The following is a 106,320-nucleotide window of genomic DNA, read 5'->3' on the forward strand; positions in this document are numbered from 1 at the left end:
TCGACGAATACGATGCCGGCCGCCCGGACGTGATGTTCGTCATCCAGCGCGTGCTGGAATCGTCGGGCCGGCTGACGCTGCTCGACCAGAGCCGGGTCATCCGCCCGCATCCGGCGTTCCGGCTTTTCGCCACCGCCAACACGGTCGGGCTGGGCGACACCACCGGCCTCTATCACGGCACGCAGCAGATCAACCAGGCACAGATGGACCGCTGGTCGATCGTCACCACGCTCAACTACCTGCCGCACGACAATGAGGTGAACATCGTGCTGGCCAAGGCCAAGCACTACCGCGACACCAAGGGCAAGGACATCGTCAACAAGATGGTGCGCGTCGCCGACATGACGCGCTCGGCCTTCATCAATGGCGACCTGTCGACCGTGATGAGCCCGCGTACCGTCATCACCTGGGCCGAAAACGCCGAAATCTTCGGCGATATCGGCATGGCGTTCCGGCTGACCTTCCTCAACAAATGCGACGAGCTGGAGCGTTCGGTGGTGGCCGAGTTCTACCAGCGCGCCTTCGGCGAGGAATTGCCCGAGAGCGCCGCCAACGTGGTGCTGGGCTAAGCGGAGCCTCGATGGCGGGTCCGGGCGACAACACGCGCAACAAGCCGAAGAACGGGTCTGAAGCCGACAGCTTCAAGCGCGCCGTCACCGTCTGCATGCGCGCCGTCGCCGGCGACAAGGACCTCGAGGTCGGCTTCGCCAAGGACCGGCCGGCATTGGCCGGCAATCGAGCACGCCTGCCCGAGCTGCCCAAGAAAGCCTCCCGCAACGACATCGCGATCACGCGCGGCCTGGGCGATTCCATGGCGCTGAAGCGCGCCTGCCACGATCAGCGCATCCACAACAAGCTGGCGCCGGAAGGCAAGCTGGCGCGTGCGATCTACGATGCCGTCGAGCAGGCCCGCGTCGAGGCGATCGGCAGCCGCGCCATGCAGGGCGTGGCCGACAATATCGGCTCGATGCTCGAGGACAAATACGCCAAGGCGAACCTCTTCGACGTCAAGGACAAGGCGGATGCGCCGCTCGAGGAAGCGATTGCGCTGATGGTGCGCGAAAAACTCACCGGCCGCGCGATCCCGAAGAGCGGCGAGCGGCTGGTCGATCTTTGGCGCCCCTGGGTCGAGGAAAAGGCCAGCGGCGACCTCGACGGCCTGTCGGCCAAGCTCGAGGACCAGCAGGCCTTTGCCCGCGTCGTGCGCGAGATGCTCGTTTCCATGGAAATGGCCGAGGAGCTCGGCGACGACCAGGAAACCGACGACTCCGAGGAAAACGAAGAGAACGAACAGCAGGGCGAGGACCAGAGCGAGGAGGGCGGCGAGGACGATTCCGGCTCCGAGCAGTCGCAGTCGGAAGATGCCGAGGCCTCCTCCGACGAGGAAGAGTCGGCCGAGACCGAAGCGACCGACGCCACCTCCGATGACCTCTCCGACGAGGATGATGCCGACGCCGAGACGCCTGGCGAGGCCAAGCGCAACGACAATCCGTTCCTCAACCTGCCGAAAGAGATCGACTACAAGGTGTTTACCACCGCCTTCGACGAGACGGTGGGCGCCGAGGACCTTTGCGAGGAAGAAGAGCTCGACCGGCTGCGCGCCTTCCTCGACAAGCAGCTCGCCAACCTTTCCGGCGTCGTCGGGCGGCTCGCCAACCGGTTGCAGCGCCGGCTGATGGCGCAGCAGAACCGCTCCTGGGATTTCGATCTCGAGGAAGGCTATCTCGATCCGGCGCGCCTCGTGCGCGTCGTCATCGATCCGATGCAGCCGCTGTCCTTCAAGCAGGAGCGCGACACCAAGTTCCGTGACACGGTGGTGTCGCTGGTGCTCGACAATTCGGGCTCGATGCGCGGCCGGCCGATCACGGTCGCCGCGACCTGCGCCGACATCCTGGCGCGCACGCTGGAGCGCTGCGGCGTTTCGGTGGAAATCCTCGGCTTCACCACGCGGGCGTGGAAAGGCGGGCAGGCGCGCGAGAAGTGGCTGAAGGACGGCAAGCCGCCGAATCCGGGCCGGCTCAACGACCTGCGCCACATCATCTATAAATCCGCCGACCATCCGTGGCGGCGGGCGCGACGCAATCTCGGCCTGATGATGCGCGAGGGCCTGCTCAAGGAAAACATCGACGGCGAGGCGCTGCTTTGGGCGCATAACCGCCTGATCGGCCGACCCGAGCAGCGCAAGATCCTGATGATGATCTCGGACGGCGCGCCGGTCGACGATTCCACGCTCTCGGTCAATCCGGGCAATTACCTGGAACGGCACCTGCGCGGCGTCATCGAGCTGATCGAGACGCGCTCGCCGGTCGAGTTGCTCGCTATCGGCATCGGCCACGACGTCACGCGCTATTATCGCCGCGCCGTCACCATCGTCGATGCCGAGGAGCTGGCGGGCGCCATGACCGAGCAGCTTGCCTCGCTGTTCGGCGAGGAAAGCGCGCGCGACACGCGGCGCGGCGGCCTGCGGCGCGCCGGATGATCTTTTCCTGGCGGCGTGCGCGGCGGACGCTTTTCGCCTGCATGCTGGCCTGCGTCTCGCCGGCGATTGCCGGCCAGAGAGCCGTCGTCGAGCCTGTCGAGATTGCGGCGCGGCCGATCAGACAGTTCCATGTCGGCCACGACGAGACGCGGTTCGGACCGTTGGAATTCGTCGGCGGGCTGGAGATGACCTCGCCGGCGCGCGATTTCGGCGCGCTGTCGGGGTTTCGCCTCCTGAAGCCGGGCGGCGATTTCATCGGTGTCGCCGACACCGGCTTCTGGTTCTTCGGCACGATCGCGCATGACGCCGACAAGCGCCCCTCGGGCGTTGAGAATTTCCGCATGCAGCAGATGGTCGATGCTTCGGGCCGGCCGATCGACCGGAAGTGGGAGGTCGACGCGGAAGGGCTCGCGGTCAAGGACGGCGTCGCCACTGTCGGCTTCGAGCGCGACCAGCGCGTCGCCCAGTTCAAGATCGATCCCGACAACATGAAAGCGCCAGTCAGGTTGCTCGACTACCTGGTTCCCGCCCAGGAGTTGCGCCAGAACCGCGGTTTCGAGACGGTCACCCACGCCAACCCTTACGGGCAGCACGCGGGCGGACTGGTCGTGGTCTCGGAAAGGAGCCTCGACAAGGCCGGCAATGTCTATGCCGCCATCATCGAGGGACCGCATAAGGGCGTGTTCACCGTCAAGCGCAACGGCGATTTCGACATCACCGACGGCGCCTTCCTACCTGGCGGCGATCTGCTGCTTCTGGAGCGCAGCTTCTCGATCGGGCGCGGCGTGAAGATGCGGCTGCGGCGCATCTATGGCGAAAGCGTAGAGAAGGGCGCGGTCGCCGACGGGCCGGTGCTGATGGAGGCCGACATGGGCTACCAGATCGACAATATGGAAGGCCTCGATGTCTGGACCCGCGACGACGGCGCGCTGATGGTGTCGCTGATATCCGACGACAACCACTCGATCCTGCAGCGCAACCTCTATCTGGAATTCATCCTGCACCAGGATTGAGCGCGTCGGCATTGCGGGGGCGGCAGTCGCCGCCCGCTGAGAGGTTACCGGCCGACGTGACGGACCTCGTTCGTCACGAAATTGGCCGCGCGCTTGCTTCGGTTGCGGATCTTGAGCGTCACGGTGTTGTCCACGAAATAGGTGTGGAGGATGCTGTCGCGGGTGCGGACCTCCGGCCCGACGGTGTCGACCGCATGCCAGGTGTCGGTGCCGACCGCGAAGGCATAGCCTGTGTTCGGCGAAAACGACATCCGGTGCGAATTCTCGAAACGCCCGTCCGGCATGCGCTGCGCGAAGCGGGTGCCGATGTGGTTGATGCTGTCGTCCTCCGGCAGGTAAAACTGGACCGTGATACCCTTCCATTTCGTGTCGGTGTGGAAACCGATCTTGTAGCCCGCCACGTCGCGCGTCAGCATCGGCACCGGATACATGCCGACCTTCATGAAGTCCGACCCGAACCGGCGTTCCAGGCCCGGGGCAAGGCGGCGCATGAATGCGTCTTTCAGGTCCGGCGCGTGCAGCGCCTTTCCGACCAGGGCCCAGACGGCCCGCTTTTCTGTCGGCAGATGGCGGATATATTCGGGGTAGAGGTCGATCTTGATCCGCGTTGCGGTGCCGTCGGCCTTGATATTCACGTTGTTGCGCCCCTTGAGCGCGCGATATTCGCGCGCTTCGGGCATGGCGGCGCGCATGCGCAGATAGAGGTTCGCCGGGAAAACATCCGTCATTTCCAGGTGCCAGAAAGGCGTTCCCACAAAGGTGGCGCGGTCGACAGCTCCCACCATGTGGGACACGACATGCTGCAGTGTTTGTGTGGCTGATGCTGGCGCCACCGCGCTGTCTATGGCCGACATGGATATCCTTCCCCCAAGCTAAAACCCCGAATCCAAATTTCCTGGACACATATATCGCTGCTCGGGCGAAATGCTAACCAAAGTACAGGCTGGATTGCAACGATCCACCGGACTGATTTCAATCGCGGTTTTCCAAATCACAAAGTGAAGATGTATCGGCGCTAAGCGACTGTGCGAACGGGGCGCCGTCGACGATGCTGATTTGGCGCCAGGCCGATATTCAACGAACCTTGTAGATCTCGATCGGCTTTCCTGCGGTCGAGCGATCCAGTTCGAGCCATTCCGGCACATCGCCTCGCAGCAGCTCGGCGGCAAGACCCTTGGGAGCGTCCAGCCCCAGCGATATCTCTTCCGTGTTGCCGCGACATATCGCGATCAGTCCGACATGCTCGCGTCCGATGACGGCGCGGGCGGCGTCCGGCGTTCCCATGAAAGCGTCGAGCATGGCAAGGTTGCCGCCGGCATTGCGGTGGTAGGGCCCGGCCAGCACCCGGTGGCCGGTGAACATCAGTATCCCCGAGCCGAGATTGGACGAGGCTAGCACCGTCGTCGCCGGCAAGGCCGCGAGATCGCGAAAGTCGGCCGGCTTGCCGCAGGTGACGGCATGATCGGGATCGGAATTGATCCGCTGCGGCGCCTTCTGGACCACGGACTGCGCCGCCACCGCCACACCGGCCCAGGTCGCGTTGAGCGAGACCAGCCACGCCATGACAATGCCGGTGGACAGGCGCCATGAAGGCGCGGTGCTCGCCCGCAGGCGGATTTTCGCGATCCAGGCCGAAAGCGGCAGCACGGCGAAGGCGACAGAGAAGGTCGAGCCGCGCACCTGCCAGAGGCTGACGCCAAAGGCGACGACAAGCAGGATGGCGGCGAGTATCTCCTCGCGACGCAGGCGACGGCTTCGCAGTTGAAAGCCGATCAGCAGGATCGCAATGAAGGGCGTCACATAGCGCGTCGCCATCAGCTTCGGCTGGCGCACGGCGACGCTCCAGAAGGGCTGCGCTTCGACCACATCGTTCAGCCAATAGGTGCGGATACGCTCGTCCATGCCCGCATAGGGCGATGCCAGGCATTGCGGGAAGAACATGATCACAACGACCGCGACCGCCACCGCCAGTGCCAGCATCGAACCGAGCCGCGCCCGGGTCGTCGATGCGGCCAATGTGCCGGCAATCGCGAGGCCGAAGCCAGACAGACCGGCAACCGCGAACTGGAAGGACGAAAAGGCGTCGCATTGGGCAACGCCCCAGTCGGCCGGCCGGATCGTCGCCAAGAAGACGAGGAAGGCGACGCCGGCAAATCCGAGGCCGAAGCCCTGTGCCGTGACGCGTTCCTTGTCGTCAAGGATGAACAGGACCGCGGCACAGATGCCGAGCACCGCCACATAGGGGGCGGTCTCCATGCCGACAGCGAGCGTCAAGCCGGCGCAAATGCCCGAGACAAGCGGAGTCAGCCGCCAGGAGGGCGATTCCATCAGAAGCCAGAGGCTGGCCGCCGTCAAAAGCAGCTGGACATTATGGTGGTCGATCACGCCAGGGCTGTAGATCACCAGGAAGAAAAGTGCCGCCGTCGACAGGATGACCGACGGCATCACGACATTCGCGCCGGCGAAGCGGTGCGAGGCGCGCATGAGCACAAATATGGTCAGCCCGTAGAGCAAGGTCGGCCAGATGATCTCCGCGGCTCGTTCGGCGGCGGCGCTGCTGGCGCCCAGCGCATCGAAGGCCATGATGATCAGCGCAAGGGGCGTGTCCACCAGGCGCGACCAGTGCATGACGAAGCCGCCGGAGATGCCCATCCTGTATTGATGGAGATCGAACCAGCTTTGGCCGCCGAGCAGGTCGCGGACCTCGACCAGCCGCAGCATGCTGTCATTGTCCGCGCCATAGTCCGTGAGAGTGGGAAAGCCGGAAGCCGCGTTGATCGCCAGCACCACCAGCGTGGCGCACAACGCAAGCAAGAGATCATTTTTCCAACCGGTGCCTGGTACGGTCATGCTGGTCGCAAAGCCCTGGAGAATTTCCGCGATCCTGCATGATCGGCCGTAACAAAGCGTAAAGCGTCGGTCTCCGGTCGACGGAATCGTCAGGCGACGGCGCGGTTGACTGCGGTCCAGATTACAGCCTTTTGGCTGCAACCCAGATCACATGGCGGGCGCCGCGCTTGCCGTGGGCCCGAGCGCTGATCTCCTCGACCGCGAAGCCGGCTTGTTTCAGCCGCCGCGTGAAACCGCTGTCCGGCCCCTGCGACCAGACCGCCAGAATGCCGCCCGGCTTCAATGCGGCATGCGTAGCCGCCAGACCGGCGGCGTCATAGAGCGTATCATTGCCCTTGTAGACGATGCCCTCGGGACCATTGTCGACGTCGAGCAGGATGGCGTCCCAGGCGGCGTTCTGCGCCCTTATCAGCTGACCGACATCGGCCTCGCGGATGGTGACGCGGGGATCGTCGAGGCAGCCCTCGAAGATCCTGGACATCGGGCCACGTGCCCAGGCGACGACCGCGGGGACAAGCTCTGCAACGGTGACGGCGGCGTCTTGATCAAGCGCGGCGAGAGCGGCGCGCAAGGTGAAGCCCATGCCGAGCCCGCCGATGAGGATCGCTGGCTGCTTGCGGCCGCCGATCCGCTCGCAGGAAAGCCTGGCCAGAGCCTCTTCGGAGCCGCTGAGGCGGCTGTTCATCAGTTCATTGGCGCCGAGCATGATCGAGAATTCGGCACCGCGCTGCTTCAGGCGAAGTTCCTGGCCGCCGTCGGGCGTGCGGGCCGAGTCAAGCTGAACCCAGGGTATCAATAGCGAACTCTTTGTCTGACCATGATCTTTTCCGCAAACCGGGCTCCACTTTGCGGGATCATGATTAAACCGCCATTGCCGGCTGGCTCCAGCGGGCGGCGAGCAGCCGGTAAGGGATCAGCGCCACCGCGGCGATGATCAGCTTCACCGAGAGGTCGCCGAGCGCCCAGGACACCCAGCGCATGGTCTCGACCGGCAGCACGCCCAGCAGCGGTGCGTTCTCCAGCGCGAAGCTGTCGTTGGGACCGGCAAAGGCGAAGGCGGCGGAAAAGGCGACGCCGAAGAAAACGATTGTGTCGAACACCGAGCCGACCAGCGTGCCGATGATCGGCGCGCGCCACCAGCTCTGCCGGCGCAGCCGGTTGAAGACGGTGACATCGAGCAGCTGCGCGGTCAGGAAAGCCGCGCCGGACGCGGCTGCAATGCGCACCAGCCGGTCGGCGGCGGTCTCGAACTCGATCAATCCATGGCGAAACAGGAAGGGCGGGATCAGGATCGAGCAGGTCACCGCGGTCATGAAGCCGACGAACACCACCTTGCGGGCCACGGCGGGGCCGTAGCGGCGGTTGGCAAGGTCGGTGACGAGGAAGGAGAAAGGATAGGTGAAGGCGCCCCAGGTGAGCAGGTCCGCCAGCGACAGCCCGCCGACCTGCCCCTGCATCGGGAACTGCACGAGGATATTCGATGCCACGACGACAAGCGCCATGGCGCCCACGAAGGGAAGGTATCGCGTCAGGAAGTTCATTTTTTTATCCTGGGTAATGGAACCAGCTGAGCGTCGCCGCTCGCCAATATCGAACACCGGATCGATCCGGTGCTCGGGGCGGCGCCTGAAAGCTGCTTAAACGGCCGACTGCTCGGCGAGCTTCTTGGCGATCTGCTTCTTGAGCAGACGAGCACGCTGCGACAATTCCTTGACGTCGGCCTTGGCCAGGAAGGCGTCGAGGCCGCCGCGATGCTCGACCGAACGCAGCGCGTTGGCCGAAATGCGCAGGCGAACGTTCTGGTTCAGCGCTTCGGAAATCAGCGTCACATTGACCAGGTTCGGCAGGAAGCGACGCTTGGTCTTGTTGTTGGCGTGGCTCACATTGTTGCCGGTCTGAACTGCCTTGGCAGTGAGTTCGCAGGTGCGGGACATCTTGTCTAACCTTCAGTTTCTAAACCTGCCAAACCATTCTGCCCGCGCCGGGCGGCGCGCGGTCTCGGTCAGGCGGCCTTTGGAAAAGTTGGCGTTCCTTAGTGGCATTTCACCACTGCGTCAAGCTCCGGCGCGAGGCCAGCTGTCAGACACGCTCCATATAAAGGCCGGATTTCATACTATAAGCCGATCGCGAAGGGATATGCCAGGCTGGACCTCTTCAGTTCCGGCCGAACCGCCAGGGATTCGCCAGCCGCCATGCTCCGTCCATCTCACGCACTCGCCGCCCTTCTTGCCCTCGCCGTGCCGGCAACAAGCTTCGCCGCCGCGGCGCCGCAGTCCTTCAAGGGCGAATATACGGTATCCTATCTCGGCCTTTCGATCGCCAGGGCGACTTTTTCCAGCCGCTACGAAGGCGACGCCTATGCCATCAACGGCACCGTCTCGGCCGCTGGGCTCGGCAAGCTGTTCGACGACACGAAAGGCACGATTTCGTCGAAAGGCACCATTTCCGGCAAGCAGATGATGCCGCGGGCGTTCCGGGCCGACTATACGTCCGGCAAGAAGGCCTCCGCGGTCGACATCCGCTTCAGCAACGGCGCGGTCACCTCCACGCAGGTCATTCCCCCGCCAAAGAAGCGCGATCCGAAGAGCTGGGTGCCGCTCGGCGACGCAGACCTGAAATCGGTGCTCGATCCGATGGCCGCGACCGTCATCCACGCCGACAGCCTGGACAAGGTCTGCGGACGGACGGTCAAGTTCTACGACGGCGAGATGCGCGCCGACCTGACCTTGACCTATGCCTCCAAGGGTTCGATCTCGGTACCGGGCTACAAGGGCGACACGGTAACCTGCAAGATGGGCTTCGAGCCGGTGGCGGGCTACCGCAAGGGCCGCAAGGCGCTGAATTTCCTCAAGAACAAGAGCCGCATGCTGGTGACGTTTGCGCCGGTCGGCCAATCCGGCGTATATGCGCCGATCCGCGCCACGGTCGGGACCCAGATCGGGCCGCTGACCATCAGCGCGAGGCAATTCGAAGCGGTGAACTAATTCAGTTTTACGCAATTCCGGACGGAAAACCGCGAGGCACTTTTCCTGGAATTGCTCGATGGCGCCACCGCGCGCCGCGGGGGCAGATATGGGGCGCGCAACACTGATCGGGTTCTCGGCGGTCGCCATGTGGGCGCTGCTGGCGCTGCTCACCGATGCTTCCGGGCAAGTGCCGCCGTTCCTGCTGTCGGCCATCACTTTCGCCATCGGCACCTGCGTCGGCCTTGCCGCGCGGCTGGTGATGCCGGCGCCCGACCGTAGCCAGAAGATCCCGCCGCAGGTTTGGGTGATCGGCATAGCCGGGCTGTTCGGCTACCATTTCTTCTACTTCACGGCGCTGCGCAACGCGCCGGCGGTCGAGGCGAGCCTGATCGCCTATCTGTGGCCGCTGCTGATCGTGCTCGGCTCGGCGCTGATGCCGGGTGAGCGGCTTGCCTGGAACCATGTCGTCGGCGCGCTGCTCGGCCTTGCCGGCACTTTCCTGATCGTCACCAAGGGCGGCGGACTGGCCTTCGATGCGCGTTACGCCTTCGGTTATGCGATGGCCGCCGTCTGCGCGCTTTTGTGGTCGTCCTATTCGCTGTTGTCACGGCGTTTCCCCTCGGTGCCGACGTCGATCGTCACCTGGTTCTGCGCGGCGACATCGGTGCTTTCGCTGGCCTGCCACCTGCTGCTTGAGAAGACGGTGCTGCCGGACGGTCCTGGCCAGTGGCTGGCCGTCGTCGGGCTCGGCCTGATGCCGGTCGGCGCGGCCTTCTACGCCTGGGACATCGGCGTCAAGCGCGGCAACATCCAGGTGCTGGGCGCCGCGAGCTATGCCGCCCCGCTTCTGTCGACGCTGGTGCTGATCGCCGCCGGCGTCGCCGAGCCGTCGCTGCGCATTCTCGCCGCCTGCGTGCTCATCACCGGCGGCGCGGCGCTCGCGGCGAAGTCGCTGCTGATGCGCAAGCCGGCGGCCAAAGAGGTGAACGCATGATGCCGTTCCCTGGCGGCATCGAGGCCAACGCCAACGCGACGCTGCTGTTTTCGTTTGTCGCTGCGGTGATCTACGCCTTTGCGCTCGACATGCCGCCGAAATGGACGCGCACGGCGGCAAAGACGCTTGCCGTCGCTCTCCTGGCGGTGCTGGCCGCCATGCAGGGCGGTCCGGTGCTGCTTGTCGCGGCGCTGGCGCTCAGTGCGGTCGGCGACGCCTTTCTGTCGCGCGACGGCGAAAAGGCATTTCTCGGCGGACTGGCGAGCTTTCTTGCCGGCCACATCGTCTACGTCGCGCTGTTTGTGCAGGCAGGCGGCGGGCTCGAACTGTTGAGCGCGCAATCCTGGCGGGGCGCGATCGGCTTGGCCATGGCCGCGTTCAGCATCGTCATGCTTGCTGCGCTTTGGCGCCGTGTCGGCCAGCAACTGCGCGTTCCGATCGCCATCTATGTCGCGGCGATCCTCGCCATGGGCATTTCGGCGCTCACCACGGACAAGGCCTGGGTGATCGCCGGCGCGGTGCTGTTCATCGCCTCGGACGGGCTGCTGGCAGCCGAACGCTTCCTGCTCGCGGCGATCTCGCCGCATCGCGTGTGGATGCGCTATGCGGTCTGGGTGCTTTATTACGCCGCCCAGTTGGCAATCACGTTGGGATTTTTGTTGGGCTAAGGCTCAAAACCATCATTTTGCTCGACCGAATTCGAGCCCATGCGGACATTTATCTGTCCAACGCCAAGTACGTTATGTTCAAACTTTGTTCCCCCAAAGTAGATTCGGCCAGCAGCGTCGATTCGGAGCAGAAATGGCAGGGAATCGAGCACTACCCGATGTGAGTGGCCAGGTTTTTCCGGAAACGGAGTGGGCCGAAGTGTCGGCGGCAAGTCTCGGCTGGTCCATCAAGCGCATCGCCGCCCTCTCCCACGATCTCGCGGACGGTCGCTCAACAGCCCTGATGATCATCGATGCCGGAAACGTCATTTTTCAATGGGGTGACGTAGCTCAGAAGTCGAGTGTGGCTTCGGTTCGGAAAAGCCTGATAAACCTCCTGTATGGCATCTACATTGCGGAAGGCAGGATCGATCTAAACGCGACGCTCGCAGATTTGCAGATCGATGATTTGCAGCCGCTTACACCAAGAGAGCAGCAAGCCACGGTGGCGGACCTCCTGAGAGCCCGGTCAGGCATCTATCTGCCCTCGGTTTATGATACGGCGCATGGGCGGCCGGAACGCGGCAGCCATGCCCCCGGTTCTCACTGGTTCTACAACAACTGGGATTTCAACGTTCTCGGTACGATTCTGGAGCGTCAGACGGGCCAAACCGTATTCGAGGCGCTCACCACGCGCATCGCCGTTCCCCTCGGAATGCAGGACTTCGAACCGGGGGACGGTCACTATCATCGGGGGACGGAATCCCTACATCCCGTCTACAAGGTTCGCATGACTGCCCGCGACCTCGCACGAGTCGGGTTGCTCTACCTTCGCGGCGGCCGCTGGCGAAGTGGACAGCTTGTCCCCCAAAGTTGGGTTCGCGAAAGCACTCGCCCGCAGTCGAACGTTGGTGGAGGGAAAGGCTACGGCTATCTTTGGTGGACGGCAGAGGCCAATGCGCCAGGCGACAGCATGAGCATCCGAGCGCCGATCTTTTATGCTAGCGGCTTCGGTGGACAGTACATTGTTGTTGTTCCCGCATTGGATCTCGTCATCGTGCACAGGTCGGCGAGAGTCGATTGCGGTATAAGCGATGCCCGAATGGGAGAAATACTCCGACGCGTCGTCGAGGCTATGCCAGATCGGTGACGTGGATCGCTACCACCAGTGTCGGAATTCCGCCCATCCCGGTCGTTGGCGACGCTAATTGGATTTAATCCCAGGGCGCTCCGGGCCGCCAGCCCGGCTCGGCCAGCTCGAAAGCGGCGAAATCGAAACCCGGCGCCACCGTGCAGCCGACCAGCGTCCATTCGCCGAGGCTGCGCGCCGACTGCCAACAGCCGGCCGGCACGACGATCTGCGGCCGCTCGCCCGCGGCAAGGGCTGCGCCCAGCACCTGCTCGATGACGCTGCCGGAGCCTTCCTCATGCATCGACAGCGCCAGCGGCGCGCCGGCATAGAAGTGCCAGACCTCGGCCGCGTCCTTCACCCGATGCCAGGCCGAAAGCTGGCCCCGCTCGAGCAGGAAGTAGATCGCGGTCGAATGGCCGCGCCCGCCTGAGGCGGCGTCGCGGAACGTCTCGGCATACCAGCCGCCTTCCGGGTGCGGCTGCAGGCCAAGCGTTGCGATGATTTCGGCGGCGCTGGTCATTGGTCGTACCTTTTGGGCGACTTGCGCGTTGGAACTAGAAATTGTCCTTGCGCTTGCGAATCTCGGCAAACACCTCGGCGTCGCTGGCTTTTTCCATGCCGAGATGCTTGCGGATCGCCGGGTCGTGCCAGCGCAGGAACGGATTGGTCGACAGTTCCTCGCCGATGGTCGTCGGCAGCGTCGGCTTGTTGTCGGCGCGCAGCGCCTCGATCTTCGCCGCGCGCTGCTTCAGGGCAGGGTTGCTCGGATCGACCGTCACCGCGAAGCGGGCATTGGCCAAAGTGTATTCGTGGCCGCAATAGATGGCGGTTTCGGCCGGCAGCGCCGCCAGCTTCTTCAGGGATTCATACATCACCGGCGGCTTGCATTCGAACAGGCGGCCGCAACCCAGCGCAAACAGCGTGTCGGCGGTGAAGGCCACCTTCGAGGCCGGAAGATGGTAGGAGACGTGGCCGGCGGTATGGCCGGGCGTCTCGATGACGTCGATCCTTTCGTCGCCAAGGCGCACGACCGAGCCTTGGCCGACCGTCTCGTCGATGCCGGGGATCTTTGCCTTTTCGGCTTCCGGGCCGACGATGCGCAGCTTGAAGCGTTCCTTCAGCGCCAGATTGGCTTCGACGTGATCGGCATGATGGTGCGTGGTCAGGATCAATGTCGGCGTCCAGCCGGTGCGCTTGATCGCCGCCAGGATCGGCGCCTCTTCCGGCGCGTCGATGATCGCCGTCTGACCGCTTTCAGGGTGGTGAACCAGCACGCCGAAATTGTCGGTGCGGCACATGAACTGCTCGATCTCGACGGGCATCGTATCTCTCTCCGTTATCGCCGCAGAGATAGGGCGGCGCGCCGCCGATGTCATCCGCCTTTGTAGAACCTGGCGCCTTTGTTGAACTTGGCATGCTTCACAGCTACCGTCCCGCGCATGCATTCGGATATCGTCGATCTGCGTTCCTTCTACTCGACCACGCTCGGGCGTCTGGCCGAGCATTCGATCACCATGGCGCTGTCGTCCATATGGGCAACCGTGCCCAACGAACGGCTGGTCGGCCTCGGCTATACACTGCCATGGCTGGAACGTTTTGGCGCCGATGCCGAGCGCGTCCTCGCCTTCATGCCGGCAACGCAGGGCGCGGTGGTGTGGCCTGCGTCGGGGCCGACGGCGACGGCGCTGGTGTTCGACGAGGAACTGCCGCTGGTCGATTCCTGCATCGACCGCATGCTGCTCGTCCATTCGCTCGAACACGCCGAGAACCCGCGCGAAACCCTGAACGAGATCTGGCGCGTGCTGTCGCCGGCAGGGCGCGTCGTCATCGTGGTGCCCAACCGGCGCGGCGTCTGGGCGCGGTTCGAGCATACGCCCTTCGGCAACGGCCGGCCGTTCTCGCGCGGCCAGTTGACCGAGTTGCTGCGCGAGGCCAATTTCACTCCGGCGACATGGAGCGACGCGCTGTTCTTCCCGCCGTCGCCGCGGCGTTTCATGATGCAGTTCCACAATGTGCTGGAGCGGGCCGGCCGGCGGTTCTGGCCGATCTTTTCGGGCGTCATCGTCGTCGAGGCGCAGAAGCGGCTCTACCAAGGCGTGCCGGTGGCTCAGCGCGCCTCTCGCCGTGTTTTCGTGCCGGTCTTCTCGCCGCAGGGCGCGACGCGGCTTGGCCGACGCGCGGCCGATACGGTGCATCGGACAAGCAGATGACGCGTTCGTGATCGGGAGCAAACCTTGCGCCGCACGACAATCATCACCCTATCTCAGGGCCGGGTTCGGAGTGCGGCGTCAGCGCCGATGACCATTCCTGACAGCAGGGATCTCGCATATGGATGACACGCCCCGTATCGAACAGGCTGCGTTCTCGGTCGAGTCGAGCCGCCTCTCAGACCAGTTGGCGACGATCAAGCTGGCGCTGACGACATCGCCGGTGCGCAGGCAGCTCTTGTGGGCCTCGATCGGCATTGTCGGTGTCATCGTCGCGACCTCGATCGGTCAGGTGCTGCTCAACCGCTGGAACCAGCCTTTCTACGATGCGCTGGCGCGGCGCGACTTGCCGGCCTTCCTGCACCAGCTGATGGTATTTGCCGCAATCGCCACCAGCCTCCTGGTGCTCAATGTCGGCCAGACCTGGCTCAACCAGACGATCCGGCTGAGGCTGCGCGAGGCGCTGACGCTCGACCTCATCGATGAATGGATGCGACCCGCGCGCGCCTTCCGGCTCACCCATGCAGGCGCCATCGGCGTCAATCCTGACCAGCGCATGCAGCAGGACGCCGCGCATCTCTCCGACCTGTCGACAGACCTCGGCGTCGGCCTGCTGCAATCCTTCATTCTGCTTGTGTCCTTCATTGGCGTGCTGTGGGAGCTCTCTTCCGGCTTCGTCTTCCATGTCGGCGGCTATTCGCTGGCGATACCCGGCTACATGGTCTGGGCGGCGCTCCTCTATGCTGGCATCGCCTCCTGGCTGAGCTGGCTGGTGGGCCGGCCGCTGATCCGCTTCAACAGCGATCGTTACACGCGCGAGGCGGTGTTGCGCTCCTCCATGGTCCGCGTCAACGAGAATGTCGACGCCATCGCGCTCGCCCATGGTGAGGCGGACGCCAGACGGCGGCTCGACCTCGACCTCGGCGGCGTGCTCGGCGCCATGCGGCGCATCTACGGCGCTCAGATCAACCTGTCCTGGGTAACCGATGCCTATGGCTGGATCACCGTGGTAGCGCCGATCCTTGTCGCGGCACCGGTCTATTTCGCAGGCGATATCAGCTTCGGCGGATTGATGATGGCGGTCGGCGCCTTCAACCAGGTGAATTCCTCGCTGCGCTGGTTCATCAACAACATCGGCGCCATCGCCGATTGGCGGGCAACGCTGATGCGCGTCGCCGACTTCCGCATCGCGCTTGGCGAAACGGACATCCTGCATGCCAAGGAAAAGCGCATCGCGTTCGGCGAAAACGCGAATGGCAAGCTGACGTTCGACAAGCTCGAGGTCGCCTCGCCCGACGGCTGCACCAGGCTTGCCGAAACCGACGTCGAGATAAAGGCCGGCGAGCGTGTCATGATCACCGGCGATCCGCGCGCCGGCAAGACGCTGTTCTTCCGCGCCATAGCCGGCCTCTGGCCATGGGGAAGCGGCCGTATCGGCATGCCGGCCGGGGAAAGGCCGTTCTTCGTGCCGCGCACGCCCTATTTCCCGCTCGGCACGCTGCGCGACGTGCTCAACCACGCCGAAGGCGCCAAGATCGACGACGCCGAGATTTCCGCGGTCCTCGGCGAAGTCGGCCTGGAGCGCCTGTCGTCCCAGCTCGACCGCTCGGCGCGCTGGGAGCATGAGCTGGCCGACGACGAACAGCGGCTGCTCGCCTTCGCGCGGCTCGCGCTGAGGAAGCCGAAATGGGTGATCATCGACGAAGCGCTGGACACGTTCGACGGCGCCACATTGCGGCGCGTGCTGGCGATGTTGCAGGCCAGGCTGCCGGATACCGCGATCCTCAATATCGGGCGCGGCCAGCACAACAACCAGTTCTTCCCGCGCGCGCTCACCATCGTCAAGGACAGCGGCGGATCGGCGCTCAAGCCGGCTCGCCTCCGCGCCGGGGCGATCGAACCGCCGCCAACCGTCGCTCGCGCCGGGAAATAGCTTTATTTCGCCGCGATCGCCGGGAACAATCCCGGCGTGTGGAGCCTGCCATGCTCAAGCTGCTCAGCCTGCTTGCATGCCTTGCCTGCGCCGAGGCAGCGCCAATGCCTGCAATCGGCGGCGGCACCGCTGTCGATGTCGAACTCGTGCTTGCCGTCGACATCTCGCAGTCGATGGATGAGCGCGAGTTCGCCCTGCAGCGCGCCGGCTATGTCGAAGCGCTGCGCCACCCTGAATTCATCGATGCGGTGCGCTCGGGTCGAAATGGCCGCATCGCGCTCGCCTATTTCGAATGGGCGGGCGTGGTGCGCGACGACGGGGTCATCGCCTGGCAGATCATCGATGGCGAGGGCAGCGCCTACGCCTTCGCCGACAAGATCGCCGCGCGGCCATTCCGCAGCTTCCGCGGCACCTCGATTTCGGGGGCCCTCGGCTTCGGCGCCGGGCTTCTGGAGCGAACCGGCTTTTCGGCACCGCGCCGCGTCATCGACATATCGGGCGACGGGCCCAACAATACCGGACTGCCCGTCACTGCAATCCGCGATGCCGCCGTCGCCAGGGGTGTCGTCATCAACGGCCTGCCGATTCTCATCAGCCCGTCGCCGAGCGTCAGCCGTCTCGACCGCTACTACGCCGACTGCGTGACTGGAGGCGCCGGCTCCTTCGTGTTGCCGATCTACGCGGCATCTGAATTCTCGACGGCCATCCGCCGCAAACTGATCCAGGAGGTGAGCGGCCTCACCGACGCCAGATCCATCCGCGTCGAGGATGCGGCGCCTGTCGACTGCCTGCTGGGCGAGCGCCTTCGGCAGCGGTTTTCCGATCCATATTTTCCGGAACTCGATAGATAGAGGGCCAACGGCCTTGCTCTTTCAGATCGCCCGCGCGCCGTATTTGGCCCGGAACTCGTCGTAACAGTCGCGGCGCCAGCGGCGGCCCACGACATAGCCGCGCAACAGTTCGGCCGGCGAGTAGCCGAGCGACTTGGACGACCGGTTGGCATGATAGCCTGAAAACGCCTGCGGCAACCTGCCCTTGAGGATGTCGGCGATGATCTGCCGCGCGATCATGTAAGGTGGAACGTCGGGATAGCGGTCGGCGATATAAGGGTGCTTGCCGATCAGATTGGCATAGGCCTCGACATAGCCGTCGCGGCGGCCGGAGATCGAATTCTCCGAGTTGTATTTTTTCCAGTCGATGTCCTCGGACAGCAAGGCGCCGCTGCGCTGGGCAAAGCGCAGCAGCAATTCGCGATCCTGCATGCGCGTCACGTCGCTGTCGTAGCCACCGATCGCCAGCAACGACCCGAGCCGGGCCGTGATTGCCGAGCCGGCAATGAAGATGGTCTGCGAGACCAGGGCGCGCTGCAGCGTGCTCTTGTCGAGAAGGGCGTTGCGATTGATGCATTTGGTGCTGCGGCTGCCCTTCACCGACAGGTAGGAACTGATCAGCACTTCGAGCGAAGGGTTCTCGTCGAAGCGCGCCAGCGTCCGCTCCAGCCGGTCCGGCAGATAGACATCGTCCGAATCGAGGAAGGTCACGACAGGCGCCCGCGCGCGTTCTATGCCCGCATTGCGCGCGGCATTGGCGCCGCGCCATTTGGCGCCGACATAGATCAGCCTTGGGTCGCGGATCTCGGCAAGCGCGGCGGCGGTCCCGTCTGTCGAACCGTCGTCGACAACAATGTGCTCGAAGCGGGTAAATGTCTGCGCCAGAACGCTTTCCACCGCGCGCACGACCTGGCTGCGCCGGTTGTGCGTCGGCGTGATCACTGTAATCAGCGGACCGTCGTCGCTCGACATCGGGCTGCCACTGCGGGTCGGTTCTGATGCTTGCCGGATGGGTCTGATGGCTATCTTCGTGTCCCACCGTTGATTTGCGGGTTGAAGCTACAAAAAAGCTACTCTTGTGTCACGCCGCGCCTGCCAGGAAATGCCGGAACTGGTGGCTTTTCCGCAACATTGCGGTTTGACGGCAACACAATCGACATTCCGGCCGGCGTGACGGCCCGCTCGGACTGGCCAAGGGAGCGTGCCTTATCCCGATGACGTCCAAGGTAATCGACCGGACTACCTGGCTCTTGCATGGTGATGCCACGAGGCCGGCCGATCGGCTTCGACCCATAAAGGAGCAGGATCATGACCGCTTACGCTGTTGCCCATATGCGCCAAGTCACGCCAGGCCCCTGGATGGTCGAGTATCTCGAGAAGATAGACGCCACGCTGGCGCCGTTCGGCGGGCGCTTCATGGTTCATGGCGGCGATGTCGAGGTCGTCGAGAACAGCTGGCCCGGGCATTTGATCGTCATCGAATTTCCGGACAGGCAGCATGCGCGGGACTGGTACTGGTCGTCCGCGTATCAACAAATCCTCAAGCTGCGCACCGATAACTCTGAATCCGATATCATCTTCGTCGACGGCGTCGAGCACCCGCACAAGGCTACGGATGTGCTTGGCTGACGGGACATCGAGGAGGACCCGGCAAGAACCAGAAGCTTTTGGATGTCGCGTCAGCGCTTCAACAAAAACACCGCCTGCTGGCCGAAGAAGTTCCAGAACCACCAGGGCATCGACAGGCCGATCTTCTGGCCGTTGGCGTCGAGCGCGGTCGCCTTCTCGACGGTCGCGCCGAGCTCCTCGCACAGGTTGACGAAGTCGCGGATGGTGCAGAAGTGGATGTTGGGCGTGTCGTACCAGGAATAAGGAAGGTCCTTGGTGACCGGCATCCTGCCCTTGATCAGCAGCGAAAAGCGCACGCGCCAGTGGCCGAAATTGGGGAAGGAGACGATGGCGCGGTTGCCGATCCTGAGCAACTGGTCGAGCACGACCTTCGGGTTGCGCGTCGCCTGCAGGGTCTGCGACAGGACGACGAAGTCGAAACCCTTGTCGGCGTAGAATTCGAGATCGGTGTCGGCGTCGCCCTGGATGACGGAAAGGCCGCGCGCCACGCATTCGTTGACGCCGCGCTGTGACAGTTCCAGCCCTCGGCCGTCGACCTGCTTGGTCTCCTGCAGAAGCTCCAGAAGCAGGCCGTCGCCCGAGCCGACGTCGAGCACGCGCGAATTGGCCGGGATGAGATCGGTCACGACCTCGAGGTCGACACGCTGGGCGCGGTTGACGGTCATGGCTTCGCCTCCTGGATGGCGCATGATCCCGGCCCGAAAAGTCCGCAACTTTTTGCGTTCGCTGACCTTCGGTTCGGGGTCATGCGCTGAGCCCCCTGGCGCGCGCCGCCGAGCCGATGAAGCCGTTGATGGCCGCGAACAGCTCCGGCTCGTCGAGCAGGAAAGCGTCGTGGCCGCGATCGGTCTCGATCTCGACGAAGGAGACGGAAGCGCCCGCCGCGTTCAAGGCGTGCACGACCGAGCGGCTCTCCTCGGTCGGAAACAGCCAGTCGCTGGTGAAGGAGACGAGGCAGAAGCGCGTCTTGGTACCGGCGAAGGCGTCGGCAAGGCGCCCGCCGTGATCGGCGGCCAGATCGAAATAATCCATCGCTCGGGTCAGATAGAGATAGGAATTGGCGTCGAAGCGGTCGACGAAGGTGATGCCCTGATGGCGCAGATAGCTTTCGATCTGGAAGTCGGCGTCGAAGCCGAAGGTGAGCGCCTCGCGGTCCTGCAGGTTGCGGCCGAACTTGCGATGAAGCGCGGCTTCCGAAAGGTAGGTGATGTGGGCGGCCATGCGCGCGACAGCGAGCCCTTTTTCCGGGCGCTTGCCGAAATCGAGATATTTGCCGCCATGCCAGTCCGGATCGGCCATGACGGCCTGCCTGCCGACCTCGTGGAAGGCGATGTTCTGCGAGGAATGGCGGGCGCCGGTGGCGATCGGCAGGGCGCAGAACACGCGCTCCGAATGGCTGGCAGCCCATTCCAGCACCTGCATGCCGCCCATCGAGCCGCCAAGCACGCAAAACAGCGTTTCGATACCGAAATGATCGACCAGCATCGCCTGCGCGCGCACCATGTCGCGGATGGTGATGATCGGCAGGTCGAGCCCGTAAGGCTTGCCGGTCGCCGGATTGGTCGAGGCCGGGCCGGTCGAGCCGAGGCAGCCGCCGACGACATTGGAGCAGATGACGAAGAAGCGGCTGGTGTCGATGATCTTGCCGGGGCCGATCAGCACTTCCCACCAGCCCGGCTTGCCAGTCACCGGATGGGTGTTGGCGACGTGCTGGTCGCCGGTCAGCGCGTGGCAGACGAGGATGGCGTTGGAACGCGCGTCGTTCAGGGTGCCGTAGGTCTGGTAGGCGATCTGGAATGGCGAAAGCAGCGAGCCGGCGTCGAGCTTCAGCGGCTTGTCGGGGCCGAACTGCAGCATCGGGCTCGACGGATGGTCGGCCTCGTCGTTGGTTCTTGCAGCGCGCTGAGCGGGCATGGCCATCCTCATCCTGTCCACATCGGTTTCGTTCGATGCGGTTGTCCGGCCGGCCACGGACAACAAAAAACCGGCTTGCCGTCGCAAAGCCGGTTACAGGTTGCAAACGGCCCTTTAGCGAGTTGTTTAACGTGGCTGCAAGCCGACCGGCCAAATCACCACGGAAATCTGGCAGCTCTTCTAGGACCAGCGCCGCGCTTCGTCAACGGGTGGGCAGAGTCCTGGCGCAAGCGCCGGCACTCGACATTCCAGCCTGTGGCCTGTATTTCCGCTGCGGCCTTGAAGGCCTTCTCGACGGATTTGTGATATGAAGCAGGATCAGCCCCGGCCGACGCCCCGTGCGGGCATTATGGACATCGAGGCCTATGTGCCGGGAAAAAGCACCGCGCCGGCCGGCGTGACGAAAGTCTACAAACTGTCGTCGAACGAAAATCCGCTCGGGCCTTCGCCGAAGGCGATCGAGGCCGCGCGCGAAGTGGCGGCGAAGCTCGACGTCTATCCGGACGGCTCCGCCCGCCGGCTGCGCGAGGCGATCGCCGAGGTGCATGGCCTCAACCCTGCGAACATCATCTGCTCCAACGGTTCCGACGAGATCCTGGGGCTCCTGGCGCAGACCTATCTCGCGCCGGGCGACGAGGCCGTGTTCACGGAACACGCCTTCATGATCTACAAGATCTACATCCAGGCGGCCGGCGCCAAGCCGGTCGCGGTCAAGGAAACCGACGAGCGCGCCGACATCGTCGCGATCCTCGCCGCGGTGACGCCGGCGACGCGCATCGTGTTCCTCGCCAATCCCAACAATCCGACCGGCACCTATGTGCCGTTCCAGGAGGTGCGCCGGCTGCATGCGTCGCTGCCCAAGAACGTGCTCCTGGTGCTCGACGCGGCCTATGCCGAATATGTGCGGCGCAACGACTACGAAGCCGGCATCGAGCTGGCCGGCAGTTCCGAAAACGTCGTCATGACCCGCACCTTCTCCAAGCTCGGCCTCGGCGGCGCGCGCATCGGCTGGATGTACGGGCCGGCGCATATCGTCGACGCGATCAACCGCATTCGCGGTCCCTTCAACGTCAATGCGACCGCGATCGAGGCGGGTATCGCCGCGATCCGCGACCGGGCCCATATCGAGCGCAGCGTGACGCATAACGAGAAATGGCTGGCCTGGCTCAGCGCGGAACTGACGGGGCTCGGCCTGCGCGTCACGCCCAGCGTCGGCAATTTCGTGCTGATCCATTTTCCCGACGGCAAGAAGCATTCGGCAGCAGCCGCGGACGACTACCTCAGCCAGCGCGGCTATATCCTGCGCCGCGTCACCGGCTACGGCTTCCCCAATGCGCTGCGCATGAGCGTCGGTACCGAAGAGGCCAATCGCGGCGTCATCGATGCGCTCAAGACCTTCCTGAAAAGCTAAAGCACCATGGCATCACCGATGTTCGAGAAGATAGCGCTGGTCGGCATCGGCCTGATCGGCTCGTCGCTGGCCCGCGTCATCCGCCGCGAGAACCTGGCGCGCCACATCGCCATCGCGACGCGCAGCGCATCGACGCTGAAGCGCGCCGAGGAACTGGCCCTTGGCGATTCCTACAGCACCGACGCCAGTGAAGCCGTGCGCGATGCCGACCTCGTCATCGTCTCGGTGCCTGTCGGTTCCTCCGGCGAGGTCGCGGCCGAGATCGCGCCGGCGCTGAAGAAGGGCGCCATCCTCACCGATGTCGGCTCGACCAAGGCCTCGGTGATCGCGCAGATTGAGCCGCATGTGCCGGAAGGCGTGCACTTCATCCCCGGACACCCGCTGGCGGGCACGGAAAAGTCCGGACCCGACGCCGGCTTCGCCGATCTGTTCGAGAACCGCTGGTGCATCTTCACGCCGCTGCCGGACACCGATCCCGCAGCCCTTGAGAAGCTTTCGGAATTCTGGCGGCGCTGCGGCTCCAACATCGACACGATGGATCCGCAGCATCACGACATGACGCTCGCGATCGTTTCGCATCTGCCGCATATCATCGCCTACAACATCGTCGGCACGGCGGACGATTTGGAAGCGGTGACCAAGAGCGAAGTGATCAAATATTCCGCCTCCGGTTTCCGCGACTTCACCCGTCTTGCCGCCTCGGACCCGACCATGTGGCGGGACGTCTGCCTGCACAACAAGGATGCGATCCTGGAGATGCTGGCGCGGTTCTCGGAAGATCTCGCCTCGCTGCAGCGGGCGATCCGCTGGGGTGACGGCGAAAAGCTGTTCGACCTCTTCACCCGCACCCGCGCCGTCCGCCGCTCGATCATCGAGGCCGGCCAGGACATCGATGTGCCGGATTTCGGCCGGCAGGCGGTCGAGCATCCGGCAAAGCCTTAGGTTTTCTTCCCTGGTTGCCCAGCAAAGGGATTTTGACCGGTCGGCTGTGTTTGCCTTGGCAGGCCTTGGAGATTGGCCGAAACGCCCATCGCGGTCGTCATCCACGGGCGGAGCAAGGAGCGCAGCGACGCGCGCAGACCCGAGGATCCATTCCGTGACTTCAACGCGCCGCTACGGTGCAGAATTCTGCTCCGCTGCGCTCTTCGATCAAGGTCACGGAATGGATTCCAGGGTCTGCGCGCGTCGCTTCGCTCCTTGCTCCGCCCTGGAATGACGAGGTTAGGGAGGCTTCGGCCAATCCCCGGCGTTTTCGTTGATTTCACGGATACGAACGGTGAAATCTCCTCCGCCGACAAACCTTTCAATGTCCTGATGTCTAGGAACCAACCTTGCTACGATGCCGGCCAGTGCGTCGCCATCATCGCTAGCGTCTCAGCCCTGTTCGGTGCGCCGAGACGGCCGCCGAAGCGCAGACATTTGAGCGCGGCGGCGGCGCTGGCAAAGCGCAGGGCTTTTTCCATGGGCATGGCTTCGGCGAGGCCGACGGCAAAGGCGCCGTGGAAGACGTCGCCGGCGGCCAGCGTGTCCACCGCCTTGACCTTCGGCGCCTCGACGTGGCGCACGCGCGCGGTCGCCCGGTCGTGCCACCAGGTCCCGGCCGCACCGCAGGTCACGGCGACAAAGGCCTCGGTGCGCGAGGCAAGGTCGGCGCAGGCGCTTTCGGGGTCGAGCGCGTGGCCGCAGACGATGCGGGCCGCCGGCTCGGAGGCAACGATGTGCGAGGCCAGAGGCAACAGGCCCTCCAGCACTTCGACGGGCGCGGTATCGGCATCCAGGATCGCCGGACGGCCGATCGATCGGGCCGCGCTCAGGGCGAGGGCAGCGGCACCGGGCCAGCGGACATCGACCAGCACGGCATCGAAGGCGGAGAGGTCGGCGAGCGGCAGCGCTTCGGGATCGGCTTGCGCTTTTTTGTCGTAGAAGGGCACGATGACGCGCTCGCCATGCGCATCCACCAGGATCGCGGCCAGCGCCGATCGTGCGCCGGCGACGCGGCGGATGAGGCTGCAATCGATACCTTCGGCCTGAATGTCGGCGATCAGCTGGTCGCCGACCAGATCGTCGCCGGCGCTTGCCCATAGCGAGACCTCGGCGCCGAGGCGATGCACTGCGCAGGCGGCGCTCGTCGCCATGCCGGAGGCAATCTGGACAGCGTCGCTGGCGATGAACTTGCCTTGATGCATGGGCAGGGTCTCGACGCGAAGGATGGTGTCGAGGGTGAATGCACCGACGCTGAGCAGTCTGACCGGCTTCGCCATCGTTGCGTTACTCGAGCGGCTTGATCTTGCCGAGCGGGATGAAGCCCAGCGAGGCCTTGCCCTTGACGATCCTGAGCGGCAAGGACGGCTCCTTACCAAGCATGGCAATGCCGGCAAATCCCTGCTCGATTTCGCCCTTATGCTCCGGGATGGCGCCGCCGAGGATGGCCGCCACTGCCTTGGCGTCCTTGAGCTTGATCGTCAGGCTTGCGTCGACCAGGCCTTCCGCATCGATGGAGACGGGTCCGGACACGGTGATACGCGCCGTCCCGGACGACAGATCAAGCTTGGCGATGTCGATCGACTGGCCGCGCAGGCTCTTTGGCGGTGCTGCGATTAGCGCCACGCCGTTCTTCAGCGTCACCTCGCCGCTGCCGTCAAGCGCCGGCAGCGCGCGTCCGCCAATGGCATCCGCATTGATCTCCAGATCGCCGAAGCTGCCGATATAATTGATATCCTGGCCGATCGGCTGCAACTGGCCGGCGGCCTTGCCGGCGCTGAACAATTGCATGGGGTCTGTATCGTCCTGCGGGTCGGTCTGGCCGGAAAGCCCTTCGGCCCGCAGCGAAACGCTCCTCGGCAGCGGCCACGACACTTTGACATTCGCCTGCAACTGGTCCCAATCGATGAAAAGCGGCGGCATGCCGGGCGCCATCGTCCTCAGCGGCCCGCGCAAGTCGGCGACCGGCGACAACGGCCCGGTGATCCCGGCGACGGCATTGAAGCTTCCGGTGGAAGCGGCGACCTTCCGGACGTCGTCCTCATAGGCGATGTTGTCGCAGGAAACCGTGAAGCTCATCGGATAGCCGCTGACGGCAAGATTGGCGCAGCCGGCTGCGATACCCTTGCTGCCCAGCCGTGCCACGGCCCGGTCGGCCTCGGTCTTGAGCCTGTCGGCGAGATAGAACCAGCCGCCGCTGTAGAGCGCGAACAACACGACAAGGAATGCGGCAAGCCACAACAGCCGGCGGCGAAGTCTGGGCGGTCGCTGGTCACTTGACGTCATGCTACGGCTCTCGTTAACCCGACGAGCGGGCGTTTGCTCGCACGCAAACAAGCGGGGGACAGAAGACGCACCTGGCGATGCGGTGTCGTTCACTCGAATGCGATCAGGCTTGGCGATATGGGCGATTTTTGGGTTTTTGGCTATGGGTCGCTGATCTGGCGGCCCGGATTTGCCCATGTCGAGACGCGCCGCGCCCGGCTTTACGGCTACCGGCGCTCGCTTTGCGTCTATTCCTTCGTGCATCGCGGCACGCACGGGCGGCCAGGCCTGGTGCTCGGACTCGACCGTGGCGGCTCCTGCATCGGCCTCGCTTACCGTGTTCCCGGCAATTTGCGCGACGAGGTGCTCTCCTACCTGCGTGAGCGCGAGCTGGTGACCAGCGTCTATCTCGAACGTATGCTGGATATCCGGCTGAATGGCGGCGGTTCGGTCGAGGCGGTCGCCTACATCGTCGACCGGCAGCATGAGCAATATGCCGGCGGGCTCGACGCAGATCATGCGGCAAAAATCGTTCGTGGCGCCGTCGGCCAATCCGGCCGGAACGAGGACTATGTGCTCAGCACGCTCGAGCACCTCGAGGCGCTCGGCATCCGCGATCACTGGCTGGAGGAGGTGGGCCGTCTGGTCGCGCCTTCGTGAAGCGCTGGTCCGATCAAAAAGCAAAACCATGCCTTTGACCTCGGCAAGGCACGACCTAGCTTAACCGCAACCCGACGCCTCGGAATTTCCCGTACCCATCCCAGCATCACGGAGATCAATCTTGCAGAAACGTCGTCTCGGTCGCACCGACCTTTCCATCGCGCCGCTGGTCCTGGGCGGCAACGTCTTCGGCTGGACCGCCGACGAGAAGACCTCCTTCGATCTGCTCGATCGGTTCGTCGGGGCGGGCTTGAACGCCATCGACACGGCCGATGCCTATTCGCGCTGGGTTCCCGGCAACAAGGGCGGCGAATCGGAAACCATCATCGGCAACTGGATGAAAAGCCGCGGCAACCGCGACAAGGTCGTGGTCATCACCAAAGTCGGTTCCGACATGGGCCAGGGCAAGCGGGACCTCTCCGCCGCCTATATCGAAAAGGCGGTCGACGCATCCCTGAAGCGGCTGCAGGTCGATGTCATCGACCTCTATCTGTCGCACTGGCCGGATCCGGCCACGCCTTACGAGGAGACGCTCGGCGCCTATCAGCGGCTGCTCGAAAAGGGCAAGATCCGCTATCCGGGCTGCTCCAATCTCGATGCCGGCCAATTGCGCGCCGCGCTCGACGTCGCCAGCCTGCGCAGCCTGCCGCGCTACGAGGTGCTGCAGCCTGAATACAATTTGTACGATCGCTCGTCGCTCGACGGCCCGCTGCTCGATCTCTGCAAGGCGGAGGACATCGGCGTCATCACCTATTTCAGCCTCGCCAAGGGGTTCCTGAGCGGCAAATACCGCAGCAAGGCCGATCTCGGGCAAAGCGCACGCGGCGAGGACGTGGCCGGCTACCTCAACGAGCGCGGCATGCGCATTCTTTCCGCGCTCGATGCCCTGGCCGAGCGCCATTCGGCCAAGCAAGCGGAAGTGGCGCTGGCCTGGGTCATCGCGCGACCGGGCGTCACCGCGCCGATCGCCAGCGCCACGACTGCGGCCCAGATGGACAGTCTGATCCGCGCCGCTTCGCTCAAGCTTTCGGCGGACGATGTCGGAGCGCTCGACCGCGCCAGCGCCTGAGAAGCCGCGCACGATCGTCCAAGACTGCCGCGACTATTCCCTCGTAAGACCTGCCGTATCGCGGCAGGAGGGTTAGGCATGGCTGGTGGCGTTCTGGCTGAGGCGCAGCACTGGCAGCAATTATTGTCGCTGGTCCTGGCGGCGACCGTCGTCATGGGCAGCCCGGGACCCGCGACCATCAGCGTGACCGCGGTCGGCGCGGCTTTCGGCCTGCGGCCTTCGCTGGGTTACACGTCGGGCGTGGTGCTCGGCACCATCGCCGTGCTTCTGGTCGTGGCGGCCGGGATTTTCGGCGTGCTCACATCGGTGCCGGGGCTGGCGCCGGTGCTTGCGATCGCCTCGGCGGCCTACATCCTTTATCTCGCTTTCAGAATCGCGACCGCGCCGCCATTGGCCGAACGCGCAAGCACGGCGACGAAGCCCGATTTTCTCGGCGGCTTCATGCTCGCCGTCGCCAACCCGAAAGTCTATGTGGCGATCGCCGCCGTGTTCGCCGGCGCCGCGTCGCAGGCCGGCACGCTCGGCGCTTCGACCAGGCTGCTGGTGCTTGCCGCGATGATCGTGGCCATCCATGTGGTCTGGCTGCTCGCCGGAACGGCTTTCGCGCGCTTCCTGCGCCATCCGCTGGCGTCGCGGATCATCAATCTGATCTTTGCCGCAACGCTGGTACTGACCACTGTGTTGGCGGCGCTGCGATAGGGGATCAGGTCTTCGCGGTTACGCCGAGTTCCGCCAGCCGCCGCACCGCCGTCGGCGGCATGGGCGGCGGGTTCGGCGTCAGCGCTGCCTCGACGAGCATCTGGTCGCAGGCGGCCTCGGTCTCGCCGATCAGCCGCTGCATGAATTCCTCCTTGCTGAGGCCTGGCGGGATCGCCGGGAGGAAGCGGGCCTTGATGGTGCCCGGATAGCGCAGGAACTTGCGGCGCGGCCAGTAGAGGCCGGCGACATGCGCTACCGGAACGACAGGAACGCCGAGCTGTGTGTAGAGCTCGACAATGCCGTATTTGTAGGACGGCTCGGCGCCCGGCGGGCGGCGGGTGCCTTCGGGATAGATGATGAGCTGGCGCGGGTTGCGGTCCATCTCCTGCCTGGTCGCGGTGACGACTCCCTTAAGCGCTTTCGAGCGGCTGCCGCGATCGACCGGGATCATGCGCATCTTCATGATGTACCAGCCGAAGAAGGGGATCCAGGTCAGCTCGCGCTTGAGGATGTAGAGCGCGTCGTCGAGATAGGGGAAGAAAGCGATCGCGTCCCAGAAGGACTGATGCTTCGGCGCCAGGATAAAGGACCCTTCCGGCAGGTTCTCGACACCTGTGATTTCGCTCTTCGTGGCCGCGATCTTGTCGTAGAGCCACATCGAGGTGCGCGACCAGAATTTCGGCACGAACCAGGCGCGGTGGCGCGGCGACAGGAAATAAAAGGGCGTCCAGAAGATCATCTGGACGATCAGGCTGAGATAGAAGACGAAGTTGAACGCCAGCGAGCGGATGATGAGCATGCAAGGGGCCCGTGAGGAAGTGTGCGTTGGTTACACCAAGCGGATGCAAAAAGGAAACGGCGCAGTGGTCGGATGCCAACCCTACAATGACCGCGCCAACCGCTCCTTCAGGCGCGGCGCTGCGAAATCGAGGAAGGCGCGCAGCTTCACCGGCAGCCGGGCCTGGCCGGCATGAACGAGGTTCACGGGCCAGGGCGGCGGTTCGTACGGCTCCAGCACCACCCGCAGCGTTGCGGCGCGAAGCGCGGCATCGGCTTGGTAAGAGAGCACCTTCGTCAGGCCGAGCCCGGCAATTGCGGCATCGATCGCCGCCTCGGCGGTGTTGACCTGAAGGCGTGAGCGGACCGGGACCGTTGTTTCCAATTTGCCGGTTCCGAAACGCCAAGTCGCTGGTCCGGCAAGACCTTCGAAGGTGATGCAGTCGTGGCCGGCGAGCTCAGCCGGTTTCGCCGGCATGCCATGCCCGGCGAGATAGGCCGGGCTTGCACAGACGATGCGGCGGATCGAGCCGACGCGAATCGCGATCATGGCCGAATCCGGCAGTTCGCCGATGCGCACGGCCAGATCGATATGCTCCTCGACCAGTTGGGTGATCCGGTCCGACAAGGTCAGGCGGATATCCACTTGCGGATAGACAGCGAGAAAGTCGACGATCACCGGCAGCACATGCAGGCGGCCGAAGACGACCGGTGCAGTGATGACCAGCTCGCCGGTCGGGCTCGAATATTCGCCGGCCGCCGTGCGCTCGGCTTCGCTAACCTCATCGAGGATGCGACGGCAGGCGGCGAGATAGGACTGGCCGGCATCGGTCAGCGTCAGGCGGCGCGTCGAGCGGTTGAGCAGGCGCGTCTTCAAATGCTTTTCCAGTTCGGAGAGCTTGCGGCTGACGGTCGCCAGCGGCACGCCGGCGCGCCGCGCGGCGGCGGAAAGGCTGCCGGCCTCCACGGTGGCGACGAACAGCGACATGGCATCGAGGCGGTCCATTGTTCTCTCGAAATCTGGAAGGATGAGTTGCAGATATGGTCTCTACATCCGATTTCCGGAAGAGGCTAGTTGATGTGCGATCCTGTTCGAGGAGCGCCAGCATGAATGAATTCACCAGCGACGTCGCCTTCACACCGACCGTCAAGGCCATCCAGTCCCGCAAGGGGTCGCGCGATTCCTATGCGCGGGTCGAGCAGCGCGGCGGCTGGCGGGCGACGATCACGTCCGACCTCGCCGCCTTCATCGAGGCGCAGACCAGCGCGTTCCTGGCGACCGCCAACGCCGAAGGCCAGCCCTATATCCAGCATCGCGGCGGACCGGCCGGTTTCTTCAAGGTATTGGACGAGCAGACGATCGGCTTTGCCGATTTTTCCGGGAACAGGCAGTTCATCACCCAAGGCAACCTGGAGGACAACGACCGAGCCTTCCTGTTCCTGATCGATTACATGCTGCGGCAGCGCATCAAGATCTGGGGCAGGGCGCGCATCGTCGAAAATGATCCGGAATTGACGGCGAAGCTCATGCCGCCGGACTACAAGGCGCGGCCGGAACAGACGATCCTGTTCACGGTCTTAGCCTGGGATGCCAACTGCCCGCAGCACATTCCACAGCGCTTCGAAGCTGCGGATGTCGCCGCCGCCCTTGCCGAGCGCGACCGGCGCATCGCCGATCTGGAGCAGGAGATCGCGCGCCTGCGTGGCGGCGCGCGGACTGAGGCCTAGCTCTTCGTCCTAACCTCGTCATCCACCGGCGAAGCGGACGCGCAGACCCGAGGATACATTCCGTGACCTCGCGCGAAGGGTAAGGCGGCGCAGAACAGAGATCGTTCTGCACTGCGGTGACGCTTGTAGGTAACGGAATGGATCCTATGGTCTGCGCCGCGTCGCTTCGCTCCTTGCTTCGCCATAGAATGACGAAGGGAGGGCTGCCGAGGCCTCGGCAAGGGTGACGCCCTCGGGCGTCGCGCGAAGCGGCAGGTAGCCGCGCGCCAGCGACAGCACATATTTGCTGTATTCGGTGAGCAGCACGCGCAGCGCCTCCGGCTTGGTCAGCCAGCCGCCATTGCCGAGATTGGTGTTGACCACCGGATAGGGCTCCAGCCGGGCGCCATGCAGCAGGCGGCCCATTTCAAGCAGGCTGCGCGGCATGTGGTAATTGTTGGTGACAATGATGATGCTGCCATAGGCGTGGTTCTCCACCCATTTGGCGCTTTCCTCGGCGTTGCCGATGGTGTCGAGCGCGGCACGATCGATATCGACGCAGCAGGAGAAGAGCTGCTTGTCGCCGCCCATTGCCGCCTGCAGCTGGCGTTTGGTAGCCGACGGATGGACGCCGCTGATCAGCAACCGGTCGCCCTTGCCGGACGCCAACAGATCCATCGCCGCGTCGAGGCGCGACTGCCCGCCGGTGAGCACGACGATGGCATCGGCCCTGGCCGGGTCGAGCGGGGTCGTCATATGGCTGACCTTGTCGGCAAACCACCCGAAGCCGCCGGCAAAAACCACAAGGATGGCGAGAACGACGAATCCGCAGACGCGCAGGGCGAACCTCACACGACCGGGCCTGACGGGGGCAGCGGCGCGTGCAAGCGCCGCTGGCATCCGCCCAGCCGTCCCGGTCGAGTCCCGCAAGTCCATCATCCCCAGGTTAATCCTGAAAACATCCCATGGTTAACTCTGAAATGCGGCCTTTGATAGGTAAGACAGCGCACTTTGCGTTACGGCACCTGGCCGATCCGTGATCGTTTTCTTGTTTATATATAACGCTTTCCGCTGATTTTCGGCTACAGCTCATGGGTCAGCCCCCATCCGGTTGGCGAACGTCGATGTCGCTGAGATAGGTGACGACGGTCACATGCGAGGTCGCAGCGGTCAGAGCGCCGATCACCAGCACCATCAGGCCGACGCCGAAATAGCCGGCGGAGCCGATGGCGAAATTGCCGAACAGCGCGGTCGCCTGGTCGGCCTGCGGTGTCGCCATGTTGCGCGACGACCACCAGGAAAAGACGATGAAGACGACGATCGCCAACGCGCCGCCGGCTGCCGCGCCCTTCATGCCGGTGACCAGGAAATGCCAGCGGAATTCGCGCGCGATGAAGCGCGCCTCGGCGCCAACGAAATGCAGCACCTCGATGATATGGCCGTTGCCGGCCATGGCGCCGCGCGTGGCGAACACCACCGTCAGCACGGTTGCCGACAGCATCAGCACCAAAACGGCGATGCCGATCGTCACCGTCGTGTGCGCCATGGCGACCAGACGGTCGACCCAGGTGCGGTGATCGTCGAGTGCCGCGGTCGGTATTTTCGGCGCGATGGCGGCGCGCATGGCGGCGAAGTCCGGCGGGCTGGCCTCGTCGATGGTGACGATGATCAGGCGCGGCACCGGCAATTCGTCGATGTTGAGGCCGCTGCCGAGCCACGGTTCCAGAAGCCGCGCCGTCGCGTCGCGGTCGATGATCCTGGTGCCCGTCACGCCGGGAAACTCGCCGGCGATCTGCGAAGCCTGCGCAAGGGCCGCCTCCATGTCGAGACCGTCGGCCGGCTTGATCTGGATCGTCGCCTCGCGCGAGATCTGGTTTTCCCAGACCGAAGCGGTATCGCGGACCAGCGTCACGGCGCCGAAGGTGAGGCACGACAGGAAGGTCATGATGGCGATGACCAGCACCAGCGCTCGTCCGGCGATGTTCTGGGCCGGCACGATCGGCGCCATCTTGCGCTGGACACGCCGGACCGTCGCCGTCTCCTCGACGGTTTCGTGCTGGAAGTGATCGGCCGGAAGATCAGTCATAGACGTCCAACCTCCCGCCGGCCAGAATCATGCGACGCGCATCGACCTGCTCCATGAGGCCAAGGTCGTGGGTGGCGATCACGACGGCTGTGCCCAGCCGGTTGAGCTCGATGAAGAGCCGTAGAAGCCGGCGCGCCAGCGGCGGGTCGACATTGCCGGTCGGCTCGTCGGCGAGCAGGATCTCCGGCTGTTCGATCAGCGCGCGCGCAATGGCGGCGCGCTGCTTCTCGCCGCCGGAAAGCACCGGCGGCAGCACATGCATGCGGTCGCCGAGGCCGACCCATTTCAAGAGTTCGGTGACGTCGGTGCGGTAGCTCGCCTCCTCGCGGCCGCGCACGCGCAAGGGCAGCGCGACGTTCTCGTAGGTCGTCATGTGGTCGAGCAGGCGGAAATCCTGGAACACCACGCCGATACGGCGGCGCAGCAACGGCAGCTCGCCGCGCGAAATGCGCGAGCGGTCCTTGCCGAAGATGGTGATCAGGCCGCGCGTCGGCTTCAGCGACATGAACAAAAGGCGCAGCAAGGTCGTCTTGCCGGCGCCCGAAGGGCCGCTCAGGAACTGAAAGGAGCGCTCCGGAATGTGCAGGGAAATGTCGCGGAGGATCTCCGGACCCATGCCATAGCGGAGGCCGACATTTTCGAAGCGGATCACGTTCGGCGACCTGAAACTTTCGGCGGCGACGCGCCACGATCTACATTAAAAGACCATCGGCCGGCATGGTTAACCGGCGGTTAATTTTGCGACGTTCAGCTTGCATCAAAGCCATTCCGGTGGGGAAGCGTTAACCAATTCCGTTTACGCAAAAGAAACGAAGACTGCACTGGTGCCGCAATGGCTGACGAGAGAACCGCGCGCCCTGTTTCCGGCGAAATCATGACCGGCACGGCTACAAATGCCGCGCCGGAGCGGGTCGCGTTCGGTGCGGGCGACATCGTCGATGCCGATTATGTCGTGCTGCCGCGTTTTGCAGGTCACCCGGAACCGCCGTCGCCGTCGCCGCAGATCCCCTCGACGCCATCGATCCAAGGCATGGGCATGCTGCGCAAACCGGAGGCCGCGCCGTCACGGGCCTCGCGAGGCGGTCCGATGTTCTGGATCGCCGGCGTCGGCATAGCGCTCGCCTCCTTCTGGGTGTCGGGCGGTCATGCACTGGTTGGGCAAGGTACGTTCCGTATGGCCGCCGAGCCGGCCAGCGCGCTCACCATTTCCGGCGTGACATCGCGCATCGATGCGTCGGGCCTGAAGCCGGTGCTGTTCGTCGACGGCGAGGCGTCGAATGACGGGGCAGGGCCGGAAACGCTGCCGCCGCTCGAAATCCGCGTCACCGACAACAACAGCAACATCATCCGCTACAGGCTGGGGGCGTCCAACCGTTCCTTGAGGCCGGGCGAAAGATTTGGCTTTTCCAGTCGCCTCGATGTGCCTAAAGACGGCGTGAAGACCGTAGCGGTTATCTTCGCCGGCTAGGTGCGTCGATATTCAGGTGATGCCGGCTTTGGCTGGATTTCAACACACGCGACCTTCCGGCGTTGCAGTCGATTTTGAAGGACAAAACTATGCCAGTTGTACGCGGCAAGGACATCGAGGTCCTGTTTTCGGCGTCGGCGATCGCGCGCCGCAATCTCGAACTCGCCAAGGAGATCGCTGGGCGCGACTACCACGACCTCCTGGTGATCTCGATTCTCAAGGGCTCGTTCGTGTTCGCCGCCGATCTCATTCGCGCCATGCATGATGTCGGCCTGTCGCCGGAAGTCGAGTTCATCTTCATCTCGAGCTATGGCGCCGGCACCACAAGCGGCGAGGTCAGGGTGCTGCGCGACATCGACAACGAGGTTGCCGGCCGCGACGTGCTTTTGATCGACGACATACTGGAATCCGGCAAGACGCTTTCCTTCACCCGCGACCTGATGCTTTCGCGCGGCGCCAAAAGCTGCGCCATCGCCGTGCTGCTGGACAAACGCATGCGGCGCCAGACCTCGCTCAACGCCGACTATGTCGGCTTCGACTGCCCGGACTATTTCGTCGTCGGCTATGGAATGGATGTCGCCCATGCGTTCCGCGAACTGCCGTTTGTCGGGGTGGTGAAAGGCGATGCCTGAGGAGGCGCTGGCGTCCTTCCAAAAAACCGCCGATCGTTAGAATTTTCAGAAAACATCAACGTTTCGGCGGCATCTATCTCGGCATGGCAAAGCTTCTGATCGTCGAGGACGATGAGTCCGTCCGCACCCTCGCCGCCCGCGCGCTCGAGCGCGACGGCCATATGGTCACCATCGCCACCGACGGCGCGCAAGGGTTGGAACTGATCCAGCGTGCGGCGGGCGGCTACGATCTTGTGGTGTCCGACATCCGCATGCCGGAGATGGACGGCATCGAGATGGCGACCGCCGCAGCAAAGCAGTTCCCGGCGATGAAGATCATGCTGATGACCGGTTATGCCGACCAGCGCGAACGCGCCGAGGAATTGAACGGCATCATCCTCGATGTCGTGCAGAAGCCGTTCACGCTTGCCGAGATCCGCGCCCGCGTCGGCAAGGCATTAAGCTGCTTCGCTTGAGACCGCACCGGCCACCGGAGCGGCACTTCGCCTACGCCCGCCGCTGAGCGCTAGCAGGCCGGCACCGATGATCAGCGCCGCGCCCAGCACCGTCGTTTCACGCGGCACTTCGGCGAAGAACAGGAAGCCCCAAAGCGGCGACCACAGGATGCCGGTGTATTCGAACGTGGCGACGCGGTTGGCCGGCGCCATGCGGTAGGCCTGCGACAACAGGATCATGCCGGCGGACGCGACGAAACCGCAGGTGGCCATCTTCAGGAAATCGGGCATCGTCGGCCACACCCACGGCCGCACCAGGAATTCGACGCTCGGATGCGCCGCATGGGTGATGCTGGCGAGGTGAAAGACGATTGCTACGGCAATGGCGCCGCTGAGATAGGCGCCGTTCTGATAGAAGGCCATCACCGTCGACGATTCGGTGTCGCCGATGCGGCGCGCCATCAACTGCGAAAAGCCGTAGAGGAAAGCCGAGCCCAGCGACAGAAGTGCCGCCCAATCGAACACTCCCGCGCCTGGACGCACCATCACAAGGACGCCGACCAGGCCGATCAGCACCGTCGCCAGCGTTTTCCACGATACGCGCTCGCCAAGATAAGGGCCGGCCATCGCCATGATGAACAGCGGCGCCATGAAATACAGCGCCACCGCGTCGGCCAGCGGCAAGGCGGCGATCGCCAGATAGTAGACCGTGTAGGACGAGAACTGGATGAAGGCGCGCAGCGTCAGCATGCCGAAGCGCTTCGACAGCACCGCCTTCAGGCTGACGTCGGCCTGGACGAGCACGATCAGGATCGGCAGCGCGACGATAGCGCGGATCGCCATCACCTCCGTCACCGGATAACCGCCGGACACCGCCTTCACCAGCGGATCCTGCAGCGAAAAGACCAGCACGCCGAGGCAGAGGCTCAGAATGCCTAGCACCATCCGGTTCTGCATCAGTATCGGCCCCCCGCGAGCCGCATTCATTCCACGCAATTCCGGACGGAAAACCGCTGGGCACTTTTCCTGGAACTGCTCTCTAGACCAGGACGACGTTTCGTTGAATCGTCATCCTGATCTAACTCTTTGCTGGAGCATGATCTTTTCCGAAAACCGGTTCCCACTTTTCGGGATCATGCTTCTAAAAAGAACCCGCCACCATTTTCAGGCAGCGGGTACGAGTGAGGACTCTTCGATTGGTCCGCGGCTGATTTCGCAGCCGCATATCCAATGGGTGCGGCAACTATCCTTCGGCGTTTGACATGTTGCAAACGAATTGGAATGATGCCAGCAATCAAAATTTCTTATGGCGAGATCGATGAAGCCCGTGCTCGACAGCGACCTTCTGCGCACCTTCGTGGCGGTGGCCGAAACCGGCAATTTTACACGCGCGGCCGAGAAGGCCGGGCGCACGCAATCGGCCGTCTCGATGCAGATGAAGAAGCTGGAGGACATGGTCGGCGACGATCTGTTCGAGCGCGGCTCGCGCGGTGTGGCGCTGACGCGCCGCGGCAGCGAATTGATCTCGAACGCGCGCCGAATCGTCTCGCTGCTCGACGAGACGGCGGCTTCCCTGGTGGCGCCGCCGCTCGGCGGCCTGGTCCGCATCGGCATCCCGGCCGAATATGGCCGCTCGATCCTGTCGCGGGCGCTGGGTGAATTCGCCAAGCGCCATCCGCGCGTCGAGGTCACGGTGCGCTACGCGCATTCGGATTCGCAGGTGAGGGCGCTTGCGGCCAGCGAGCTCGATCTCGCCGTAGTGTTCGAATGGGAAGGCTCTTCCGGCGGCGAAGTGTTGATGCACGACCCTACGGTGTGGGTGACCTCGACGCTGCACCACATGCATGAGGAACGGCCGGTGCCGATCGCCCTTTACAGCCGCAACGGCTGGTGTCGCGACTTCGCCATCAAGTCGTTGCAGCAGCGCGGCCTCGACTATCGCGTCGCTTACACCAGCGACACCAATGGCGGCCTGACGCTTGCCGTCACCTCGGGCTTGGCGATCGCCCCGATCTCGCGCAGCAACATCCCGCCCGATTGCCGCGAGCTGACGGCCGCCGACGGTTTCGGCGACATCGATTCCTCCAATGTCGTGCTGCACCGCAATCCGCTGGCGACCGGCGAAGCGATCGACGGCATGGAGAACGCGATCCGCGAGGCTTTCATGCTGACCAGGCAGGCGAGTGCGATGGTCGGCGCTTAAGAGCAGCACCCATCTCGCGATGGCGGTTCCGCGAAGTCTATTTCAGCTCGAGCAGCCGTTCGAGATAGCTGCGCTCGATGTCGGGGCTCAGCGCGTTGCCGAGCCGCTTGCGGATCGCGTCGAGGATCTGGCGCGCGCGCTGGACGTCGATCTCGTCGGGCACCTTGACCGAAGTGCCGTCGTCGGGGCCGTTGGTGGCGCGCGGCCGTCCCAGCGGATCGCGGTCGGCGTCCTGCTGGCGGCCGCCCTGCTCGCTGCCGCCCTGGTCGCCCTGCATGGCCTGCATCTGCTTCATCATGTCCTTGGCGCCACGGCGCAGCGCCTCCAGCGCGCGGCCCTGATGGCCAACCGCCTGGTCGCCATCGCCTTGGCCTAGCGATTGTTCGGCATTGCCCATCGATTTGCCGGCCTCGCCGAAGCCCTCGTTGGGCTCCATGCCAAGGCCCTCCAGGCCTTTCTTCAACTGGTCGAGCTCGCTCTGCAGCTGCCCCTGGCCTTCCTGCAGCTGCTTCAGCGCATCGGCCAGATCCTTCGGCGACATTTTCGGCCGTCCCAGCGGATCGCGATCCTGGCCGGGGCCTGGCCGCTGCTCGTCCTGACCCTGCTGCTGCTCGCCATCCTCGCCGAACTGTTGTTCGCCATTGTCGCGTGAGCCACGCTGCATCTGGTCCAGCCGGAAGGTGTCGTTCATCATTTCCTGCTGGCGGCGCATGATATCGCCGAGCTTGTCCATCTGCTGGCGCAGCTCGCTGTCCTGCTCGCCGCCCTGCTGCTGGCGGCCGGCCTGCAGGTTGTTCATCATGTCCTGCAGCTCGGAGAGAAGCTGCTGGGCCTTGTCGCGATCACCCGATTTGGCCAGATTCTCGATCTGGTCCATCATGCGATCGATATCGCTTTGGCGCAGCTCGCGGCCGTTCTGCTGCATCTGCGGCGCGTTCTGGTTCTGCTGCGCGCGCTGGGCGAATTCCTGCAGGAACTGGTTCATCGCCTCGCGCAGTTCCTTCATCGCCTTTTCGATCTCCTGATCGCTGGCGCCGTTCTTGATGGCGTCCTGCAACGCCTGCTGCGCCTGGCGCAGCCGCCGCTCTGCGGCCGACAGATTGCCATCCTCGATGCCGAGCGCGATCTCCCAGAGATAGGACACGACGTTGCGCAACTGGTCGTCGCTCTCGGAGGGCTTCAGCCGGCTCCTGGCGCTCATGATGGCGAGATAGTTCGACATGTTGTCGAACGTGTCCTCAGGCCGCAGCGTGATCGCATCCATCAGGTCGAGAACGCGCGGCTTGGCATTGGTGTCGAGCGCCAGCAGCCGGCGTTGTTCGATCACCGCGCGGGCCAGCGGGTTGGCAAAGGGCCGCTCCGGCATCGCAAGCGTCTTGGTGTCGGTGGTCGCGGTGTGGCCTGCGTCGTCCGTAGCCGTGAGCGTCAGCTTGATGTTGCTGCCGGCCCAGACATGCTCGGTCAGGTCCTTGGTCGTCTTGGCCGCGTTGGCCTTGCCGCGGCGGCGCGGCAGGGTCAGCGGCATGTCGGGTGGGCCGTAAAGCGGATGCGCATTGGCCGCCGGCGGATCCGACAGCTCAAAAACGGCCTTGGCGGAAGCGGCGCCGTAGTCGTCGGCGATCTCGTAATTGAGCTCCATGGCGCCGTTGACGGCGCGCTTAGGCTCGCCGACAAAGCGGATCGTCGGCGGCTTGTCGGGAATGACGGCGAAGGCCCAGTGGCCGAGATCGCTTTCAGCGGATTTCAGCGTCAGCGTGCCGTTCGTGTTCAGCTTGCCGGAGAACTGGCGCACCTTGGGCGCGGTCTGGCCGGCGGCGGGCACGGGTCCCTTGGGCGCCGCGGGCTCGATGGCGCGGGCATTGCCGCCGGCATCGGCGTAGCTCAGCGTTTCCTCGCCTGAACCGCCGGTGACGCGCAGCGAAATATCGCTGCCTTGCGGCACGGAAAAGGTCTGGACCGCCTGGTTGGCATCGGCGGTCAGGAACAGCGGCGCCTTGCCGGTATAGGCGGGTGGCGTCACCCAGGCGTCGATGCGCGGCGGCACGGCATCGCGCGTGGCGCGGGCGACAAACCCGTCGCCGACCCTGCCGCCAAAAGGTCCGAAGGAGAAGGCCAGGGCGGTGACGAACAGCAGCCCCGCCACGGCGCGCAGGCCCCAGCGGTCATAGTCCGGCACGCCGGTGCGCGGCCCGTCGGCGCCGAGGCTCGAAAGCCGCGCGGCCATTCGCTTCTGGTGCTCGCGCCACAGGGCTTGCGAGAAAATACTCTCGGCGCCGCTCGGCCGGTCGGTCTGCACCTGCACCGGGCTGTGCAGTAATTCGTTCGCCGCCTCGATGCGCCTGTCGACCTCGGCGGCCGACGGCATGCGGAAGAAACGAAGCGGATAGAGCGCCGTGATCGCCACCAGCGCGAAGAGGATCAGAAGGCCGATGCGCGCCGTGTCCGGCAGGCGCGGGAACAGGCCGAACCATGAAAAGCTGAGGAACAGGCTGATGACGACGAGCAATGGCAGCACAAGCGGCCAGGCGCGCTCGAAGAGCATCGAGACGCGCGTCGCCACCCGGCTGAGCGCCAAGCGCCCGGCCAAGCCGCGTTCGCCGCTGGAAATGGGTCGTTGCGTCATCGGCCCTTCCTGCCTGGGCACAATAGCCCGGACGTCATCGCTAGAAGGATAGCAACAAACACGGCAAAGGCGAGGCGGGTTCCAAAAACGTGAAGTGGTTTGGCCGGGTTATGGTCAGAAATTGGCGGGATTCGTGTTGGAACCGCAGACGAGGACCGCCACGCGCTCGCCGTCCGAGGGCACATAGCGTCCGGAAAGCATGGCGGCGAAGGCCGCGGCGCCACCCGGCTCGGCGATGATTCGCACGCGATCCCACAGCGCCTTCTGCGCTGCGACGATGTCGTCGTCGCTGACCAGGATCGAGCGCTCGACGAAGGCCTCGGCGATCGGGAACATCATCTCGCCGACACGCTTGGGCGCCAGCGAATCGGCAGCAATGCCTTCGGCGGGGGCATCGACCGGCCGACCGGCCTCCAAAGCGCGGTAAAGCGTAGGAGCGCCTTCCGGCTCGATGGCGATGATGCGGATGCGCCCCGAGAACCAGGCGGCGATGCCGCCGATCAGGCCGCCGCCGCCGACGGCGACCAGAAGCGTGTCGATTTCGGGCAAGTCCGCCTCGATTTCGAGGCCGAGCGTGCCCTGGCCGAGCAGCGTTTCTTCCTGGTTGAAAGCATGGACCTGCAGGGCGCCGGTCCTGGCCGCAAAGACTTCGCTGGCGGCCAGCGCTTCGGCGTAGCGTGCGCCGCCGACCACCAGCTCCGCGCCGTAGCCGCGAATGCGCGCGAGCTTCGCCGGCGGGCTGACCTCGGGCACGAAGATGGTGGCTTTGTGCCCGAGCTTCATGGCGGCGTAAGCGACGGCGGCGCCGTGATTGCCGCCGGACGCAGCGACCACGCCGGCCTCGGGCACCTGGCGTTCGAGCAGGTTGGTGAAGGCGCCGCGCGCCTTGAAGGAGCCGGAATGCTGCAGGCATTCGAGCTTGAGATCGACCGCGAAGGCGGAACGGCCAAAGTCCGCCATGTCGACGCGCATGACCGGTGTGTGGCGCACATACGGCCGGATGCGCGGTTCGACAGCCGCGATGCGCTCGCGCGTGATCGTTCTGGTGTTCAGCATGGCCTGCTCCTCGGGATTGACTTCAATTAGTAACTTAGCAAAATGGCTAAATGCAAGAGGTCGACATCTTCAAGGCGATCGCCAATGAGCGCAGGCTGCAGATCCTCGATTGGCTCAAGGATCCGCGCGCGCATTTTCCGCGCCAGGCCGATGGCGACCTGGTCGAGGACGGTGTCTGCGCGCTGCTGATCGCCGAAAAGCTCGGCATCACCCAGGCGACGCTCAGCGAGCATATGCGGGTGCTGACCCAGGCTGGCCTGCTCAGCGCCAAGCGCACCAAGCAATGGATCTTCTATCGCCGCGACGAAGGGCGGATCGCCGAAGCCAAGGCGCTGATCCAAGAGAAGATATAGGGCCGCATCGAGCGGAGAAGGCTATTTCAGCCAGTCCGGGATCGAATCCAACCCCAGCAGTTCCTCATAGGTCTGACGCGGCCGCACGACATGGAAGCGGTCGCCGTCGACCAGAACCTCCGGCACCAAAAGCCTGGTGTTGTAGGTTCCGGCCTGCACCGCGCCATAGGCGCCGGCGGTGGAAACGGCGATCAGGTCGCCGGCCTTCAGCCTCGGCAAGTCGCGGTCGAGGCCGATGAAGTCGCCCGTCTCGCAGACCGGGCCTACGACGTCGACCTTCATGCGCGGCGTGGAGGCCGGCTGCTGCACCACCGGCCTGATATCGTGAAAGGCGTCATAGAGCGTCGGCCGGATCAGGTCGTTCATGGCGGCGTCGACGACGAGGAAGTTCTTGGCGTCGCCTTCCTTCACATAGATGACCTGCGACACCAGGATGCCGGCATTGCCGACGATCAGGCGGCCGGGCTCGAACATCACCTTGAGACCAAGCTTCGTGACGTGCTTCCTGACGATCTCGGCATAGGCGTCGGGCAGCGGCGGCGGATTGTTGTCGACGCGGTAAGGAATGCCGAGGCCGCCGCCGAGATCGATATGTTCGATTGAATGTCCGTCGGCGCGCAGCGCTCCGACCAGTTCGACGAGCAGCGCGAAGGCATCGTCGAACGGCTGCAATTCGGTGATCTGGCTGCCGATATGGGTGTCGATGCCCGTCACCCTGATGCCTGGCAGTTGCGCGGCACGGGCATAGACCTGCCGTGCCCGCTGCCATGGAATGCCGAACTTGTTCTCGGCCTTGCCGGTCGAGATCTTCTTATGCGTTCTGGCATCGACATCCGGATTGATGCGCAGCGAGATGGACGCCATCTTGGAGAGCGCCACGGCGCGCGCCGATAGCAATTCCAGCTCCGGCTCGGATTCGACGTTGAAGCAGAGAATGCCGGCGGAAAGGGCGAAATCCATCTCGCGCGCGGTCTTGCCGACGCCGGAAAACAGGATCCTGTCGGCCGGGATGCCGGCGGCCAGGGCGCGGCGCAACTCGCCTTCCGAGACGACGTCGGCGCCGGCTCCCTGCTTGGCCAGCGTCCTCAGAACGGCCTGGTTGGAGTTCGCCTTCATGGCGTAGCAGACCAGCGCGTCGAGGCCGGAGAAAGCCTCCTTGAAGACGCGGAAATGCCTGGTCAGCGTCGCCGTCGAATAGCAGTAGAACGGCGTGCCGACCTCGGCTGCGATATCGGGGATAGCGACGTCCTCGGCATGGAGCACACCGTCGCGGTAATCGAAATGGTTCACGAGGATCGGTTCCGGAAAGTTAGAGCACGATGAGATCGAGTGATCTCGTCGGCTTTAAATTAGAGCAAGGGGTCGAGGATGAACTTCCTGTCCTTGACCGGTTTCTCCGGCTCGGGCGGCACCGGCTGCTTGGCGCGTTCGGCATCCTTGCGCGCCTGCTCCGCCGCCTCATAGGGCGTGTCGAGCCCGGTCTTCCTGCCGCAGGCCGTGACAGTGACAACCGCCGCCAACAGCGCGAGCGTCACCAAAATCCTGCCACGGGTCATCGATCCATCCGTTCGAAACTGTTTCTTGTGCTGCGCTTTTAGCCGAGTTTTCAGCGCATTGCATCCCGGCAATTGTGTTGATGCATGTCGTTTTCCCAGAACCGCCGCACACTTCTGGGCGACATGCATTAAGCCTTGGCGAGCCGCTTTTTCCAGTAGCGGATCTGCTTTCGCACTTCCGACGGCGCGGTGCCGCCGAAGCTTGTGCGGCTCTTCACTGAATTCTGCACGGCAAGCACCGCGAAGATATCATCGGTGATGCCGGGATGGATCGAATGCAGATCCTCCAGCGAGAGCTTCTCCAGCCCGACCTTCTTCTCCTCGGCGAGCGCCACGGCGCGGCCGGTGACATGATGGGCTTCGCGGAAGGGCAGGCCGAGATTGCGCACCAGCCAGTCGGCAAGGTCGGTCGCAGTCGCATGACCGGCGCCGGCCGCCTTCTTCATGGCGGCGGCGTTGACGGTCATGTCGCGCACCATTCCAGCGGTTGCGGCCAGCATCAGGTCAAGCGTCTCGGCGGCGTCGAAGACCGCTTCCTTGTCCTCCTGCATGTCCTTGCCATAGGTCAACGGCATGCCCTTCATCACGGTCAGAAGCCCGACGAGATGGCCGTATACGCGGCCGGTCTTGCCGCGCACCAGCTCGGCGGCGTCCGGGTTTTTCTTCTGCGGCATGATCGAGGATCCGGTGGAGAATGAATCCGACAGGCGGATGAAGCCGAATTGCGGCGTCGACCAGATGATGATCTCCTCGGCGAGCCTGGACAGGTGCGTCGCGCAGATCGCGGCAAGGCTGAGGAATTCGATCGCAAAGTCGCGGTCCGAAACGCTGTCGAGGGAATTGCGCGTCGGCTCGCGGAAACCGAGCGCCTTCGCCGTCATGTGACGGTCGATGCCGAAGCTGGTGCCGGCAAGGGCCGCCGCTCCCAGCGGGCTTTCATCCATGCGCTCGATGGCGTCGTGGACACGCGAAAGGTCGCGGCCGAACATCTCGACATAGGCCATGCAATGGTGGCCGAAGGTCACCGGCTGCGCGGCCTGCATATGGGTGAAGCCGGGCATGACGGTCGCCGCGTGCTCCTCGGCGCGTTCGAGGAACGCGGCGATCAGGTCCTTCAATGCCCGGGCGATGCGCTGGCATTCTTGCTTGACCCAGAGCCTCAGGTCGACCGCCACCTGGTCGTTGCGCGAGCGAGCGGTATGCAGGCGTCCCGCCACCGGGCCGATCAGGTCGGCAAGGCGGGCCTCGACGTTCATGTGGATGTCTTCCAGCTTGGTCGAGAATTCGAACTTGCCGGCCTCGATCTCTTTCAGAATCGTGTTCAGCCCGTGAGCGATTTTTTCTTGATCGGCTGCTGAAATAATGCCCGTTTCAGCCAACATCTCGCTATGGGCGATCGATCCGCTTATGTCCTGCGCATAGAGTTTGCGGTCGAAGCCGATCGACGCGTTGATCGCTTCCATGATCGCGGCCGGACCCGAGGCAAAACGTCCGCCCCACATCTGGTTGCTGGCCTTCTTGTCGCTCATCGCTATAACCCGTGCTCCGGAGCAGTTTTGAAAATGGCAGACGGCAGTAGATTTTTGTTCCCGGCTACGCGCCTCATCCTCGCCGCCCTGGTGGCGGGCGTGCTGGCCGGCGCGGTCGCGGTATATGTCAGCGAGAGCGGTTCTGGCAACAATGCTCCGGAGAAGGTCGCCGCGGTCGCCAGTAAGGATGACGCCGCCTGCGCGGCCAAGGCCGCACGCGCCAAGCAGGTCGCCGCGAAAGCCGTCGGCCAGGTCGCGGCGCTGCAACCGGCGGATCCGCCGCAATCGTTGAGAAGCCTGGCCTTCAACGGCCCCGACGGCAAGCCGATGACGCTTGCCGATCATGCCGGCAAGACGGTGCTGCTCAATCTCTGGGCAACATGGTGCGCGCCGTGCCGCGCCGAGATGCCGGCGCTCGATGCGCTGCAGAAGGAGAAGGGCAGCAATGCCTTCGAGGTCGTGGCGGTCAATGTGGACACCGGCGACGATACGAAGCCGAAGAAGTTCCTCAAGGACATCGGCGTCGAGACGCTCGGCTACTACCGGGATCCGACGATCGCCCTGTTCAACGAGGCCAAGACCCGCGGGCTGGCGCTTGGACTCCCGGTCACCATGCTGATCGACGCGGATGGCTGCCTGATCGCGCATATGAACGGCCCGGCCGAATGGTCGAGCCCCGACGCCAAGCGGCTGGTGGAAGCGGCGCTCGAACCCTGATCGTGTAGTCTTTTGTATTGACGCAATTCCGGACGGAAAACCGCTACGCACTTTTCCTGGAATCGCTTAGACCGAGCGCGCGGCCGCGGCGGGCTCGAGCATCAGGATGCTGCCGCCGCCCCTGACGCCGCCGGCCTTGATGCCGTCACTGGCTTCCGGAACCCCCGTCAGCTCGCCGAACGCCTCGATCGGGCCAGGCCTGCCCAGAAAATATCCCTGGCCGATGTCGCAATCCTCGGCATCGAGAAAGCGAAGCTCGTCCAGCGTTTCGACGCCTTCGGCCAGGACCGGCAGGCCGAGGCCGCGCCCAAGGCCGAGCACGGCGCGCACGATGGTCGCGACCTGATCGTTGCGGTCGACCGATTTGATGAAGGACCCGTCGATCTTGATCTTGTCGAAAGGGAAGGCGCGCAGGTTGGACAAGGACGAATAGCCGGTGCCGAAATCGTCCATCGCCACGCGCACGCCTAGCGCCTTGATCTGGCGCAAGGTGGCCAGCGCCCGCGGCATGTCCTTGACCAGCGCCGTCTCGGTGATCTCGAGCTCGAGCCTGCCGGCCGCCAGGCCCGAACGAAGCAGCACCTCATGCACCTTGCGGCTGAAATCGGGACTGTGGAGCTGCACAGCCGAGACGTTGACGGCGACGGTCAGCGGGTTCTTCCAGCTCGCGGCCTCCTTGCAGGCCGTCGCCAGCACCCATTCGCCGATCTGGGCGATCGAGCCGCTGTCCTCGGCCACCGGGATGAATACCGAAGGCGGGATGTCGCCGCGTTGCGGATGCTGCCAGCGGATCAAGGCCTCGAAGCCGACCATCCTGCCGCTGCTGATTTCCTTCTGCGGCTGGTAGACGAGCCGGAACTCGCCGCGCGCCACCGCCTGGCGCAGGTCCTGCTCCATGATGCGCCGGTCGCGCGCCTCGGCGCCCATCGAGGCCTCGAAATAGCGGAAGCTGTCCTTGCCTTCGGCCTTGGCGCGATAGAGCGCGGTGTCGGCATGGCTGACCAGCGCAGCCGGCTCGTCGGCATCGAGCGGGCAAAGCGCGATACCGATGCTGGCCGATACCATGCCGCCGGGCGATAGCCGGTTTTCCTGGCGGAGCGCCGAAAGCAATGCTTCGGCGATGCGGCCTGCCGCCTGCGGATCGGGAAGGTTGGGAGCGATGATGGCGAATTCGTCGCCGCCGAGCCGGGCCAGCATCTGGCCGTGACGCAGCAGGCCGGAGGCGCAGTGCGCCACCTTCTGCAACACGGCATCGCCGGCGGCGTGGCCGTAGATGTCGTTCACTTCCTTGAAGCGGTCGAGATCGAGAAGCATGAGCGCCAGCTGGCCGCCCTTGCCGGCATCTTTGCCGCCTGGAGCGGCCGCGGCGATCTCGGCTTCCAACCGGCCGGTGAAGCTGCGGCGGTTGGCAAGCCCGGTGAGCGGGTCGTAATGCGCGAGGCGCATGATCTCCTGCTCGGCCGTCCTGCGCTCGCGGATGTCGCGGACGGCGACGACCAGATGCGGCTTGCCGCAATAGTCGATGCTTCTGGCGATCAGCTCCACCGGAATCGGGCTGTCGTCGCCCTGGCCGCGGAGGCCGGCTTCCTGCGCCTGTCCGTTGCCGACGGCGACGGCCGAAGCAATCCGCTCTCCGAACAGGTCGCCCAGCGTCATGGTGTTCAGCACAGCGGCGGCGATGCCGCTCAGGGCCGCGATGCTGTCATTGGCGCTGACGATGCGGTTGCCGTCGCAGACGATGAGGCCTTCGACGGCGGCATTGGCGAGGCCGTGCATGCGTTCCGCTTCGATCCGGTGACGGCGAAAGCGCAGATCGATCCACAGCGCCGCGGCCGCCAGCACCAGGATGACCAGGCTCGCCGCTGCTGCGGCGAAGGCCTGCGACATCGGCGCGATCGTGAATTTCGAGACCTCGATCGAGGAATCCGGATAGATCGAGACGGCGGCCATGGCGATGAAATGCAGCGTGCAGATCGCCAGCGTCAACAGGATAGCGCCGGCGACCGTCGCCAGAGTCGACGGCCGGCGAAGCACGACAAGCAGGGAAAGCGCGGCAAGAATTACGCCCGAGGCCAGCGAGGCGGCGACCAGCAGCTGGTTCCAGACGATCCGGCCTTCGACCTCGAAGGCCGCCATGCCGGTATAATGCATCGCCGCGATGCCGATGCCGAGCACGGCGCCGCCAACGAGGTAGTGGTCGATGCCGCCGCGCACAGTCGCGATCCACATGCCGGCCGCGGTCAGAATGACCGACATCGCCAGCGAAGCCACCGAAAGCTCGGCGTTGTAGGCGTTGGGTATTCCCGGCGTGAAGGCGATCATGGCGATGAAGTGCGTCGCCCAGATGCCGAAACCGGTCGATGCCGCAGCAATCAGCAGCCACGCGTGACGGTTTCGACTGGTCGATTGGTTGACATGACGAAGCAGGTTGACGGCGGAAAAACATGAGATTCCGCAAATGAGCGCGGCCAGTGCGACCAGTCTCAGATCGTGTTCATTCACGATACAATTATAGACGGTCAGCATCTTGCTTCACCTGATCTACCCGCATCAATCAAGGCAAAGGGATTGATTAGGGCCTGACGACTGAAGAATCGATTATGCCGCCCGCAACCGTTGCGTGCTTTCCAGGTTGTATTGCCAGGAAGTCATGTGCCGGATCGATTTGGTTGGATCGATTGGCCCGGGTCGATTGGAATTGTGTCGATCCGGGAGGCCGTCACTTCACCCGCACCGTAACCAACAGCGCCTCGTGGTCGGCACTCGGGCTGCCGTCAGGCAAGACCGCCGGCAGCGTCGCCGGCGCGCTTGCCGCAAGGCCGCGCGTGAAGAACCAGTCGATATGGCCTGCGGGCGCGGCGTCGCCGGCTGCCCGCCGCTGCGTCGGCTTGTCGAACGCGTTGGCGTCGCGCCAGTCGTAACCGCGTTCAGCCATGATCGCGAAGAGGGGCTCGTGACGGTCGGGGCGCATCAGCCGGTCCGGCTCCGCGGCAATGCGCTTTAGCCACGCCGCAGGGTCGTCATTGCGTTCCGGATAGGTGGCGGTCAGCGTGTTGAAGTCGCCGCCGATCAGGACCGGCGTGTCCGCGTCATATCTGTCGATGGCGTCGAGCAGGTGGCGTGTCTGGTCGGCACGGCCGGCGGGCGTGGTGCGGTTCTCGAGATGCGCCGAAACGACGGTCACCCTGCGGTCGCCGACCATCACCTGGCCGCCGAGCGCCATGCGGCCGCCGATGCGCGGCTGGCCGTGCTCCGGCAGGAACCACGCGCCGGCCGCATCGAGGCGAACAAGAAAAGGCCGCAGCAGCGGAACGGCGCTGGTTACGGCATTGCCATGGAAGCCCTCGATGTTCTCGGCGCCGCCATTTGCCGCCTGCTCCGTTTCGTTGCCGGTGCCGAGCTCCAGGAATTCGACGCCGTAGGCGAAGGAGTGGCTTAGACGATCGGCAAGCCGACTCAACAGATGGCCGTTGCCGGAGCGCGCCATGCCCTTGTCGACCTCGGACAGCAAGACGACGTCCGGCGCCTGGCCGGCGATCGTTTCGGCGATGGCATCGACATGACGGAGCCGCTCGACGTTCCAGGCCATGACGGTCAAGCTCTCGCCGGCGCTTTGGCGCGACGCCTGGCCGCCGATCTCGATCTCGCCGAGAGCGGGAATGGCGGCCGCGTGGCGCAGATGGGTGGCGCTGTCGCGCGGGCCGTCCCGCATCGCGTTGCGTACTGCGACAGGCACGTGCGTGAGCTGCGGGACCAGCATGTCTCTTCTCATCCGGTTAGCCGGTTAATCACGGAAGATCTTTTCGCCGCGTCGGAGCGCCCTAGCTTCCTAGAGCGCCGGTGTGACGTTTTCATGCCAGCGGACCGCTGCAGGGGGAGGAGAGACTGGCTGTCCACAGGGGCTGCTTACCGGTCCAGGGGCCACAACAGAACTGTCACATACCTTCTCTATGAGAGCGGGCAAGGACTTGCGCAAAACCCTTGTCACACTACCACTCAAGAGGGAAAAACCATGACGATCATCAAGCGGGGCTTTGCTGCCCTTGCCGCCGGCGCGCTCAGCACCGCGCTTGCGGTTCCTGCTTTTGCAGAGCCGGTTAAATTCGATTTCTGGTTCGGTCTTTCGGGCGATCTCGCCCGCGTCGTCGATACGCTGTGCAAGAACTTCAACGATTCCCAGAAGGACTACGAGGTCGTCTGCACCAGCCAGGGCAATTACGACGCCACGCTGCAGAACACGATCGCTGCCTTCCGCGCCGGCAAGCAGCCCACCGTTGTCCAGGTCTATGACGTCGGCACCGCCACCATGATGCTGTCGGGCGCCTACAAGCCCGCCGACAAGCTGATGGAGGAGAACGGCTACAAGATCGACTACAGCGACTATTTCCCTGGCATCGCCCGCTATTACGCGACCTCGAAGGGCGAGATGCTGTCCTTCCCGTTCAACTCATCCACGCCGCTGATGTACTGGAACAAGGACGCCTTCGCCAAGATCGGCAAGACCGAGGCGCCGAAGACCTGGGAAGATGTCGGCGCCGACCTCAAGGCGCTGAAGGACGCCGGCTATGAATGTCCGATGGCGATCAACATCTCGGCCAATGAAAGCTGGCAGCTGATGGAGCAGTTCTCGGCGCTGCATAACCAGCCTATCGCCACCAAGAACAACGGCTATGACGGGCTCGATGCTCGCCTCGAAGTCAACAAGACCAAGTTCGTCCAATACGTCACCGACTTGAAGAAGTGGTATGACGCCGGCCTGGTCAAGATCAAGTCGAAGGACCTCGGCCAGGATATGGTTCAGGCTTTCGCCACAGGCACCTGCCAGGTCATCCTGACCTCGGTCGGCGACCACGGCACGGTCGGCCGCACCCAGAAGGAAGGCATGAGCTGGGACGTTGCCGAGCTGCCGGTCTATGCCGGCACCGAGCGCAAGAATTCGCTGGTCGGCGGCGCATCGCTATGGATACTCTCCGGCAAGTCGGACGCCGAATACAAGGGCGCGGCCGCGTTCCTCAACTTCATCCACGACCCCAAGACCGCTTTGTTCTGGTCGACCAACACCGGCTACATTCCGGTGACCAAGTCTGGCTTCGAGTTCATGAAATCCCAGGGCTTCTACGACAAGGCGCCCTACAAGGGCCGTGAAGTGGCGATCGAGAGCCTGACCGCGTCGGAACCGACCGAGATCACCCGCGGCGTTCGCCTCGGCAACTTCACCCAGATCCGCGCCGAGTTCGGCACGCAGATGCAGGCGATCTTCGCCAACAAGGTCAGCGTGCAGGAAGGCCTCGACGCGCTGGTCAAGAACGGCGACGCGATCCTCGCGCGCTTCCAACAGACCTATCCGGGTAAGACCCTGCCCTGATCCCGGATACTGGAACGGCCGCCCGCCGAGAATCGACGGGCGGCCATTTCACATCTAGGGTACCCCCGGAAATCGGGCTGACGGTTCAACGGCATCGGCGGATCGATGGAAAAACGCGTCACTTTCGGCAGATGGACGATCGGCATCCTGTTCGCGGTGCCTCAACTGATCCTGATCTTCACCTTTTTCTACTGGCCGGCCGGCCAGGCGGTTTACTGGTCGCTCACGCTGCAGCAGCCCTGGGGCGGCGGCAACATCTGGGTCGGCCTCGACAATTTCCGCTCGATCCTGTCCAACACCGACTACTGGAACTCGATCAGCGCCAGCCTTGTCTTCGCCGGCATCAGCACCGGCCTGGCGATGTTCATCGCGCTTGTGCTCGCTGCCTTGACCGACCGGCAGCTTGCCGGCTCATGGCTGTATCGCGTGGTGCTGATCTGGCCCTATGGCATCGCCGCGCCCGCGCTGGCGCTGGCATTCCGCTTCATCCTGGCGCCGGAAGCCGGCTTCATGGCTGTCGTCAACCAGGTCTGGCCGGGCGTCTGGGATCCCGGCCTCGACGGCTCCGATGCCATGGCCTCGATCATCGTCGCTTTCTCGTGGAAATATGTCGGCTACAATTTCATCTTCTTCCTCGCCGCGTTCCAGGCCATCCCGCGCTCGCTGATCGAAGCGGCAGCGATGGACGGCTCCGGCGTCATCAGGCGTTTCTGGGACATCCAATTCCCGCTGATCACGCCGACGATCTTCTTCCTGCTGGTCATCAACATCACCGAGAGTTTTCAGGACTCCTTCGGCATCGTCGATATCATGACCGCCGGCGGGCCGGCCAATGCCACCAATCTGATGGTCTACAAGATCTATTCCGACGGCTTCAAAGGCCTGGATTACTCGGGAGCCGCCGCGCAGAGCATCATCCTGATGCTGCTCATCATCGCCCTTACCATCGTCCAGTTCCGCTTCATCGAGCGGCGCGTGCATTATCGTTGAGGCGGGCCATGGTCGAGCGCACACCGATCCTCAACTTTCTCACGCATCTCATCCTGTTCGTCGGCTTTGTGTTCTGCGTGGCGCCGTTCGCCATCGTGGCGATCGCCGCCTCGCACAATCTGAAGGACGTCAACGACGTGCCGATGTCGCTGCTGCCGGGCAGCGATTTCTGGGTCAACATCAAGACCGCCTGGACGACGGCCGATCTCGGTCCGAAGCTGCTCAACTCCTTCATCATGGCGTTTGGCGTCGCCGCCGGCAAAGTGATCATCTCGGCGCTGACCGCCTTCTCGATCGTCTATTTCCGCTATCCCGGCCGCATACTGATCTTCTGGCTGATCTTCATCACGCTGATGCTGCCGCTCGAAGTGCGCATCGTGCCGACCTACGCGGTGGTCGCCAACGTTCTCGAGCCCTATCAGGCGATCATGGACCTGACCGGCCTCTCCTGGCTGATCGAAAAGCTGTCGGGCGTGCAGGTGTCGCTCAGCCTGGGGCTGCTCAATTCCTATAGCGGCCTGATCCTGCCGCTGGTCGCCACCGCCACCGGCACATTCCTTTACCGCCAGTTCTTCCTGACCGTGCCGGACGAATTGACCGAGGCCGCGCGCATGGACGGCGCCGGCGCGCTGCGCTTCTTCGTCGATATCCTCTTGCCGCTGTCGCGCAACAACATGGCGGCGCTCGGCACCATCATGTTCCTGTGGGCCTGGAACCAGTATCTGTGGCCGTTGCTCATCACCACCGACCAATCGCACGCGATGGCGGTGACCGAGTTGAAGCAGCTCATACCCAATGTCGGCGGCGCGCCCGAATGGCATATCGCCATGGCCGGCACACTGATCGTCATGCTGCCGCCGCTGATCGTCGTGGTGCTGATGCAGCGCTGGTTCGTGCGCGGCCTGATCGCCACCGAGAAATAAGGAGACAAAAAATGGCCTCCATCACCATTCGCGGCGTCAAGAAGAACTACGCCAAGACGCAGGTCGTGCACGGTGTCGACCTCGACTTCGCCTCGGGCGAGTTCGTCGTCATCCTCGGGCCTTCGGGCTGCGGCAAGTCCACGCTGCTCAGGATGATTGCCGGGCTGGAAGAGATTTCCGACGGCACGATCGCGATTGACGGCACGGTGGTCAACAAGCTCGAGCCGCGCGAACGCGGCTGTGCCATGGTGTTCCAGAACTACGCGCTCTACCCGCATATGAGCGTGGCGCAGAACATCGGCTATTCGCTGAAGGTGGCCGGCGTTCCGTCGGCCGAACGCGCCCAGCGCGTCCAGGCGGTGGCGCGGGTCCTGGAACTGGAACACCTGCTCGACCGCAAGCCGATGGCGCTGTCCGGCGGCCAGCGCCAGCGCGTCGCCATGGGCCGCGCGATGATCCGCGAGCCGAAGGTGTTCCTCTTCGACGAGCCGCTCTCCAACCTCGACGCCAAGCTGCGCGTGCAGATGCGCTCAGAGATCCGCAAGCTCCACCGGCGCCTTAGCGCCACCTCGGTCTTCGTCACGCATGACCAGGTCGAGGCGATGACACTGGCCGACCGGCTGGTGGTGATGAATGGCGGCCGCGTTGAGCAGGTGGGCACGCCGGCGGAAGTCTACAGCCGGCCGGCGAGCCGCTTCGTGGCCACCTTCGTCGGCGCGCCGGCGATGAACATGCTGGAAGGCACCGTCACGCTCGACGGGCTTTCGCTGCTCGGCGACAGCCGCAAGCTCAACGTGTCACGCACCGGGCTTGCCGTGGGCGCGAAAGTCGCGGTCGGCATTCGGCCGGAGGCGGTGCGCATGGTGGCGCCGGGCACGCCCGGGGCGCTCGCGGCGACTGTCGACCTCATCGAGGAGCTGGGCGCCGGCCGGGTCGTCTATGTCGATCTCGACGGCGCGCCGTTCTCCATCGCGACGTCCGAGACCGTCCACCCCGAACCGGGCAGCACGGTCGGCCTGCAGTTCGCCGAGCAGGACCTGCACTTTTTCTCCGTGGAGACAGGCGGCAGGCTCGACGTGTTCAGGGCTTCGGTGCCGGAACCAGCGCTTTAAGGCATCGTTCCCGCGGCGACTTTGCGAAATTTGATTGAGGTTCATGGGCATGAAGATCATCCAGGTCACCGACGTCCATCTCGGCCGTCGGGGTGAACTCCGCTATGGCGCCGACCTGCATGAGCGGCTCGACCGCTGCGTCGACCACATCAACGTCCGCCATGGCGATGCGACGCTCTGCATCTTCACCGGCGACCTGACCGATGCCGGCGAGACGCAAGCCTATGCCGACCTGAAGGCGGCGCTGAGCCGCCTTGCCGTGCCTTACCGGCTGCTGCCCGGAAACCACGACCGGCGCGCCAACCTCATCGCCGCTTTCCCGGAAAGCGGGACCGACGGCAACGGCTTCGTGCAGTCGGTCTTCGATACGCCGGAAGGGCGCCTCGTCTTTCTCGACAGCCTGGCGGAAGGCCGCGTCACCGGCGAGTTGTGCGACAGCCGGCTTGACTGGCTCGATGCCAGGCTTGGCGAGGCAGCGGACAAGGCGGCCTATATTTTCCTGCACCATCCGCCGGTCGAGCTCGGGCTCACGCTGCTCGACCCGCTCGGCCTGGAACAGCCGCAGCGGCTCATCGATCTGCTGACCCGCCACGGCAATGTCCGCTACATCTTCTTCGGCCATGTCCATCGCGACATTGCCGGCACCGTCGCCGGCATTCCGTTCTCGGTGCAGCGCGGCCTGCATGCCCGCTTCATGCTCGACCTCGTTGGCGACGAAATGGTCGAGCAGGCGCCGCCCGCCTATTCGATCATCCTGATCGACGGCCAGCGCGTCGTCATCCACAGTTGCGATTTCCTGGAGCAATGGCCGCTGTGGTCGCCGGCGACGGGGCAGCGCGTCCGCTAAAAAACGCTGTAGCGATCAAGCAAAGACATGCGCCTTGCCGGTCACGGTGAGGCGTACGATCTCGCCGATCGCCGGCGCGTCCATGCCTGTCCGGCGCAGGACGAGCGGCGTGTTGCCGATCGCAGCCGCATCGGGCGGATCGGGACTGTTGAGCAGCCGCACGGCGACGGTGCAGACCGAGCCCGCGAACTCGCAGTCCGTCACTTCGCCGAACAGCATGTCCGGGGTGCCCGACATGCCATCGCGAGACGTCAGCTTGAGCAGAACCTGCTCGGGCCGGAGCATGATGCGCGCGACATCGCGCCGTTCCTTCGTATCGACGGCGATGCGGCCGAGCCGCGATACGGCAAAGCCGTCCGCGATTCTGGCGGGCACGATGATGGCTTCGCCGAGGAACTCAGCGACCATCCTGTCCCTGGGTTGGAAGTAGAGCTCGCGCGGCGTGCCGACCTGCGAGAACAAGCCGTCGCGCATCACCGCGACCTGGCTGGCGAAGGACAGCGCCTCGGCTTGATCGTGCGTGACCAGGATGGTGGTGATGCCCGCCTCTTCCAGAAGCTCGGCAACTGCCTTGCGCATGGAAGCGCGAAGTCCGGTGTCGAGGGCCGAGAAGGGCTCGTCGAGCAGCATCAGCCTCGGCTTCATCGCCATGGCGCGGGCAAGCGCGACGCGCTGCTGCTGGCCGCCGGAAAGCTCGTGCGGCCGGCGTTTCAGGACCGCCTTGTCCAGCCCGACGATATAGGCGAGCTCGACGATGCGCTCCATGCGCTTGTCTTCGCCGCGCGCCATGCCGAAACCGATGTTGTCGGCGATGCTGAGATGCGGGAACAGGGCGCCATCCTGGGCCACCACGCCGATGCCGCGCCGGTGTGCCGGCACTGCGGCCCCGCCATTGGCGAGCACCTTGCCGTCGAGAGCGATGCGGCCGCGGTCCGGCGCCTCGAAGCCGGCAATCAGCCTGAGCAAGGTGGTCTTGCCGCAGCCGGAAGGGCCGACGATCGCGGTGCGGCTGCCGCTTTCGACGGTAAGGTCGACGCCGGCGAGCGCCTTCACCGGGCCGTAGCTTTTCGCGACGCCGCTGAGTTCGAGAAAACTCATCGTCCGGCCATCCGCTTCGACTGGACGTAAAGCAGCCAGGTCATCGGCAAGGACATCGCCACCATGATCAGCGCGTAAGGAGCCGCGGATGCGTAGTCGATCTCGCCGCTATAGGACCAGAAGGCCATGGCCAGCGTGCGGGTGCCGTTGGGCGCCAGCATCTGGGTGGCGGTAAGCTCGTTGGTGATGCCGAGCGCCACCATCGCCATGCCGGCCGCCGCACCCGGCGCCGACAGGCGGATGGTCGTCGACCACAGCGCCTTGACCGGCGGCCGGCCGAGGCTGGAAGCGGCGCGTTCCAATTCCACCGGCGCCTGCGCGATCGAGGCGCGCAGGCTTATCAGCGCGCGCGGCAGGAACATCAGCGCGTAACCGAACAGGATGGTGAACAGTGTCTGGTAGAGCGGCAGCGCGACCCGTACGGTGATGGTCACCAGCGCCAGCGCGATGACCACGCCCGGCAAGGCGCCGACGATGTAATTGCAGCTCTCAAGCAGGCGCTGCAGCCGTCCCGGCGCGCGGATCGAAATCCAGGCCATCGGCATGGCGGCAATCGTTGCAAGCACCGCGCCGGCGATGGCGAGGAACAGCGTCTGGCCGAGCGCCAGGCCGATCTCGTCCCAACGCCATACATCGGCCCCGCCGGCGAGCAGCCAGCGGCCTATGGTGACGAAGGGCACACCGAGCGACAGCAGCGCGACGCCCGCCGGCAAAAGCAGGCACGGCAGGGTGGCGCGGCCAAGGCGAGCGCGTTGCTGCTTGCGCGCGGCGCCGGAACCGACGCGGGCATAGCGCTCCTCGCCGCGGATCATCACCTCGAGGGCGAGCAGGAGAAGGCAGCAGGCCACAAGCACGGCGGCCAGCATGTTGGCGGCCGGGCCGTTGAAGGTCGACTGGAACTGGTCGACGATCGCGGTGGTGAAGGTGTCGAAGCGGATGAAGACATAGAGGCCGTATTCGGCCATCAGATGCAGGCCGACGAGCAGCGCGCCGCCGCAGATGGCGAGCCTCAACTGCGGCAGCACGACGCGCAAGAAAACCCGCCAAGGGCCAAGACCGAGCGCCGCGGCGGCATCCTCCAGCGCCGGGTCGAGGCGGCGCAACGCGGCGGCGATCGGCAGATAGAGGAACGGGAAATAGGCGATGACGGAGACAAGTACGCCGGCCCAGAGCCCGTGCAAGCCTGGGACAAAGCTGATCCAGGCATAGGAGTGCACGAAAGCGGGGATGGCGAGCGGCGCGACCGACAGCCACGACCACAGCCGATTGCCGGGCAGGTCGCTGCGCTCGGTCAGCCAGGCCAGCGCCACCGACAGCGCGATGGCGATCGGCACGGTGACGATGACGAGGAGTGCGGTGTTGACCAGCAGTTCACCGACGCGCGGGCGCAAGATCAGCGCCACCACGGTATCCCAGCCGGTCTGGATCGCGATCCAGACGATGAAGGCGAGCGGCAGCAGCGCGATCAGGGAGATCAGAGCCGCGGCTAGCGTGATCCACGACGTGGACCGGCGCTTCTTCATCCCGGCCGCCGGCAGCCCGGAACGCGTGAGGTGGACCGCGGACGCCATCAGTCGCAATAGGCCGCCTGGAAGCGACGTGATGAACCGCGGGCGCGGCCGCAAACGCAGATGATCGTCATCGACGAGGCCATCTCCAAAACAAAAGCGCTCCCACGGAAGCAAATTCCCGCAGGAGCACGGTCGTTTGCCCTTTTAGGACGAACGCGAACTAAAGCAAGCCGGCTTGCGTCATCAGGTCGATGACCTTCTTGGAATTCAGCGTCGCCGGATCGACTTTCGGCGCCTGCAGGTCGGCCAGCGGCACCAGCTTCGGGTTGGACTCGGCACCCTTGCCGACCGCATATTCATACGATGTGCCGGTCTTCAGCACGTCCTGGCCGCCCTTGCCGGTCACCCACTTCAGGAACGCCTGGGCTTCCTTCGGATGCTTGCTGGAAGCCAGCACGCCGCCGCCCGACACCGAAACGAAGGCGCCCGGGTCCTGGTTCTTGAAATAGTGCAGGCCGACATTCCCGCTGTTCTCGCCGGTCTTGGCCTGATCGCCGAAATAGTAATAGTGATAGATCACGCCGCCATCGATCTCGCCGGCATTGACCGCCTTCATCACCGTTGAGTTGCCCTTGTAGGCGGTGAAATTCTCCTTCATCGCCTTCAGCCAGCCGGCGGTCGCGGCCTCGCCCTTGAGCTGCAGCAGGGCGCTGACGATGGCCTGGAAGTCGGCGCCGGACGGCGAGGCGGCCCAGCGGCCCTTCCAGCTCGGATCGGCGAGATCGAGCAGCGACTTGGGCAACTGGTCTTCCTTGAGCTTGTCCTTGTTGTAGGCAAAGACGGTGCTGCGGGCGGCGACGCCGACCCACTTGCCGCTCGAGGGCTGGTAGTCCTGCGGAACCTGGGCGAGGGTGTCGGCATCGACCGGAGCGAACAAGCCGGCCGCCTCGACCAGCGCCATGGCCGGCGAGTTCTCGGTCAGGAACACATCGGCCGGCGAGGCCGCGCCCTCGGCGACGATCTGGTTGGAGAAATCGCTGTCGCCGCCATTGCGCAGCGTAACCTTGATGCCGGTTTCCTTGGTGAAGCCCTTCGCCCATTCCTTGGCGAGGCTTTCATGCTGGGCGTTGTAGACGACGATGCTTTGATCCTCGGCCACGGCCGGTCCGGCGATCAGGCCGAGCGCCAGCGCGGCGCCGGCGAGCGTGGAAAGGGCAATCTTCATGGGCATCGTCCTCAAATCTGGAGACAGGGGCTTGGGTACGGCTGCACCTACCAATACCTGAATACCATAGTCAACATTGCGATGCTGCTTCAATTAGCGGCCAACGGTGTTTTGATACAAAATCGCGTGACCAGCTCAGATTGCGTCAGGTGATCCGTGTTAGTCCGGGCAACGCACCATCGGCGCAGTTTGCAGACCGAACAGAAGTATCGATGGTCGTCTGACGTACGCGCTCAAATCCAGGCGCCAGCCCCTAGCAACCGTGAAAAGAGCCTCAAGCAAGGCGGCTAGCTCCAACCTCGCGACGTGCTGTCCGAGGCAGATGTGGAGGCCAGTGCCGAATGTGAGCGTTGACGACACACGAGATCGTAAGTCCAGGCTGTCGCCCGAGGGGAAAACTGCCTTGTCTCGGTTGGCGCTGGCCAATACGGGCACCACTGCTTGCCCTGCTTTGATTGATTGGCCAGCGAATTGCAGGTCTTGGGCTGCTATGCGCGCCCCTGCATAATGAACCGGGGCGCAGTAACGCAGCAGTTCTTCGGCGGCGACCTGCCACGGCACACCCTGCTTTTCTATGAGATCCAACTGCTGTGGAAATGCCGACAGCGCGACCAGAGCGTTCCCAAATGTGTCCACTACGGTGGCTTGGCCCGCAAAAAGCAGAAAAACTATATTGGCAACAACATCGCCCTTCTGCCAGCGACCCAGCTCCGCTTCGGCAAGCATACGGGCCGACAGTCCGTCGGGGTGAATTTCTCCGCTATCAAGGATGTAATTTACCCGTTCCGATAGCTCCCGGCAGGCTTGGTTCGCGTCCTCGTCGACAGCCCCGCACCTCAGCTCCAGCCCATTTGCCATGCGTTGCGCGAGGTCCGCTATCCCTACAGGGTCGTCAATAACGATACCAAGAATATTTGCGAGGTTAGCGACCGAAAACGGGACGGCGAGGTCCCGGATGGCATCGAACTGTTGACCGACTGCAGCGGCGCGAGCCAGAGCAGATGCCTCTCGTTGAAGGCCTGGGAGCATGCCGGCGCTCGCTGAAGCAGCCATTGAGCCGGCCAATGGGCGCCGGAGGTTTAGGTGATGAGGCGGGTCCGACAGGAGCATGGAGCGCGTCAGAAGACCAAGCGCATCATTGGAGGTAATCTTCTGCCTTACCTCCTGATATGCGCCTGGTGGCGCCTGCAGGAGGAGGGGATGTTTCAAGGCCTCAGAAACGAGCCGGTGATTGAACACATAGAGTGCCTCGCCCACTTCCGGGTATGGCGACTTTCCCCACGCGACTCCGCCACTCTCGCGTCGACGAGCGAACGCCGGAAAAGGGTCGTTGCCGAGTGCGAACGGGTCAAACAGGTCTGGATCGGGCATCATTTGCGCAGATCAACCGCAAAAATGACTCGATATCCGCCGGAACTTAGGTCCTCTGGAAGGAAGGTCGGCGCCAGATGAAGAAATTCGCATTTCAGGATTCTGTGGTAGAACTTTAGCAAAGGGTCCTGGGTCAAAGCGCCAACTGATGGCATGGTTCCGCTGCGGTGCCATTCGTCAATTGTTTGTCGGAACCCGCTATTTTGCGCAACCTTGTCAGGCGTATCTTCTTGGGCTCCAGCATAAGAAGGACAGCGTCCGTCGCCGACCAACCAGCGCGCACCGATCTGGCGTCCATGATCGACAAGGAGCGCCAATAGCCGTCGCGACAGGTTGGTGCCACGGAGCTCCGGGCGAATACCCAAATTGTAGACATACAGTGAGGTGGGAGGTGCAGAGCGAGGAAGGGAGGTATAACCCAAAAACGTCGCTGGAAAGCTTGCCTTGTCGTGCGGATTCTGAATGGTTTCCACAAAGCACACGGCACCGACGACACCTCCGTTGTGGAAAGCTGCGATCATCGTGTGACCGAGCGACAGGCGACGGCGGATCGTCGCCTCGCTTGCGCCGAGCGGCCCCCACGCCGCGACTTCCATCTCCGTCATGCGTGGAATGTCGCCCTCAGCAACCTGATGGAATGTGATCTTCGTCATTGTTGAAAGTCGGCTCCTCGAGCGTCGCCTTATATGTTGCAGGCTTTTATTTTGCCAGCCATTGGGGCATCTAGGGATGGGGCGGGTTTCATTCATGATTTTCTACGTTTGCCAACGGTCGCATGCCTATACGCAAGCTTGTCTGCTTTTATATTACCGAACGGACTTGCAGGGCGTTTTCCGTCTCGTCCCGTATGACGAAATCGAGTTGCTCCAGAAAGTGGAGCGCGGGACCATCATATGGTCGGACATGGACCGCCTAAGCCCGACCGAAATCGCCAGAGCTTCCAGAATTCGCGACGAGATCGATCAGGAGCGTCCCGCGGTCACTCAGCTCAATCATCCTCGGGAAAGCCTACAGCGATACGATCTGCTGCGAATGCTCTTCGATAAGGGGATCAACGATTTTCGCGTATTCAGGCCTGACGCGTTGCCAAAAACGCTACAGTATCCGGTGTTTCTACGTGACGAGACTGGCGCTGCTTACAAGGCGCCGCGCCTGCTGCGATCTCCGGCGGATCTCAATTCAGCCCTTGCCGAGCTTCAGACGCTGAATTTGGCGAGCCCCATGCTCGTCGAGTTTGGATCTAAGCCTGAGGCCGACGGATACTATCGCAAATATTCAACCTATCGGGTCGGCGAGACCAGCTACGCTCAGCACTGTTTTGCGAACAAGGATTGGTTCATCAAAGATCCAGGTCGAGGCTTGTCGGGCCGACATTTGGATGAGCATCGCGCATATGTTCGCACTAATCCTCATGCTGTTGAACTGGAGAAAATCTTCGAGATGGCCAAAATTTCGTATGGCCGTATCGATTATGCCTTCGTGGAAGGCCGGGTTCAAGTGTTCGAGATAAATACAAATCCTACAGTATTGAGCTACCCACCGACGCCTTTTGATACGTATGATTCAACACCTTACGCCAACATGCATGCCGCTGCCCTGCTTGCGCTGCCTTCGGCCCGAGAACCGGCGTCTATTCTTCAGATCGAAAAGAGTCATCTGGAAATTCTTGCGGAGCTGCGACGCACATATCGGAAGAGACGCTGCAAACTGACCTTCCGCAAGGGGCTGAAGTTCTTGAAAAGCTCCCTACGACTCGGAAAAGCCTAGCTGACCCTTTGCCCGGGATTGCCGCAAACTTTCGTGATTTTGCGGTAGTTTGGCTTGGACATTATTTCGTCGGCCACGTAACAAACCAGGGCCGAGACGCGAACTTCGGGGGTAAACTCTTGTGACCGGCAAGGATGAGGCCGAGCTCTCCGGGCTACTCAGGGCCGCGATCGCGGGAGACGAAAGGGCTTACGCCGACTTTCTGCACCGGATCGCCGCTCTCGTTCGCGGCTTTGTCCGGCGCAAGATCGTTCAGGGCGGGGTCGATCCCGAGGATGTCGTGCAGGAAACCTTGCTGGCCATTCATGTGAAACGTCATACCTGGCGGCCGGACGCGCCGGTGTTGCCGTGGATCTATGCGATCGCCCGCTTCAAGCTGATCGATGCGTTTCGCCGGCGCGGGCGGCGCATCGAGGTCGAGATCGACGAGATCGCCGAAACCTTCGCCGAGCCGGAGGTGGAAACGGTCAGCGACCGCGACATCAACCGGGCGCTCGACGGCCTGCCGCCGGCGCAACGTTCGGTGGTCTCTTCGATTTCGGTCGACGGCCATTCGATCGGCGAGACGGCGGTCAAGCTCGGCATCAGCGAGACGGCGGTGCGCGTGTCGCTGCATCGCGGCCTCGCCGCGATTGCCAAAAGATTTGGACGACAGTGACATGAGGACCGAGGATCTCATCAAGGCGCTCGACGCCGATGCCCGCGAGAAGGCGATGCCGCTCGGCAAGGCCTGGTGGCTGGCCGTCGGCGTGGCCGTGGCGATCGCGGCGGCGGTTTTCTTTGCGACCATCGGACCGCGTCCCGACATCATGCCGGCCATGCACACGATGCGCTTCATGTCGAAATTCGTGTTTACGCTGGTGCTTGCGGCAAGCGCCTTCGCGCTGATCCGCGGGCTGTCGATGCCAGGTGCTTCGACCAGGCGGGCGATGGCCTGGATGGCCGCGGCGCCACTTCTGGTCGTGCTGGCGGTGGTTCTGGAGCTTTTTGTCGTGCCAGAGGCCGACTGGGGCAAGCGGCTCGTCGGCACGAACATGATGATCTGCATGAGCTTCATCCCGCTGATCGGCATCGGCCCGCTGGCGATCTTCCTGGGCATGCTGCGTTACGGCGCGCCGACGCGGCCGGTGCTCGCCGGCGCGGTCGCCGGCCTGCTCGCGGGCGGGCTCGCGGCGACGTTCTACGCCGCGCATTGCTTTGACGACTCGCCGCTCTTCGTCGCCACCTGGTATACGATCGCGATCGCCTTCCTTACCCTACTCGGGGCCATCGGCGGGCGGCTTTTCGTGCGCTGGTAGCTGCCAGGAGCGATGTTCGAAACAGTCCCTTAATCATGCCGGCAATTGTTTGCCGGTTAGCAGGTTGATCGCGACCGTCCAAGCAACCATTCCTTAAAACCGATCCGCCAGGGTCGTGGCACGTGCAGTTGCGTGTTGGGTGGGATCGCTTCGTGGCGTGGACGAACTGGAAAGGGCTTCGTGCCGACAGGCACGCTGCGCGGGGTCTGCTGACGGTCGGCCTTGTTGCCGCCGTCATATCGATCCTGTTGCCGCGCCTTGAATTGGGCGCCGACACACTGAGGCTCTGCCTGCAGATTTCAGTCGCCGTCACCGCCGCGACGCTGTTCTTGTCGGCGCTGTTCATTCACCGCATCGTTGACGACCGCCGGCAGATCGCCGAGAGCGAGCAGCGTTTCCGCCGCGCCATGGAAGATTCGGCGATCGGCGTCGCCATTGTCGGGCTCGACGGGCGCATCCAGCAGGCCAACCCTGCCTTCGCCGCCATGCTGGGCTACAGCCGCGCGGAGATCGAGGCGCTGACCTTCCCGCAGATCACGCATCCCGACGATCTGCTGATCGGCCGCGAGACGATGCTGAGCGTGAGCGAAGGCAGGATCAGCTCCTACCATTTCGAAAAGCGCTATCTCAGGAGAGACGGGACCCCGGTCTGGGCACAGCTCGCCGGCTCGGTCATCCGCGACGAGGACACCGGCAAGCCGCTCTATCTGGTGTCGCAGATCGAGGACATCGATGCTCGCAAACAGGCCGAGGCGCGCATTGCCGAGGCCGAGACCCGATGGAATTTCGCGCTCACCAGTGCCGGACAGGGCGTCTGGAGCCTCGACATGCGCAAGGGCGGCACGACCTACTCCGAAACCTGGGTGAAGATGCTGGGCTATGCCGATGGCGAGCTCGACGGCGACCCCGACCGCTGGCTGACGCTGATCCATCCCGACGATCGGGAACGCGTCGCGGAGGCGGATCGCGCGCATCTTTCCGGCGAGACGCCTTTCTTCGAAGCTGAGTTCCGGATGCGTCACAAGGACGGCCACTGGGTCTGGATCCTCGACCGCGGCAAGACGATCGAGCGTGACGCGGAGGGCCGGCTGATCCGCGCTATTGGCAGCCTGACCGACATCACCGAGCGCAAGGAAGCCGAGGCGCGGCTGATGGTTTCGGCGGCAATGCTGGCCGACGAGAAGGAGCGTCTCAAGGTGACGCTGCAGTCGATCGGCGACGCGGTGATCTGCACCGATGCCGCCAACCGCGTCACCTTCATGAACCCGGTCGCGGAAAAGCTCACCGGCGTCGAAGTCGACGAAGCCCTGGGAAAGGTGCTCGGCCATGTCTATTGGGCGGTCGACGAGGAAAGCGGGCAGCGAATCGGCCTGACGCGCCCTTCGGCGAGCGAGCGGCCTCACTGCGACCAGAACACGCGCGCTGTCCTCGTGCGGCGCGACGACACGCGCTGCAGCATCCGCCAGGTGGTGTCGCCGATCATGAACGACCGCGACGAGTTCTGCGGCCTGGTCATCGTCTTCCAGGATTTCACCGACGCGCGCGCACTGCAGCGCCAGCTGGCCTACGCGGCCGCCCATGACGCGCTGACCGGGCTCGCCAACCGTTCAAGCTTCATCCGCACGATGGAGGAGCTGATCGACCAATGCCGCCTCAATGGCGGCGAGCATCAGTTCATGTTCGTCGACCTCGACCACTTCAAGGCAGTCAACGACACCGGCGGCCATGCCGCGGGCGACGCGTTGCTCAAGCGCGTGGCCGACACCCTGCGCAATGTGCTCGGTCCGGAAGACATTGTCGCACGGCTCGGCGGCGACGAGTTCGCCGTCATCCTCAAATCGGGCGTCGCGGCGCGCGGGCCGATCGCGGCGCGCTCGATCATCGATGCCATCCGCAGCCTCAACTTCGCCTGGGACGGGCGCCCACATTCGATCGGCGCCAGCATCGGGCTTGCGCCGATCCGCGCCGGCTGCGGCGAAGTGGACGAGATCATCGCCCGCGCCGACGCCGCTTGCTACGCCGCCAAGGCGGCTGGCCGCGGCTGCGTTTCCGCGGCGCCCGACGAAGTTCCGCCCGGCGAAATTTCGAAAGGCGGCGCGACGCATCCGCCGCTCGCCGCGGCGTCTTAAAGCAGGTCCCGTGAAAAGGATTCACGCGACCTGCTTTAGCGCGTTTCACCGTTTCATGGAAACGGCGACCCGCTCTATCTCTTTGTTTTGACGCAATTCGGGACGGAAAACCGCTTCACACTTTTCCTGGAATTGCTCTAGGCGTTCAACCGAAAAAGATCAGCGCGTCGGCACCGGATGCTCGCCGCGGTAGTCGTAGAAGCCGCGCCCGGTCTTGCGGCCGAGCCAGCCCGCCTCGACATATTTCACCAGCAGCGGGCAGGGACGGTATTTCGAATCCGACAGGCCGTCATGCAGCACCTGCATGATGGACAGGCAGGTGTCGAGGCCGATGAAGTCGGCGAGCTGCAACGGTCCCATCGGATGGTTGGCGCCGAGCCGCATGGCGGTGTCGATGGCATCGACCGTACCGACGCCTTCGTAGAGCGTGTAGATCGCCTCGTTGATCATCGGCAAAAGGATGCGGTTGACGATGAAGGCCGGGAAATCCTCGGAGACGGTGATCGTCTTGTCGAGGTGCTTCACGTAACTCTTGGCCGCCTCGAAGGTCTGGTCCTCGGTGGCGATGCCGCGCACCAGTTCGACCAGCTTCATCACCGGCACCGGGTTCATGAAATGTATGCCGATGAAGCGTTCCGGCCGGTCAGTCTGCGCCGCCAGCCGGGTGATGGAAATCGACGAGGTGTTGGTGGCCAGGATCGCTTCCGGATTGAGCTGCGGACAGAGCTGCGCATAGATCTTGCGCTTAACCGTCTCGTCCTCGGTCGCCGCTTCGATCACCAGATCGGCGGCGGCGAGGTCAGCCATGGCTGGAGCGGCCGAGATGCGCGCCATCGCGTCGTTGCGCGCCTTTTCCTCGAGCTTGCCGGAGCCAACCTGACGAGCCATGTTGCCGCTGATGGTGGCGATGCCCTTCTCGATCCGGTCGGGCGACACGTCGTGGATCAGGACCTTGTAGCCGCCCAGCGCCGAGACATGGGCGATGCCGCCACCCATCTGACCCGCGCCGACGATGCCGATCGTCTCGATCTTGCTCATACCCCGATCCCGTCTGGAGCATTCCGCTTCTTTGAAATGCGGAAACGCTCCTATTTGTTTCTTTTCCGCCATCCGGATGCAAAAACCGCCGGACAGCTTCGGGCCTTGATGGCCCGCTTTTTGTGCAGCGCAAACTAAAAGGGCGGGGCGACTTCGTCTACCCCACCCTTCGGATTTTAATATGCCGGAACCGGCGGCGTCAAAGCGCCTTTTGCAACTCCGGCAGGATGACGAAGAGATCGCCGACCAGGCCGTAGTCGGCGACCTGGAAGATCGGGGCTTCCTCGTCCTTGTTGATGGCGACGATGACCTTGCTATCCTTCATGCCGGCCAGGTGCTGGATGGCGCCGGAGATGCCGACGGCGATGTAGAGGTCGGGGGCGACCACCTTGCCAGTCTGGCCGACCTGCCAGTCGTTCGGCGCGTAGCCGGCATCGACCGCGGCGCGCGAGGCGCCAACGGCTGCACCGAGCTTGTCGGCGACCGGCAGGATGACCTCCTGGAACTTCTCCGAGGAACCGAGCGCGCGGCCGCCCGAGATGATGATCTTGGCCGAGGTCAATTCCGGACGATCGTTCTCCGAGAGCTTGTTCTCGACGAAGGACGAGAGGCCGGGATTGGCGGCGGCGTTCGCCGCTTCGACCGAGGCGGAGCCGCCTTCGGGCGCGGCCTGGAAGGAGGCGGTGCGCACCGTGATGACCTTCTTGGCGTCGGTCGACTGCACGGTCTGGATGGCGTTGCCGGCATAGATCGGTCGCTTGAAGGTGTCGGGCGAAACGACCTCGATAATCTCCGAGACCTGGGCGACGTCGAGGAGTGCTGCCACGCGCGGGGCGACGTTCTTGCCCGACGAGGTGGCCGGCGCGACGATCGTGTCATAGGAGCCGGCGAGCGAAACGACCAGCGCGGCCAGCGGCTCGGCTAGGCGCTCGGCAAGCTCGTCGGCTTCGGCGAGCAGCACCTTGCGCACGCCTTTCAGCTTGGCGGCGGCGTCGGCCGCGCCCTTGGCGCCCTTGCCGGCCACCAGGACATCGACGTCCGAGCCGATCTGCAGGGCCGCCGACAGCGCCTTGGCGGTCTGGTCGGAAAGGGTTGCGTTGTCGTGTTCCGCAATGAGGAGAATTGCCATTGTCTTATCCCTGACTTTCGTCTTCGAGGCTCCCTGAAATCCGGTCAGGCCGAGCCGAAAACGGTTGGTTTCGAGAACCGGAGCGGAGCGTACATCCGTACGTGAGCACCGGAAGCGCAGAAGCCAGCCGTTTGCAGGCCGGCCTCATCGGATTTCCTCAGAGCACGCCGGCTTCGTTCTTCAGCTTCTCGACCAGTTCGGCCACCGACTTGACCTTAACGCCCGCCTTGCGGCCGCTTGGCTCCTCGGTCTTGACCACTTTGAGGCGCGGCTTGACGTCGGCGCCGTAGTCGGCCGGGCTCTTCTCGTCGAGTTGCTTCTTCTTGGCCTTCATGATGTTGGGCAAGGAGGCATAGCGCGGCTGGTTCAGGCGCAAATCCGCCGTCACGATCGCCGGCATCTTCAGCTCGACGGTCTGCAGGCCGCCGTCGACTTCGCGCGTCACCTTGGCCTTGTCGCCTTCGAGCACGATCTTGGAGGCGAAGGTGCCCTGCGCCCAGCCCAGCAGCGCGGCCAGCATCTGACCGGTCTGGTTCGAATCGTCGTCGATCGCCTGCTTGCCGAGGATGACGAGGCCGGGCTTCTCGGCCTCGACGACGCCCTTCAGCACCTTGGCGACGCCGAGCGGCTCGGTCTGCTCGTCGGTCTTGACCAGGATGGCGCGGTCGGCGCCCATGGCGAGCGCGGTGCGCAGGGTTTCCTGCGCCTGCTGCGGACCGACCGAAACGACGATGATTTCTTCAGCCTTGCCGGCTTCCTTGATGCGGATCGCTTCCTCGACCGCGATCTCGTCGAACGGGTTCATCGCCATCTTGACGTTGGCCAGCTCGACGCCCAGCCCGTCGGCTTTCACCCGGACCTTGACGTTGGCGTCCACAACCCGCTTCACGGGCACAAGGATCTTCATTTTACTGTCACCTCTCCTGAGATAGTCGGGGCGCTATAGCAGCGTGCGCCCTGTCAGAGTTGTCGAAAGCCGACATTACGGACGGAATATCCGCCCAACGGTGCCGTTTCCGTAGTGGCGGCAAATCGGCGCGTCAATATCCCACGACGCACCCAAATCGGTTCAGTCCCTGGACGTCGCTGCTCCACGGCCCCATTGCGACGCCGGCTGCGCCGGAGTGCCGTCGCTTGCGGCCGGCTCGACGGGAACCGGCGGCTGCTGGACGTTCGGCGTAGGGTCGGGCTCGCCGTCGGCGCCGGCCAGCAGCGGCACGCCGCGGCTGCGCAGCACCAGCACCAGGATCGACCCGGCGATGATGCCGCCGATATGGCAGGCCCAGGAGATCTGGTCCTCGCCGCCGGCGGCAAACATCACGACCTGGAACAGGATCCACAGGATCAGCGGGATGAAGGCGGGGATACGCAGCGGAATGCGGGCAAAAGCCAGCACCCAGACTTTCACCCGCGGATAAAGGATCAGATAGGCGGCGACGACGCCGGCAATGGCGCCCGAGGCGCCGATCAACGGCACCTGCGAATCCCAGGCCACCAGCCCTTGGAAGAAGGCGCCGGCGACGGCGCAGAGCAGATAGAAGATCAGGTAGCGTATGTGGCCGAGCGCATCCTCGACATTGTCGCCGAACACCCACAGGAACAGCATGTTGCCGCCGAGATGGAAGATATCGGCATGCAGGAAGGAATAGGTGAGGTAGCTGAGGCTCTCGGGGATGACGACGAATTCGGGCGACAGCTCGACCTTGTCATGAACCACCGACGGAATGAAGCCGAGACCGAGAACCGCGGCATTGGTGAAGTTTTCACCGCCAAGCGTGGTCGCCAGATAGGCCAGCGCATTCACCACGATCAGGCCAATCGTCACATATTGCAGGCGGATGTGGCGTAGCCTGTTGGTGTCGTAGAGCGGGATGAACATCGGACCCTCCCGCCTTCGGATTCAGCGGTTCTTGCCGGGAACCCATAACACGTCGGCCTTCCCATTGTCATTGACGGCGCGGGCGGCGACGAACAGGAAATCCGAGACGCGGTTGATGTATTTCAGCGCCTCGCGGTTGACATGCTCGGCCGGATCCTGGGCCAGCGCCACCATGAGGCGCTCGGCGCGGCGCGCCACGGTGCGGGCAAGATGGAGCGCGGCCGCCGCCGGCGTGCCGCCGTTCAGCACGAAGGATTTCAGTGGCTGCAGGCCCTTGTTGAGCAGGTCGATGTCCTGTTCGACGCGCGTGGTCTGGGCGGCGACGATGCGCAGCGGCTCATATTCCAAAGGCTTGCCGTCGTCCGGCACGGCGAGATCGGCTCCCAGATCGAACAGATCGTTCTGGATGCGCGACAGCATGGCGTCGATCGCCGGATGCTCGCTGCCTGTGTGTAGGCGGGCCATGCCGATGCAGGCATTGGCCTCGTCGATGGTGCCATAGGCGTCGACGCGCAGGTCTGATTTCAACCGCCGCTCTCCGGTGCCGAGCCCGGTGGTGCCGTCGTCGCCGGTACGGGTGTAGATCTTGTTGAGCTTGACCACGCCGTCCCCCTGAGACCGCTATTTGCGCGTGAAATAGACCACCAGCAAGAGCAGCGCCAAGGCCACGGCCTGTAGCACGATGCGCGTCTGCATCAGTTTGTTCGAGGTCATGCCGGAGCCGCCGCGCATCATGTTGATCAGGCCGCGAACCAGCACGATCACTACCGCGGCCATCGCAATGACGGCGAGGATCTTGAAGACGATGACCATCTGGCTGGCTCCGGTTCGGTTTCGGTCAGGCGCGCCTGGCGAGCAGGCGGTACAGCAGGGATGCCGGCAGGATGCGTTTCAGCACCGCGCCGATCTTAGCCGGCACCGTTACCACATAGTGCGGGCGCGGGCGCTGTGACAGAAGCGCGTGGCGGAGCGCCCTGTGCACGATCTCCGGCCCCGGTTTCAGCTTCGACACGCTGCCGCCGGCCTGAAGCCGGGCGAGCTGCGCCTGATAATCGGCGCGATGTACGGAATTCTCGATGTCGATATTCCTGAGGAACCAGGGCAGGCCGTTGCTGGCGATCTTCGATGTCACCGGTCCCGGTTCGATGAGCGAGAGGTGGATGCCGCTGCCTTCGAGCTCCTGGCGCATGCACAGCATCAGGCCTTCGACGGCGTGTTTGGACGCCGAATAGGCGCCACGGAAGCGGACAGGCGCCAGTCCCAGAATCGACGAGCAGTGGACGAGACGGCCGTGTCCCTGGCGGCGCATGACCGGCACGACGCGGCGGGTGAGATCATGCCAGCCGAAGAAATTGGCTTCGAACTGCTCGCGCAACGCCGCGACCGGCAGATCCTCGACGGCGCCGGGCTGGGCGTGGGCGCCATTGTTGAACAGCGCATCAAGCGTGCCACCAGTGCGTTCAAGCACCGCCTCGACCAGTGATGCGATGGACTGGGGTTCGCGATAGTCGAGGTAGAAGGCCTCTATGCCGTCCGCCTCAAGGGCCGAGATGTCGGCCGGCTTGCGCGCCGTGGCGAACACCCGCCAGCCTTCCGCCTTCAACGCCCGCGCGCAATAGGCGCCGATGCCGGAGGAGGCTCCGGTGACGATGACGGTGCGCAACTCTTTGGCGGCGGGGCGCGTTGTGAGACCTGGGGTTGCCATTTGCCGCAATCACTTCCCATATTCGCGGCGTCGACACAATCGAGCGGAGCGCGGGCCCCTTGCTGCGGAATATCGTTGCCCTCAAGCGCGTGCTCTACGATGCGATCGGCCATTTCAACACCGATGACGGCTGGGCGATGGCCAGCCATCTGGCGATCACCTCGCTGATGGCGCTGTTTCCGTTCCTGATCTTCGCCACCACGCTCGCCAGCTTCCTCGGCGCGCGCGCCTTCGCTGACACGGCGGTGCACCTGGTCTTCGACACATGGCCGGAGCAGATCGCCAAGCCGATCGCGCATGAGGTGCTGAACGTGCTCACCGTGCGGCGCACCGACCTTTTGACCTATGGCGTGCTGCTTGCGGCCTATTTCGCCTCGAACGGCATCGAGGCGCTGCGCACGTCACTCAACCGCGCCTATCGGGTCACCGAGACGCGCGGCATCATCCACCGCAGGGTGCAAAGCATCATCTTCGTCCTGATCGCGACCGCCTGCTTCCTTGCCGTCAGCGTGCTTCTGGTGTTTGCGCCGCTCTTGGCGCGACTCGCGGAAGCGCATCTGGAATGGATCAAGCCGTACATGGGCACGATCACCATATGGCGCTACGTGATCGCCTCGACGGTCATCGTCATCGGGCTATTCGCCGTGCATATCTGGCTGCCGGCCGGCGAGCGCCGCTTCGTCTCGATCATACCGGGCATCGTCTTCACGCTGGTCGCATGGCTGGCCGGCTCGACCGTCTTCGCCGCCTATCTCGACCATTTCTCCTCTTATGTGACGACCTATGCCGGGCTCGCCTCGATCATGATCGCGGTGGTGTTCCTCTACATCATCTCGGCCATCTTCATTCTCGGCGGCGAGCTCAACGCCGCGATCAGCCGCTATCTGGAGGCGCGCGCGCGGGTCGGGTGAGTTGGCGCCAGGGGAAGGGGAACTGGGGAATTGAAGAAACTGAGGAACTGAGGAATTGGAGAACTGAAGGACTGGAGAACTGGAGAACTGAAGAAGAGCCATAGCGCCCCAGCTATTGCCGGCTTTTCCCCAATTCCCCAATTCCCCAATTCCTCAGTTCCTCAGTTCCTCAGTTCCTCAGTTCCTCAGTTCCTCAGTTCCTCAGTTCCTCAGTTCCTCAGTTCTTCAATTCCCCAGTTCCCCTTCCCTTCGCCTGCCGCGCGGTGGCCAGGGCGACGCCGAGCGTGGCGATCGCCATGCCGGCGATCTGCAGCAGGTTGAGCTGCTCGTTGAAAAGCGCCCAGGCGATGATCGCGGTAACGGCCGGCACGAGGTAGAACAGCGAGGCGACCTTCGACATCTCTCCGTCCCTGATCATCACCATCAACAGGAATATGGCGCCGATCGACAGCACCAGGACCAGCCAGGCCATGGCAAAGATCAGCTCGCCATTGACGGTGACGGCGCGCGTCTCGAAGGCGAGCGAACCCAGGATCATCACGGCGGAGCCGCCGACATACTGCCACATCGTCGCCGACACCAGATCGCCGCCGGAGGCGTAGCGCTTCTGCCAGATGGTGCCGGCGCTCATCCCGAGCACCGAGACAAGCGAGGCGGTCAGCGTCGCTGGCGTGACGCCGCCGCCAATCATGCCCAGCTTTGGCCAGAGCACGATGACGACGCCGAGCAGCCCGACTGCAAGGCCGGTCCAATGGCGCGGCAGGATCGCTTCGCCCAGGAACTTTCCGGCAAGCACGGCCGTGATCAGCGGCTGCAGGCCGACGATCAGCGCAGAGAGGCCGGCCGGCATGCCCTTGTGGATCGCCCAGAAGACGGCGCCGAGATAGACGCCGTGCATGAGGATGCCGGCCACCGTCGCGTGCAGCGCTTCTTCGCGCGTCGCCTTGCGCGAGCCAAGCAGCACGACGAGGCCGGCAAACAGGATCGCCGCTATCACGAAGCGAATGGCAAGGAAGGTAAAGGGTTCCGCCCAGGGCATGGCGTAGCGCGCGCCGATGAAGCCTGTCGCCCACAGAACGACGAAGGAGGCGGGAATGAACCGCTTGATGCTCTGCATGGGGAGGCGCCGGGGTGAACGGTTGATGACGGCAATTGCTCTAATGCTGTTCAATCGCGCAAGCAAAACGAAACGGTTGATCCATAAGCTAAATTGAATTCAACAAACCGTGCCAAGAGGGGCATGGCGCGTCGCCGCGCCATGGTGGGACATGCTTGTGCATCTCGACACGACTTGGCTTTTGTTCGCTTTCGCGATCATTGCCGGCTTCGGCTTCTTTTTCGGCACGGCGCTCGACGCGGTCATGAAGGAGAGCGGCTTCGGCCCGACCGGCAACACGCTGCTGTTCATCTTCGGCTTTTTTGTCGCCGTGGTGGTGGCCAGCAAGCATGGCGTCAGCCTGAGCGATCTCAAGCTGGCGGTTGCCTGGGGGCTCGGCGGCGCCTTTGCCTTCATCAGCGTGCTGGCGCTGATCAAGGCCGGCATGGCGCGGTTTTAGTCATAGTCCGACCAATCGCGCGACGTCCTGCGGCGACATGCCGGCCTCTCGGAGCGCGGCAAGCCCGGTGTCCTTGAGGCTCTTGGACAGTTTCCGGCCGTCCGGACCAAGGATCAGGCGATGGTGGAAATAACGTGGCGCCGGCAGGCCGAGCAACTCCTGCAGCAGCCGCTGCACCCCAGTCGCCGAATAGAGGTCCCGCCCGCGCACGACATGGCTGACGCCTTGCAGCGCGTCGTCGACAGCGACGGCGAGATGGTAGCTGGTCGGGACGTCGCGGCGGGCGACGATGACATCGCCCCAATCCTGCGGTTGTGCTTCGATCGCTCGCGTCGCAGACATCGTCTCGTCGGTGAATTCGGTCCATGACAGGGCACCTGGAGCGCGCGCCATCGCCGCCTCGACATCGAGCCGCCAGGCGAAAGGCATGTTCTCGGCGATCCGCCGCTTGCGTTCCGAGGCCGGCAGGGCCTTGTCGAGCGGCGGGTAGAGCGGCACGCCGTCCGGATCGCGCGGCCAGCCGCGGCCGCGTTTTCCGGTCTCGGCTATGAAGGCGCGGATCTCGCCCCGGCTCATGAAGGCCGGATAGACGAGTTCCTCGGCGATCAACCGGTCAAGCACCGCCTGGTATTCGGCAAAATGCTCGGACTGGCGGCGCACCGGCCGTTCCCAGTGCAACCCCAGCCATTCCAGGTCGCTGAAAATGCCGGCTTCGAACTCCGGTGTGCACCGCGTGACGTCGATGTCCTCGATGCGCAGAAGCAGCCGCCCGCCGGCCCGTGCCGCCATCTGCTGGTTGAGCAGGGCCGAATAGGCATGACCCAGATGCAATTCGCCGTTGGGGCTCGGCGCGAAGCGGAATGTCAGGAGCGTCATCTCTGAGGCGGCATTCGGGTTGTCATGCGCTTTTGCGAGTTGGTAACTAGCCATCAATTGCCACTTCGCGGGCGCTCTGGGAACAAGCAACGTGCAACGCATCGCCTCGCTCGACGACATTGCGGCAGGGCTCGACGCGCTCTGCCGGATCGATCCGCGGCTGGAGAAAGTGCGCGGCAGGGCGGGCGAGGTGCCGCTGAGGCTGTCGGCCCCAGGGTTCACGAGCCTCGCTTCCATTATCGTTTCACAGCAAGTTTCCCGCGCGAGCGCCGACGCCATCTTCGGGCGGTTGGTCAAGCTGGTCGATCCGCTGACGCCGGATGCGATCCTTGCCGCCGGCGAGGACATATTTCGCGAGGCCGGGCTATCGCGGCCCAAACAGCGCGGGCTGCTCGCCGTCGCCCAAGCCGTTGCCGGCGGGCTCGATCTCGATCACCTGTGCACGCTCGACGCCGGCGAGGCGATCGCGGCGATGGTCGCCGTGCCCGGCATCGGCCCATGGACGGCCGAATGCTACCTGCTGTTTGCCGCCGGCCACCCCGACGTGTTCCCCGCGCGTGACGTCGCGCTGCAGACGGCGGTCGGCCATGCGCTCGGCATCGACCCGCGTCCGCCGGAGAAAATGCTGATCCGGCTGGCCGAATCATGGAGCCCCTGGCGGGGTGTCGCGTCGCGGCTTTTTTGGGCCTATTACCGGGAATTGAAGGGCAAAGATGCGGCGCCTTCAGTCGAAATGGCCAAAAAAGCCTGAAAATCATGCGCTTTTAGGGGTTTCAGCGAGAGACAATCCGCTTCACATCCCTGTCATGTCGGGCTTACAGTATCCGTGCCGTTCGGTTCTAGAAGCAAGGAGGCGAAGGACGTGACGGTTGCCGTATCTCCGGATGGGCTTCCCGCGCTGGTGCTGAATGCGGACTACCGTCCGCTCAGCTATTACCCCCTGTCGCTCTGGTCGTGGCAGGACGCCATCAAGGCTGTCTTCCTCGACCGGGTCAACATCGTCGCCGAATACGAGCACGCCGTCTCCTCGCCGACCTTCTCGATGAAGCTGCCGAGCGTGGTCAGCCTGAAGGCCTATGTGAAGCCGTCGCGGCATCCTGCCTTCACCCGCTTCAACGTGTTCCTGCGCGACCGTTTCCAGTGCCAGTATTGCGGCACGCCTGAGGATTTGACGTTCGACCACGTCATCCCGCGCCATCGCGGCGGGGCGACGACCTGGGAAAATGTCGTCGCCGCCTGCTCGCCTTGCAATCTTCGCAAGGGTGGGATGATGCCGGCGCAGGCCAAGATGTGGCCGCTGCAGAAGCCTTATCAGCCGACGGTGCACGACCTGCACAACAACGGCCGGCTGTTTCCGCCCAACCATCTGCATGAAAGCTGGATGGATTATCTATACTGGGATGTCGAACTGGAACCTTAGAGTTCGGCACAAATCCGCCATGCTGGCCGCCTGGCGCAGCTTTCTGCGCTTCCGGTGCTCACGTACTTAAGTACGCTCCGCTCCGGTTCTCGAAAGCCGCGCCATCCGACTCAGCCTGCCGAATTTTTGTCCGAACTCTGCGTCGTGCCGCTCAATCTGGTTCAGTCACGTGCCAAGGCGCTGCGGAAGGCGACGGCGGCGAGGACGAGGCTGACGATGGCGTTCCAGCCGGCGAGCGACAGGCCGAGGATGCGAAGCGCGGCCTTGTCGCAGGAGGGCGGCACGAACTTGTCGAGCGCGTCGAGAACGCCCTTGCCGCCGGTGTCGACCGGACCGGCGCCGGCGGTGCAGTCCGCCGGGCCCTGCCACCAGGCCCATTCGACGCCGGAGTGATAGACGCCGAGATAGAGGCCATAGAGCATCAGCAAGCCGCCGATCGCCAGCAATCCGCGCGTCACCCAGGCCGGCGCGCGCAGCATAGAGGCGATCGCCGCCAGCACCATCAGCGGCACGCCGATATAGTAGGGGGTGCGCTGCTCGAGGCAGAGATGGCAGGGGATGTAGCCGCCGATATATTGGAAGGCCAGCGCCGAGCCTACGGTCGCGGCCATCGCGACGGCGAGAAAGAGCGCCGCGCGCGTGCGCTGGCGTCCGGTGTCGGCAGTCATGGTCGCTGTCATCGATGGGGATCCGTTGTTGCGTCGTTATCCGTGGGCGTATCTGACGAGGATATAGAGCAAAATCAGGGCAGCGGCGCCGGCGCCGACGATCAATCCCAAGCGCTTTTCGATGAACTCCTTGATCTCCTCGCCGTAGCGGCGCAGCAGCCAGGCAAGCAGCAGGAAACGGGCGCCGCGCGCCACGATCGCAAGGCCGATGAAGAGCAAGAGATTGACGCCGATGACGCCGGACAGAATCGTCACCACCTTGATCGGCGGCAGATGCGCCGCGCCCGAGGTGATCAGCATCAGGATGATGAAGCCGACGCCTGAAGAGGCCCGCATCGCCTCGAACTCGTCATATTTGCCGTAGAATTCGAGCACCGGCTTGGCCACCGCCTCGTAGGCATAGTGGCCGATGAACCAGCCGAAAACGCCGCCCAGAACCGACGCGGCGGTGGCAATCAGCGCATAGCGATAGGCGCGCTCGGGTTTCGACAGCGCCATCGGCAGAAAAAGCACGTCGGCCGGCACAAGGAACACCGAGCTTTCGACGAAAGCGATGAAGGCCAGCCACCATTCGGCGGATTTGCGCGCCGCCAGCGACAGGGTCCAGTCGTAAAGTCCGCGAAGCATCGGCTCTCCTAATCAGTGGCACCCCGAGGCGCTTAGCGGTTTTGGGCAACGACAGGCAGGAAGACAAGGACCCAAAGCGCCGCATCCGGCTTCCGGATGCGAGGCGCTTAACACTTCGTCTGTCTAGAAAGATTTTCCGCGCCGCACAATGTCTGCGTCGCCACGAGGCCGAAGGGTGCGCAATACCGGCAGTTGCGCCGGCAAATCCGCAACAGGCCAGTTGACGAAAGGCCGTCCAACCGTATAGTCCGCGCCCATCCAGGCCGCCCGGCCTGAGCCCCTATGGCGGAATTGGTAGACGCGCTCGACTCAAAAAGGGGTTTGTCTACCATGCGACGGAGTGTCGCGAAACATCGAACCAATATAAAAATCAAGACCTTAACGAATCAGACAGTCGGTCCTGTATCCCTCGCAAAGTCGCCGAGGTGCAGAATAGGAGTGGCGTCTACAATTGCTCGCGGCGCCAGTGGCGCACAAAGGGCATTCGTCGGCGAAGCTGGTGCACCACGAGGGCTTGCGCATCCACAAGCCTGCGGCGCCTCTGCGCCATGATCGTCGCTGGGGGGAAACTCCGGACTGCCGCCTCGAGCATTTGTGGCACAACTGCGACGTTCCCGGCGACGCTCGCCCGATCGCTGAGATCATTCGTATTCACGTTGATGACCCTATGGATGGACCGGCCGCCTCTTTGAGGCGTGCAGGGATAGTGGAAGTCGCTAATACGTATCCGGCCTGTCGATCGGCTCGTGGGCCGTGGCTTGAGGGGGATAGGCACGCACCGTTGGTCTCATTCGCGACGAGTCGAGGGGAAGCGAACTAGCAACGCGGGAAGAAGATGGCGAACGTGTTCGTCTCGTAGGCTACGGGAGCGGATAGAAGTTCACCGGCAGCCCCTTTTCCGCTGCGTATATCTGCCGCCAGGTAGCTAAGGTGTGGTTTTGCTTCCACACGGCTTTGCTGCTCGAGTTCGAGTACACGAGGCGCGCGCCGGTCCCCGTCACGGGGCCAAGCAACCCCACATGCCCGGTCCGCTTCTTTCCGTTCACCCACTGACTCGGCGAGATAATGATCCCGCCCGCCGGCACGCTGCTCTCCGACTTCGAGCCACCGAAGCTCGCCTTTAATGCATTATCGAAGTCCGTGGTCAGATCCGACTTCGTGACCCACCGATCGAGGCGGAACCAGATGAGGTGACGCACGGCCCAGAGGCAGGCGAGGTTCCCCCTGTCAGGACCCGTTTTCGACGAAAGCTTATCCACGGCAACCGGGAGGAGCTTCGCAATGCTCGCCATATCGTCGGCAGCCCTCGTCGAAACTTCCTCTTCCTCGATTTTCTTCCGGCGACCTATCGACGGCTTTTCCTTGGGCTCCTCTTTGGCCCCAATGCGCACGATTGTGTCGCCGGCGACGGCGACCCAGCCTTCCTCGCGTTGCTCGAAGAGCACCTGTCCCCCGTCGTGAAGCCCACGCTGCGTCACGACTAGGTACGTCACGTCGCCGACGCGCACCTCCGTCGCATCGTTCTCGTAGTCATCGGTGTCGTCGAGGAACGGCACGATCTCCGGGTATCGATACAGGAGCGACATGATGCTTCTCCGAGCGAGCGACGCAAGGACGCCCGCGACTTGGGACTTCTACTCTTTGTTGATCCCGGAGATCATAATCTTGGCAGACCCGGGAATTGCCAAGCTTGGGTTGTTTGCTCCCTCTTCCGACGAAGCCCCTCCACCTATCCCCAAGGTAAGTTCGACCTTGAAGATGCCATCCGGGAACAAATAGGGTTTGTTGCTCACGGCCGTGCCGCTCGCCTCACGTAGATCGGTTATGACATTCCGGAATGCTTCCACAAATCCAGTCTCGTCCGCCTGTGCATAACCACCCTCATGCGGCTCGAAGAGGTCGGGTCCGACGTCGAGGCGCTCGCCGTACAGATCCTTCATACGCTTATCGATTTCCTTAACAGTATAAAGGCTCTTAGGGCCTGCCGCCTTTCTGAGCTGGACATGCGGCCAGTCCTTAAAGCTCGACCAATGCCCCCCTGCGTTAAGCCCGATCTGCTTGGTCTCGGCGAGGTCGGCGTAAACGTGATACCCTTTCACCCCGCCATGAACGGCATCAGGATCCCATTCGGGCTTGCCGTTGACTTCCCAGTAGCAATCCACCGCTTCGCCCCATTGGTGCCAACTCATGCCTGGTAGCGCGTTCGTCACATGCTGCCCTTTGGGTGCACTCGTCTGCTCAAGCACATCTGCAAGAAAGGGCGCGCCTTGCGCCCGAAGGGAGGAAACAGCCGCCTTGATCTGCGTAGCACTTCGCGATTGCTTCCAAAGCTTGGCCTGAACCTGAGGCGTTCTAACTCCGCCGGACGCCACCATCTTGACGCCCTGCTTCGCGCATTCCTGGATGAGCAAAAGGGTGCGGGCTTCCATGTCCGGATCGAGACCTTGTAGTGCACCCGCGGCAAGCAGGATTTCCCACTCTTCGTCAGCGGCCGCCGCAGTTGGCTTTACGAGAGCAGCAAGACTGCTAAACGCGCCGAAATCTTTGCCACCTTGAGCTTCGTTATAGTCGACGCCGATCCCGCACAGCTTAGTGGACGGATACTTCTGCAGAAGGCTCCAAAGATTGCTGTCTTTGAAGGCCCCATAACCGCTCCAACCAGTGGACTGTGCAAGCCATGTAAAATCAACAAGGCCCTTTTTGAGCAGCGTTGAGCAAGTTAGCCCACTTCCATATACGCCGATTCTGTAAATAGAGCCGGCAGCAGCCATTGAATCCCTGATACCTTTAAAGTACGGGACAATGCGCTGCTTTATGCTTGACTCGCTGACATCGAAGTCGATGGCAAAATAGATGGCTGAGCCGCTGGGCTGGCCGATCGCCTCACGCCCATACTTAATCGAATAGTCTGCATCCAACTTGCCAGATGCATAAGAAAAGAGCGAAAGGCTCGTTCCGATCTCGTGGACGACCGCAATGCTCAGCTTTTCCGCAATAAGCTTTGTTGCTTCCGATTCCCTGATGATTTTCCACGATCCCTGTGGGGCGCGACAATAATAACGTATGACTGTGTTTATACCCTCCTTCTTTAGGCACTTAGTGATATTTGTCGTTTTACTGCTGGCATCTATGATCGGAAATTTCCCTCCCAATCTCTGGTACTCGAGTACAAATTCGTCATATTCATACTCAGAGATATCAAGATCGAGGCCCTCAAGCTCTGTTATCATAACTCATCCTCCCCCTTAACATTGGCGACGACAAACTGAACTCGTCACATTAGAAAGTCAAGATATGCATCTTGACTGCACTGATATGCATTCTCGGTGGACATTGAAATATTGACCAACCATTTGATTTGCTTAAGAATTTCATATTGCGCTGCGGCGCACTAAGGCAGCTAAGAGGTACTTCAGGCTGCAAATTGCATCCTGTGCTGTATATTCATCAACCCGAGGCCAACTTCTGATCTCATTGCGGTTGTTCTGTTATGCCCTTTGCTTGCGCTTGCGAGTGCAGCTGTCGGCTGGTTCGCTATCCGCGAGATGAACAACCACATGTTCCGCGAAATCCAATTAGAAGCGCTCAACCTGCATCGAAGGCCATCAGCCAAGCGTCAGGGAGGTGTCGTTTGGCGCAGTAGCGCTGCAAGCGACCGCGTGTCCTTTCTCCGCGACCCAAGCCCAGATACCGGACGGCGTTGCGCCAGTAGATATTCTGCAACTGGTCCGGCGTGAAGCCGGCGAGGCGAAGTTGCGCGTCGAGATTTGCGAGATAGTTGTTGTTGTCGAGTTCCTTGGCGATCATGGTCCAGTCGGTGCCGTACATCAGGTGGCGCACGTCTGGATCGTAAGCAATACGGAACGCTTCCAAACGGCGGCGGATCTCAGGGCGCTCTTCTTCTTGGCTATCCGGGAGTGTCAGTTCGCTGAGATAGCTCAAATCAGCGAACAGAAAGTCACGACCATCGTCCTTGATCGTCTCACCGATAATGTCCTCCCACACTGGCCCAGAGTACTTATCTGCCTCGCATCTTAGTCCCTGAGGGGCATTGGCCCCAATGTCGAGTGCTTCGTCGAAGCCGCCGAAATGGGCAAGGTTGATTCGAAGGCGAGCATAGTTCGGCTTGGCAAGCACTTTGCGCCACCACTCGGGGCTTGCACGACGCCCATAGCCGCAAACTGAACCAAGGCTGTTTTCCGCATGCGCCATGATCGGCAGATCTTCGGCCGCGCACCAATCGTATAGTTCCATAAGCGCGTGTTCAATGCTCTCCCCTTTTGGGCCTTCTGGCACTTTCGGAACCCCGAGCTTGTGGTTCTCAATGGGCTGAAATCCCATCGGCGGATAGAGCTTGACGCCAACGAAGCCGCAGTCGTTGATGGCATGCTTGACTACCTTTAAAACGTCGCGGTCTTCTGCCGAGCGGCGCGGATCGAAGCCCACCATGCTGTGCATGTGCATTCCGGTAGATTGCGCTATGGAAACCTGAAGCGCATCCATGACATCCACTTGTTCGGCGATGGACGAGATTGGCGGCTTGCCCAACCAACGATGCATATCGAGAAAGCTCGGCGTGATCATCTGCACGCAGCGCTTGTCTGCGAAGACCCGGATATATTCCCGCGCGATGGCCTCACGGCTGCCCAGCAGCAGACGAGCGAAATCTATATAACGTGCGATTTTCGAACCTTTGCCCTTTAGTTGACGGGCCACCTCAACCGATTTGGCTTTGTCGAGCGGCTCTCCACGTGCCTTGGCCGTCACAACCCCGGCTTCGGCGTAGATCTGGTTGAGCAGATCAGAGTAGTCGGGCTCGGCCTGGTCGCCGGCGATCGATTGAACGACCTTGTTTGGCGTGCGCTGGCTTTGATCAAGAGTCAGCAGTGCATCTGCCACTGCCTCGTTCTGGCGGTTGTCCAAGTGTTCGGGTGTTTCCATCGGCTGATGGCGGCGCAGATTGGCGGCTTCTCGCTTCGCGGTAATCGTATTGGCACTGAGGATTAAAACCAGCAGCACAACCAGCGCGTCGACAATACCGCCCGCCCGGGCAACTTTTAGTTCCGGAAAGACCTCTTCCCGGTGCTCGCCGAGCACGACATATCTGACAAAGCCTTCAACTGACACGTCCGAAGCGTTGAAGAGGTGGCAGTGGACATCGATGATGTTGCCCCGTCCATCCGCAATGCAGATTCCCGGGGGTAGCGGTCGCGTTACGCAGGCGGGCAGTATCGCGGCGGCTGCTGCACCACCCAGCCACTGTAGCAGTATCCGTCGATTTGGGATGCCCACAGCATCCCCAACCAAGTTGCGCATTTGGCTGCCCCCTCGTTTCCCCAGGGTAATGTGCGTCAAAAAGGACCTGCTGTCGATCTATCCGATCGCCCAGCATCACAGCTCTAACAGAGAACAATCTCCAGACGCGGGCCGATGCGCAGCCTGTGGGGGAATGAACGTCTGCGATCCCAAAAATGGCTAGATTGAGCGACCATAAGGGCAAGAATTTCGCTGCGAACCGCGGAACGGGGTGTGGCACCTACGCGTCTGAGGTGCCACAACAGAAGTCGCGGGATCCCTCACAAGGACCGCGAACGGACCGCTGGTTGCACGCGACTTCACACTGCCTGAGGTCCAAATCCAAGGCTGAAACTGCGGTGCCATGTTGTTTAGAGAGCTGGCGACGACGGCTCCCAAGGAATTTCACCCAGGCGAGGGAACAGAAAAGCAGCCCGAATTGCGATCAGCCGCGGCCGAGTGCGTAAGTAAGCTCAACTTCGCGGTCTCGAGAGCGGGATTGTATCCCGCATCCAACGCGGCGGCGCCAATTGGCGCTGTCCTTTCCAACCGACATTGTTGTCACGACAACGCTCTGCCGATCCATGAACCAGCTGACCTGTTGATGAAATCCTCAAGTCGGACCATCGGACTTGGATCAGCAATGCGGGGACCAGATCTGGACACGAGCATAGGTGTTTTTCAGAAGATTACTGATTCCTAGATCGACCAAAGGGACTTGGTCCCTTCAAAAATCGCTACCGCATTTGGAACAGATACAATGAAAAGGAGCCCGGCAAACGCTACTGCCGCAGCGCTCCAGTTGGCGCTCGCTAACAAGTAGGCGAGTAGGGCTGCCTTCAGTTCGATAAAGGCCGGTTCGATAGCAAACCTGAGCAAAGCTCCGATGAGACGAACCATAAGGCGCTCCAAGCATGGATGGTCATGACCCCCGCGTGCGGGCTGCATTGAAAATCGTCCGGCATCGCTCGGCTTTGAGCAAGCAGAAACGCACAGAATTCCTTGCGAAACCGCTCTGGACTTCATGGAACACGTTGTGGCACATACGCGACCGGGGAGCCACGCAGGAGTCGCGGGGGTCCCTGCAAAGACCATGAACGGACTTGGTGGTTGCATGCGGGTGTGGTGGAATTGGTAGACGCGCTGGATTCAAAATCCAGTTCCGAGAGGAGTGCCGGTTCGACCCCGGCCACCCGCACCATCCTTCTGTCGGTCCTTTGGTCATCCCAATCAACGGGCCCTTTTCGGTCGCTTTACCGGTCTTTTCCAGCCGCTTGAGTGCCAATCTTGGCTAGGAAAACCTTGATCTCCAATCGAGAGTCCGAAGTCGATGTCCGGAGAAGAGCCTAAGCCGGAAAATGAACAGCCGGTTCCCGGGGTCACCTTTGTCGTTCCGATCGAAGCGTTTCGATCCGACGTGGTAGTCACCGCAATTGGTGCAACACCCGTTGTCGATAACAATGACATTCACTCGCGCCTAACAGCCACGTCGTCTGCCGCGCGCGAGACGGGAGACACGTCGTCTGCCGACGCCCTGCACATCCTCGCAGGCATGGCCTCATATCATTTCGTGTCAGAGGATCGTGTCGAACCGTTCCGGCCGATGACTATCATGGACGGCCGAAGGTCACTGATCCCAAGCGATCTCCTTGCCGCTCAGGTGAAGGTGCTGGCAGAGTTAGGCGCGGACATAGGTCACCCCGCGCTGCGGGCTCGCGTCAATGACGTTTGTCGGCATCTGAATCGAAAGGACGTTGCGGCCGGACTTCGCGCGGTTGACGCATATGTGATGTGCGTCGAGGCGGTGCTTAAGGGCGAGGCCGTGTTCGATTTCGAGCAAAGCAACCCTGCCAGTGTCTCAGCATCGAAGTTCCTTAGACGGGCGACGGTCGTGGCCAGTTCGATGGGATGGAACCGGTCGGACTTCGATCCGCTGCGGAAGATCATCGATGACGTAAGCCAGCGGGCTTTGGACAACGACGACGCTTGGGGATTTATCCACATCGGTCCTATCAACCTCGACAAGGGCATATGGGAGCGGAAGGCGTTCGCCGATGCCGCTGAGAAGCTGGCGGGGCTTGAAGCCATTGCCAGCGACCACGTTGCTCAGCGGGAGCTATGGGAGTTAGCCGCACGCGCTCACCATCGCGAGAAGGACGAAGCCAACGAGAATAGAAGCCTGATAGCTGCGGCGGAAACCTATGTCGGCAATGCCGACGCGCGGGCAGAATCTGCCATGGTGCAGGCGTCCTTTCTCGACCACGCAATTCAAGCTCTGAGGCCAATACCGGGCACCGCAGAGCGGCGGAAACAATTGCAGGATCGCCTGAATGAGGTGCAGCCGCGTATCCGCGATGAAATGCCCAGCTTCTCCCATGAAGTGAACGTCACCGAACAGGTGGAAGAGGTCGAAGCCTATGTAAGTGGGAAGCCGCTGGCAGATGTCATCCGCATCTTGCTAACCTGCGAGAGATCGCCAGACCCGGAAGCTCTGCGGAAAGAGGTTCTGGAGTCCTCCTACAATAGCATCTCGGCAATTATGCCGATGACCGTAAGTGACAGTCAGGGTCGGACTCGATTCAAGGCTCCGGGCCTATCTCATGCTGGCCCGCCTGACGAAGATCAGGTTCGTTTTCTTGTGAACCAGCAGGAGCAGTTCCGTCGTCAAAACGCGGTGTCGGTCAAGATCAATACGATCCGCCGAGTCATCATGTATGAGCATCACTTATCGGTAGACATCCTTCTGCCGATCATGATGGCTAGCCCCTTGGTGCCACCAGACCACGAGTTCATTTTCGCGAAGGGAGCCATCCGGTTTTTCGCAGGCGACGACATGGAGGCCGCGCACCTCATGCTACCGCAATTGGAAAACTCACTGCGCTACGTGCTGAGCCTGTCAGGCGTTGAGACAAACAAGATCAATGCGGACGGTACGCAGGAAGAGGCCATGCTGAGTCGCCTTCTGGAGACTCACCGCGAGGCGCTTCTAACGATCTTCCCGCCATCGGTGTTGCAGGAGTTGGACCTTCTTTTCAATTTCCGTGGCGGGCCGTCCGTGCGCAACGAGCTTGCGCACGGAAAGATGTCCGATAGTGATTTCTGGGGCTCCGACGTAGCCTATTCCGTTTGGTTGGTGATCAGAATGGCAGCTATCCCGGCGTTTCGGGTGTGGTCGGACGTGGCAGCGGAGATGACGCGTCGAGGCGGTTGGTAGAAAATGCGCTGCAATGTCTGGTGCCAAACTGCCGAGTCTTCAAACTACGAATCTGGGGGTCAGGAGTTCGAATCTCGCCAGGACATTCAGTGAAATCAACGGGTTAGGAAGCCCGATGCATGGGTCATCTCCAGTGAGCGGGAATTGCAACCATATTGCTACCATTTCTGTGCTGGGCATAGCGTCTACCGGCCAAACGGCGATAGAGAGGGCGAATCCGGCTGAAGGACCTGCATTTTAGCTGTAAAGTGTGCCCCGACACTTGGTGCATTTAATGAGAATTGTTTGGACTCACCCGCGCGGGCCGTTGTCTTGCCATTGGATGGGTTTTATCTCCGAGCGAAAGACGACGCCTGCTTTTTCCATCGCGGTGAGGTATCGGTAAACGCTCTTGCCTGCATCGCTGCGCATCTCAACATACGTCTTAATCCCGTGCGCCACGAGGCCAACCACGACCCCCGATCCTATTTGAACGACGCCCCCGAGAGGTGCGGAGAGTAGTCCGGCCACGCCTCCGGCAGAGGAGGCGCCAGCCACTGCGAAAGCACCCTCGATGAGGGCAGTCATGGCATCTCTGCCGGGATCGAGCAGATTGAGGCCGAGCAAACGTCGGCAATAGTTAGACATGTTCGCCCTGTCGTTGCGCCAATGCGCCAAGATCGACTCCGCGTGATCTCGGAAGGCTTCATCCCGCATCGTGCCTTCGTACATGGCGCCTATGTCTTGGGCTCGAGTCGCAAGCACGCCGATCAGAGTGCGGATAGCTTCTCTATCATCTCCCAATTGGGTGAGTTCCTTGGGACCAAGCTCAGATGTATCGCAGGCCAAACCGACTACAACTTCGAACAATTCATGAGCGGTCGCCTTCCGTGCCAACGGCCCCGGCCTACCGCGAATCACACCGTCGTATACATCGTCAACCCTCAAGCTCTGCAGCTGTTCGTGAAGAGTGCCTGAGCGCTTGTCCCCCACAATATGCGCGCCCTCGGTCAAGGCGCATGCAACGGCGAGAGTCGACATGATCGCCTCCCCGAGCATGGGATGCATCGCGATGTATTCGGAGTTGATGTCGAATGCTTCCCGCTGGTCGGGTCTCCAGGCTAGGCGCCGGTCAGCCAGAACTTTGCGCAGAGGGTACTCAAGCTTACGCTGATGCATCTGGAAGCCCCACGGTTCCTCTGCAGGACGTTCGTGCAACGTACGATCCTCGCTAAATCTCTGACGAAAACTCTTGCGTCGAGCATCAGCATCGATCCGCAATGCCAGTCGCTCCTGGGCCTCTCGCACAGAGTTTTCGAAAAGGGGAGCGGCCGCCAGCAGTGGAGATCCGTCTCGTGAGTTTGCTCGTCCATAACGCTGGATGGCGATCGAATCCCCTTGCACATTTGGTTCAGGGATGATCCGCTGCACTTGATCGAAAAGCAGCAGCGTCGCCTTAAGCCAGCCTTCGTCCTCGATCCGCATGTAGGGATAGTAAAGCGCTTTCTCCACAATGAAGCCCCCATCGTCGATCGAGTATATCAGCTCTCGCGAGCTGAGCACCAGAGAAAACGGAGACTTTTGGCGCTCACCGATCGGACGAGTTAGTGCCCTCCGTATCAGCTTCTATATGCTGTTGATTGCACCGAGCCTTTTCCACGTTTCATGTCCGTAATTTTTGCCAATCGCCCAACGCTGAGGTAGAAGAACTGCCAGCGGTGACGGCCAATCCACGAAAGTTATGCATTTTGACTAATGTGTTATCATTCACAGGGTGGAAAGTTGCTTCAGTATCCTATCGATACCTAGGCGACCGGCGCCCCAGACATTCTCGTCTAGAGTCTCGCTTTGGTCCTTGGTACGAAGGATCGCAACGATCTTTGCTGGTGTGAGCGTCGGGTTCTTCTCCAACATGAGTGCGATGGCGCCGGCAACATGCGGCGCAGCAAAGCTGGTCCCTGCCCCAAGATCGTAGCGATCCGTGGTGCCCGGCGGGGGCTCCTTTGCCTTCGGATCGGGCGGAACCGCAGCCAGAACAAACTCACCCGGCGCTGCAATGGTGAGTGCCGGGGTGGTTCCGTCAGCGGCCGGACCTTGCGCTGAACTGCCAGCGATCTTGTGATCAGTGGCTGCGTTGCCCTTGCCGTCCTTGGTAATGAAAGAGGCGACGGTTACCATATTGGGTACGGCGACCGGGACGGTGATTGTCGAAGCCTCGGATACCAGACCCGCCGGCCCAAAACTGACGCCGCCGCGACGTAACGCGCCCCAGGTTATCCAGGCGTGCCACTTGACGTCGGCGGTCTTGGGAGCATTTAGCCGGATTGTCCATGTCCCGCTTATTGGCTTTAACCACAGGACCACCGCGCTGAGCCCGAGCTGGTCCGGCCGTTTTCGGTTGCTCGCCATAATCAGAGAAGCAGGCGCCGTGCAAAGTCCGTCATAGGGGATGTCGTAGGCTGGACCTTTCGGCGGCGTGATGGTCGCGCCCAGCTTGGGATCGCCCCCGCCATATCCGTACCAGATCTGAACGCGAATCCGCGAGGCAAGTTTGGCCACGGCTGGGGTCATGGCAAGCTGCAGGCTGACAGACGTGTTTTTCTTGATCGAGCCAGCGGCATGTCCGCCAAGACCGCCGCCGTTGCCGGCGCTCTTGACCAACGCAATGCCACTGGCGTCGATGAAGGATTTGAACCAGCGTTCGACTTGCCCATCGGGTAGATGCGGACCGTGATGCTCGCCAGCACTGAGGTTTATCACCGCAGGTTTGCCCTGCATCAGCTTGCGCAGAAACCGCATCGCCATCGCCCAGTCATGCGGCGAGCGCATGACCACGCCGATCAGGTCGGCCTCGGGAGCAATGCCTATCGTGTTGCTGTATGCTCCGGTGCTCAGACGACCGTTTCCTGCCGCTATGCTCGCCACGCGAGTGCCATGTCCGCTGCCGCGTAGCATCCTGAGATTTCCTGAGAGTTTTTCCCGACGCTTTGCTTGCTGCTTGCTCTCTCCACTTATTGGTTTGCTTAGCGCAAAGTCGATATCGGCCTTGGAATAGACCAGTCCTTTCTGGAAGCCGTCCGGCGCGCCCAGACCGTCAATCGGCGCAATCTTGCCGCTCGGATTCATGTCCCACAGCGTCAGGAAGCGCGTCGAGCCGTCGGGATTGCGAAGTGATTGATGGAAAACATCTATGTTGGAGTCGATCAGCCCGATAATTACGCCCTTGCCGGTTAGGCCCTTGAAGCTTTGCTTTCCATCCGTGCCGGTAGTGATTTCGTTTGGCGTGTTGACCACTTTGCGGCTCACATCCAACTCCGGGATGAAATCGGGCAGAAGCTGGAGGTAACCAATGTCGGGATCATCAAGCAGCCGGCCGACTGTCCCCAGCGGCATCTCAACAAGAGCCGTTCCATCTTCGATCGGTGCCAGCAGGCTCATGCCTTTTTCGGTCAGGCCCTGGTCAGTGCCGCTCCAATCGAGCATCAATTGCACGAGGCGCTGCTGCGGCTCGTAACGAAGCAGCAGTTCGAGATCCGGGTCGAGCGTTGCCAAACCTGCCCCCATTGCTGGTCGATGCCGTCCATCGTCATCGTTTCAAAAGTAATGCCACAAAGCAACATTTTATTCTCACGCACTTTACTTATTGCATATGGCGCAAATTTGTACTTTGCTGGTGATGAACAGGGGAGCGGTGTTTTCCCCGGCGGTGGGGACTGCCATGAGCAAGAGGGCGTCGGGCAAGACTGCTGACGATCATATTGCATTCATCGCCATCCAGGCTACGCTGGACAACGATCGACCTGGGAGCTTTAACGTCGTTGCCGTAGGCACCCGCGCCGGAAAACCGGAAGAGTGGCGCTATGCCCGTCTTCCGCTGAAGACATTCCTCGATCTTGGCTCGCGATCACGCACTATCTTCGGGAGCATGGTTCAGGACGGCCTGGTCGATCCTGGAACCATTGCGCCCGACGACGCGCCGGGGCCGACGTTGGAGCCGAAGCCCCAAGCCTATTCCAATGTGGTGCTGGTTGCCTTCTACACCTACGATCAGGATCGGGTGGATGGTGGGCCACAACCGATCGCGCGGCTCGACACCGCGGGCTTCATCGAAAATGGAGATGGCAGTCTCGATCCTGGACTTCCCACCGCCGGTAAATGGCAAGTATCGACGCTCTATATCGTGCCGCATGCCACTCAACGCGGCGTTCTCAACGCTTTCGAGCTGCGTGCACATGTGCCAATGGCGCTCAACGGCCACGATGTCAGTTCCACGGACAAGAATGGTGATCGGTTCGACAGCCGGATTTTGCTCCAGCTGTCTGCTACGCAGAAGGCAAAACCGCGTTCACTCTGGGACAAGGCCTCGTCTTCGGGCGCGGTGCCGGCTCCGACGGCGGAGCGGGACGCGCTGTTTGATGACCTTGCGTTGACGATCACCACGCGTTCCTTTGCCTCTGGAGACACCCGCCCTTCCCTCGACGCAAAGGACAAGCGGCTGTCGGAACTGGGCTACACAACCCAACAGGGCTCGATGAGCGTTATCCCGCTGTGGGCGGACAAAGGGCTCAAGCAGCCTGGCACAGCAGTAACAGTTCGTCGATGGTGGGGATTCAGGGTCGCGGAGTATCGGGTCGGGACAAGTATTGCGAGACGGATTATTCTTCGCCTCGAATGTCAGTACGAGCCGTTCATTGACATCGGATCGGATAGTTTCCGCGGCGCCACCAAAGCGCTACTGACCAATCTGGTCCCTGATGCCAACACCATAGCGGCCTCGTTGAAAATCCCCATCTTTTCCCAGGAACAGCGACTGCAAGACATTTCCGCGGATCTGACCCCAGGTCAGCCGGTACGGTGGATCATCGCCGCGCGCCTGGAGGCAAAGGCCAGTTCCATAGCACTGGCCCAAGCCCTGATCGCGGGCTTGGACACCACTGGCATCGCGGTTGAGAGCGCGCTGCGGCGAATTGCCGACGGCTCCCAGATCAGTGCGCTGCCACAGCTGTCCGGTTTTTCGGTGCCCGGTGTGGGCCTGCCCTGGCATATCGTTGGGCAGTTGGTGGAAACCCGCGCCTGGCGACGGCTGATCCGACTGGCCACCGGGAAGGACCCGGCCGATCCGCGCCGGGCGGTGATCTGGAACGTCGTTGAGCCGAGGATGCAGGACGACTACTGGAACCCGCCGAAGGTAGCCGGCGACAATTTGCGCCTAACGGCAGCGGCGACGTTTCGCGGTATCGTGTCAAGCGATGGCGCGGTTTTGGGGAAATCGATCAGGCTGGCAATCCTGGCGCCTGGCCGTGCGGCGTTCGACAGCGCCGAAGACGTGCCCTGTACCCGCTGGCCATCATACCAGCCGGCCGTCACCGCCCGCGATGATTTTGCCGCCGTTGACGAGGGCGTACGTTTCGGCCTGCGCGTCGAAGCGATGCCTGACAACTTGGACGTGGTGATTGGGGCGTTCCGGCTGGTTCTGGGGACTGGCGGGCCGGCCAGCGCGCAGCAGACGCGTGACCAGATGTGCCTGATCCGTCAGTATAACGGTTCCGGCACGCGACTCGCGCACGGCGTCGAGCTTGCGCTGACCCTGCCGGTCTACGGCTTGCTGCCTGGAGGGCAAGACGCGCCGAGCGGGGTGGCCAGGGCGGCAACCCGGGATGCGACACGCCAGCTGCTGGCCGATGAAGTGAGGCCCGACGCAAGCGATCCACTGCTGTTTCCTGCCACTGATCCGGCGGTGAGCCGCTACGAACTGGTGGTGCGCGAGACGGCCGGGCGCGGGCGCGACCACGAGGTCCGGCTCAAGTTGCGCAGTGTCAACGATGACCGGACATCCGCAGCGACCGGGATGATCCTAGTGATCGACCCGGAGCCGTTCCGGGTTGCTGGCGTTCGCTACATCGAACCCCGCGGCGCCTCGAGCGACGAGGCAAACGAAGTCGCGGTCTGGAATGCCGGAGGCGAGGGTGGGCTGTCCTGGCGGGTCAGGGATGAGAACGAACGCGTCGAGTTGCTGCTGCCGCCGCAGGTCATTGGCGAGGCGATGGAGAAGAACAGGGCCGACGACGCTACGAGGCCGCCCGATATTTCCCCCGGCAAACCGGCAGCTGTACGGTTCGGAGCCCCGACTGTCGTCGAGATCGATCCCACCTATGCCGATACCGGTTATCATGAACCGGGCTGGAACCTGCGGCGCATTCTTGGCTTTCCCGGTCAACGGTCGCCGGGCGCGCGCCTGCGCCAGCTGCGCGCCGAGCTCGTCTATGGCCTTACCACGCGGCTGGTGCCGCAGACCGACATCTGGATAACCGAGATCGGGGCGACGATCGGGGTACCGCCGCAGAAATACGCTGACGCCGCAGCACCGCAGAGCCCGAAGGGACAGCACATTGCCCTGGCCAACGCGGTGATCGGCGCCGAAAAGCGCCGACTGTCCGTTGAAAAGCTATGGGCTGGCGCGCCCGATCAACCACTGCGAATAGAACGCGGCCTTTCGTTCGGGCTGCGGCATCGACGCCGCAACGCCGATGGCTCGCTGACCGATGGCGGACCGGCGACACCCTTCCGCTGGCCGGTACCCGGCGATATTCCCGCGGACCTGCCACTGTCGCCATCTCAGCGCGCTCTCATCGACGGCACTTTCACGGTGTCGCGCGATGATCGTGACTCGTTTTCGGGCGGCGTACCATGGGCGTTTGAAAGCGCCAACATCCTCAGCGAGGTCTATCGGGAGCCACTCAGCGAGTCAGGGCGCATCGAGGACGTCCACCTGTCGGCACTTGGCGCATGGGCCGGGCAACGGGCGCTGTTTGCAGAAGACAAGTCGGTGATCGATACCGAAGTCACGATGGGGCGGGTGCAGCGCTACAAGCTTGAGCGCATCGGCCGCATCGGGGCGCTGTGGCATCGGGCCAAGCACGTCATCATCTACGAGCGCACCGTTGTGCCGCCGCGCCAGTTCTATAATCGCCCTCCGATTGGAGCGCAGCAGGACGAACATCTGGGCCGGCCAGTGCTGCGCAAGGTGGAAGAATATGTCGAGCTTCTGCAGCCGATCAGGCGCTACCCCGAGAATGGCACCTCAATATCGGCGGCGGGATTTCTCACCGGCGTCGAGTTCAAGTCGAAGCGCATTCCCGTCGACAGCCGCTGGGGCGGCGATGTGCGGCGCGAAGGATGGGCGGTGCCGTTGTGGAACACGGCATTCGCGGAGCCGCCGACCAACAAGCACTCAGGCGCGCGGGACAATCCGGACGACCCGTCACTGGTCTACCCCAAGCCGCAGATCCGCTGCCTGTTCGCGGCGGCTGACGGCGGCGAGGCCGCGATCGAGATCGATGAGCCACAGAAGCTGGTTTTCTACACCTCGACGCTGGCGGGAGAACGCGGCGACAACACTGACGTGTGGCGTGCGGTGCGCGATGTCGATTTCGTCGATCTACCGGTCCCGGTGGCAGGTCAGCTGAAACCGAACAGCGAGCAGCTGACCGACGCCATGCTGGCGCCCGAGCCAGCACATGTACCCGGCTATGAGCGGCTTACGCTGAAGCTCAAGCTGACCGAGGAAACGGTGGCTCTGATGCATGGGCGCGCTGGCGATGGCCCAAGCGCAATGATGCACAACGTCACCATAGCACGATCGAGCCCTGCGACCGGCACCAACGCGGCCACATCGCGGGCGGCGCTGGTGGACTTGAGCATGTTTGCGGCCAACACACGCGCCGAGATTGACGGCGCCATCGGCCGCGCCTTGGGCGTGCTTGAACGTCTGGACCCCAAGCTCAACCGATCCAGCACTGGCACGGCCAAAGATACCATCAAGGCTGCCATTCGTGCTGCGCTCCAAAAGCCGCTCGGGATCGCCGTTGGAAATGTGCCCGATGTCGCCGCGACACTCGGTGGCGCAATCCCGAAGGACAACGGCACGCTGCGCAGCCGTCTGACCAGCGATGCCACCGCCGAAGTGTCCCGGCTGGCCAACGCGGCAAGGGCCTTGCTGGACGAAGCGCTCGACGGTGTTCAGCGCCCACTGCGTGCGGCTGGTGGGTTCGCGTCCGGGGCACAGGCCCTGCTCAAAGCGCTGCAGATACCGGGTTCGACCGATTACTATGAACTGCCGGAAGATCAGCGCATCGAGCTGGTCGATACGCTGCGCGATGTGCGCGAGCGGCTTTGGGATGTCGCCGACGACGTCAAGGCCGATCTCAAGGGGCTGGCCGAGCGTGCGACGTTCGACATCGCGAAGGTCGTCGTGGCGGCCGGTGGCGAGATTCGTGCCCAGGGTGCTGAGATCGACAAGTATCTCATCCTGGTGAGCACTGCGCTGGACGAGCTTCTAACAGCGCTGAATGCCGCCGCGGGCACGATCGACGATGCTGTGATGACTGCAGCGGTCAAGACAAAGGCTGCTCTCGATCCATTCGCCAAGGCGGTTGCTTCGGTGCGCGGGAAGATCGACACCGGAAGCAACTCCACGTCTCTGCGAGCCTTGACCACAATTTGCAGCGCCATCGAATCCGGGGCCGATCTTGCCACCACGACGTTGATGCGCCTGAATGTCGGCGACCAGATCGGGCCGGTCGATGGCGTCGTAAGAAGCGGGCTGAAACGGATCATAGATTTCGCAGCCACCCTACGCTCGACACTTGAAACGTTGGTCGACGGGGTGGCAGACGCTAGCGGACCGCTGGCCGCGCTGCAGGCACAGGCGGACCAGGTCGTGCAGCAGACGATCTTGACGCTAGACCAGGCGGTGGATGAGCTCGCCGAGCAGCTCACCGACGAAACGTTGATGGAGTTCATCGTCAGGGCTGTCGTTGCCCTGTCGCAGCAGGTCGAGGGAGACGATTTCACCGGTTGGGCGAACGACGTCATCGACGCCCTCAAGGATCTGTCGGCAGGCATCATCCATGCCACAAAGACGCTTGAGGATGCCGTACTTGCGGCAGACAAGGTTGCGCGTACCAGAATCGACCAGTTCGAAGCCGCGGCCAGAGCAACGATCACCGCGGCGGTCGACCAGTTGTTCGCCGCCGCCAATGCCATCGAGGACTTGCTGCGTTCAGTGCTGAGGACCGATCTTTCCGGTGCCGTCCTTGCGGCATTCGGCCTTGACCAGCCTGAGGCAATCGCCAGGCAGATTCAGGATGCGGCTGAAGCCGCCGTCGACAGTGTAACGCAGGGCGGTGAGCGTTATCTGGAAGAGGTAAAGGCTGAAATCTACGCGAGTGCGGCGCGGGCAACGCGCCAGATCGAGGAGCGTGGCCGTCAACTGCTCGGCAGCATTCAGAGTTCGGTGGCCGAGGCGCTCGGCAGCGATCCTTTGGCTCTAGCCGATCAGGCTGTCCGCTTGGCGCAAGAGGGCTCAGACGTTCTGCGGCTGATCCGGGCTGTCGGTGATCCACCCAAGAACGATCGGCTGGGGCTCAACAGACCCCAGGTCGCCTATGTGCTTAAGGAAGTCGACAAGATCATCGACATCACGCCCGCGGTGTCGCTGGTCAACCGGGTGTCCGACACGCTGGCAGCCGTCGACCAGGCGGGCAAGGCGATTGGCGACCTGATCCCTGGTATGGGCTTTCGCCTGCCGACCGGCAGGCTTGCCGAGAACATGGTGCCCGACGCCCTCAAGGACCTGTCCGTCGCCAAGTTGATCCCCAATATTGGTGGGCTCGACCTGCGCGGGCTGCTGACCCGGGCCGGTTTTCCGGACCTCGACGATCTTGAGGCCGTCAAGATAACGCAGGGCTTCGACAAGGCCGAGCGGCGTCTTTGGATGAAGGCGATCATCGACGTGCCTTTTGCCGAGCCCGTCGACATCATCACGTTCGGACCAGTGACCCTTGCCGTGGACGAGGCGCTGTTCTTTGCCGAATCCAGCATGACCGCCGGGCTCGAAGGGTCGACGCAGCGGATCACCGGCAACATCACTGGCGACTGGCGTGTGGTCTGCGGCGGGCAGGACATCATCACCTTCAAGCGTACCGGGCTGTATTTCGACGAGAGCGGCAAGCTCGATTTCAAGATCGCACCGGAGCGGGTTGAACTGGCCGATGCGCTCGACTTCCTCACCAACTTCCTTGCCGTGTCGGGCAAGGGAGAGGGCCTTGTCGTCGAGCCCTTGATGCGCGGCAGTGTTCCGGCGGGCGTCGCAGCAACGCTTGATCTGGCGTTGCCCGATCTGACGCTAGGTGCCTTTGCCATCACCAGCCTTTCGCTGCATGTGATGTTTGGCGTTGCCGCGATTCCAGAGTTCGAAATTATGTGCGAGGTCTCGGTGGCGCAGCGCATCGCGCCGTTTACACTCAGCGTCTGGATCCTCAATGGCGGCGGCTACCTGACGCAGCGCATGTCATTCCGGCCGACATCGCGACCCAAGGCGGTTTTGAGCTACACGCTCGATGTGGGCATTGTCGCCGGTGTTGGACTGGGATTCAGCTTCGGCGTCGTTTCGGGCGGGGTCTGGCTGCAGATAGGCTGCTCGATCGCCATCACCTGGACCACCGAGCAGGGCGGCAACTCGACCGTGGTCACTGTTTTCATCCTGGCGCGCGGCAATGTCGACATAGCGGGCCTGGTGACCGCCAACATCATGCTGCTGCTTGAGGTTTCGTATGACGGTGCCCGGATGATCGGGCGCGGTACGCTGCGCCTGAGCTTCAAGATCAGCATGTTCTACACGCTCAGGATCAACCAAGGCGTCGAATATACCTTCATCGGCAAGAAAAGCGAGAAGGCCGGCAGCGACGACTATGCCGGGGCGTATGCCTAGGGGGGGCACAATGGCTGCAAAACTGATCGTGCGGGTGCAAGCCGACTTGTTGCCACTGCTGGCGAACAAGGATGGCACGACGACTACCCAGATTGGCTTGCGGGTTTCGGCGCTGGTCGACCTCCCGGTAGGCGCCGCCTTGACGGTTACCCCGCGGGAACTGCTGCCAGATCTTTGCCCGTGGCACTGGCTGCCTGCGGCCCCGAACCTGCAGCCTAAATGGAACCCGCACGACCCCGAAGCATGGCGGCTGTTTCGGCTGGATGGCGCCGCGCCGGTCGAGATCACGGCCAAGTTGCCTGCTCCTGCCAAGCTGGATCCAGGGCTCAACGGAGACTTCGCTTCCGCCCTCGAGCAGACGCTCGGGCTCATTGTCGACGAAGGTGCGGAAGCCGCAATCTGCCTGCCGCCGGGCGATCAGCCGATCGAGCACCGCACCGTGTTCGGCATGGTTGAGAGCCTCACAGGATTGCCACACCCAGTGCCAGCCGGCCTGCGCGTGTTCACCGTGTTGTCGGTGGCCGAGGATCTCTCGGCCGTCCGCATGATTGCCATCCCGCGCTTCCTTCTCCCGGGTGGAGGCAGCTTCGATATCGACAACGTCACCTTTGTCGATATTGACCCGACGGGAGTGATTACCGCCGACGCAGCACTTGTCGATGCATCGAGTTGGGCCAATTCAGTACAGTTCCAGCTGCGTGCCAGCCTCGCAATGTTGGAGATGACGCGGACTGCCGGTGCGGCGCGGCTTGTCGATTTGTCCAAGCTCTCGATCGGGCTCAGCGCACAGGATTCCGAAACCGGTGACGAGGACTATGCCGCCCATCTGCCGGCGCGGCTGGCCGAGGCAATCGATCCGGCGGCACGCCTCATCAGTGCGTTCGATGGTGTTGTGGAGGGTCTTCGCGCGAGCCAGGATGCCGCTGATCAAGACACATTCGCGCAGCTTAGAGCGGATCTGGCAGTTGTGGCGGACGGCAAGCCTTCGGCGGTGATGACGCTTCTCAACGCCATGACTGTGAACGTGTTTCGGCCAATGTCGCGGGCGTCGGAAGCCGTACCAGCTGTAGCGATTTCCCGGTTCTGCACATTAGCCCGGGAGCGCGCGGCGGATGGCTCGCGCACTGCGGCCGCCCAAAGCGCCGGTCAGATCTTCCTTCGCATGCTCGACCGCGATGAAAACGCCAATGGTACCGTCCCCGACCCTGTGCGAGCGCCGCTCATGTCCTACGCGCGCCTCGCCTCCACAGTCGGCATGACGCCCGAGGAAATCGCGCGAGTTCCTAAGGAACAATCGGCCGTGGACACGGAGGCCGGTCTTCTGGAATTCGTGCAGGGCCATTGGCTGGCGCCGCTCGGCGATGCTCCCTACGTTTCACGCCCGGTGGCGGCAGGCGCGCCGCGCCAACTTACAACCCAGTTGGTGAGCGCGCCAACGGTCGGGCCAGCGATGCCGATCGTCACGACGCCCGAGGCAGTGCTCGATGCCGGCATGCTGAGCTCGCCTGGCCCGCGTTTCATTCTGAAGCTTTCTAGAACAGGCGATACGGCTCAGCTGTCAATCGGCGCCACCAAGCTACGGTTTGAGCGCACCTCCGATGCCTTGGTCACCGTGAGCGCGAATGGCGGCGCGCCGATCGATGTGGCTGTACAGGGCAATGTCGCACTGATCTTCGCTCTTGCCTTGTCATCTGATCGGTCGAACCTTGTGGTGAGCTTTGAGGCGACCGGGCAGTCCCTTAACGTGCTGGCGCCGGACCTGGCGCGCGCGCCATTCTCGATCACGCTTGAAGCCGTGGCCGGCGCTGTCGGCGACTTCCAGCCGCATCCCGCGGAGCCCGCCTATGCACAGCGCTTCGCCGACGCGCTGACCGCGCAGGGTGTGCGCACGGAGCTGTCGCTCGCTTTCGCTGGCCCCTACCTCCCAGGTATCCTCGCCGGCCGGCAGGATTGGGCGAATGAGACCTGGCCCCCCTCGACCGATGGCTTTGCTCAGGCTATTCGCGATGGCGTCGCCGCGCTCGTGCAACCACTCTACACACAGCTATCGGCGACGGTCGCCAATCCAGCGTGGCTTACCCTTCTGATGACGAAGGTGATCAGCAAGGCGCGTGATGATGCCATGAAGCTCGCTGCCGCGGCCGTGCCGACGGCCACGCTTGAGCGCATCACCATGGATGCACCACCGCTTGTGGTCCGCATCGACCAGTTCCAGGATTTCGGAACTGAGGATGCGTGGGGACGACTTGCCGGCTATGGCGCACTGCTTGGCCGCACCACGGCACGTCCAAGCCAGGGCACCGCGCCCCAGGAATGGTGGACGCTCAACACGGCCGAGCTGCTCGCGGTGGCGCCTAAGCAGCCCGATATGCCAAAATCGGTCGGACTAGTCGACCCCGTGGCGATCCAGGTCGGGCAAGGCGGCGGCGTTCGCCAGAGCCTGCTTTCGTACAACAATCGTTGGCTCGCAACGGGTCTGCTGTCGGATACAATCCAGAATGACGCGCACGACCAGCCCATCAGCCCGCGCCGTCCGGAGCGACTGGAGCCGCCATCGGCCAAGGCGGGTTATACGCTCCCGGCACTGTCGTTCGGCTATTCCTTCTGGGTCCTGCCTTTTTTGATCGGGCATGGCGGCGTGTTGCCACTATGGCTGCGCGCGGATCCCGGCAACCCGCTTATTCGCCGCGAAGCACCGGGAAAACGCATCAATGACACGCTCTCCGATGCGGTCGGCGACGCCCGGTCCAAAGCCTATTTGCGTACCCGCCCGATCGGTGTGCCACGGTTGGTCGAGACGCCAGGCAAGCCGGCGCTTCCCGCTGTGCCACAGAACGTTCCGCCCCTTGCTGCCGAACTGCCAATCCGCCCACCGCCCATAACGTTGGAGCCAGGCCAGTCCGCGATGTTTTTTCGCGATGTCTCAGGGCAACGCGGCATAATATCGTGGCAAAGACCGGCCGAGGGCGAACTGACCGGTTTCCGGGTGTCTTTGGGCGATGTGTGCAAACCAGGCTCGACCTATGACAGCAAACGAACCGCCGTCGCCGAACTCGAGGTGATCCTTTGGGGGACCAAAGGCGACAGCATGTCGCCCGAGCCACTATGGCAAGACAAGTTCAACAATGTCGTCAATGACTTTCGTTTATCTCTGCTCATCGACAGTGACGGCACCCAAATCATCAGCCGCACCGAACGACAGCAGGAAGTGCCCGCCCTCGCCGAAGATGAAGGGCGCTTCGATGTGACATCTGCGTCTTCGAAATGGGGCGATTGGCATGACATGTTCGTGGAGGTAGCAGTCCCGCAAACGGGTGCCCCCGTGCAATTCGAACTTCCGGTAGTTGTCGAGATTCAGCGAGGCAAGAACGACGATCTTGTGCTGGTCGATTCTATGGTCAAGGGCAAGCCGCTGATCGCGCCCGAGGCCAGCCATCGGTCCCGGGTCATAACTCTTTTCGACCAAATCAATCACGCCATCAAGAAAACCGTGCCTGCCGCGGTGACCTTTAGGCGGCCAGGGATCGAGTTCGGTTCTTTTGAGCGCTGGATCAATCCGGCCTTGATCGAGACCACTGGCGGCCCGGAAAAACACAAGACCGCAGTCTACAAGGCGCTCAACAAAGCCTACGCGCTGTCGACGCGCGAGCCCCAACAAACTGGCGCGAGGCCAGAGGTGAGCTTTGAGGATCCCGCAGTCACGGCGTTCTGCTTCGAACTCGTCGAAGTCTTCCCGCGCCAGCAGGCGATCGGCATGGGGGTGACGGCGCCCATCACCGGCGACGGCGTCTTCGCGCCGGACATGGGCAGCGTGACGTCCGGCGACGGGCGGCTGGCGATAGTCGAATTCGGCTATGAAAATGCTGCGAAACTCGTGTCCTCGCAAAACGGTGTGAAGGCCGTGCTGCGGCCAGGACGCATATATGAGTTGCGCAGCTATGCGGTGGTTGCCGGTGGCAAGCAGGATTTCTCGCCGTTCCAAACTCTTGAGCGGCTTTCTGATCCTGTCCGCGCCACGCTGCGCAGGGTCAACATTGGTGGCGCCGACTATCTCCTGGCTTCGCCGAACGTCGTGACCATCGAGGTGGCCACGACCGATTTGCCGGCGGTCTATGAAAAGTCCGGCTGGTCGATTGATTCACGATTGATCGTCGTGGACCGTCCGCCCACCCAACGCGAAGACACGGCGCGAATCTACCTTCCGCTTGGCCTTGCCGATCCAACCTCCCAGAAGGAAGAACGCTATCGCATGACGCGCTATGCCGCGACGGCATCGCTGTATTCGCAGCGTTGGAGTTGGCGTGGACACCCGCAGGCTGAGGTCGCCGCCACGCCCGCGTCCAATTCGCTGCTCAACGGCGCCTGGACCCGGGCGCTTGCGGAGACGGCATTCACAGGGCGACGCGACGAGGATGTCGGTGATATCATCGTGCGTCGGCTGGAGAAGGCTCACATCTATGGCGGGCGAGGCAATCTGAGCGAGTCCTTGCCCACGCCCCCGTCGACCGCCATCTTCACCAAGGCGCTGGATTGGCGAGCCGGGCTCAATTTGTGGCGTTTCGGCTTTTCGTTGACCAGTCGCTATGCACCGCTATTCCCGCGCCACCTGTCACCGGAAAAGCTCGCGCATCTTGGCCCGAACGGCGCGGCTTGGGCCGTTCAGGCCCTACCCGACCGGCCAAGCGCGAGAACCATTGCGCGACCCGGTCTCGCGCTTGTCCTGCCACTCACCGAACCGCTAATGGCCGGCGGCGCGACGCCGCCGCTGCTGGCGCTGTTCAACGAACGCGTTTACGCCAACTTCAATCTTGCGGACGGCATAGACGTGGCGGTCGATGTGGCGCGCCATCCCTTTACGGTGGTTGAGCAGCAAGCAGAACTGAAAAGACTTAAAGACGAGGATCCGAACAAGTACGCCGATGCAATCCGCGACCTGGAGCATCTGCTGGCCGGCCATATCTCGTCACCGACGGATACGCTGAAGCATTGGCAGGAATTCGGGCCCGACCCCATCCGCACCGGTGGCGCGCATGACGGAAGCCCCATCTTGCTCAGAACAGATGGCCCGCTGGGCTATACCTTCGATGCCGAGACTGAAGCGGGGCGCTTTGACCATGCCGGATTGCTGATATCCCCGGTAGCTCAGGGCTATCAGCCCTGGTCGATGATCAAGTTGCGCTTCCGCCGCCTTGAGGCACCCGAAGCTCTGAGCGGCTACAAGGCCGTCCCTATCTCGCCGGCAGACGTCAGCGTTCCGCTGGCCGGGCACCGGTTTCCCGCCGCAGATGGCGCGACACCGATCGATTATGAGGGCCTGCTGGTCGAGGTCGCGGCTCTCTGGGAGGGTGATGAGGCAGAGTTCGCTCTATCGCTGGGCAGTTTCCAGGCGCCAGATGGCTCGGCGGTCGCTGTCGACCCTACCGTCACCATTGCGGTCTCCCGCCAGCGGGGCAATTTGACCATCGCCGCTAGGACCTGGCTCGGCGAGGCCGGGACGACCAGCGTTGCAATCTCACCGCAAGAGACTGCAGCGCTGCGCTTGGTGGTATCTGGCCGCGAGCGGCCAGAGGGAGTCGACACATGGACGCCGCAAGGAGATGTGGCGATCAAAGTGCGAATTGGCGATACACAATCCGGCACGGATGTGCTCGAGCGGCTCGACCGCGATCACTGGCTGGCGGTCAACTGTGTGCCGCTCAGTGGAGCTCAGCCGCTTGACGGCAACGCGACCGTTGCGGCGAACATCCGCAACACTGTTCGCAGCGGCAAACCAGAGGCGGCGCTCAAGCCGGTGCGCCTCTCTTCATTCACCCCGTCTGTATGGTGCCAATTTGCCGAGTCCATGTCGGTACTCGCCGCAACGCTCGGCCAAGACGAGCAGACGCGCCACATCTCGATTGGCGAACTTCTAGCGAAACCGGTGATCGACACCGCAGGTATGACAGGCCTCGCATTGAGCCTGGCGTCGGCCCCGGGCGATAAGAGTCCGCCCTCTATCCGCTCGCTGGCGACGAGCCTGACCACGGATGTCGATGCGCAGGTCGACCAGATACTCCTGGCGGTTGTGACGCGCTACGTCACCGATGCCTTTGCTCGACTTCGTGAACGACCGGTTGGCGTGGTTCACCTCACCGACACCGAGAACCGGCCGTTGCGCGGCACGGGCAATTCACCGTTTGTCATAGCGCTTACCTCCGACAAGACTGCGGAAGCGTGGTGGGGCGACGAGGTCAAGCCGATCCAGCGGGGCAATGGCGGCAGGCTGCGTTTCCTGCGGATGCTAGTCCCCCGCTCTCGCGAACTTGGCGGGTTTGGTCAATCGACGACGCGACGGCTCAGTGATCTGTTCAGCCAGTCGCTTCTGACACCCGACGACCTTAATCCAGCCGATGCCGCCGGGCAGATTCTCGGCATTTCGCAGCCGATCGAGTGGCGGTGAGGGCTATAGCTCGTCCACGACCGACAGTAAGATCTTGATGCACGATCACATTACCGTGCCGCGCGTTAGTCTAGGCGCGGGGACAAACGACAAGCGGCGCTACGGCGATTGCTGTGAAGACCAAAGGGTAGCGGCGGGAACATCTTAGCCCGGCCAAGGTCCGAGCTCCAGACACTCCGCTACTGAAAGGCAAGGTCCACGGAGCAGCCATGCTTCGAACTGTCTCCCTCGTCACAAAACAAATTTATCTTCTGACCTGGACCAACACTCATCGAGGCGACTCCGCATGTAAAATACAGTTTAACCATCCTATACTTAACAAGGCTGTTGCAAATCCCTTGTAAGTCGGGCAAAATAACGCTGGAGGGATTGTTTGTATTTCTTTTAATTGAGAGGCGACCGTGATGCGTGATGTTCGCGCCACGAATGCGTTTGCGGCTTTGATTTGGCTTTGTGCCTCATGCGTTGCTAGCGCAAGTGGCCCTGGAGGGCCATATCCAGCAATCGGCAGCCTAGAAGCCTGTCCTGCGGAATCCAATGCTGTCAAAATCGACAAGGCAGTTGCACCGGACAGTGTCAATCCGGGCTGGCCGCTTAATTGTGAGTTCTGAAATGGGGGGATGCACTATGCCGGATAGTGAGGACAAAGTTGTCGACAATCCAACTTTCCTGGAACACATCAAATTTTTCTTTGAAGCCATAGATGTGGATCATATGGCGCCGCGTGGCGTCGATCTCGCCACCTACGACGGGGTAAAGGCAAACGCCACCTCAATCTACTCCCAGACCAAATCCGGATCGATGCCTCCGGAACCGGAAAGGCGTTGGTCGCAGAACCACGTCAAAACGTTCAAGAACTGGATCAGTGGCGGATTTCCGATGGGAAACGCGCCAGCGAAGGTCCTGAAGACAATGTCCAGTTTGGCGGCAACCGCCGGCGGGGCGTTCCGACGCGATGCCGAGAACATGTCGAAGGAAGAAGTTGAAAGACTCGCACTAGCCTTTCGGACGATCATGGAGCGTTCGCCAGACCATCCGCAGAGCTATTTTGCGCTCGCTGATATTCATTGGTTTCCGACACCGGTAAACTGCCTTCATCATGAAGAGCGATACAATCCCTGGCACCGCATTTTCATCGACCGCTTCGAGGCGGGTCTCCAGTCGGTTCCAGGGTGCGAGGATATCAAGCTGCCCTATTGGAACGTCGTCCGTCAGCCGCTAGCGTGGATGTTTCAGCCGCCGTTCGACAGCTATACGTTGCAACGCGACGCTGCGCCACAGTACCCCGCCGGCACGGCGACAAAACGGCACTCCGCCAAGAAAATCCATGCCGAGATGGTCGATCGCGATGTCGAGGGAACCATAAAGGGCGCGCTAGATTCCCCGACGTTTGAGAGTTTTACCCAGCAGATCGAGCAAGCGCACGACGACGGGCACGTGTCGTGCGGTCCTGCGATGCAAACACCCGATATCGCGGCCTTCGATCCGATTTTCTGGCTCTTCCATTGCAACTGGGAGCGCATGTGGTGGGCATGGCAGCAGCGCCACCAAGCCGTGTCGCTTGAAGACTTTCGCAAGACGCTCAGCATCCCGGACATGGATTGGCTGGATGTAGCTCCCTTTAACGAACTGAAACCGTTCACGGAAACAGCTGCTCAGGCGATCGACGCGTCGAAGTACGCCTATGAGGATCCGGCGGCGTCGCTGTTCAGCACCTTGGCCAGGGTCGCGCGAGGCAACATCTCGGCCGATCAGTCGTTCAGCATCCCGCGCAAGTCCAGGCTCTCCATTCGCGTGAAAAGCATAGCACGCCTGGCCATATCCGGCAGTTTTGAGGTCCAACTCCTTGCGGACGGCAAGAGAGTTGCGCGGCACGCCTTTTTTCAAGGGACCGAACCGAACAAATGCCCAAGCTGCGTGAAACGCGAGACCGTTAACGTCGACCTGAGGGCCAATCGTTCGGACGTGGCCGGCAAGAAGCTCGAGGTACGCATCGAGGTGCTTGGCGCGAAAGGCAAGGACCGTGTGCTGGCCTTAAGCGAAGTCGGAAATCCAACGATCAATATCCGGGAATTGCTCGTCGCCGAGTAGGAAGGGCCTCCAGTGAAACTTGGAATTCCTGTTTATGAAGGCGTCAATCTTTTGGACACTGCCGGCCCGCTCGAAATGTTGGGTCGACCGAGCGCGATTGTCGCCCTTGGCTCATACCCCTTAAGGAAGTGATGCCGTGTCCGTCAATTTGGGGGCCGCTTCACTGGTCATGACGACCTACTCTCGCCCTCCGACATCAAGAAATGACCCCTCCACCTTTCCGAGAACACGCTTCATAAACTCGCCGGTCCTCATGTTCAGATTGCCGGTCCGCGAACCCATAGGTCTTCGGGAACCCGCAAACATGTGCTCTTGAAAGACATAGACTGCCTCCGAAGTCACTTCGCCGTAATCTCCGTCCGGAGTGCCGACGTAATACCCTATATATCCGCGAGGTCACGCTGCAACTCTAAGACGGCGCCTGCTACCTGCTTTGCTTCACGGTCGACGCGGCGCGAGCAGCGGACTTCCCAGCGCTGGGGTCGTTTCCTTGGCGGACCTCTGCCAGCCAATCCTGGGCGATCTTCCGTGCCTGCTCGACGGCCAGTTCTCCGAAGCGTCCGATGGCGGGCTTTCGGCGAACTCCGGAGTTGGTTTGATATTGGAGCATGAAGGTCTTGCGCCCCGCTGGCGTGACCTTCAGCAAGAATCCGGGTACGGTCGTGTCGCGGAGTCTGGTCCCTCGGGATTGCGGCATCCACTGCGGTCTTGGTGAGCCTGATTTTGGCCATCTGTCGTCTCCGAATCTCAAAAATTCTAGGAGCCGAATAGGGACTCAGGGGGTCGGCTCCCGGTTACTGCCGAAAACCATGGAGAAGGTGGACGACCCCACGATGCAAGACAAGTCCTTGATCGTAGTAGGTTTTCGCGATCTTACTTGCGTTCGGCGAGGTTCAGCATAGCCGCTTCTGGACGGCTCAAAATCAGGCTTCGTCTACCTTCGACACGGGCAGTAAGAGTGTTGAAAGTCAAAGGGTTAGAGTTGATCGACTCACAAGTTTTTGATTGTTCGTCTGCTGTCTAGGTGCAGCATGAGGGCGTCGGGAAATTGTGAATCGGTGTTATTGCGGGTGTGGCGGAACTGGTAGACGCGGCGGATTCAAAATCCGTTTCTGGTGACAGAGTGTCGGTTCGAGTCCGACTACCCGCACCAATTTATCTTGATGCTGTAAACTCCCAGCTGATTTTTCTGATGCGAGATCCGGCTTGCCGATGATCTCCAACGCGCATTGCGAATGGCAGCTTCGCGGATGATATCGGTCATAGAGGCCTCCGTTTCGGTGGCCCAGAAGCGGACTTGCGGCGTCGAATTGCGAAATGACCTGCTTGTCGAAACGATCTGCGCACCACCTTCTATCGTATTTCAGATCGTCATAGGCGCAGACGTTTCCTTCGCTCATTAGCGATCCGGAATGTTGGATGGACGCGTGCCAAGCTGAGGAAGTCACCGTCGTTTTGCTCAGAAGTTAGCCAAGATCCGCACGCGTTGCGTGGTGCGATTCAACCGCCCGATTTGTTCACGAGTAGCGGAATAATCCGGTCGCTTTTGGCCACCGCAGGGCGGCCGGAGGCGGCATAGGGAAAGCCGAGCGGGTCCCAGTTTTGTAGCTTCGCTAGGCTTCGCGATGGCAGGGACTAGCTCTCCTTCGCCTCGCGACCTGAAACTTCCGCGATGAAGATCCTGAAGAACACAGGGGGAAGGTGTTCCGCGTTCGAGGACGTGGCCGGCTTGTGCGCACCTGGCTCCCACCACTCAGCGTGCTTGCTCAAGACCGACCAGGCGTGATCGCGCTCCACATTGTGTCCGATCCGATCGGGGAGTTCCTCATAACGGCCGTTGACGATCACGCTTCTCCAACCCCGCCCTTTGCCGCGTTCGTCGACCTGGACCGACACGAGCGGATTAGAGCGCATCCACTCGATTTTCTTGCCCAGCATAGAAAAGGCATAAAGGTGGTTGTCCGAATGAGCGTAGTGGAATGGGACGATATAGGGCTGCCCATCCTTCGCGCAGGCCAAGCGACCGACTCGGTTGGCCGTCAGTATCCTAGTGCATTCCAGAGCGGAAAGCGTACGGATGAGCATTGGTTAGGCTCCTGCTTCAGCCGCCTGACTTCGGCACCAGCAGCGGAATAATCCGGTCGCTTTTGGCCACCGCAGGGCGGCCGGAGGCAGCATAGGGAATGCCGAGCGCGTCCCAGGTCTCGACCAGCGCATCCTGCAATTCGGCGATCAGCGCATCCGAATGGAACGGCGTCGGCGTGAT

At 62.8% G+C, this 106,320-nt stretch carries 91 protein-coding genes, 2 tRNA genes, 1 pseudogene and 1 riboswitch (1 of these 95 cut by a window edge); of the genes and pseudogenes, 42 read left to right on the forward strand and 52 right to left on the reverse strand.

The window, feature by feature from the left end; genetic code table 11:
- The 3 genes in view from cobS to AC0L2L_RS13805 are tightly spaced (at most 11 nt apart) and all read left to right on the forward strand, a layout consistent with a single transcriptional unit that may run on beyond the window.
- A protein-coding gene (gene cobS, locus AC0L2L_RS13795) for a cobaltochelatase subunit CobS (RefSeq protein WP_027167512.1) crosses the window boundary here: on the forward strand, positions 1-569 show its 3' portion. 418 nt of this gene lie to the left of the window's left edge; the window shows 569 of its 987 coding nt (coding positions 419-987); its start codon lies off the left edge, out of view; it ends in the stop codon at positions 567-569.
- Positions 570-580: 11 nt separating this feature from the next.
- Positions 581-2,479 carry a cobaltochelatase subunit CobT gene (gene cobT, locus AC0L2L_RS13800; protein ID WP_473579108.1) on the forward strand — a complete coding sequence of 633 codons (1,899 nt, stop codon included), beginning with the start codon at positions 581-583 and terminating at the stop codon, positions 2,477-2,479.
- Positions 2,476-3,492 carry an esterase-like activity of phytase family protein gene (locus tag AC0L2L_RS13805; RefSeq protein ID WP_473579109.1) on the forward strand — a complete coding sequence of 339 codons (1,017 nt, stop codon included), beginning with the start codon at positions 2,476-2,478 and terminating at the stop codon, positions 3,490-3,492. The genes cobT and AC0L2L_RS13805 overlap by 4 nt, the downstream gene beginning before the upstream one ends.
- 44 nt (positions 3,493-3,536) lie before the next feature.
- On the opposite strand, the gene AC0L2L_RS13810 is transcribed toward AC0L2L_RS13805, so the two are convergent.
- From AC0L2L_RS13810 to rpmB, 5 genes are all read right to left on the reverse strand, one after another.
- Positions 3,537-4,184 (reverse strand): hypothetical protein, encoded by a 648-nt coding sequence (locus tag AC0L2L_RS13810; RefSeq protein ID WP_473579111.1) that lies wholly within the window; start codon positions 4,182-4,184, stop codon positions 3,537-3,539.
- Positions 4,185-4,566: 382 nt separating this feature from the next.
- A complete protein-coding gene (locus AC0L2L_RS13815; RefSeq protein WP_473579112.1) occupies positions 4,567-6,342 on the reverse strand; it encodes a GtrA family protein in 1,776 nt (591 codons plus the stop codon).
- A 121-nt stretch (positions 6,343-6,463) separates the two neighbouring features.
- Positions 6,464-7,138: a hypothetical protein gene (locus AC0L2L_RS13820; RefSeq protein ID WP_473579114.1), complete on the reverse strand. Its 675-nt coding sequence runs from the start codon at positions 7,136-7,138 to the stop codon at positions 6,464-6,466.
- A gap of 64 nt (positions 7,139-7,202) precedes the next feature.
- Positions 7,203-7,883, reverse strand: coding sequence for a queuosine precursor transporter (locus tag AC0L2L_RS13825; RefSeq protein WP_473579116.1), 681 nt, complete (start codon positions 7,881-7,883; stop codon positions 7,203-7,205).
- 96 nt (positions 7,884-7,979) lie between these two features.
- The gene (gene rpmB / locus AC0L2L_RS13830) at positions 7,980-8,276 is read right to left on the reverse strand and encodes a 50S ribosomal protein L28 (protein ID WP_473579118.1); all 297 of its coding nucleotides are present in this window, start codon (positions 8,274-8,276) and stop codon (positions 7,980-7,982) included.
- 258 nt (positions 8,277-8,534) lie between these two features.
- Here rpmB and AC0L2L_RS13835 point away from each other — a divergent pair, with 258 nt between their 5' ends.
- From AC0L2L_RS13835 to AC0L2L_RS13850, 4 genes are all read left to right on the forward strand, one after another.
- On the forward strand, positions 8,535-9,326 hold the full coding sequence (locus AC0L2L_RS13835) for a DUF3108 domain-containing protein (RefSeq protein WP_473579120.1): 792 nt from the start codon (positions 8,535-8,537) through the stop codon (positions 9,324-9,326).
- Between the two features lie 88 nt (positions 9,327-9,414).
- Positions 9,415-10,302: an aromatic amino acid exporter YddG gene (gene yddG, locus AC0L2L_RS13840; RefSeq protein WP_473579122.1), complete on the forward strand. Its 888-nt coding sequence runs from the start codon at positions 9,415-9,417 to the stop codon at positions 10,300-10,302.
- Entirely contained in the window at positions 10,299-10,970 is a 672-nt protein-coding gene (locus AC0L2L_RS13845) for a lysoplasmalogenase family protein (protein WP_473579124.1), read from the forward strand. The genes yddG and AC0L2L_RS13845 overlap by 4 nt, the downstream gene beginning before the upstream one ends.
- Before the next feature lie 133 nt (positions 10,971-11,103).
- A complete protein-coding gene (locus tag AC0L2L_RS13850) occupies positions 11,104-12,099 on the forward strand; it encodes a serine hydrolase domain-containing protein (protein WP_473579125.1) in 996 nt (331 codons plus the stop codon).
- A 64-nt stretch (positions 12,100-12,163) separates the two neighbouring features.
- On the opposite strand, the gene AC0L2L_RS13855 is transcribed toward AC0L2L_RS13850, so the two are convergent.
- The gene (locus AC0L2L_RS13855; protein WP_473579127.1) at positions 12,164-12,601 is read right to left on the reverse strand and encodes a cupin domain-containing protein; all 438 of its coding nucleotides are present in this window, start codon (positions 12,599-12,601) and stop codon (positions 12,164-12,166) included.
- A gap of 34 nt (positions 12,602-12,635) precedes the next feature.
- Entirely contained in the window at positions 12,636-13,403 is a 768-nt protein-coding gene (gene gloB, locus AC0L2L_RS13860) for a hydroxyacylglutathione hydrolase (protein ID WP_473579129.1), read from the reverse strand.
- A 117-nt stretch (positions 13,404-13,520) separates the two neighbouring features.
- Here gloB and AC0L2L_RS13865 point away from each other — a divergent pair, with 117 nt between their 5' ends.
- From AC0L2L_RS13865 to AC0L2L_RS13875, 3 genes are all read left to right on the forward strand, one after another.
- Positions 13,521-14,291, forward strand: coding sequence for a class I SAM-dependent methyltransferase (locus tag AC0L2L_RS13865; protein ID WP_473579130.1), 771 nt, complete (start codon positions 13,521-13,523; stop codon positions 14,289-14,291).
- Positions 14,292-14,409: 118 nt separating this feature from the next.
- Entirely contained in the window at positions 14,410-16,221 is a 1,812-nt protein-coding gene (locus AC0L2L_RS13870) for an ABC transporter ATP-binding protein/permease (protein ID WP_473579132.1), read from the forward strand.
- A 50-nt stretch (positions 16,222-16,271) separates the two neighbouring features.
- Positions 16,272-17,072, forward strand: a complete 801-nt coding sequence (locus AC0L2L_RS13875; RefSeq protein ID WP_473579134.1) for a DUF1194 domain-containing protein — start codon at positions 16,272-16,274, stop codon at positions 17,070-17,072.
- Positions 17,073-17,093: 21 nt separating this feature from the next.
- Here AC0L2L_RS13875 and AC0L2L_RS13880 read toward each other — a convergent pair whose 3' ends face one another.
- The gene (locus AC0L2L_RS13880) at positions 17,094-18,023 is read right to left on the reverse strand and encodes a glycosyltransferase family 2 protein (protein ID WP_473579136.1); all 930 of its coding nucleotides are present in this window, start codon (positions 18,021-18,023) and stop codon (positions 17,094-17,096) included.
- A gap of 336 nt (positions 18,024-18,359) precedes the next feature.
- On the opposite strand from AC0L2L_RS13880, the gene AC0L2L_RS13885 reads away from it, so the two are divergent.
- Positions 18,360-18,680, forward strand: a complete 321-nt coding sequence (locus tag AC0L2L_RS13885; RefSeq protein ID WP_473579138.1) for a DUF1330 domain-containing protein — start codon at positions 18,360-18,362, stop codon at positions 18,678-18,680.
- Between the two features lie 50 nt (positions 18,681-18,730).
- On the opposite strand, the gene metW is transcribed toward AC0L2L_RS13885, so the two are convergent.
- Both metW and metX read right to left on the reverse strand, forming a co-directional pair.
- The gene (metW, locus tag AC0L2L_RS13890) at positions 18,731-19,345 is read right to left on the reverse strand and encodes a methionine biosynthesis protein MetW (RefSeq protein WP_027167494.1); all 615 of its coding nucleotides are present in this window, start codon (positions 19,343-19,345) and stop codon (positions 18,731-18,733) included.
- A 79-nt stretch (positions 19,346-19,424) separates the two neighbouring features.
- Entirely contained in the window at positions 19,425-20,594 is a 1,170-nt protein-coding gene (gene metX, locus AC0L2L_RS13895) for a homoserine O-acetyltransferase MetX (RefSeq protein ID WP_473579140.1), read from the reverse strand.
- A 94-nt stretch (positions 20,595-20,688) separates the two neighbouring features.
- Positions 20,689-20,766: riboswitch (SAM riboswitch) on the reverse strand.
- A 135-nt stretch (positions 20,767-20,901) separates the two neighbouring features.
- Between metX and hisC the strand changes: the two genes are divergently transcribed.
- Together hisC and AC0L2L_RS13905 are read left to right on the forward strand one after the other, a co-directional pair.
- Positions 20,902-22,005, forward strand: a complete 1,104-nt coding sequence (gene hisC / locus AC0L2L_RS13900; protein ID WP_473579141.1) for a histidinol-phosphate transaminase — start codon at positions 20,902-20,904, stop codon at positions 22,003-22,005.
- A gap of 6 nt (positions 22,006-22,011) precedes the next feature.
- Complete coding sequence (locus AC0L2L_RS13905; protein ID WP_473579142.1) at positions 22,012-22,947, forward strand: prephenate/arogenate dehydrogenase family protein; 936 nt, start codon at positions 22,012-22,014, stop codon at positions 22,945-22,947.
- 392 nt (positions 22,948-23,339) lie between these two features.
- Here AC0L2L_RS13905 and AC0L2L_RS13910 read toward each other — a convergent pair whose 3' ends face one another.
- Together AC0L2L_RS13910 and AC0L2L_RS13915 are read right to left on the reverse strand one after the other, a co-directional pair.
- Positions 23,340-24,266, reverse strand: a complete 927-nt coding sequence (locus AC0L2L_RS13910) for a sugar kinase (protein ID WP_473579143.1) — start codon at positions 24,264-24,266, stop codon at positions 23,340-23,342.
- Between the two features lie 7 nt (positions 24,267-24,273).
- A complete protein-coding gene (locus AC0L2L_RS13915; protein ID WP_473579144.1) occupies positions 24,274-25,272 on the reverse strand; it encodes a DUF2125 domain-containing protein in 999 nt (332 codons plus the stop codon).
- Positions 25,273-25,389: 117 nt separating this feature from the next.
- On the opposite strand from AC0L2L_RS13915, the gene AC0L2L_RS13920 reads away from it, so the two are divergent.
- From AC0L2L_RS13920 to AC0L2L_RS13930, 3 genes are all read left to right on the forward strand, one after another.
- Complete coding sequence (locus AC0L2L_RS13920) at positions 25,390-25,911, forward strand: gamma-glutamylcyclotransferase (protein WP_473579145.1); 522 nt, start codon at positions 25,390-25,392, stop codon at positions 25,909-25,911.
- 121 nt (positions 25,912-26,032) lie between these two features.
- Positions 26,033-26,980, forward strand: a complete 948-nt coding sequence (locus AC0L2L_RS13925) for an aldo/keto reductase (protein ID WP_473579147.1) — start codon at positions 26,033-26,035, stop codon at positions 26,978-26,980.
- A gap of 78 nt (positions 26,981-27,058) precedes the next feature.
- On the forward strand, positions 27,059-27,679 hold the full coding sequence (locus AC0L2L_RS13930) for a LysE family translocator (protein WP_473579148.1): 621 nt from the start codon (positions 27,059-27,061) through the stop codon (positions 27,677-27,679).
- Between the two features lie 4 nt (positions 27,680-27,683).
- On the opposite strand, the gene AC0L2L_RS13935 is transcribed toward AC0L2L_RS13930, so the two are convergent.
- Positions 27,684-28,478: a lysophospholipid acyltransferase family protein gene (locus AC0L2L_RS13935; protein WP_473579149.1), complete on the reverse strand. Its 795-nt coding sequence runs from the start codon at positions 28,476-28,478 to the stop codon at positions 27,684-27,686.
- A gap of 81 nt (positions 28,479-28,559) precedes the next feature.
- Positions 28,560-29,462, reverse strand: a complete 903-nt coding sequence (locus AC0L2L_RS13940; protein WP_473579150.1) for a LysR family transcriptional regulator — start codon at positions 29,460-29,462, stop codon at positions 28,560-28,562.
- A 101-nt stretch (positions 29,463-29,563) separates the two neighbouring features.
- On the opposite strand from AC0L2L_RS13940, the gene AC0L2L_RS13945 reads away from it, so the two are divergent.
- Positions 29,564-30,184 (forward strand): pyridoxamine 5'-phosphate oxidase family protein, encoded by a 621-nt coding sequence (locus tag AC0L2L_RS13945; protein ID WP_473579151.1) that lies wholly within the window; start codon positions 29,564-29,566, stop codon positions 30,182-30,184.
- A gap of 144 nt (positions 30,185-30,328) precedes the next feature.
- On the opposite strand, the gene AC0L2L_RS13950 is transcribed toward AC0L2L_RS13945, so the two are convergent.
- The 3 genes from AC0L2L_RS13950 to ftsE form a co-directional block, all read right to left on the reverse strand.
- Entirely contained in the window at positions 30,329-31,102 is a 774-nt protein-coding gene (locus AC0L2L_RS13950; RefSeq protein WP_473579152.1) for a YdcF family protein, read from the reverse strand.
- A 157-nt stretch (positions 31,103-31,259) separates the two neighbouring features.
- Positions 31,260-32,249, reverse strand: coding sequence for a cell division protein FtsX (locus AC0L2L_RS13955; protein ID WP_473579153.1), 990 nt, complete (start codon positions 32,247-32,249; stop codon positions 31,260-31,262).
- A complete protein-coding gene (ftsE, locus tag AC0L2L_RS13960; RefSeq protein WP_027167480.1) occupies positions 32,242-32,901 on the reverse strand; it encodes a cell division ATP-binding protein FtsE in 660 nt (219 codons plus the stop codon). The genes AC0L2L_RS13955 and ftsE overlap by 8 nt, the downstream gene beginning before the upstream one ends.
- 180 nt (positions 32,902-33,081) lie before the next feature.
- On the opposite strand from ftsE, the gene AC0L2L_RS13965 reads away from it, so the two are divergent.
- From AC0L2L_RS13965 to AC0L2L_RS13975, 3 genes are all read left to right on the forward strand, one after another.
- On the forward strand, positions 33,082-33,717 hold the full coding sequence (locus AC0L2L_RS13965) for a hypothetical protein (protein ID WP_473579154.1): 636 nt from the start codon (positions 33,082-33,084) through the stop codon (positions 33,715-33,717).
- Positions 33,718-33,806: 89 nt separating this feature from the next.
- Positions 33,807-34,349: a hypoxanthine phosphoribosyltransferase gene (gene hpt / locus AC0L2L_RS13970; RefSeq protein ID WP_027167478.1), complete on the forward strand. Its 543-nt coding sequence runs from the start codon at positions 33,807-33,809 to the stop codon at positions 34,347-34,349.
- Between the two features lie 83 nt (positions 34,350-34,432).
- A complete protein-coding gene (locus AC0L2L_RS13975) occupies positions 34,433-34,804 on the forward strand; it encodes a response regulator (RefSeq protein WP_473579155.1) in 372 nt (123 codons plus the stop codon).
- Here AC0L2L_RS13975 and AC0L2L_RS13980 read toward each other — a convergent pair.
- A complete protein-coding gene (locus AC0L2L_RS13980; RefSeq protein ID WP_473579215.1) occupies positions 34,787-35,740 on the reverse strand; it encodes a DMT family transporter in 954 nt (317 codons plus the stop codon). The genes AC0L2L_RS13975 and AC0L2L_RS13980 overlap by 18 nt on opposite strands.
- A 361-nt stretch (positions 35,741-36,101) precedes the next feature.
- Here AC0L2L_RS13980 and AC0L2L_RS13985 point away from each other — a divergent pair, with 361 nt between their 5' ends.
- Positions 36,102-36,986 carry a LysR family transcriptional regulator gene (locus AC0L2L_RS13985; RefSeq protein WP_473579156.1) on the forward strand — a complete coding sequence of 295 codons (885 nt, stop codon included), beginning with the start codon at positions 36,102-36,104 and terminating at the stop codon, positions 36,984-36,986.
- Between the two features lie 37 nt (positions 36,987-37,023).
- On the opposite strand, the gene AC0L2L_RS13990 is transcribed toward AC0L2L_RS13985, so the two are convergent.
- Both AC0L2L_RS13990 and AC0L2L_RS13995 read right to left on the reverse strand, forming a co-directional pair.
- Positions 37,024-39,609: a TIGR02302 family protein gene (locus AC0L2L_RS13990; RefSeq protein WP_473579157.1), complete on the reverse strand. Its 2,586-nt coding sequence runs from the start codon at positions 39,607-39,609 to the stop codon at positions 37,024-37,026.
- 114 nt (positions 39,610-39,723) lie between these two features.
- Positions 39,724-40,665, reverse strand: coding sequence for a threonine/serine dehydratase (locus AC0L2L_RS13995; protein WP_473579158.1), 942 nt, complete (start codon positions 40,663-40,665; stop codon positions 39,724-39,726).
- Positions 40,666-40,715: 50 nt separating this feature from the next.
- On the opposite strand from AC0L2L_RS13995, the gene AC0L2L_RS14000 reads away from it, so the two are divergent.
- Positions 40,716-41,018 (forward strand): ArsR/SmtB family transcription factor, encoded by a 303-nt coding sequence (locus tag AC0L2L_RS14000; protein WP_473579159.1) that lies wholly within the window; start codon positions 40,716-40,718, stop codon positions 41,016-41,018.
- Between the two features lie 21 nt (positions 41,019-41,039).
- Here AC0L2L_RS14000 and lysA read toward each other — a convergent pair whose 3' ends face one another.
- From lysA to argH, 3 genes are all read right to left on the reverse strand, one after another.
- Positions 41,040-42,308 (reverse strand): diaminopimelate decarboxylase, encoded by a 1,269-nt coding sequence (gene lysA, locus AC0L2L_RS14005; protein WP_473579160.1) that lies wholly within the window; start codon positions 42,306-42,308, stop codon positions 41,040-41,042.
- Between the two features lie 59 nt (positions 42,309-42,367).
- A complete protein-coding gene (locus AC0L2L_RS14010; protein WP_027167469.1) occupies positions 42,368-42,574 on the reverse strand; it encodes a lipoprotein in 207 nt (68 codons plus the stop codon).
- Positions 42,575-42,702: 128 nt separating this feature from the next.
- Positions 42,703-44,103 carry an argininosuccinate lyase gene (gene argH / locus AC0L2L_RS14015; protein ID WP_473579161.1) on the reverse strand — a complete coding sequence of 467 codons (1,401 nt, stop codon included), beginning with the start codon at positions 44,101-44,103 and terminating at the stop codon, positions 42,703-42,705.
- Positions 44,104-44,136: 33 nt separating this feature from the next.
- Here argH and tlpA point away from each other — a divergent pair, with 33 nt between their 5' ends.
- The gene (gene tlpA / locus AC0L2L_RS14020) at positions 44,137-44,820 is read left to right on the forward strand and encodes a thiol:disulfide interchange protein TlpA (RefSeq protein ID WP_473579162.1); all 684 of its coding nucleotides are present in this window, start codon (positions 44,137-44,139) and stop codon (positions 44,818-44,820) included.
- Between the two features lie 66 nt (positions 44,821-44,886).
- Here tlpA and AC0L2L_RS14025 read toward each other — a convergent pair whose 3' ends face one another.
- Together AC0L2L_RS14025 and AC0L2L_RS14030 are read right to left on the reverse strand one after the other, a co-directional pair.
- Entirely contained in the window at positions 44,887-47,346 is a 2,460-nt protein-coding gene (locus AC0L2L_RS14025; protein WP_473579163.1) for a putative bifunctional diguanylate cyclase/phosphodiesterase, read from the reverse strand.
- Positions 47,347-47,539: 193 nt separating this feature from the next.
- A complete protein-coding gene (locus AC0L2L_RS14030; RefSeq protein WP_473579164.1) occupies positions 47,540-48,580 on the reverse strand; it encodes an endonuclease/exonuclease/phosphatase family protein in 1,041 nt (346 codons plus the stop codon).
- A 252-nt stretch (positions 48,581-48,832) separates the two neighbouring features.
- Here AC0L2L_RS14030 and AC0L2L_RS14035 point away from each other — a divergent pair, with 252 nt between their 5' ends.
- From AC0L2L_RS14035 to AC0L2L_RS14055, 5 genes are all read left to right on the forward strand, one after another.
- Positions 48,833-50,185 (forward strand): extracellular solute-binding protein, encoded by a 1,353-nt coding sequence (locus AC0L2L_RS14035; protein ID WP_473579165.1) that lies wholly within the window; start codon positions 48,833-48,835, stop codon positions 50,183-50,185.
- Positions 50,186-50,290: 105 nt separating this feature from the next.
- Positions 50,291-51,175 carry a carbohydrate ABC transporter permease gene (locus AC0L2L_RS14040; protein ID WP_473579166.1) on the forward strand — a complete coding sequence of 295 codons (885 nt, stop codon included), beginning with the start codon at positions 50,291-50,293 and terminating at the stop codon, positions 51,173-51,175.
- A gap of 8 nt (positions 51,176-51,183) precedes the next feature.
- On the forward strand, positions 51,184-52,098 hold the full coding sequence (locus AC0L2L_RS14045; protein ID WP_473579167.1) for an ABC transporter permease subunit: 915 nt from the start codon (positions 51,184-51,186) through the stop codon (positions 52,096-52,098).
- Positions 52,099-52,109: 11 nt separating this feature from the next.
- A complete protein-coding gene (locus AC0L2L_RS14050; protein WP_473579168.1) occupies positions 52,110-53,210 on the forward strand; it encodes a sn-glycerol-3-phosphate import ATP-binding protein UgpC in 1,101 nt (366 codons plus the stop codon).
- A gap of 49 nt (positions 53,211-53,259) precedes the next feature.
- Positions 53,260-54,057, forward strand: coding sequence for a phosphodiesterase (locus AC0L2L_RS14055; protein WP_473579169.1), 798 nt, complete (start codon positions 53,260-53,262; stop codon positions 54,055-54,057).
- Between the two features lie 15 nt (positions 54,058-54,072).
- Here the strand turns inward: AC0L2L_RS14055 and AC0L2L_RS14060 are convergent, their stop codons facing one another.
- The 5 genes from AC0L2L_RS14060 to AC0L2L_RS14080 all read right to left on the reverse strand — a co-directional run bounded on the left by AC0L2L_RS14060 (position 54,073) and on the right by AC0L2L_RS14080 (position 59,915).
- Positions 54,073-55,155, reverse strand: a complete 1,083-nt coding sequence (locus AC0L2L_RS14060; protein ID WP_473579170.1) for an ABC transporter ATP-binding protein — start codon at positions 55,153-55,155, stop codon at positions 54,073-54,075.
- The gene (locus tag AC0L2L_RS14065; RefSeq protein ID WP_473579171.1) at positions 55,152-56,726 is read right to left on the reverse strand and encodes an ABC transporter permease; all 1,575 of its coding nucleotides are present in this window, start codon (positions 56,724-56,726) and stop codon (positions 55,152-55,154) included. Before AC0L2L_RS14065 ends, AC0L2L_RS14060 begins: the two co-directional genes overlap by 4 nt.
- Before the next feature lie 160 nt (positions 56,727-56,886).
- Positions 56,887-57,891, reverse strand: a complete 1,005-nt coding sequence (locus tag AC0L2L_RS14070) for an iron ABC transporter substrate-binding protein (RefSeq protein WP_473579172.1) — start codon at positions 57,889-57,891, stop codon at positions 56,887-56,889.
- Positions 57,892-58,050: 159 nt separating this feature from the next.
- Entirely contained in the window at positions 58,051-59,265 is a 1,215-nt protein-coding gene (locus tag AC0L2L_RS14075) for a cytochrome P450 (protein WP_473579173.1), read from the reverse strand.
- Complete coding sequence (locus tag AC0L2L_RS14080) at positions 59,262-59,915, reverse strand: GNAT family N-acetyltransferase (protein ID WP_473579174.1); 654 nt, start codon at positions 59,913-59,915, stop codon at positions 59,262-59,264. The genes AC0L2L_RS14075 and AC0L2L_RS14080 overlap by 4 nt, the downstream gene beginning before the upstream one ends.
- A gap of 94 nt (positions 59,916-60,009) precedes the next feature.
- On the opposite strand from AC0L2L_RS14080, the gene AC0L2L_RS14085 reads away from it, so the two are divergent.
- The 4 genes from AC0L2L_RS14085 (at position 60,010) to AC0L2L_RS14100 (ending at position 64,456) form a co-directional block, all read left to right on the forward strand.
- Positions 60,010-61,029: a hypothetical protein gene (locus AC0L2L_RS14085; RefSeq protein ID WP_473579175.1), complete on the forward strand. Its 1,020-nt coding sequence runs from the start codon at positions 60,010-60,012 to the stop codon at positions 61,027-61,029.
- A 121-nt stretch (positions 61,030-61,150) separates the two neighbouring features.
- Positions 61,151-61,687: a sigma-70 family RNA polymerase sigma factor gene (locus AC0L2L_RS14090; RefSeq protein ID WP_473579176.1), complete on the forward strand. Its 537-nt coding sequence runs from the start codon at positions 61,151-61,153 to the stop codon at positions 61,685-61,687.
- Position 61,688: 1 nt separating this feature from the next.
- A complete protein-coding gene (locus AC0L2L_RS14095; RefSeq protein ID WP_473579177.1) occupies positions 61,689-62,327 on the forward strand; it encodes an NrsF family protein in 639 nt (212 codons plus the stop codon).
- Between the two features lie 152 nt (positions 62,328-62,479).
- A complete protein-coding gene (locus tag AC0L2L_RS14100) occupies positions 62,480-64,456 on the forward strand; it encodes a PAS domain S-box protein (RefSeq protein ID WP_473579178.1) in 1,977 nt (658 codons plus the stop codon).
- A gap of 159 nt (positions 64,457-64,615) precedes the next feature.
- Here AC0L2L_RS14100 and AC0L2L_RS14105 read toward each other — a convergent pair whose 3' ends face one another.
- The 7 genes from AC0L2L_RS14105 to AC0L2L_RS14135 form a co-directional block, all read right to left on the reverse strand.
- On the reverse strand, positions 64,616-65,494 hold the full coding sequence (locus AC0L2L_RS14105; RefSeq protein WP_473579180.1) for a 3-hydroxybutyryl-CoA dehydrogenase: 879 nt from the start codon (positions 65,492-65,494) through the stop codon (positions 64,616-64,618).
- Between the two features lie 199 nt (positions 65,495-65,693).
- Positions 65,694-66,623, reverse strand: coding sequence for an electron transfer flavoprotein subunit alpha/FixB family protein (locus AC0L2L_RS14110; RefSeq protein WP_473579181.1), 930 nt, complete (start codon positions 66,621-66,623; stop codon positions 65,694-65,696).
- A 157-nt stretch (positions 66,624-66,780) separates the two neighbouring features.
- Positions 66,781-67,530, reverse strand: a complete 750-nt coding sequence (locus AC0L2L_RS14115) for an electron transfer flavoprotein subunit beta/FixA family protein (RefSeq protein ID WP_473579182.1) — start codon at positions 67,528-67,530, stop codon at positions 66,781-66,783.
- A 162-nt stretch (positions 67,531-67,692) separates the two neighbouring features.
- The gene (locus AC0L2L_RS14120; RefSeq protein ID WP_473579183.1) at positions 67,693-68,502 is read right to left on the reverse strand and encodes a rhomboid family intramembrane serine protease; all 810 of its coding nucleotides are present in this window, start codon (positions 68,500-68,502) and stop codon (positions 67,693-67,695) included.
- 21 nt (positions 68,503-68,523) lie between these two features.
- The gene (locus AC0L2L_RS14125) at positions 68,524-69,105 is read right to left on the reverse strand and encodes a cob(I)yrinic acid a,c-diamide adenosyltransferase (protein WP_473579184.1); all 582 of its coding nucleotides are present in this window, start codon (positions 69,103-69,105) and stop codon (positions 68,524-68,526) included.
- 18 nt (positions 69,106-69,123) lie between these two features.
- Positions 69,124-69,315, reverse strand: coding sequence for a twin transmembrane helix small protein (locus AC0L2L_RS14130; protein WP_473579185.1), 192 nt, complete (start codon positions 69,313-69,315; stop codon positions 69,124-69,126).
- A 25-nt stretch (positions 69,316-69,340) separates the two neighbouring features.
- Positions 69,341-70,207 carry an SDR family oxidoreductase gene (locus AC0L2L_RS14135; RefSeq protein ID WP_473579186.1) on the reverse strand — a complete coding sequence of 289 codons (867 nt, stop codon included), beginning with the start codon at positions 70,205-70,207 and terminating at the stop codon, positions 69,341-69,343.
- Between the two features lie 59 nt (positions 70,208-70,266).
- Here AC0L2L_RS14135 and AC0L2L_RS14140 point away from each other — a divergent pair, with 59 nt between their 5' ends.
- Positions 70,267-71,118 carry a YihY/virulence factor BrkB family protein gene (locus tag AC0L2L_RS14140; protein ID WP_027167445.1) on the forward strand — a complete coding sequence of 284 codons (852 nt, stop codon included), beginning with the start codon at positions 70,267-70,269 and terminating at the stop codon, positions 71,116-71,118.
- A gap of 217 nt (positions 71,119-71,335) precedes the next feature.
- Here the strand turns inward: AC0L2L_RS14140 and AC0L2L_RS14145 are convergent, their stop codons facing one another.
- Entirely contained in the window at positions 71,336-72,235 is a 900-nt protein-coding gene (locus tag AC0L2L_RS14145) for a DMT family transporter (RefSeq protein ID WP_473579187.1), read from the reverse strand.
- A gap of 109 nt (positions 72,236-72,344) precedes the next feature.
- Here AC0L2L_RS14145 and AC0L2L_RS14150 point away from each other — a divergent pair, with 109 nt between their 5' ends.
- Positions 72,345-72,674: a hypothetical protein gene (locus AC0L2L_RS14150; RefSeq protein WP_473579188.1), complete on the forward strand. Its 330-nt coding sequence runs from the start codon at positions 72,345-72,347 to the stop codon at positions 72,672-72,674.
- Here the strand turns inward: AC0L2L_RS14150 and gluQRS are convergent, their stop codons facing one another.
- Positions 72,675-73,550, reverse strand: a complete 876-nt coding sequence (gene gluQRS, locus AC0L2L_RS14155; RefSeq protein ID WP_473579216.1) for a tRNA glutamyl-Q(34) synthetase GluQRS — start codon at positions 73,548-73,550, stop codon at positions 72,675-72,677.
- Between the two features lie 91 nt (positions 73,551-73,641).
- On the opposite strand from gluQRS, the gene AC0L2L_RS14160 reads away from it, so the two are divergent.
- On the forward strand, positions 73,642-74,301 hold the full coding sequence (locus AC0L2L_RS14160) for a DNA-3-methyladenine glycosylase family protein (protein WP_473579189.1): 660 nt from the start codon (positions 73,642-73,644) through the stop codon (positions 74,299-74,301).
- Between the two features lie 111 nt (positions 74,302-74,412).
- Positions 74,413-74,970: an HNH endonuclease gene (locus AC0L2L_RS14165; protein ID WP_027167440.1), complete on the forward strand. Its 558-nt coding sequence runs from the start codon at positions 74,413-74,415 to the stop codon at positions 74,968-74,970.
- Positions 74,971-75,131: 161 nt separating this feature from the next.
- On the opposite strand, the gene AC0L2L_RS14170 is transcribed toward AC0L2L_RS14165, so the two are convergent.
- The 6 genes from AC0L2L_RS14170 to AC0L2L_RS14195 all read right to left on the reverse strand — a co-directional run bounded on the left by AC0L2L_RS14170 (position 75,132) and on the right by AC0L2L_RS14195 (position 82,460).
- Positions 75,132-75,650, reverse strand: coding sequence for a disulfide bond formation protein B (locus tag AC0L2L_RS14170; protein WP_473579190.1), 519 nt, complete (start codon positions 75,648-75,650; stop codon positions 75,132-75,134).
- Positions 75,651-75,674: 24 nt separating this feature from the next.
- A complete protein-coding gene (locus AC0L2L_RS14175; protein WP_473579191.1) occupies positions 75,675-76,265 on the reverse strand; it encodes a YqaA family protein in 591 nt (196 codons plus the stop codon).
- Positions 76,266-77,125: 860 nt separating this feature from the next.
- Positions 77,126-77,851 carry a hypothetical protein gene (locus AC0L2L_RS14180; RefSeq protein WP_473579192.1) on the reverse strand — a complete coding sequence of 242 codons (726 nt, stop codon included), beginning with the start codon at positions 77,849-77,851 and terminating at the stop codon, positions 77,126-77,128.
- Between the two features lie 48 nt (positions 77,852-77,899).
- Positions 77,900-79,495: a glycoside hydrolase domain-containing protein gene (locus AC0L2L_RS14185; protein WP_473579193.1), complete on the reverse strand. Its 1,596-nt coding sequence runs from the start codon at positions 79,493-79,495 to the stop codon at positions 77,900-77,902.
- Between the two features lie 355 nt (positions 79,496-79,850).
- A complete protein-coding gene (locus AC0L2L_RS14190; protein WP_473579194.1) occupies positions 79,851-81,581 on the reverse strand; it encodes an amidohydrolase family protein in 1,731 nt (576 codons plus the stop codon).
- Between the two features lie 678 nt (positions 81,582-82,259).
- Positions 82,260-82,460, reverse strand: coding sequence for a hypothetical protein (locus tag AC0L2L_RS14195; protein WP_473579195.1), 201 nt, complete (start codon positions 82,458-82,460; stop codon positions 82,260-82,262).
- 216 nt (positions 82,461-82,676) lie between these two features.
- Here AC0L2L_RS14195 and AC0L2L_RS14200 point away from each other — a divergent pair.
- Positions 82,677-82,761 (forward strand) — tRNA-Leu (locus tag AC0L2L_RS14200).
- Positions 82,762-82,890: 129 nt separating this feature from the next.
- Positions 82,891-84,774, forward strand: a complete 1,884-nt coding sequence (locus AC0L2L_RS14205; RefSeq protein ID WP_473579196.1) for a DUF4209 domain-containing protein — start codon at positions 82,891-82,893, stop codon at positions 84,772-84,774.
- Positions 84,775-85,065: 291 nt separating this feature from the next.
- Here AC0L2L_RS14205 and AC0L2L_RS14210 read toward each other — a convergent pair whose 3' ends face one another.
- Together AC0L2L_RS14210 and AC0L2L_RS14215 are read right to left on the reverse strand one after the other, a co-directional pair.
- Entirely contained in the window at positions 85,066-86,265 is a 1,200-nt protein-coding gene (locus AC0L2L_RS14210) for a hypothetical protein (protein ID WP_473579197.1), read from the reverse strand.
- A gap of 255 nt (positions 86,266-86,520) precedes the next feature.
- Positions 86,521-88,305, reverse strand: a complete 1,785-nt coding sequence (locus tag AC0L2L_RS14215) for a S8 family serine peptidase (protein ID WP_473579198.1) — start codon at positions 88,303-88,305, stop codon at positions 86,521-86,523.
- A gap of 166 nt (positions 88,306-88,471) precedes the next feature.
- Here AC0L2L_RS14215 and AC0L2L_RS14220 point away from each other — a divergent pair, with 166 nt between their 5' ends.
- From AC0L2L_RS14220 to AC0L2L_RS14230, 3 genes are all read left to right on the forward strand, one after another.
- Positions 88,472-95,524, forward strand: coding sequence for a hypothetical protein (locus tag AC0L2L_RS14220; protein ID WP_473579199.1), 7,053 nt, complete (start codon positions 88,472-88,474; stop codon positions 95,522-95,524).
- A 10-nt stretch (positions 95,525-95,534) separates the two neighbouring features.
- Positions 95,535-101,963 carry a hypothetical protein gene (locus AC0L2L_RS14225; RefSeq protein ID WP_473579200.1) on the forward strand — a complete coding sequence of 2,143 codons (6,429 nt, stop codon included), beginning with the start codon at positions 95,535-95,537 and terminating at the stop codon, positions 101,961-101,963.
- Positions 101,964-102,590: 627 nt separating this feature from the next.
- Positions 102,591-104,054 carry a tyrosinase family protein gene (locus tag AC0L2L_RS14230; RefSeq protein WP_473579201.1) on the forward strand — a complete coding sequence of 488 codons (1,464 nt, stop codon included), beginning with the start codon at positions 102,591-102,593 and terminating at the stop codon, positions 104,052-104,054.
- A gap of 177 nt (positions 104,055-104,231) precedes the next feature.
- Here AC0L2L_RS14230 and AC0L2L_RS14235 read toward each other — a convergent pair whose 3' ends face one another.
- Positions 104,232-104,438, reverse strand: coding sequence for a peptidoglycan-binding domain-containing protein (locus AC0L2L_RS14235; protein WP_473579217.1), 207 nt, complete (start codon positions 104,436-104,438; stop codon positions 104,232-104,234).
- A 40-nt stretch (positions 104,439-104,478) separates the two neighbouring features.
- On the reverse strand, positions 104,479-104,751 hold the full coding sequence (locus tag AC0L2L_RS14240; RefSeq protein WP_473579202.1) for an Arm DNA-binding domain-containing protein: 273 nt from the start codon (positions 104,749-104,751) through the stop codon (positions 104,479-104,481).
- Positions 104,752-105,120: 369 nt separating this feature from the next.
- Between AC0L2L_RS14240 and AC0L2L_RS14245 the strand changes: the two genes are divergently transcribed.
- Positions 105,121-105,207, forward strand: a tRNA-Leu gene (locus tag AC0L2L_RS14245).
- On the opposite strand, the gene AC0L2L_RS14250 is transcribed toward AC0L2L_RS14245, so the two are convergent.
- The 3 genes and pseudogenes from AC0L2L_RS14250 to AC0L2L_RS14260 form a co-directional block, all read right to left on the reverse strand.
- Complete coding sequence (locus AC0L2L_RS14250; protein WP_473579203.1) at positions 105,196-105,318, reverse strand: hypothetical protein; 123 nt, start codon at positions 105,316-105,318, stop codon at positions 105,196-105,198. The two genes, AC0L2L_RS14245 and AC0L2L_RS14250, sit on opposite strands and share 12 nt — an antisense overlap.
- 371 nt (positions 105,319-105,689) lie before the next feature.
- Positions 105,690-106,139, reverse strand: coding sequence for a pyridoxamine 5'-phosphate oxidase family protein (locus AC0L2L_RS14255; protein ID WP_473579204.1), 450 nt, complete (start codon positions 106,137-106,139; stop codon positions 105,690-105,692).
- Positions 106,140-106,155: 16 nt separating this feature from the next.
- A pseudogene (locus AC0L2L_RS14260) lies at positions 106,156-106,320 on the reverse strand (5-aminolevulinate synthase); the annotation flags it as partial.

The sequence above is a fragment of the Mesorhizobium sp. WSM4832 genome (genome assembly GCF_055811115.1).

Coding starts and splice junctions, on each gene's coding strand:
- gloB (WP_473579129.1), bottom strand. CDS start 13,403: ATGCCCGTCGAGATCGAGCAGTTCATGTGCCGCACCGACAATTTCGGC.
- AC0L2L_RS13940 (WP_473579150.1), bottom strand. CDS start 29,462: ATGGACCGCCTCGATGCCATGTCGCTGTTCGTCGCCACCGTGGAGGCC.
- AC0L2L_RS14010 (WP_027167469.1), bottom strand. CDS start 42,574: ATGACCCGTGGCAGGATTTTGGTGACGCTCGCGCTGTTGGCGGCGGTT.
- metW (WP_027167494.1), bottom strand. CDS start 19,345: ATGACCGTCAACCGCGCCCAGCGTGTCGACCTCGAGGTCGTGACCGAT.
- AC0L2L_RS13825 (WP_473579116.1), bottom strand. CDS start 7,883: ATGAACTTCCTGACGCGATACCTTCCCTTCGTGGGCGCCATGGCGCTT.
- AC0L2L_RS14175 (WP_473579191.1), bottom strand. CDS start 76,265: ATGCTTCGCGGACTTTACGACTGGACCCTGTCGCTGGCGGCGCGCAAA.
- AC0L2L_RS14120 (WP_473579183.1), bottom strand. CDS start 68,502: ATGTTCATCCCGCTCTACGACACCAACAGGCTACGCCACATCCGCCTG.
- AC0L2L_RS13845 (WP_473579124.1), top strand. CDS start 10,299: ATGATGCCGTTCCCTGGCGGCATCGAGGCCAACGCCAACGCGACGCTG.
- AC0L2L_RS14000 (WP_473579159.1), top strand. CDS start 40,716: ATGCAAGAGGTCGACATCTTCAAGGCGATCGCCAATGAGCGCAGGCTG.
- AC0L2L_RS13810 (WP_473579111.1), bottom strand. CDS start 4,184: ATGCGCGCCGCCATGCCCGAAGCGCGCGAATATCGCGCGCTCAAGGGG.
- AC0L2L_RS14105 (WP_473579180.1), bottom strand. CDS start 65,494: ATGAGCAAGATCGAGACGATCGGCATCGTCGGCGCGGGTCAGATGGGT.
- AC0L2L_RS14220 (WP_473579199.1), top strand. CDS start 88,472: ATGAGCAAGAGGGCGTCGGGCAAGACTGCTGACGATCATATTGCATTC.
- AC0L2L_RS13880 (WP_473579136.1), bottom strand. CDS start 18,023: ATGTCGAGCGACGACGGTCCGCTGATTACAGTGATCACGCCGACGCAC.
- AC0L2L_RS14190 (WP_473579194.1), bottom strand. CDS start 81,581: ATGCGCAACTTGGTTGGGGATGCTGTGGGCATCCCAAATCGACGGATA.
- AC0L2L_RS13875 (WP_473579134.1), top strand. CDS start 16,272: ATGCTCAAGCTGCTCAGCCTGCTTGCATGCCTTGCCTGCGCCGAGGCA.
- AC0L2L_RS13835 (WP_473579120.1), top strand. CDS start 8,535: ATGCTCCGTCCATCTCACGCACTCGCCGCCCTTCTTGCCCTCGCCGTG.
- rpmB (WP_473579118.1), bottom strand. CDS start 8,276: ATGTCCCGCACCTGCGAACTCACTGCCAAGGCAGTTCAGACCGGCAAC.
- yddG (WP_473579122.1), top strand. CDS start 9,415: ATGGGGCGCGCAACACTGATCGGGTTCTCGGCGGTCGCCATGTGGGCG.
- AC0L2L_RS14255 (WP_473579204.1), bottom strand. CDS start 106,139: ATGCTCATCCGTACGCTTTCCGCTCTGGAATGCACTAGGATACTGACG.
- AC0L2L_RS14065 (WP_473579171.1), bottom strand. CDS start 56,726: ATGGCGTCCGCGGTCCACCTCACGCGTTCCGGGCTGCCGGCGGCCGGG.
- AC0L2L_RS13850 (WP_473579125.1), top strand. CDS start 11,104: ATGGCAGGGAATCGAGCACTACCCGATGTGAGTGGCCAGGTTTTTCCG.
- AC0L2L_RS14045 (WP_473579167.1), top strand. CDS start 51,184: ATGGTCGAGCGCACACCGATCCTCAACTTTCTCACGCATCTCATCCTG.
- AC0L2L_RS13815 (WP_473579112.1), bottom strand. CDS start 6,342: ATGACCGTACCAGGCACCGGTTGGAAAAATGATCTCTTGCTTGCGTTG.
- AC0L2L_RS14055 (WP_473579169.1), top strand. CDS start 53,260: ATGAAGATCATCCAGGTCACCGACGTCCATCTCGGCCGTCGGGGTGAA.
- AC0L2L_RS14085 (WP_473579175.1), top strand. CDS start 60,010: ATGATTTTCTACGTTTGCCAACGGTCGCATGCCTATACGCAAGCTTGT.
- gluQRS (WP_473579216.1), bottom strand. CDS start 73,550: ATGACGCTCCTGACATTCCGCTTCGCGCCGAGCCCCAACGGCGAATTG.
- metX (WP_473579140.1), bottom strand. CDS start 20,594: ATGCCCGCTCAGCGCGCTGCAAGAACCAACGACGAGGCCGACCATCCG.
- AC0L2L_RS14110 (WP_473579181.1), bottom strand. CDS start 66,623: ATGGCAATTCTCCTCATTGCGGAACACGACAACGCAACCCTTTCCGAC.
- AC0L2L_RS14135 (WP_473579186.1), bottom strand. CDS start 70,207: ATGGCAACCCCAGGTCTCACAACGCGCCCCGCCGCCAAAGAGTTGCGC.
- AC0L2L_RS13905 (WP_473579142.1), top strand. CDS start 22,012: ATGGCATCACCGATGTTCGAGAAGATAGCGCTGGTCGGCATCGGCCTG.
- AC0L2L_RS14115 (WP_473579182.1), bottom strand. CDS start 67,530: ATGAAGATCCTTGTGCCCGTGAAGCGGGTTGTGGACGCCAACGTCAAG.
- argH (WP_473579161.1), bottom strand. CDS start 44,103: ATGAGCGACAAGAAGGCCAGCAACCAGATGTGGGGCGGACGTTTTGCC.
- AC0L2L_RS13865 (WP_473579130.1), top strand. CDS start 13,521: ATGCATTCGGATATCGTCGATCTGCGTTCCTTCTACTCGACCACGCTC.
- AC0L2L_RS14070 (WP_473579172.1), bottom strand. CDS start 57,891: ATGAAGATTGCCCTTTCCACGCTCGCCGGCGCCGCGCTGGCGCTCGGC.
- AC0L2L_RS14095 (WP_473579177.1), top strand. CDS start 61,689: ATGAGGACCGAGGATCTCATCAAGGCGCTCGACGCCGATGCCCGCGAG.
- AC0L2L_RS13910 (WP_473579143.1), bottom strand. CDS start 24,266: ATGGCGAAGCCGGTCAGACTGCTCAGCGTCGGTGCATTCACCCTCGAC.
- AC0L2L_RS14030 (WP_473579164.1), bottom strand. CDS start 48,580: ATGCTGGTCCCGCAGCTCACGCACGTGCCTGTCGCAGTACGCAACGCG.
- AC0L2L_RS13920 (WP_473579145.1), top strand. CDS start 25,390: ATGGGCGATTTTTGGGTTTTTGGCTATGGGTCGCTGATCTGGCGGCCC.
- AC0L2L_RS14060 (WP_473579170.1), bottom strand. CDS start 55,155: ATGAGTTTTCTCGAACTCAGCGGCGTCGCGAAAAGCTACGGCCCGGTG.
- AC0L2L_RS14180 (WP_473579192.1), bottom strand. CDS start 77,851: ATGTCGCTCCTGTATCGATACCCGGAGATCGTGCCGTTCCTCGACGAC.
- AC0L2L_RS13955 (WP_473579153.1), bottom strand. CDS start 32,249: ATGACTGATCTTCCGGCCGATCACTTCCAGCACGAAACCGTCGAGGAG.
- AC0L2L_RS13980 (WP_473579215.1), bottom strand. CDS start 35,740: ATGCAGAACCGGATGGTGCTAGGCATTCTGAGCCTCTGCCTCGGCGTG.
- AC0L2L_RS13930 (WP_473579148.1), top strand. CDS start 27,059: ATGGCTGGTGGCGTTCTGGCTGAGGCGCAGCACTGGCAGCAATTATTG.
- AC0L2L_RS13915 (WP_473579144.1), bottom strand. CDS start 25,272: ATGACGTCAAGTGACCAGCGACCGCCCAGACTTCGCCGCCGGCTGTTG.
- AC0L2L_RS14080 (WP_473579174.1), bottom strand. CDS start 59,915: ATGACGAAGATCACATTCCATCAGGTTGCTGAGGGCGACATTCCACGC.
- tlpA (WP_473579162.1), top strand. CDS start 44,137: ATGGCAGACGGCAGTAGATTTTTGTTCCCGGCTACGCGCCTCATCCTC.
- hpt (WP_027167478.1), top strand. CDS start 33,807: ATGCCAGTTGTACGCGGCAAGGACATCGAGGTCCTGTTTTCGGCGTCG.
- AC0L2L_RS14145 (WP_473579187.1), bottom strand. CDS start 72,235: ATGCAGAGCATCAAGCGGTTCATTCCCGCCTCCTTCGTCGTTCTGTGG.
- AC0L2L_RS13975 (WP_473579155.1), top strand. CDS start 34,433: ATGGCAAAGCTTCTGATCGTCGAGGACGATGAGTCCGTCCGCACCCTC.
- AC0L2L_RS14185 (WP_473579193.1), bottom strand. CDS start 79,495: ATGATAACAGAGCTTGAGGGCCTCGATCTTGATATCTCTGAGTATGAA.
- AC0L2L_RS13870 (WP_473579132.1), top strand. CDS start 14,410: ATGGATGACACGCCCCGTATCGAACAGGCTGCGTTCTCGGTCGAGTCG.
- AC0L2L_RS14250 (WP_473579203.1), bottom strand. CDS start 105,318: ATGACCGATATCATCCGCGAAGCTGCCATTCGCAATGCGCGTTGGAGA.
- AC0L2L_RS13805 (WP_473579109.1), top strand. CDS start 2,476: ATGATCTTTTCCTGGCGGCGTGCGCGGCGGACGCTTTTCGCCTGCATG.
- AC0L2L_RS14195 (WP_473579195.1), bottom strand. CDS start 82,460: ATGGTTCGTCTCATCGGAGCTTTGCTCAGGTTTGCTATCGAACCGGCC.
- AC0L2L_RS14230 (WP_473579201.1), top strand. CDS start 102,591: ATGCCGGATAGTGAGGACAAAGTTGTCGACAATCCAACTTTCCTGGAA.
- AC0L2L_RS14035 (WP_473579165.1), top strand. CDS start 48,833: ATGACGATCATCAAGCGGGGCTTTGCTGCCCTTGCCGCCGGCGCGCTC.
- AC0L2L_RS14240 (WP_473579202.1), bottom strand. CDS start 104,751: ATGCCGCAATCCCGAGGGACCAGACTCCGCGACACGACCGTACCCGGA.
- AC0L2L_RS13950 (WP_473579152.1), bottom strand. CDS start 31,102: ATGATGGACTTGCGGGACTCGACCGGGACGGCTGGGCGGATGCCAGCG.
- AC0L2L_RS14170 (WP_473579190.1), bottom strand. CDS start 75,650: ATGACAGCGACCATGACTGCCGACACCGGACGCCAGCGCACGCGCGCG.
- AC0L2L_RS13995 (WP_473579158.1), bottom strand. CDS start 40,665: ATGCTGAACACCAGAACGATCACGCGCGAGCGCATCGCGGCTGTCGAA.
- AC0L2L_RS13965 (WP_473579154.1), top strand. CDS start 33,082: ATGGCTGACGAGAGAACCGCGCGCCCTGTTTCCGGCGAAATCATGACC.
- AC0L2L_RS14040 (WP_473579166.1), top strand. CDS start 50,291: ATGGAAAAACGCGTCACTTTCGGCAGATGGACGATCGGCATCCTGTTC.
- AC0L2L_RS13935 (WP_473579149.1), bottom strand. CDS start 28,478: ATGCTCATCATCCGCTCGCTGGCGTTCAACTTCGTCTTCTATCTCAGC.
- hisC (WP_473579141.1), top strand. CDS start 20,902: ATGAAGCAGGATCAGCCCCGGCCGACGCCCCGTGCGGGCATTATGGAC.
- AC0L2L_RS14050 (WP_473579168.1), top strand. CDS start 52,110: ATGGCCTCCATCACCATTCGCGGCGTCAAGAAGAACTACGCCAAGACG.
- AC0L2L_RS13855 (WP_473579127.1), bottom strand. CDS start 12,601: ATGACCAGCGCCGCCGAAATCATCGCAACGCTTGGCCTGCAGCCGCAC.
- AC0L2L_RS14205 (WP_473579196.1), top strand. CDS start 82,891: ATGTCCGGAGAAGAGCCTAAGCCGGAAAATGAACAGCCGGTTCCCGGG.
- cobT (WP_473579108.1), top strand. CDS start 581: ATGGCGGGTCCGGGCGACAACACGCGCAACAAGCCGAAGAACGGGTCT.
- AC0L2L_RS13985 (WP_473579156.1), top strand. CDS start 36,102: ATGAAGCCCGTGCTCGACAGCGACCTTCTGCGCACCTTCGTGGCGGTG.
- AC0L2L_RS14130 (WP_473579185.1), bottom strand. CDS start 69,315: ATGGTCATCGTCTTCAAGATCCTCGCCGTCATTGCGATGGCCGCGGTA.
- AC0L2L_RS14225 (WP_473579200.1), top strand. CDS start 95,535: ATGGCTGCAAAACTGATCGTGCGGGTGCAAGCCGACTTGTTGCCACTG.
- AC0L2L_RS14075 (WP_473579173.1), bottom strand. CDS start 59,265: ATGATGCCCGATCCAGACCTGTTTGACCCGTTCGCACTCGGCAACGAC.
- AC0L2L_RS13885 (WP_473579138.1), top strand. CDS start 18,360: ATGACCGCTTACGCTGTTGCCCATATGCGCCAAGTCACGCCAGGCCCC.
- AC0L2L_RS13990 (WP_473579157.1), bottom strand. CDS start 39,609: ATGACGCAACGACCCATTTCCAGCGGCGAACGCGGCTTGGCCGGGCGC.
- AC0L2L_RS14025 (WP_473579163.1), bottom strand. CDS start 47,346: ATGCTGACCGTCTATAATTGTATCGTGAATGAACACGATCTGAGACTG.
- AC0L2L_RS13945 (WP_473579151.1), top strand. CDS start 29,564: ATGAATGAATTCACCAGCGACGTCGCCTTCACACCGACCGTCAAGGCC.